General features: G+C 40.0%; 105 protein-coding genes, 1 tRNA gene and 1 other RNA gene (1 of these 107 running past the window's edge). 98 read left to right on the top strand and 9 right to left on the bottom strand.

Annotated features, from left to right (window positions below):
• The 32 genes from uvrB to WKU33_RS06450 form a co-directional block, all read left to right on the top strand.
• Positions 1-1926 carry the 3' portion of an excinuclease ABC subunit UvrB gene (gene uvrB / locus WKU33_RS06605; protein WP_340453817.1) on the top strand. It extends 57 nt beyond the left edge of the window, so only the last 1926 of its 1983 coding nucleotides appear in the window; the start codon falls outside the window, past its left edge; it ends in the stop codon at positions 1924-1926.
• An 8-nt stretch (positions 1927-1934) separates the two neighbouring features.
• Positions 1935-4817: an excinuclease ABC subunit UvrA gene (gene uvrA / locus WKU33_RS06600; protein WP_340453815.1), complete on the top strand. Its 2883-nt coding sequence runs from the start codon at positions 1935-1937 to the stop codon at positions 4815-4817.
• A gap of 447 nt (positions 4818-5264) precedes the next feature.
• Entirely contained in the window at positions 5265-6950 is a 1686-nt protein-coding gene (locus tag WKU33_RS06595) for a sigma-54 interaction domain-containing protein (protein ID WP_340453813.1), read from the top strand.
• Between the two features lie 11 nt (positions 6951-6961).
• Positions 6962-7897, top strand: a complete 936-nt coding sequence (locus tag WKU33_RS06590) for a ketopantoate reductase family protein (protein ID WP_340453810.1) — start codon at positions 6962-6964, stop codon at positions 7895-7897.
• A 234-nt stretch (positions 7898-8131) separates the two neighbouring features.
• Positions 8132-9280: an acyl-CoA dehydrogenase family protein gene (locus WKU33_RS06585; protein ID WP_340453808.1), complete on the top strand. Its 1149-nt coding sequence runs from the start codon at positions 8132-8134 to the stop codon at positions 9278-9280.
• Positions 9281-9332: 52 nt separating this feature from the next.
• Positions 9333-11354, top strand: a complete 2022-nt coding sequence (locus WKU33_RS06580; RefSeq protein ID WP_340453806.1) for a TRAP transporter permease — start codon at positions 9333-9335, stop codon at positions 11352-11354.
• Between the two features lie 2 nt (positions 11355-11356).
• Positions 11357-12367 (top strand): TAXI family TRAP transporter solute-binding subunit, encoded by a 1011-nt coding sequence (locus tag WKU33_RS06575; RefSeq protein ID WP_340453804.1) that lies wholly within the window; start codon positions 11357-11359, stop codon positions 12365-12367.
• Positions 12368-12394: 27 nt separating this feature from the next.
• Entirely contained in the window at positions 12395-14005 is a 1611-nt protein-coding gene (locus tag WKU33_RS06570; protein ID WP_340453802.1) for a long-chain-fatty-acid--CoA ligase, read from the top strand.
• Positions 14002-15189 (top strand): thiolase family protein, encoded by a 1188-nt coding sequence (locus WKU33_RS06565; RefSeq protein ID WP_340453799.1) that lies wholly within the window; start codon positions 14002-14004, stop codon positions 15187-15189. Before WKU33_RS06570 ends, WKU33_RS06565 begins: the two co-directional genes overlap by 4 nt.
• 33 nt (positions 15190-15222) lie before the next feature.
• On the top strand, positions 15223-15621 hold the full coding sequence (locus WKU33_RS06560) for a PaaI family thioesterase (RefSeq protein ID WP_340453797.1): 399 nt from the start codon (positions 15223-15225) through the stop codon (positions 15619-15621).
• A 173-nt stretch (positions 15622-15794) separates the two neighbouring features.
• On the top strand, positions 15795-16568 hold the full coding sequence (locus WKU33_RS06555; RefSeq protein ID WP_340453795.1) for an SDR family oxidoreductase: 774 nt from the start codon (positions 15795-15797) through the stop codon (positions 16566-16568).
• Between the two features lie 50 nt (positions 16569-16618).
• On the top strand, positions 16619-17797 hold the full coding sequence (locus WKU33_RS06550; protein ID WP_340453793.1) for an acyl-CoA dehydrogenase family protein: 1179 nt from the start codon (positions 16619-16621) through the stop codon (positions 17795-17797).
• Positions 17798-17817: 20 nt separating this feature from the next.
• Positions 17818-18582, top strand: coding sequence for an SDR family oxidoreductase (locus WKU33_RS06545; RefSeq protein WP_340453791.1), 765 nt, complete (start codon positions 17818-17820; stop codon positions 18580-18582).
• A 42-nt stretch (positions 18583-18624) separates the two neighbouring features.
• Complete coding sequence (locus tag WKU33_RS06540) at positions 18625-19062, top strand: MaoC family dehydratase N-terminal domain-containing protein (RefSeq protein WP_445321686.1); 438 nt, start codon at positions 18625-18627, stop codon at positions 19060-19062.
• The gene (locus tag WKU33_RS06535) at positions 19059-19463 is read left to right on the top strand and encodes a MaoC/PaaZ C-terminal domain-containing protein (RefSeq protein WP_445321682.1); all 405 of its coding nucleotides are present in this window, start codon (positions 19059-19061) and stop codon (positions 19461-19463) included. The genes WKU33_RS06540 and WKU33_RS06535 overlap by 4 nt, the downstream gene beginning before the upstream one ends.
• Before the next feature lie 18 nt (positions 19464-19481).
• Entirely contained in the window at positions 19482-20654 is a 1173-nt protein-coding gene (locus WKU33_RS06530; RefSeq protein ID WP_340453787.1) for a thiolase family protein, read from the top strand.
• A gap of 131 nt (positions 20655-20785) precedes the next feature.
• The gene (locus tag WKU33_RS06525; RefSeq protein WP_340453786.1) at positions 20786-21574 is read left to right on the top strand and encodes an enoyl-CoA hydratase/isomerase family protein; all 789 of its coding nucleotides are present in this window, start codon (positions 20786-20788) and stop codon (positions 21572-21574) included.
• Between the two features lie 850 nt (positions 21575-22424).
• The gene (locus tag WKU33_RS06520; protein ID WP_340453785.1) at positions 22425-22778 is read left to right on the top strand and encodes a YojF family protein; all 354 of its coding nucleotides are present in this window, start codon (positions 22425-22427) and stop codon (positions 22776-22778) included.
• 48 nt (positions 22779-22826) lie between these two features.
• Positions 22827-23504, top strand: a complete 678-nt coding sequence (gene bshB2 / locus WKU33_RS06515; RefSeq protein ID WP_340453783.1) for a bacillithiol biosynthesis deacetylase BshB2 — start codon at positions 22827-22829, stop codon at positions 23502-23504.
• A 76-nt stretch (positions 23505-23580) separates the two neighbouring features.
• Positions 23581-23775 carry a PspC domain-containing protein gene (locus tag WKU33_RS06510; RefSeq protein WP_156855724.1) on the top strand — a complete coding sequence of 65 codons (195 nt, stop codon included), beginning with the start codon at positions 23581-23583 and terminating at the stop codon, positions 23773-23775.
• 2 nt (positions 23776-23777) lie between these two features.
• Positions 23778-24119, top strand: a complete 342-nt coding sequence (locus WKU33_RS06505) for a phage holin family protein (protein ID WP_188859563.1) — start codon at positions 23778-23780, stop codon at positions 24117-24119.
• 439 nt (positions 24120-24558) lie between these two features.
• Positions 24559-25494 (top strand): HPr(Ser) kinase/phosphatase, encoded by a 936-nt coding sequence (gene hprK / locus WKU33_RS06500; protein ID WP_340453781.1) that lies wholly within the window; start codon positions 24559-24561, stop codon positions 25492-25494.
• 45 nt (positions 25495-25539) lie between these two features.
• A complete protein-coding gene (lgt, locus tag WKU33_RS06495; RefSeq protein WP_445321685.1) occupies positions 25540-26364 on the top strand; it encodes a prolipoprotein diacylglyceryl transferase in 825 nt (274 codons plus the stop codon).
• Positions 26365-26404: 40 nt separating this feature from the next.
• Positions 26405-27040, top strand: a complete 636-nt coding sequence (ppaX, locus tag WKU33_RS06490; protein ID WP_340453778.1) for a pyrophosphatase PpaX — start codon at positions 26405-26407, stop codon at positions 27038-27040.
• Positions 27041-27043: 3 nt separating this feature from the next.
• Positions 27044-27571 (top strand): acyltransferase, encoded by a 528-nt coding sequence (locus WKU33_RS06485; protein WP_156855728.1) that lies wholly within the window; start codon positions 27044-27046, stop codon positions 27569-27571.
• A gap of 287 nt (positions 27572-27858) precedes the next feature.
• Entirely contained in the window at positions 27859-28185 is a 327-nt protein-coding gene (locus WKU33_RS06480) for a hypothetical protein (protein WP_340453775.1), read from the top strand.
• Between the two features lie 73 nt (positions 28186-28258).
• A complete protein-coding gene (locus tag WKU33_RS06475; protein ID WP_340453773.1) occupies positions 28259-29254 on the top strand; it encodes a tetratricopeptide repeat protein in 996 nt (331 codons plus the stop codon).
• 55 nt (positions 29255-29309) lie between these two features.
• Positions 29310-30281 carry a thioredoxin-disulfide reductase gene (gene trxB / locus WKU33_RS06470; RefSeq protein WP_268239607.1) on the top strand — a complete coding sequence of 324 codons (972 nt, stop codon included), beginning with the start codon at positions 29310-29312 and terminating at the stop codon, positions 30279-30281.
• An 841-nt stretch (positions 30282-31122) separates the two neighbouring features.
• Entirely contained in the window at positions 31123-32019 is an 897-nt protein-coding gene (rapZ, locus tag WKU33_RS06465) for an RNase adapter RapZ (RefSeq protein ID WP_229782795.1), read from the top strand.
• A gap of 3 nt (positions 32020-32022) precedes the next feature.
• Positions 32023-32976, top strand: a complete 954-nt coding sequence (locus WKU33_RS06460) for a gluconeogenesis factor YvcK family protein (protein WP_188859536.1) — start codon at positions 32023-32025, stop codon at positions 32974-32976.
• 273 nt (positions 32977-33249) lie between these two features.
• On the top strand, positions 33250-34200 hold the full coding sequence (gene whiA / locus WKU33_RS06455) for a DNA-binding protein WhiA (RefSeq protein ID WP_188859534.1): 951 nt from the start codon (positions 33250-33252) through the stop codon (positions 34198-34200).
• Between the two features lie 213 nt (positions 34201-34413).
• Complete coding sequence (locus WKU33_RS06450; RefSeq protein ID WP_156855734.1) at positions 34414-34671, top strand: HPr family phosphocarrier protein; 258 nt, start codon at positions 34414-34416, stop codon at positions 34669-34671.
• A 46-nt stretch (positions 34672-34717) separates the two neighbouring features.
• On the opposite strand, the gene clpP is transcribed toward WKU33_RS06450, so the two are convergent.
• Positions 34718-35311, bottom strand: coding sequence for an ATP-dependent Clp endopeptidase proteolytic subunit ClpP (gene clpP, locus WKU33_RS06445; protein WP_188859532.1), 594 nt, complete (start codon positions 35309-35311; stop codon positions 34718-34720).
• A gap of 243 nt (positions 35312-35554) precedes the next feature.
• On the opposite strand from clpP, the gene WKU33_RS06440 reads away from it, so the two are divergent.
• Positions 35555-35630, top strand: a tRNA-Arg gene (locus WKU33_RS06440).
• 73 nt (positions 35631-35703) lie between these two features.
• Here the strand turns inward: WKU33_RS06440 and WKU33_RS06435 are convergent.
• Positions 35704-36213: a shikimate kinase gene (locus WKU33_RS06435; protein WP_229782762.1), complete on the bottom strand. Its 510-nt coding sequence runs from the start codon at positions 36211-36213 to the stop codon at positions 35704-35706.
• A gap of 29 nt (positions 36214-36242) precedes the next feature.
• Positions 36243-36629: a ribonuclease HI family protein gene (locus WKU33_RS06430; RefSeq protein ID WP_188858939.1), complete on the bottom strand. Its 387-nt coding sequence runs from the start codon at positions 36627-36629 to the stop codon at positions 36243-36245.
• 136 nt (positions 36630-36765) lie between these two features.
• Here WKU33_RS06430 and WKU33_RS06425 point away from each other — a divergent pair, with 136 nt between their 5' ends.
• From WKU33_RS06425 to WKU33_RS06360, 14 genes are all read left to right on the top strand, one after another.
• Positions 36766-37776 carry an ABC transporter ATP-binding protein gene (locus WKU33_RS06425; protein WP_188858941.1) on the top strand — a complete coding sequence of 337 codons (1011 nt, stop codon included), beginning with the start codon at positions 36766-36768 and terminating at the stop codon, positions 37774-37776.
• Positions 37757-38731, top strand: coding sequence for an ABC transporter ATP-binding protein (locus tag WKU33_RS06420; RefSeq protein WP_188858942.1), 975 nt, complete (start codon positions 37757-37759; stop codon positions 38729-38731). The genes WKU33_RS06425 and WKU33_RS06420 overlap by 20 nt, the downstream gene beginning before the upstream one ends.
• 39 nt (positions 38732-38770) lie before the next feature.
• On the top strand, positions 38771-40456 hold the full coding sequence (locus tag WKU33_RS06415; RefSeq protein ID WP_188858943.1) for an ABC transporter substrate-binding protein: 1686 nt from the start codon (positions 38771-38773) through the stop codon (positions 40454-40456).
• A gap of 107 nt (positions 40457-40563) precedes the next feature.
• Positions 40564-41565, top strand: a complete 1002-nt coding sequence (locus tag WKU33_RS06410) for an ABC transporter permease (RefSeq protein WP_336251797.1) — start codon at positions 40564-40566, stop codon at positions 41563-41565.
• A gap of 75 nt (positions 41566-41640) precedes the next feature.
• Entirely contained in the window at positions 41641-42504 is an 864-nt protein-coding gene (gene nikC, locus WKU33_RS06405; RefSeq protein ID WP_336251876.1) for a nickel transporter permease, read from the top strand.
• Between the two features lie 650 nt (positions 42505-43154).
• On the top strand, positions 43155-44432 hold the full coding sequence (rpoN, locus tag WKU33_RS06400) for an RNA polymerase factor sigma-54 (protein WP_336251796.1): 1278 nt from the start codon (positions 43155-43157) through the stop codon (positions 44430-44432).
• A 7-nt stretch (positions 44433-44439) separates the two neighbouring features.
• Positions 44440-44688: a glutaredoxin family protein gene (locus WKU33_RS06395; protein WP_232334348.1), complete on the top strand. Its 249-nt coding sequence runs from the start codon at positions 44440-44442 to the stop codon at positions 44686-44688.
• Between the two features lie 129 nt (positions 44689-44817).
• A complete protein-coding gene (locus tag WKU33_RS06390; RefSeq protein ID WP_336251795.1) occupies positions 44818-45837 on the top strand; it encodes a sugar-binding transcriptional regulator in 1020 nt (339 codons plus the stop codon).
• Positions 45838-45898: 61 nt separating this feature from the next.
• Complete coding sequence (gene gap / locus WKU33_RS06385; protein WP_336251794.1) at positions 45899-46909, top strand: type I glyceraldehyde-3-phosphate dehydrogenase; 1011 nt, start codon at positions 45899-45901, stop codon at positions 46907-46909.
• Positions 46910-47139: 230 nt separating this feature from the next.
• On the top strand, positions 47140-48321 hold the full coding sequence (locus WKU33_RS06380) for a phosphoglycerate kinase (RefSeq protein WP_336251793.1): 1182 nt from the start codon (positions 47140-47142) through the stop codon (positions 48319-48321).
• 17 nt (positions 48322-48338) lie between these two features.
• Positions 48339-49100, top strand: coding sequence for a triose-phosphate isomerase (gene tpiA / locus WKU33_RS06375; protein ID WP_336251792.1), 762 nt, complete (start codon positions 48339-48341; stop codon positions 49098-49100).
• Positions 49093-50631, top strand: a complete 1539-nt coding sequence (gene gpmI / locus WKU33_RS06370) for a 2,3-bisphosphoglycerate-independent phosphoglycerate mutase (RefSeq protein WP_336251791.1) — start codon at positions 49093-49095, stop codon at positions 50629-50631. The genes tpiA and gpmI overlap by 8 nt, the downstream gene beginning before the upstream one ends.
• A 34-nt stretch (positions 50632-50665) precedes the next feature.
• Positions 50666-51952 carry a phosphopyruvate hydratase gene (eno, locus tag WKU33_RS06365; protein ID WP_340453759.1) on the top strand — a complete coding sequence of 429 codons (1287 nt, stop codon included), beginning with the start codon at positions 50666-50668 and terminating at the stop codon, positions 51950-51952.
• 188 nt (positions 51953-52140) lie between these two features.
• On the top strand, positions 52141-52716 hold the full coding sequence (locus WKU33_RS06360) for a nitroreductase family protein (protein ID WP_340453757.1): 576 nt from the start codon (positions 52141-52143) through the stop codon (positions 52714-52716).
• 262 nt (positions 52717-52978) lie between these two features.
• On the opposite strand, the gene WKU33_RS06355 is transcribed toward WKU33_RS06360, so the two are convergent.
• On the bottom strand, positions 52979-53890 hold the full coding sequence (locus WKU33_RS06355; protein WP_340453756.1) for an alpha/beta hydrolase: 912 nt from the start codon (positions 53888-53890) through the stop codon (positions 52979-52981).
• 144 nt (positions 53891-54034) lie between these two features.
• On the opposite strand from WKU33_RS06355, the gene secG reads away from it, so the two are divergent.
• The 19 genes from secG to WKU33_RS06260 all read left to right on the top strand — a co-directional run bounded on the left by secG (position 54035) and on the right by WKU33_RS06260 (position 72046).
• Positions 54035-54265 carry a preprotein translocase subunit SecG gene (secG, locus tag WKU33_RS06350; RefSeq protein ID WP_340453755.1) on the top strand — a complete coding sequence of 77 codons (231 nt, stop codon included), beginning with the start codon at positions 54035-54037 and terminating at the stop codon, positions 54263-54265.
• 346 nt (positions 54266-54611) lie between these two features.
• Entirely contained in the window at positions 54612-55358 is a 747-nt protein-coding gene (locus WKU33_RS06345) for an alpha/beta hydrolase (RefSeq protein ID WP_340453754.1), read from the top strand.
• A gap of 49 nt (positions 55359-55407) precedes the next feature.
• Entirely contained in the window at positions 55408-57639 is a 2232-nt protein-coding gene (gene rnr / locus WKU33_RS06340) for a ribonuclease R (RefSeq protein ID WP_340453752.1), read from the top strand.
• 105 nt (positions 57640-57744) lie between these two features.
• Positions 57745-58551, top strand: coding sequence for a zinc transporter ZupT (gene zupT, locus WKU33_RS06335; protein WP_340453750.1), 807 nt, complete (start codon positions 57745-57747; stop codon positions 58549-58551).
• A 73-nt stretch (positions 58552-58624) separates the two neighbouring features.
• A complete protein-coding gene (gene smpB / locus WKU33_RS06330) occupies positions 58625-59089 on the top strand; it encodes an SsrA-binding protein SmpB (RefSeq protein ID WP_340453747.1) in 465 nt (154 codons plus the stop codon).
• A gap of 86 nt (positions 59090-59175) precedes the next feature.
• Positions 59176-59535, top strand: a transfer-messenger RNA (tmRNA) gene (ssrA, locus tag WKU33_RS06325).
• Positions 59536-60019: 484 nt separating this feature from the next.
• Positions 60020-62104 (top strand): copper-translocating P-type ATPase, encoded by a 2085-nt coding sequence (locus tag WKU33_RS06320; protein ID WP_340453746.1) that lies wholly within the window; start codon positions 60020-60022, stop codon positions 62102-62104.
• A gap of 317 nt (positions 62105-62421) precedes the next feature.
• Entirely contained in the window at positions 62422-63990 is a 1569-nt protein-coding gene (locus WKU33_RS06315; RefSeq protein ID WP_340453744.1) for a BCCT family transporter, read from the top strand.
• 289 nt (positions 63991-64279) lie between these two features.
• On the top strand, positions 64280-65023 hold the full coding sequence (locus WKU33_RS06310; protein ID WP_340453743.1) for a metal ABC transporter ATP-binding protein: 744 nt from the start codon (positions 64280-64282) through the stop codon (positions 65021-65023).
• Positions 65024-65881, top strand: a complete 858-nt coding sequence (locus WKU33_RS06305; protein WP_340453741.1) for a metal ABC transporter permease — start codon at positions 65024-65026, stop codon at positions 65879-65881.
• A gap of 314 nt (positions 65882-66195) precedes the next feature.
• Positions 66196-67161, top strand: a complete 966-nt coding sequence (locus tag WKU33_RS06300) for a metal ABC transporter solute-binding protein, Zn/Mn family (protein WP_340453740.1) — start codon at positions 66196-66198, stop codon at positions 67159-67161.
• Positions 67162-67502: 341 nt separating this feature from the next.
• A complete protein-coding gene (locus WKU33_RS06295) occupies positions 67503-68054 on the top strand; it encodes a sulfurtransferase TusA family protein (protein ID WP_340453738.1) in 552 nt (183 codons plus the stop codon).
• Between the two features lie 12 nt (positions 68055-68066).
• Positions 68067-68462: a DsrE/DsrF/DrsH-like family protein gene (locus tag WKU33_RS06290; RefSeq protein ID WP_340453736.1), complete on the top strand. Its 396-nt coding sequence runs from the start codon at positions 68067-68069 to the stop codon at positions 68460-68462.
• A gap of 80 nt (positions 68463-68542) precedes the next feature.
• The gene (locus WKU33_RS06285) at positions 68543-69670 is read left to right on the top strand and encodes an MBL fold metallo-hydrolase (RefSeq protein ID WP_340453734.1); all 1128 of its coding nucleotides are present in this window, start codon (positions 68543-68545) and stop codon (positions 69668-69670) included.
• A gap of 54 nt (positions 69671-69724) precedes the next feature.
• Positions 69725-69952, top strand: coding sequence for a sulfurtransferase TusA family protein (locus tag WKU33_RS06280; RefSeq protein WP_340453732.1), 228 nt, complete (start codon positions 69725-69727; stop codon positions 69950-69952).
• A 271-nt stretch (positions 69953-70223) separates the two neighbouring features.
• Positions 70224-71003 carry a sulfite exporter TauE/SafE family protein gene (locus WKU33_RS06275; RefSeq protein ID WP_340453730.1) on the top strand — a complete coding sequence of 260 codons (780 nt, stop codon included), beginning with the start codon at positions 70224-70226 and terminating at the stop codon, positions 71001-71003.
• Between the two features lie 17 nt (positions 71004-71020).
• A complete protein-coding gene (locus WKU33_RS06270) occupies positions 71021-71317 on the top strand; it encodes a rhodanese-like domain-containing protein (RefSeq protein ID WP_340453728.1) in 297 nt (98 codons plus the stop codon).
• A 4-nt stretch (positions 71318-71321) separates the two neighbouring features.
• Complete coding sequence (locus tag WKU33_RS06265) at positions 71322-71681, top strand: rhodanese-like domain-containing protein (protein ID WP_340453727.1); 360 nt, start codon at positions 71322-71324, stop codon at positions 71679-71681.
• Positions 71682-71809: 128 nt separating this feature from the next.
• Positions 71810-72046: a glutaredoxin family protein gene (locus WKU33_RS06260; RefSeq protein WP_340453725.1), complete on the top strand. Its 237-nt coding sequence runs from the start codon at positions 71810-71812 to the stop codon at positions 72044-72046.
• A 147-nt stretch (positions 72047-72193) separates the two neighbouring features.
• On the opposite strand, the gene WKU33_RS06255 is transcribed toward WKU33_RS06260, so the two are convergent.
• A complete protein-coding gene (locus tag WKU33_RS06255; protein ID WP_340453723.1) occupies positions 72194-72499 on the bottom strand; it encodes an iron-sulfur cluster assembly accessory protein in 306 nt (101 codons plus the stop codon).
• Between the two features lie 109 nt (positions 72500-72608).
• On the bottom strand, positions 72609-73802 hold the full coding sequence (locus tag WKU33_RS06250; RefSeq protein WP_340453721.1) for an ROK family transcriptional regulator: 1194 nt from the start codon (positions 73800-73802) through the stop codon (positions 72609-72611).
• Positions 73803-74062: 260 nt separating this feature from the next.
• On the opposite strand from WKU33_RS06250, the gene xylA reads away from it, so the two are divergent.
• The 8 genes from xylA to WKU33_RS06210 all read left to right on the top strand — a co-directional run bounded on the left by xylA (position 74063) and on the right by WKU33_RS06210 (position 85484).
• Positions 74063-75388 carry a xylose isomerase gene (gene xylA, locus WKU33_RS06245; protein WP_336252962.1) on the top strand — a complete coding sequence of 442 codons (1326 nt, stop codon included), beginning with the start codon at positions 74063-74065 and terminating at the stop codon, positions 75386-75388.
• Between the two features lie 34 nt (positions 75389-75422).
• The gene (gene xylB / locus WKU33_RS06240; protein WP_340453718.1) at positions 75423-76922 is read left to right on the top strand and encodes a xylulokinase; all 1500 of its coding nucleotides are present in this window, start codon (positions 75423-75425) and stop codon (positions 76920-76922) included.
• A gap of 100 nt (positions 76923-77022) precedes the next feature.
• The gene (xylE, locus tag WKU33_RS06235) at positions 77023-78465 is read left to right on the top strand and encodes a D-xylose transporter XylE (RefSeq protein WP_340453716.1); all 1443 of its coding nucleotides are present in this window, start codon (positions 77023-77025) and stop codon (positions 78463-78465) included.
• 535 nt (positions 78466-79000) lie between these two features.
• Positions 79001-80692 carry an acyl-CoA dehydrogenase family protein gene (locus WKU33_RS06230; RefSeq protein ID WP_340453714.1) on the top strand — a complete coding sequence of 564 codons (1692 nt, stop codon included), beginning with the start codon at positions 79001-79003 and terminating at the stop codon, positions 80690-80692.
• A 139-nt stretch (positions 80693-80831) separates the two neighbouring features.
• The gene (locus WKU33_RS06225) at positions 80832-81728 is read left to right on the top strand and encodes an NAD(P)-dependent oxidoreductase (protein WP_340453712.1); all 897 of its coding nucleotides are present in this window, start codon (positions 80832-80834) and stop codon (positions 81726-81728) included.
• A 107-nt stretch (positions 81729-81835) separates the two neighbouring features.
• Positions 81836-83347, top strand: coding sequence for a CoA-acylating methylmalonate-semialdehyde dehydrogenase (locus WKU33_RS06220; RefSeq protein WP_340453710.1), 1512 nt, complete (start codon positions 81836-81838; stop codon positions 83345-83347).
• Positions 83348-83364: 17 nt separating this feature from the next.
• Entirely contained in the window at positions 83365-84150 is a 786-nt protein-coding gene (locus WKU33_RS06215) for an enoyl-CoA hydratase-related protein (RefSeq protein WP_340453708.1), read from the top strand.
• Positions 84151-84437: 287 nt separating this feature from the next.
• Positions 84438-85484 (top strand): enoyl-CoA hydratase/isomerase family protein, encoded by a 1047-nt coding sequence (locus WKU33_RS06210; RefSeq protein ID WP_340453707.1) that lies wholly within the window; start codon positions 84438-84440, stop codon positions 85482-85484.
• 155 nt (positions 85485-85639) lie between these two features.
• Here the strand turns inward: WKU33_RS06210 and WKU33_RS06205 are convergent, their stop codons facing one another.
• Complete coding sequence (locus tag WKU33_RS06205; RefSeq protein ID WP_340453704.1) at positions 85640-86881, bottom strand: cytochrome P450; 1242 nt, start codon at positions 86879-86881, stop codon at positions 85640-85642.
• A 291-nt stretch (positions 86882-87172) separates the two neighbouring features.
• Entirely contained in the window at positions 87173-87988 is an 816-nt protein-coding gene (yidA, locus tag WKU33_RS06200; RefSeq protein ID WP_336252954.1) for a sugar-phosphatase, read from the bottom strand.
• A 313-nt stretch (positions 87989-88301) separates the two neighbouring features.
• Here yidA and WKU33_RS06195 point away from each other — a divergent pair, with 313 nt between their 5' ends.
• The 13 genes from WKU33_RS06195 to WKU33_RS06135 all read left to right on the top strand — a co-directional run bounded on the left by WKU33_RS06195 (position 88302) and on the right by WKU33_RS06135 (position 103669).
• Positions 88302-88784, top strand: a complete 483-nt coding sequence (locus WKU33_RS06195) for a ribonuclease H-like YkuK family protein (RefSeq protein ID WP_442946198.1) — start codon at positions 88302-88304, stop codon at positions 88782-88784.
• 381 nt (positions 88785-89165) lie between these two features.
• Positions 89166-90770, top strand: coding sequence for a malate synthase A (gene aceB, locus WKU33_RS06190; protein ID WP_336252952.1), 1605 nt, complete (start codon positions 89166-89168; stop codon positions 90768-90770).
• Positions 90770-92047: an isocitrate lyase gene (aceA, locus tag WKU33_RS06185; protein ID WP_336252951.1), complete on the top strand. Its 1278-nt coding sequence runs from the start codon at positions 90770-90772 to the stop codon at positions 92045-92047. The genes aceB and aceA overlap by 1 nt, the downstream gene beginning before the upstream one ends.
• Positions 92048-92183: 136 nt before the next feature.
• Positions 92184-92330 carry a hypothetical protein gene (locus WKU33_RS06180; protein WP_188858168.1) on the top strand — a complete coding sequence of 49 codons (147 nt, stop codon included), beginning with the start codon at positions 92184-92186 and terminating at the stop codon, positions 92328-92330.
• Between the two features lie 234 nt (positions 92331-92564).
• On the top strand, positions 92565-94835 hold the full coding sequence (locus WKU33_RS06175) for an ATP-dependent Clp protease ATP-binding subunit (RefSeq protein WP_340453698.1): 2271 nt from the start codon (positions 92565-92567) through the stop codon (positions 94833-94835).
• A 241-nt stretch (positions 94836-95076) separates the two neighbouring features.
• Positions 95077-96420, top strand: coding sequence for a dihydrolipoyl dehydrogenase (gene lpdA / locus WKU33_RS06170; RefSeq protein WP_188858174.1), 1344 nt, complete (start codon positions 95077-95079; stop codon positions 96418-96420).
• Positions 96421-96579: 159 nt separating this feature from the next.
• The gene (locus tag WKU33_RS06165; RefSeq protein WP_229782727.1) at positions 96580-97515 is read left to right on the top strand and encodes a thiamine pyrophosphate-dependent dehydrogenase E1 component subunit alpha; all 936 of its coding nucleotides are present in this window, start codon (positions 96580-96582) and stop codon (positions 97513-97515) included.
• Between the two features lie 27 nt (positions 97516-97542).
• Positions 97543-98574, top strand: a complete 1032-nt coding sequence (locus WKU33_RS06160; RefSeq protein ID WP_188858179.1) for an alpha-ketoacid dehydrogenase subunit beta — start codon at positions 97543-97545, stop codon at positions 98572-98574.
• A gap of 16 nt (positions 98575-98590) precedes the next feature.
• The gene (locus WKU33_RS06155) at positions 98591-99838 is read left to right on the top strand and encodes a dihydrolipoamide acetyltransferase family protein (protein ID WP_188858182.1); all 1248 of its coding nucleotides are present in this window, start codon (positions 98591-98593) and stop codon (positions 99836-99838) included.
• 189 nt (positions 99839-100027) lie between these two features.
• Positions 100028-100423, top strand: coding sequence for a transcriptional regulator SpxA (spxA, locus tag WKU33_RS06150; RefSeq protein ID WP_156855778.1), 396 nt, complete (start codon positions 100028-100030; stop codon positions 100421-100423).
• Between the two features lie 148 nt (positions 100424-100571).
• Positions 100572-101123: an RNA polymerase sigma factor gene (locus tag WKU33_RS06145; RefSeq protein ID WP_340453695.1), complete on the top strand. Its 552-nt coding sequence runs from the start codon at positions 100572-100574 to the stop codon at positions 101121-101123.
• Complete coding sequence (locus tag WKU33_RS06140; RefSeq protein ID WP_188858187.1) at positions 101113-101427, top strand: hypothetical protein; 315 nt, start codon at positions 101113-101115, stop codon at positions 101425-101427. The genes WKU33_RS06145 and WKU33_RS06140 overlap by 11 nt, the downstream gene beginning before the upstream one ends.
• Positions 101417-103669 carry a carboxypeptidase-like regulatory domain-containing protein gene (locus tag WKU33_RS06135; RefSeq protein WP_340453692.1) on the top strand — a complete coding sequence of 751 codons (2253 nt, stop codon included), beginning with the start codon at positions 101417-101419 and terminating at the stop codon, positions 103667-103669. Before WKU33_RS06140 ends, WKU33_RS06135 begins: the two co-directional genes overlap by 11 nt.
• Before the next feature lie 42 nt (positions 103670-103711).
• On the opposite strand, the gene trhA is transcribed toward WKU33_RS06135, so the two are convergent.
• Positions 103712-104359, bottom strand: a complete 648-nt coding sequence (gene trhA, locus WKU33_RS06130; RefSeq protein ID WP_156855782.1) for a PAQR family membrane homeostasis protein TrhA — start codon at positions 104357-104359, stop codon at positions 103712-103714.
• Between the two features lie 128 nt (positions 104360-104487).
• On the opposite strand from trhA, the gene WKU33_RS06125 reads away from it, so the two are divergent.
• The 11 genes from WKU33_RS06125 (at position 104488) to WKU33_RS06075 (ending at position 115228) form a co-directional block, all read left to right on the top strand.
• Positions 104488-105057, top strand: coding sequence for a DUF1836 domain-containing protein (locus WKU33_RS06125; RefSeq protein ID WP_188858248.1), 570 nt, complete (start codon positions 104488-104490; stop codon positions 105055-105057).
• Positions 105058-105261: 204 nt separating this feature from the next.
• Complete coding sequence (locus WKU33_RS06120) at positions 105262-106317, top strand: M42 family metallopeptidase (protein WP_336253378.1); 1056 nt, start codon at positions 105262-105264, stop codon at positions 106315-106317.
• Positions 106318-106590: 273 nt separating this feature from the next.
• Entirely contained in the window at positions 106591-107577 is a 987-nt protein-coding gene (locus tag WKU33_RS06115) for an LLM class flavin-dependent oxidoreductase (RefSeq protein WP_188858193.1), read from the top strand.
• Positions 107578-107676: 99 nt separating this feature from the next.
• Positions 107677-108282: a DedA family protein gene (locus WKU33_RS06110; RefSeq protein ID WP_156855785.1), complete on the top strand. Its 606-nt coding sequence runs from the start codon at positions 107677-107679 to the stop codon at positions 108280-108282.
• 239 nt (positions 108283-108521) lie between these two features.
• On the top strand, positions 108522-108866 hold the full coding sequence (locus WKU33_RS06105) for a lmo0954 family membrane protein (RefSeq protein ID WP_156855786.1): 345 nt from the start codon (positions 108522-108524) through the stop codon (positions 108864-108866).
• Between the two features lie 26 nt (positions 108867-108892).
• Positions 108893-109531 (top strand): PspA/IM30 family protein, encoded by a 639-nt coding sequence (locus tag WKU33_RS06100; RefSeq protein WP_340453687.1) that lies wholly within the window; start codon positions 108893-108895, stop codon positions 109529-109531.
• 90 nt (positions 109532-109621) lie between these two features.
• Positions 109622-110350 (top strand): cell wall-active antibiotics response protein LiaF, encoded by a 729-nt coding sequence (gene liaF / locus WKU33_RS06095; RefSeq protein WP_340453686.1) that lies wholly within the window; start codon positions 109622-109624, stop codon positions 110348-110350.
• Positions 110347-111420 carry a sensor histidine kinase gene (locus WKU33_RS06090; protein WP_340453685.1) on the top strand — a complete coding sequence of 358 codons (1074 nt, stop codon included), beginning with the start codon at positions 110347-110349 and terminating at the stop codon, positions 111418-111420. The genes liaF and WKU33_RS06090 overlap by 4 nt, the downstream gene beginning before the upstream one ends.
• Positions 111420-112049, top strand: a complete 630-nt coding sequence (locus tag WKU33_RS06085) for a response regulator transcription factor (protein WP_340453683.1) — start codon at positions 111420-111422, stop codon at positions 112047-112049. The genes WKU33_RS06090 and WKU33_RS06085 overlap by 1 nt, the downstream gene beginning before the upstream one ends.
• Positions 112050-112365: 316 nt before the next feature.
• Positions 112366-113700 carry a C40 family peptidase gene (locus WKU33_RS06080; RefSeq protein WP_340453681.1) on the top strand — a complete coding sequence of 445 codons (1335 nt, stop codon included), beginning with the start codon at positions 112366-112368 and terminating at the stop codon, positions 113698-113700.
• Positions 113701-113935: 235 nt separating this feature from the next.
• The gene (locus WKU33_RS06075; protein ID WP_340453679.1) at positions 113936-115228 is read left to right on the top strand and encodes a hemolysin family protein; all 1293 of its coding nucleotides are present in this window, start codon (positions 113936-113938) and stop codon (positions 115226-115228) included.
• The last annotated feature ends 115 nt before the right edge of the window (positions 115229-115343 follow it).

Below are 115343 nucleotides of genomic sequence, written 5' to 3'. Positions count from 1 at the left end.
GCAATCGACGAACTTGTGCAAAAGGTTTTGGCAGGTCAAAGACACCAAACACTACTTGGTGCAACTGGAACAGGGAAAACATTTACCGTATCGAACGTGGTAAAGGAAATCAACCGTCCGACATTAGTAATTGCTCATAATAAAACCTTAGCGGGTCAACTATATAGTGAGTTTAAAGAGTTTTTCCCAAATAACGCAGTAGAATATTTTGTCAGTTATTATGACTATTATCAGCCAGAAGCTTATGTACCATCAACAGACACTTTCATTGAAAAAGATGCAAGTGTGAACGATGAAATAGATAAACTCCGGCACTCCGCAACCTCGGCTCTGTTTGAGCGCGAGGATGTACTTATTGTTGCCAGTGTATCCTGTATTTATGGTCTCGGTAGTCCAGAAGAATATGGTAGTCAAGTCCTTTCCTTACGAATGGGGATGGAGAAGGACCGTGACCAGTTATTACGGGATCTAGTAGATATACAATATGCAAGAAATGATATCGAATTCCAGCGGGGGACGTTCCGAGTTCGTGGTGATTCGGTGGAAATTATTCCTGCATCCAGGGAAGAGCATTGTATCCGGATTGAATTTTTTGGTGATGAAATCGATCGAATTCGTGAGGTGGATGCCCTAACCGGCGAAATTATCGGTGATAGGGAACACGTGGCAATTTTCCCGGCATCCCACTTCGTTACCCGCGAAGATATTATGAAAAAAGCAATCCAGAACATCGAAAAAGAGTTGGAAGAACGCTTGAAAGTATTACGTTCGGAAAATAAACTGCTGGAAGCGCAGCGGATTGAGCAGCGGACGAATTATGATCTTGAAATGATGCGTGAGATGGGTTTTTGTTCCGGAATCGAGAACTATTCCCGGCATCTAACATTAAGAGAGGCTGGAGCGACCCCGTATACATTGCTTGATTATTTTCCAGATGACTTTTTAGTCGTTATCGATGAGTCCCATGTTACATTACCGCAAATTCGGGGGATGTATAATGGAGACCAGGCGAGAAAGCAAGTGCTTGTGGATCACGGTTTCCGGCTACCATCAGCACTCGATAACCGGCCACTTCGTTTTGAAGAATTCGAAGAGAAGACGAATCAACTCATTTATGTATCAGCAACACCAGGTCCCTATGAACTGGAGCATTCTCCGGAAATGACGGAACAAATTATCCGACCGACGGGATTACTTGATCCGAAAATTGAAGTACGTCCTATCGAAGGGCAAATTGATGACCTGATTGAAGAAATCAATGAACGGACCGAAAGGAATGAACGAGTCCTGGTCACAACACTAACGAAGAAAATGTCAGAGGATTTAACCGACTATCTGAAGGAGCTTGGTATAAAAGTAGCCTACTTACATTCAGAAATTAAAACCCTCGAGCGAATTGAAGTTATTCGCGATTTACGGGTTGGAAAATATGATGTTTTGATTGGAATCAACCTACTTCGGGAAGGATTAGATATACCGGAAGTTTCGCTTGTCGTTATTCTGGATGCGGATAAAGAGGGCTTCCTGCGCTCCGAACGTTCCCTTATTCAAACGATTGGCCGTGCTGCCCGTAATGAAAATGGGGAAGTTATTATGTATGCCGACAAGATTACGGATTCGATGCAGAAGGCATTAGATGAAACAAATCGTAGACGGCAAATCCAGATTGCCTATAATGAAAAACATGGAATTACACCAAAAACAATCAAAAAAGATATTCGCGATGTCATAAAAGCAACGATTGAAGCAGCGGATGAAGAAACAGAAGAGAAGAAAATTACTAGCTTTGCCAAAGTTACGAAGAAGAATCGCCCGCAAGTTATCGAACAACTCGAGAAGGAAATGCGGGAAGCAGCAAAAGCGCTTGATTTTGAAAAAGCGGCAGAGCTTCGTGATATTGTTTTCGAACTTAAAGCGGAAGGATGAGCATGTACATGCCAGAGAAAAAACAAATTGTAGTACAAGGAGCGAGAGAGCATAACTTAAAAGGGATAGATGTGACGATACCGAAAAATAAATTGGTCGTCGTCACAGGTCTATCCGGTTCAGGGAAATCCTCTCTCGCCTTTGATACGATCTATGCAGAAGGACAAAGACGCTATGTCGAGTCATTGTCCGCCTATGCCAGAATGTTTCTAGGTCAAACGAATAAACCGGATGTAGATGTGATTGAAGGCTTATCACCGGCGATTTCAATTGACCAGAAAACGACGAGTAACAACCCGAGATCAACCGTTGCAACTGTAACAGAAATTTATGATTATTTACGATTGTTATATGCGCGAGTAGGACATCCAACATGTCCGATTCACGGTATTGAAATCACTTCACAAACGGTTCAACAGATGGTCGACCGCGTGATGGAATATCCAGAACGGACGAGAATGCAGATTCTTGCTCCTGTTGTTTCTGGAAGAAAGGGAGAGCATGTCAAGGTATTAGAGAAGCTCCGTCAAGAAGGTTATGTTCGCCTGCGAATTGACGGCGAGATGCGGGAAATCCATGAAGATATTAGTCTTGAGAAGAATAAGAAACATTCAATCGAAGTAGTCATCGACCGAATTGTCGTTAAACCGGACATTGAAGGCAGGCTTGCAGACTCGATTGAAACGGGGCTCCGGTTAGGTGAGGGGCGGATAATTGTTGATGTGATCGGTGAGGAAGAACTCATATTCAGTGAAGATCACTCGTGTCCGATTTGCGGATTTTCCATTGGAGAAATTGAGCCTAGACTATTTTCCTTTAATAGTCCGTTCGGAGCTTGTCCAACTTGTGATGGACTTGGTACGAAACTTGAAGTTGACCTAGACCTTGTGATCCCTGACTGGGATTTAACACTTGAGGAGCATGCGATTGTACCTTGGAAGCCCATTAGCTCCCAATACTACCCTCAGCTTTTAAAGAGTGTGTGTGACCATTACGGTATAGCAATGGATATTCCGGTTAAAGATATCCCGAAAAAACAAATGGACATCATTTTATATGGGAGCGGCAAAGAGAAAATTCGTTTTTATTTCAAAAATGACTTCGGAAAAGTCCGTGACGTGGATATTATCTTTGAAGGTGTGATGAATAACATCAACCGCCGGTACCATGAAACGTCATCTGACTTTACAAGAGAGACATTGGAGAAATATATGGCGGTAAACAATTGTAAGACTTGTAAAGGACACCGCCTGAAAAAAGAAGCGTTATCTGTTCTCATTGACGGTAAACATATTAGCAAGATCACCGAGTATTCTGTTGTGGAGGCAATGAATTTCATTAAAGATCTGAAGCTCTCTGAAAAAGAACAACAGATTGCTAAACTCGTCCTTAAAGAAATTGAGAATCGGCTAAGCTTTTTAAATAATGTCGGGCTGGATTATTTAACACTTTCCCGTTCAGCAGGAACACTTTCTGGTGGAGAAGCACAGCGAATCCGTCTTGCAACGCAGATCGGTTCCGCTTTAACAGGCGTTCTTTATGTATTAGACGAACCATCTATTGGCTTGCATCAGCGTGATAATGACAAGTTGATTGAATCATTGAAAAAAATGCGTGACCTTGATAATACGTTAATTGTCGTTGAGCATGATGAAGATACAATGCTTGCAGCGGATTGGCTCATTGATATTGGTCCAGGTGCAGGTGAACATGGCGGTGAGATTATCGCAAGTGATACTCCGGAAAATGTGATGAATGATGATGAATCCCTAACTGGCAGATATTTGGCTGGTAAAGAATTCATTCCGTTACCGGCAACAAGGCGGAAACCGGATGATCGTTATATAGAAGTCATTGGCGCCGAAGAAAATAACTTGAAAAAAGTAAACGCGAAAATTCCAATCGGATTATTCAATGTAGTGACAGGTGTTTCGGGGTCGGGCAAAAGTACCCTCGTAAATGAAATAATCTATAAAGCCTTGTCCACAAAGCTTTACCGTGCTCGTTTACGGAAACCCGGTAAGCATAAAGAAATTAAAGGCATCGAATATCTAGATAAAATCATCGAAATCGATCAGTCACCGATTGGACGAACCCCTCGTTCAAATCCGGCAACCTATACAGGTGTATTCGATGATATCCGTGATGTATTTGCCCAGACGAACGAAGCGAAAATCCGTGGTTATAAAAAAGGACGGTTCAGCTTTAATGTGAAAGGTGGCCGCTGTGAAGCATGTAAGGGTGACGGGATTATTAAAATTGAAATGCATTTTCTCCCGGATGTTTACGTCCCGTGTGAGGTCTGTCATGGACAGCGTTATAACCGTGAGACGCTAGAAGTGAAATATAAAGGTAAAAGTATTGCTGATGTTTTGGATATGCGAGTAGAAGAAGCACGTGAATTCTTCAGCGCAATTCCTAAAATTAAGCGTAAAATCGAGACAATCTATGACGTCGGCCTTGGTTATATTAGACTGGGTCAACCTGCAACGACTTTATCCGGCGGGGAAGCTCAACGCGTGAAGCTTGCAAGTGAACTCCATAAACGTTCAAACGGGAAATCCTTGTATATACTGGACGAACCGACAACAGGTCTTCACACGGATGATATTAAACGATTATTGACGGTGCTTCATCGCCTTGTTGAAAATGGTGATACTGTACTTATCATCGAACATAATCTCGATGTCATTAAAACTGCCGACCATATTATCGACTTAGGCCCTGAAGGTGGAGCAGGTGGCGGGAAGGTTATTGCGACTGGAACACCTGAAGACATCGCCCGGAAATCAGATAAATCCTACACAGGTAAATACTTGAAACCCATCCTTGAACGTGATCGGAAACGGATGGATGAAAGAATGAAGGAAAAAGAAACATTAAGCAATTAATTAATTACAAACACCCTAGGCATCTAGCTTACTTTATGATTTAAATTAACAAGAAGAGGCTGGGACATAACTAGTCAAAAACAATAATTAAAAAGGATCCAAGCAATAAAAATTTTGTTTGGATCCTTTTTTGATAAATTTTTATCACCATCTGTCACTAGTTCAGGATTATTTGCGGTGTACTTTCTCAAGTTCACCACCATCAGGACAAAGCCATTTATTGGTCACCTTCTTCTTGTTTGTCCTGAATTATTTATATTGAATGATAGATAGCGTTTTATTTGCAAAAATATCATTTATTTTATGTGTGTTTTACACTATATTTTAAAATAAAATAAACACAAATATGACGATTTATTAATTTCATCTTTAAAAAAATCACTTTTTATAGTAGCATTGCAATTAAGTCTAAATTTTCTTTCAATAAATACTAGTAGGAGTGATTAGATGAAACAGGTATTATATAATCGTTTACTTGAAACAACGACACTTCTATATATCGTATTAGATAGTGAAAGACGGGTTATTACTTGGAATTTGGAATTCATCGCAAGAAAAGATGAAGTAATCGGGCTACCTTTATCTGAAGTACTTTCTCTTTGGAAAACTACAGAGGCATCCATATTTGTTCAAGCTAAATATGATGAGCGAATGTTTGTCTTTTTTGAAAGTGCTTACAGTGAATGTGATGAAACATTGTATATTGGAGTAGAAACAAACGAACTGAACAGCATTCTAAGAGAAAATGAAGAGTTAAAGAGCTTGACTGGAGAACTGGATGCAATTATTGAAAACTCCTATGACGCAATATACATCACGGATAAAGATGGTTTCACCTTGAAAACAAACTCTGCGATTGAACGGATTACTGGAATTCCGCAAGAATATTATCTTGGAAAAAATGTACAAGCACTGATGAAAAGAGGAATACTCCAGAATTCTGTAACACATAAGGTGCTAGAGCATAAACGAACGATTTCCCTTGTACAGAAAAATTATACAGGGAACGAGACACTTCTCACAGGTAGCCCTGTCTATAATGATGAGGGAGAAATAATTAAGGTCGTTACTAATATTAGAGATCTTTCCGATTTATATGAGTTGCAGTCTGAACTAGTGAAGGTGAACAAGCTTAATGATCAATATAAAAAAGAATTGAACCGCCTAAAAAATAAGGCGGATGTAACAAAAGGTATTATTACAAAAAGTGAGGCAATGAAGCGAATTTATGACACAGCAAAGCGAATTGCAAATATTGATGCGACCATTCTTATTCTTGGAGAAACAGGGGTTGGAAAAGATGTGCTTGCCAACTATATTCATGACAATAGTTATCGGGTAAAGCAAGGGGAAATAATTAAAGTTAATTGTGGAGCCATTCCGGGTGAACTACTCGAATCTGAGCTCTTCGGATATGAAGAGGGTGCTTTCACAGGTGCTAGCAGAAAAGGGAAAGAGGGGATGTTTGAACTAGCGGATAAAGGAACCATTTTCCTAGATGAAATAGGGGAACTTCCTTTACACCTACAAGTAAAACTGTTGCGAGTCATTCAAGAGGGAGAGATTCAGAGAATTGGTGGAACGAAACCGAAAAAGATTGATATCCGAATCATTACGGCGACCAATCGTAACTTGAAACAAATGGTTCAACTTGGAGAATTTAGAGAAGACCTTTATTACCGTTTGAATGTTATTCCCCTTCAAATCCCACCAATTAGGGAAAGGAAAGATGATATACTTCCATTGATCCATCTATTCTTGGGAGAGATGAACGAAAAATATAATCTTCAAAAAGAGTTGGATTATAGTTTAAAAGACTTCTTTCTTACTTATAATTGGCCAGGAAATATAAGGGAACTCTCTAATTTAATCGAGCGACTCGTTGTGACGACGCGAGAAGAAATAATTACGGTAGATAAATTACCTTCTGAATATTTGACGAGTAATGATTATGGATCAAGCAGTTTGATTTCATTGAAAGAGGCTGTAGAACTGGCAGAAAAGAAAGTGATAACTTTAGCTGCTGAAAGATATTCTAGTACCTATGATATGGCAGAGGCGCTAGGTTCTAGCCAATCAACGATTGTAAGAAAGTTGAAGAAATATAATATCAATTTGAATAATAGAAGTTAAGGAGGTACTTTATGAAAATTGGTGTTGTTGGCGCAGGTGCTGTTGGCGGTTTTTTTGGATTGTTATTACAAAGAGCCGGGAATCAAGTAACGTTTATAGCAAGAGGACCACACCTTAAAGCAATGCAAAGGGATGGCTTACTTATTAAAAGAGGAACGACAAGCCTCTCGGTGAATGGTAGATTTAGTGATGATTTACAAGACTTGTTGGATTGTGAACTCATTCTTTTCTGCATCAAATCAAACGATACAGAACAAATGGCGAAAGAGTTATTGCCTATTTTAAGTGAAGAAGCAAATGTGTTAACATTACAAAACGGAGTAGACAATGAAATGGTTCTAACTCAAATTTTTGGAAAAGAACGAACCTTTTCATGTGCGACTTATATTCAAGCTGCTGTTGAACAGCCTGGTGTTATTAAGCAGGATGGAAGAGTAAAACTAGTGATTGGAGAGTTAAATTATTCATCAACAGAAAAGTGTTCGGAGCTTGTTTCTATTTTTCAAAACGCTGGGATTGATGCAAAGCATAGCAGGAATATCCTTGCGAGAAAGTGGAAAAAGTTACTTTGGAATATTACATTTAATCCACTTTCCGCCATTTCTACAGCGAGAGTCGGTGACATTTTAGATAATGAAGAGTTAAGGAAAACTGCTGAATTCATTTGTCAAGAAGCCATTGAAGTCGCGATTCGTACAGGAATCAAATTAGATAGAGAAGAGACAGTCACCGCTATCTTTGCTGGTGGGGAACGCGCAAGAGCGCACAACCCATCAATGCTCCAAGACCGCTTAAATGGAAAGCCGATGGAAGTAGAGGCGATTTGTGGATATGTAGTAAGGAAAGCGAGGGAGTTAGAAGTGAAGGTCCCAACTCTCCAAATGTCCTATAGTATTTTAAACCATCTGAATCAAGTAATCTCAAATGAAAAGAAAGAAGAGGAATAGATAAAGAGTAACAAAATGATTCAATAATGAATTATTTAATTCAATATTGAATCGATAAAACAATTAATTTCATTTAAATTCTAAATTATTTCGTTCTTTGATTAATTTAAAATTATTTTTTATGCGTAATAGTAAGGGTTTGATAAATCCTTGCTATTTTTTTAATGGAAGTTGGCATGTTATTTGCTTGTATATAATGAGAAGAATTTATGACAATTTAGGGAGGAAGCAAATATGACGGTTACAGTAACAGATGAACTACTGCAAATGAAAGTGATGATTAAAAGCTTCGTTGACAATGAAGTCGAACCATATGCACAGCAGATTGAAGATGAAGATGCAATCCCTCAACATCTTATTGACAAAGCAAAAGGTCTTGGACTATTCGGTATGAGCATTCCAGAGGAGTATGGTGGAATTGGGTTAAATGCAGTTGGGAAAACAATTATTTTGGAGCAGCTTGGAAGAACTCATAATGGCTATGTTTCTTTAATTAGTGCACATACAGGAATCGGAAGTACTGGAATTGTAAAGCTTGGATCTGAAAATTTAAAACAAAAATATCTTCCAGAGATGGCTCAAGGGAATAAAATTGCAGCTTTTGCACTATCTGAACCAGGAGCAGGATCAGATGCTACTAATCTTTCAACATATGCAGAAAAGAATGGAGGGAATTGGGTCCTAAACGGGACAAAACACTTTATTACCAATGCTCCTGTTGCTGATATCTTCACGGTATTTGCTGTAACGGATAAAGAGAGGGGGGCTAAAGGCGGGATTACAGCATTTCTTGTTGAAAGAGATTTCCCGGGATTGATCATCGGAAAAAAAGACAAGAAGATGGGACTTCGTGGGTCTTATACTGCTCAAGTTATTTTTGAAAATTGTATCGTACCAGAGGAAAACGTAATTGGAGAAGTTGGGCTGGGATACATCAATGCTTTAAAAATTCTTGGAGAAGGACGTGTTGGGCTAGCCGCTCGAGCAGTTGGGTCTTGTGATAAATTGGTTGAGCTTTCGGCAAGTTATGCAAAAGAAAGAGTTCAGTTTGGTGAACCAATTGCAAACAATCAAGCCATTCAGTGGATGCTGGCAGATATGGCAACAGAAACGGAAGCCGCTAGAACATTGACAATGATGGCTGCAGAAAAAATAGATGGAGGAAAGAAAGTAATTAAAGAGGCAGCAATGGCTAAACTTTATGCTTCCGAAGTCTTTAATAAGGTAGCGGATAAAGCGGTGCAAATTCACGGTGGTATTGGTTATATTGGAGAATTTCCGGTTGAACGTTTTTATCGTGATGCGAGGATTACTAAGATATATGAAGGAACAAATGAGATTCAGCGCTTAATTATTGCTCGACGAATATTGGTGGAAAATTAAATCGTGATTCATTTGTAAGCGGTAACAAAGAAGTTTATTTATTTAGTGATTGATGGAATATTGCTTTCATTTAAAAAATCAAAAGATTGGCGGTGACTTAATCATGGCTGAAACAGTAACGGTACAAAAAATAGATACCACAGTAAAAGAGAAACCAGCATACATTGAGGAACTGTGGTACTCGAGAAAAGAGAAATGGAATAAGTCAAGAATTCTTATCACTATTATTTCACTCCTTGCAATCGGACTTTCGGTATTCCATGTCTATACGGCTGGGTTTGGAACATTATCTTCCTGGCAACATCGAAGTATTCATGTGCTTTGGGCACTTATCCTCATCTTTCTTTTGTTTCCGTTTCGGAAGGGGAAAAAGTTTGGGGCAATCGATTTATTAATTATTGCCCTAGCGTTAGTAACAGCAGGCTATATGATGGTTGATGCAGAAGGTATTCAAAGTAGACAAGGGAATATTAGTTCAACGGATGCTATTTTTGGAACGATGTTTATTGCATTGGTATTGGAAGCTACTCGAAGAACGAATGGTATTCTCATGGCTGCAATTGGTGCATTTTTCTTAGGTTATATTCTGTTTGGTCAATACTTCCCTGGAGCACTTGCTCATCCAGGGGTAAGATATGAAAAAATGGTCGATCACATGTTTAGTGGTACACTCGGTATTTTTAGTGAACCGATTTATGTAAGTTCAACCGTATTAATCTTATTTGTCATCTTCGGTTCATTCTTAATGCGGTCAGGTGGAGGACAATTCTTTACCGATTTTGCTTTTGGAGCTCTTGGAAATAAAACCGGTGGTCCAGCCCTATCAGCCGTTGGTTCCAGTGCACTTGTAGGAACGATTACAGGAAACGGGGCAGCGAATGCGGCTATTACAGGTGCATTTACAATACCGTTAATGAAGAAACTAGGGTACAGCAAACGTTTCGCTGCCTCTGTAGAAGCAGTTGCCTCACAAGGTGGACAAATCATGCCTCCGATTATGGGTGCATCTGTGTTCATAATGGCAGAGACGCTTGGGATTCCATATATAAAGCTTGCTCTATATGGGTTAGTTCCAGCTATTATCTACTTTTTCATTGCTGGAATGGTTGTTTATTATCATGCGAAACGGTTAAAGATGGCTGGAATTCCGAAAGAAGAACTACCTAGGGTGGGTAAAGTGTTACTACACCAAGGCTATCTGTTCTTACCGATTTTAATTATCATCGCTCTCATGGTATACGGATATAGTCCAATGATGGCAGGATTTTATGGGATTCTTATAGCGGTGCTTTTAAGCTGGATTCGAAAAGCAACAAGGATGAATATACTTGACATTTTATCTGCCTTAGAAAGTGGGGCAAGGAGTGCTTTAGCGGTAATTGCTGCTTGTGCAACTGCTGGAATTATTGTTGGGGCAGTTTCAATTACTGGACTAGGGATTACATTTTCACGATTCGTCATTGATTTGGCTGGAGGTAATTTATTCTTACTCTTAGTCCTGGTTGGTGTTGCTTCCATCATTATGGGGATGGGAATGCCGACCGTTTCTGCGTACGTTATTTTGGCGGTATTAGCTGCTCCGGCACTCATTCAACTTGGTGTAAATGAAGTTGCTGCTCATATGTTTGTATTTTACTTTGGCGTTATGTCTGGTCTAACACCACCAGTTGCAATTACTGCATACACAACCGCTGGAATAGCAGGTTCGAATCCACTCATGACCGCTGTATACTCGATAAGAATTGGATTGGGAGGATTCTTTATTCCATTCATCTTTGTTTATAATCCGATCCTTTTGATGCAGGGTGGGACTTCGTTGGAGATGACATTAGCAATTATTACTGCATTCCTTAGCTGTATCCTATTTGCAGCGGGATTAGAGGATTATTTCTTTGGTCGCCTTGGGATGGTAAAACGGATTGCTATCTTTGCAGGAGCTGTACTACTTGTCATCCCAGGACTGATTGGAGACTTAATAGGAGTTGCGATTGTCGTTGCTATCTATATTTTACAGAAAAGAAAGAACGCGAGTCTTGAAGATTCGAAGGAAAATAAATTAGCGAAGGCTAGGTGAAAATGATGAAAAAAATGGTGTGGAATATTTTAATAATACTCTTTCTTTTATTACTGGCGGCGTGTGGTGGAAATGAGTCGTCAGGAGATTCTGGTGATAAGTTAGATGCTCCGGACAAGTTTTTAACGATTGGTTCTGGTCCAATGGGGTCTGGTTGGTTTCCTATCACAACAGCTATGACGGACTTGTATGCGGGTGAATTTAATAATCTAAATGCTACTCAACAAGAAGGTGGGTCAACTGCCAATTTGAATTCGCTTGAAGTTGGAGATATACAAATGGCATTAAACTATACAACAGATTTCAATGCAGCACTGGAAGGTGGGCCTGGTTTTGATAAGCCACTGGAAGAAATCGCAGCTATTGGAACCTTGTATCCTGTTTATCAAACACTTGCGACTACTAGAAACAATGATTCAATCAATCGTATTGAAGATATTTTAGATAAACACATTTTTCTCGGACCACAAGGTGGAGGAGGTCCAGTAGCTTTCTGGCAGATGATGGAAGAGTATGGGTATGATGAGAAGTCTGTTGAAGAGGCGGGAGGAAAGACTTCCTATGGGAACTATTCTGACGGTGCTTCCATGTTAAAGGATAATAATGTGGATGTACTGCTAGCAGGCGGTGCCCCATATGTTCCGGCACTACAAGAGATGGAAGTAACAAACCCGATCAACGTGATCGAAATTGATGGGGATATGCTCGAAAGTCTTGAAGCACAAGGGCGCGGGATTACTGCTGGAGCGTTACCAGGAGGGACCTATGATGGAATAGATGAAGACATTCCAACATATGTAATTGAAACAATGCTTACCGTTCGAGCGGATTTAGATGATGAGTATGTCTATCACCTCACGAAAATATTCTGGGAGAATTTGGAGTACTTTGAACAACAAGTTCCTGAACGCGCGAAGGATTTCAGCTTAGATACCGCACTGAACGGAATTGATCCTGAAGACCTGCATCCTGGAGCAAGAAAATATTATGAAGAAATGGATGTGTTGGAATAATACTTTATTTAAGAGGAGGAATTCTGAGTGAGTCATTTGAAAGATCGAAGATGGTATAAAGCATATACGCAAGTTAAAGAACTGGAGATTCCTGAGATATCTGTGTATTCCTTTTTAGAAAATACAACTAAACAATATGGCAATCAAACGGCTATTATTCATGATGACAAAGGAATAACGTATAAAGAACTAAAAGATAGAGTAGATCGGCTTGCTGGGGCTTGGAGAAATCTAGGTCTTAGAAAAGGTGAGCGAATCGGTTTAATGGTTGGTAACGATCCGGTATATGTTATTTCCTATTATGCTGCAATGAAGCTTGGATTAATTGTTGTACAAATTAATCCTCGTTATACAACAAGAGAGTTACTGCAGATATTAACGGATGCAGAACCAATAGCGCTCGTAGCGGAGAAGGAAGCAATGAAAACGGTCGATAAAGTAATAGATATTTATAAATTAAAGCATCTGTTCATTAATGATTCATCTGGCGAAATGCTTGGAAATGTGAACCATCTCATTGCCTCGAATGTTCCGCTAAAAGAAACAGAACTCGTTGATGCAAAAGAGGAAGTGGCAGTCATCCAGTATACGGGAGGGACAATGGGGACGATTAAAGGAGCAATGCTCACTCATTATAACCTCGTTGCAAATGTGCTTCAAAGTCACGGAATGTATGGGGAAGAAATGAAGTTTGGTGAGGAAACCATTCTTACCGCAACACCACTATACCATGTATATGCTATGACTAGTGCGATGAATCTTGGAATTTATATCGGTGCTACGATTTTATTAATTAAAAATTTTAAAGTAAAACAAGTACTAGAAATTGTCAAGAGGTACCAGCCAACATTTTTCCCTGGTGTTCCGCGCATGTATAACGCATTTGTTAATTTTGACAACGTGGAAGATTATGGGCTAGATAGCCTGAAATTCTGTTCTTGTGGTTCAGCGCCACTTCCAGTAGAGGTTATTCGGAAATTTGAACAGATTACTGGAGTCGAAATTGGAGAAGGTTTCGGATTATCTGAGGCTTCTCCTTCAACCCACCGAAATCCAGCGAAAGGGATCCGTAAAATTGGCAGCATTGGAATTCCGTTTCCGAACACGGATTGTAAAATCATAGGAGAGGACCATGTAGAACTTCCGATTGGAACGGTAGGTGAACTCGTCATCAAGGGACCACAAATTATGAAAGGATATTGGAAAAGTAAGGAAGAGACAAAACAAGCATTAAAAGATGGTTGGCTTTATACAGGAGATTTGGCGAAGCAGGATGAGGATGGTTACTTTTATATTGTAGGCAGAAAAAAAGAAATGATTATAAATGGGGGATTCAACGTATACCCTCAAGAGATTGAAAATGTTCTCTATGAACATCCCGATATCCACGAATGTGCTGTCGTTGGAGTTCCCGATAAGGAACAAGGAGAAATTGTGAAAGCTTATCTGGTTGCAAAGAAAGGGAAAAACATCGATAGAGAAGATATAAAAGGGTTTTGTTATCGCAATCTAACACCATATAAAGTACCGAAGCAATTTGAAGTGATTGATGTGCTTCCAAGAAATACAGTTGGCAAAATTTTAAAAAGGGTATTAAAAGAAAAATATACGAGTAGTCAAGGGGGATATAAGAAATGAGTGAAAAAGTTGTTATTGTTAGCGCAGTAAGAACTCCAGTTGGAGCTTATGGGGGGGCTTTAAAGGACATTAGTTCTGGACATCTTGCATCGATCGCTATTAAAGAAGCGATTCATCGCGCAGGTCTATCACCAAACCAGGTGGATGAGATCATTATGGGGGAAGTACGTCAGTCGACGGAAGCATCTAACGTTGCTAGAGTGGCAGCTTTGCGTGCAGGAGTACCAGAGGAAGCAATCGCTTTTACTACGAACCGTCTTTGTGCTTCTGGAATGCAAGCGGTTGCTTCAGGGGTACAACAAATCTTATTCGAGCATGCGGAAATTGTCGTTGCTGGTGGGACAGAAAGCATGAGCCGCTCCCCGTTATATCTTAGAAATGCTAGATTCGGGGGAGACAGACCAACTCTAGTGGATGGAAATACGGAAGCCGGTCAACAACCTCCAGAAATTTATGGAGAAAACCTTGGAATGGGAGTGACCGCAGAGAACGTGGCAGAAAGATATCAGATTTCTCGGGAAGACCAGGATGCATTTGCTCTTGAAAGTCAAGAGCGAGCGCATCGGGCAATTAACGAAGGAAGATTCAAAGATGAAATCGTTCCAGTAGAGGTGAAAGAGCGTAAACGAACATTTATCTTTGAAGAGGATGAGCATCCGCGTCCAAATAGTTCAATTGAAAAGCTATCGAAGCTAAAACCGGTATTTAAGAAAAACGGTACAGTTACTGCAGGCAATGCTTGTGGTAGAAATGATGGATCATCTGCTCTAGTGCTTATGAAAGAATCAGCTGCAGAGGAGCTTGGGTTAAAGCCCTTAGTACGAATTGTAGACTGGGCAGTAGCTGGCGTATCACCAGAAATTATGGGGATTGGTCCTATTCCTGCAGTAAAGAAATTGTTGGAAAGAACGAATAAAGAACTCCATGAAATTGATTTGTTCGAGTTAAATGAAGCCTTTGCATCTCAATCTCTTGCGGTAATTCGAGAGCTAGGGATTGATAAAGATAAGGTAAATGTAAATGGTGGGGCGATTGCGCTTGGGCATCCTGTTGGTTCCAGCGGTTCCCGGATTATTGTTACGCTTTTACATGAGTTAATCAAATGTCAAAAGAAATATGGAATCGCAACACTATGTGCTGGTGGTGGGCAAGGAATGGCTATTTTGATTGAGAATGATTTTTAGGAATTATTATCCATTTAAATAGGGGGGCTTGAGATGGAGAAAGAGCTAAAGATGATTAAAGAAAGTTTTGAAGCAAGCCCTTTTTTTACACTTATTGGGTTTGAAGTTGTCTATATGGAAGAAGGGAAAGTGAAAATTAAGTTGCCTATCCAAGAAAAGCATTTTAATGCAAATCGTACACTGCATGGTGGGGTGCATGCTACCATGCTTGATGCCATTATGGGAATGACGATAAGGTCCATGACGAAAACAGGGTGTACGACAATTAATTTGAATACGAATTATTTAACCCCCTCTGTGACTGGAGAGATATTTGCAACCGGAAAGGTGAGTAAATTAGGTTACCGGATTGTTACAGCTGAAGGAGAACTTATAGATGAGAAAGGCAATTTATTAGCTAAAGGTATTGGGACATTTAAGCTTTTAAGATAAACGTACATCAACGGTTTATTCAAAATAAAGACATGATTACTTTCTCAACTTTTGGAGTCCGAAACAGTTAACGATACCTCGGTATAAGTAGGTGAATTCACAATCTATTAGCTTTATAAACACGTTTTTTAAAGTTTGTTCCCTTAAATATAAAAGAAAGGAGTGTATCGATAGTGACCTTACAAGAATTATTTGATCTAACTGGTAAAGTTGCATTGGTTACAGGTGGTGGGCGAGGGCTCGGGAAACAAATTGCAGAGGTTTACGCAGAAATGGGGTGTAATGTAGCGCTTTGTTCCCGGAAAAAGGAAAATTGTGAGAAGGCAGCAGAAGAATTAGCTGACCGTTATAGTGTAAAAACAAAGGGTTATATGTTGAATGTAACAGATGAAGGTCAAGTGAAAGAAGTAGTCCAAGAAGTTATTCAGGAATTCGGGAAAATTGATATTTTAATTAATAATAGTGGAGCAACCTGGGGCGCATCGGTGGAAGAAATGCCTTTGGAAGCGTGGGAAAAAGTCATCGATGTGAATGTCACTGGTACCTTTCTGGTGTCGAAAGAGGTGGGCAAGCATATGATAGAACGCCAATATGGGAAAATCATTAATATTGCTTCTGCAGCAGGCTTAACCGTGAGACCTCCTGAGGTGACAAATACAATCGGATATACGACAAGTAAAGCGGCAGTTATTCATTTTACAAAAGATTTAGCGATGAAATGGGCTAGGCATCATATTTATGTAAATGCGATTGCTCCTGGAATGTTTCGGACGAAGATGACGAAAGGAACATTGGAAGCAAAGGAGGAAGATGTATTAGCTACGATTCCATTAAGAAAAATTGGGGATGAACATATGTTGAAAGGTGCCGCGATTTATCTAGCATCCCAAGCAAGTGATTTTGTTACAGGAACAGTTTTACGTGTTGACGGTGGAAGCTCCTTATAGGGGGAAAGACAAATATTTATGATTCATTAATTTTAATTGGAGGAAAATCAATGTATTTACGATTAACAGATGAACAGAAGATGGTACAAGAAACGATTCGTAAGTTTGTGGAAAAGGAATTAATCCCATTAGAGAATGAAGTCCTTCGCAACGAGATAGAAGGTAAGCCAAGTCTTCCAAAGGAAAAACAAGAAGAGCTTACACAGAAGGCGAAAGAGGCGGGCTTTTGGGGAATCAATACTCCTGAAGAGTATGGTGGAGCAGACCTTGGACAAATGATGCAAGCAATTGTAACAATGGAAGTTTCAAAGACATTTGTTCCTTTTAAATTTGGTGGTTCCGCTGATAATATTCTTTATTATGGGAATAAAGAACAAAAGGAAAAATATTTGATTCCAACTATTAATGGAGAAAAGAAATCATGTTTTTCTATAACCGAGCCTGGTGCAGGATCTGATACAAGAAATATTAAAATGACAGCAGTCAAAGATGGAAGTGAATGGGTTTTAAATGGAGAGAAAACGTTCATTACGGGTGGAAATGAAGCCGATTTCACGATGGTTATTGCAATAACTGATAAAGAACTTCATGAAAAGTCGAAAGGAAGAGAAGGGGTTACTTGTTTTATTGCTGACCGGGATATGGGTTGGAAATCAGAATACATTCATACAATGGGAGAATGGGGTCCAGCTAGTTTAATCTTTGAAAATGTTCGTGTCCCAGAGGAAAACATCTTAGGAGAGCTACATAAGGGATACAACTTAGGGCTCGAATGGATCGGCTTTGCAAGGTGGATTGTCGGTGCACGAGGTGTAGGTTCTGCGGAGCGATTGCTGCAAATGGCGATTGATTATGCAAATGAACGAGAAACATTCGGAAGGCCGATTGCTGACAGACAAGCGATCCAATGGAAAATTGCTGATTCTGCTGTGGAGATTGAAGCTGCAAAATGGCTTGTACTAAATGCAGCATTTACGTTAGATCAAGGAGCAGATAATCGTCATTTAGCATCAATGGCAAAATTATATGGTGCAAATATAGGAAATAACGTTATTGACCGGGTCTTACAAATCCATGGTGGAATGGGTTATACAAGAGAGTTGCCGATTGAAAGATGGTACCGTGAAGCGAGACTTTGGAGAATTTATGATGGTACAGACGAGATTCAAAGACTCATTATTTCAAGAAACTTACTCAAAGGAAATGTAAAACTTGGAGAATATATTTAATAATCAGAGGAGAATAAAACATGACAAAAAATTTTGAAGGAAAAGTAGCACTTATTACTGGTGGAAGCCGTGGAATCGGTAAAGGGGTAGCCCTTCGCTTTGCTGAAGAAGGAGCGAATGTTGCAGTAATTGATATTAATGAAGAGGCTTTACAAGAGACGCAGAAAGACTTTAGTGATCAAGGCTTGGAACTTTGGGTGAAGAAGGCGGATGTTACAAATTCGGCAGAAGTAGAAAATGCAGTCCAAGATATTGTTTCTAAATATGGAAGACTAGATATTTTAGTAAATAATGCTGGAATCATCCGAGATAATCTCCTTTTTAAAATGACGGATGATGATTGGTTGCAAGTAATGGATGTACATTTAAAAGGTTCATTCAATACTGCTCGGGCAGCACAAAAACAGATGGTTAAACAGAATTATGGGCGTATCATCAATATTTCATCCTCATCTGCATTAGGAAATAGAGGTCAGGCAAACTATGCAGCGGCAAAAGCTGGTTTACAAGGATTTACGAAGACGTTGGCAATTGAGCTTGGTAAGTTTGGGATCACGACTAATTCAGTAGCACCAGGATTTATCGAGACAGAAATGACAAAAGCAACTGCAGAAAGAGTCGGGGTTCCTTTTGATCAATTTGTTAATGAGCGAGTGAAAAATATCCCTGTAGCAAAAAGCGGGAAACCAGAAGATATTGCAAATGCAGTTGCCTTCTTTGCGGATGAGCGGTCATCCTTTGTAAACGGACAAGTGATGTATGTTGCGGGAGGACCGTTAAATTAAATAAAAATACAAGAAGGGGGAGAAGAAAGAGTGTATAAAGATGTGGTGGGAAAAAAATCTAAAAGAATAAAAAACTATGTAGAAAGAGGATGGGTCAAACGATTTGCAGAATCGATTGGAGACTTGCATCCACTCTATATTGATGAAGAAACTGGAAAGAATTCGAAGTATGGAAATAATATTGCACCACCAACTTATCCACGTACATTTGATTTTGGCTTGATACCTGGTTTGAACTTGCCGGAAAAAGGATTGATCCATGGAGAACAAACCTATCATTATAATCGCCCGTTGCTTGTTGGAGAGACTGTATATTGCTATACAGGTGTAGAAGATTATTTTGAGAAGACTGGAAACAATGGACTGATGGGATTTCTTGTTACAAAAAGATATGGAGAAGATATCAAAGGAAATGTTATTTTCATTGAAGGCTCTACTGTTATTATTACAGAAGCTGTACGGGAGGCGATGAAGGTATGATAGGACGAGTGACGAAGCTGACAATTGGAGATAAGTTGGAGGCAGAGCTTGAACCTGTAACAAGAATGGATTTAATCAAATATTCAGGTTCATCCGGGGACTTCAATCCGATACATACAATTGATGATGAGGCAAAGAAAGCTGGACTGCCAGGCATCATTGCACATGGTATGTGGACGATGGGGAATCTGACAAAACTGTTTACCCCTTTTTATGAAGAAGGTTTTATTCAGGATTTTAAGATCCGATTTTCTGGGATGGTATTCCTCGGAGACGTACTCACGCTGCAAGCAGTAGTGGAAGAGCAAACAGAAGAACATGTTAACTTCAAAGTTAGAGTAGTCAACCAAGATAATAAAGACGTGATGAAAGGTAGTATTCGATTTTTAAAAACGACTTAAAAAGGTGGAGGAATTGGAATGGAGAGAGAGGCAGTAATCGTATCAGCAGTTCGCACACCGATTGCCAGGCAAGGGGGAGCCCTAGCAACGGTGCCAGGCCATGTTTATGGTGCGGAGGTGATGAAAGAAGCGATTAAGCGGGCAAACATTGAACCAGAGAGAATCGATGATGTGATTTTAGGAAATGTACTGAGCGGAGGAGGGAATATTGCAAGGCTTACTGCATTACAGACAGGTCTTTCAGTCAACTTACCAGGATTGACGATTGATCGTCAATGTGGTTCGGGAATTAATGCAGTCGCTCTTGCAGCCCAAGCAATTCAGTCTGGTGCAGGTGACGTTTATATTGCTGGTGGAGTAGAAGCAATGAGCAGAGCACCATACCTGATGGATCGACCAGAGCGAGCATATAGCTCAGTCCCGCCGAACTTTAGAAAGTCTCAATTATCTCCAAAAGAAATCGGAGATCCACCGATGGGAATTACAGCTGAGAACTTAGTTGAAAAATATAACATCACAAGAGAAGAGCAAGATAAGTATGCTCTTCGTAGCCAACAGCGGATGGCACATGCAACTGAAGAAGGCTATTTTGACGAGCAGATTATTCCGATTCAGGTCCCGGTAAGAAGAGGGAAACCGGTTATATTTGATAAAGATGAACATCCTAGACCAAATACGACGTTGGAAGTGTTATCCAAATTACCCCCAGCTTTTGCAAAGAACGGAACGGTGACTGCAGGAAGTAGCTCAGGACTTAATGATGCAGCGTCCGCGCTTGTTGTCATGTCACGGTCTACAGCTGACGAATTAGGACTCGCCCCGCTTGCGACGATTCGCTCTTCAGCAGTTGCTGGAGTAGATCCGAATATTATGGGAATTGGACCAGTGCCTGCTACAAAGAAAGTAATGGAGAAGTCTGGAATGAGTCTTGATGATATGGACATTATTGAGTTGAATGAAGCTTTTGCTTCCCAAGTGCTTGCTTGTGATCGGGAACTGTCCTTTGATCAAGATAAATTGAATGTAAATGGAGGAGCCATCGCCCATGGTCACCCTCTTGGCGCAACGGGTGCCATTCTTGTGACAAAAGCTACGTATGAATTAAAACGTAGAGGTGAAAGACACGCTCTCATTACTGCTTGTATTGGAGGCGGACAAGGAATCGCCATGATAATTGAGAGAGAAGATTAAGTGATTACTAGAAAGATGTAAACGAATAATGATCATATTTAGCCTGAGTGATTAATTACCTCAGGCCTGATTTTTCTCGCCGGATAACGTTCTTTCATTAAAATTAAAATTTATTAGGAGGATGATGAACCATGAAAACAGAAATGTCCAACCATTTGGTAACAGGTGTGAAAGATGGAGTGATGTACTTAACGCTAAATCGTCCAGAAAGTCTTAACGCATTCAGCCCAGACATGTTAAACGGATTAAAAGCATCCCTTCAACAAGCGAAAGAAGATGATGAGGTACGTGTTGTTGTCATCTCTGGATCTGGTAGGGCCTTTAGTGCTGGAGGAGATGTGAAGAAAATGGGAAGCAAAAGCCCTCTTGATACGTATGAACATCTTGGGGATACGAATGAAGTAATTCTTGCAATCAAAGCCCTGGAGAAGCCTGTTATAGCTGCTGTCCATGGTTATGCAGCAGGGGCAGGATTTAACTTAACCTTAGCGAGTGACATAATCCTTGCTGCTGAACAAAGCAAATTTATTCTAAGTTTCTCTAAAGTTGGACTGATTTCAGATGGGGGAGGTCTTTATTTTCTTCCACGGTTAATCGGTATCCATCGTGCGAAAGAGCTTTTATTTAATGCAGAGCCGATTTCAGTAGAGGAGGCACATTCATTAGGATTCGTAAACCATATTTATCCTATAGCAGATTTTGAAAAAGAGGTAGAATCGTTTGCAGCTAAATTGGCAACAGGTCCTTCGGTTGCATTTGGCTTTATTAAAAAAATTGCTGATCGTTCATTACACGCTACTCTTGAAGAAATACTCGAACAAGAACGTATTACACAAGCGACCGCCATCACAACAGCAGATCATAGCGAAGGAGTTAAAGCTTTTAAAGAAAAAAGAATCCCTCATTTTACTGGAAAATAAATGAGAAGTGGGGGAAAAATCAGTTCGCTGTTGAAAAAAAGGAACCTACTTTGGGGAGCAGCTTAAACTAGATTCTATATTCTTACCGATTGGATTTTATGGATAATAGGAAGTTAGTACTCTCTTGAATTTCGCAACCCAAATAAACAGTGGTCACCACCTACTTTTCATGCCTAAATCCCTTGATAATGGATTTAGGCACTATTTCATTCGAACCTTCTAAGCTGCTTTATCCTCCTCCAAAACAACTGATTTCCTAAAAATGACGCCCTAAATAGATCTTTAAAGTATGCTATTTTTTCATTGTTTTTTTAAACGATAAATTGCATCTTTCTGAATGGTTATTACTTTTTAAATTTGATTTTATAAAAGGTGTTGACACTATTGATCAACATTAGTGGAAATATCAACATCAGCATAATAAAATCTTTCACAGAATAACCTTGTTGTCTAGAAAATCCAGCTTTGTGACAGAGTGAAAAGAATATTGAAAGTTCCCATTATATTTCTTATGATAGAGTTAATTGAAAATCCATGAGTTTGGAATACCTGTTCAATCTCCTTGGCTTTTCCTCGCATAATAACACGTCCTTTTATTTAGATTTGGTATGGTAACTTAAGTAAGTGTTTATGCGTTTTTTTATGTTTTAATCGCTTTTAAATCAGCGAATCAGCGCCTATTATTAATTTTCAAGGTGCGAAACTCAAGTACTTTTATTTAATTTTAGTCTTGGTAATGGTTGAACATACAGCGAGTGTTTTTAATTATCGAATATGCTAGGCCGTAATTTTTGACGTCAACCTTTAGATTATGTACATTTAAACTAGAGTTATGTAGGAGGAAAATGGAATGGAACCTATTAATGTATCAAAAGTTCAAGCATGTTTGGATGATTACATAAACAAATCTGTTTATCTCCATCTTGAAACAACTAACGGTGCTTACGCGAGTCATATAAATGAAAAAGCATATAACGTTGGAGCTTTCATCCGAAATGCTCAAGTGAAATTTACAAATGCTAAAATCGTTGAAAATAACAGTGTATACCGAGTAGGTCTCAAATTGGAAATCGGTTGGGTTTATGCTGAAGGCTTAACGGATTGGACCGTAACGGAAGAAGGGCAATTATTGCTCGCTGGCCATGATAGGGAAGGCAGGTTAATGGTGGCACTGCAAATTAGTGAACAGCCATTTCCAAATTAAGGAGTAAGATTGTTTTTAAACGGAATGATAAGAAAATAGGTGATAGAAATGGGAAAACATAAACATGTTGTTGTCATTTATCCGCATCCAGATGATGAATCATTTGGTGCAGCGGGTACAATAAGCCAATACCGAAAACAAGGTGTTCCTGTGACATACTTATGCGGAACATTAGGTGAAATGGGGAGGAATATGGGAAATCCTCCAATCGCAAACAGGGAAACATTACCGCAAATTAGAAAGGAAGAATTACTGGAAGCTGCGAAGGTCTTGGATATGGAAGTAGAGATGCTCGGGTTTAGGGATAAGACTCTTGAGTTTGAAGACCTGACGACGGTTGCGACTCATCTTAAAGAATATCTCGATCAAATAAAACCGTCTCTAGTTATCACGCATTATCCGGATTATGCAGTTCACCCGGATCATAATGCACTTGGAGCAGCTGCGATTGAAGCGGTTCGTATGATGGATAAGAGCGAGCGTCCAGTCGTATGGGCACAAGCAATTAGTAGGAATTTTGAGGATGTGCTGGGAAGTCCTGACGTGAAGAATGATGTTCGTGCGGAAATCGATACAAAGCTGAAGGCGATTTATGCTCATAAGACCCAAGCTGCAGGAGTTTTATCACAATTTATGCAACCAGGTTTTAGTGAGGAAGAATTTAAAAAAGAAGTAGCAAACAATTTCTCGACCGAGCAATTTTATGTATGGAAGTATAATGATTAAATGCAATTCCTACGAAACTTTTCTTCGTGCTTATCCGTATAACAGGTAAGTATTGTTATGCTTAGGAGGGAATATTATGAAAAAACTTTATCGTTCATCTGATAACCGCTATGTGGCAGGAGTATTTGGAGGTTTATCTGATTACTTAAACGTTGATGCCACTGTATTGCGGGTCATCTTCGTTATATTGCTCATCCCGAGTTTTACTACGGTTGCATTAATTTATTTAGTTGCAGCACTGATTATCCCTAAAGATATGGAGATTTACTAATGATGCGCTTTCTGATATCTCTAGGACTCAATACAGTCGCTCTATTAATAGTGAATGAAATCTTTGCTTCTTTCTATATTGAAGGAATAGGTACAGCGATATTAGCAAGTATCATTCTAGCAATATTGAATGTGCTCTTGAAGCCGATTTTGATCATCCTGACCTTACCAATCACAATCTTGACAATGGGATTGTTCCTGCTCGTTATTAATGCCATCACACTAATGGCGACCCAGGCATTGATGGGATCTTCATTTGTCATCGATGGCTTTGGCACTGCCTTTATCGCTTCTATCATTATCTCGCTCATCACCCTTGTGCTCGGTGGTTTAGTGAAAGAATAAACGTCAAACAAAATCGTAGGCCACCCGCCTACGATTTTTCGCGGGCTTATGCTACAATAAAGTGAAACTTCTATAAGTTAACATTCAAGGTATTGAATCGGAACATTATATTTAAGCATGGATAAAATCTGAACAAATTACTTGCCTACTTCGCAATTATTATATGGAACTCCTATGGGGGCGACTAAAGTATGCTTACGTTCTGTAACCAACGCTGGAACTAGGACATTCTGTTTGTCGGACGGCCTATTTGAGCCCTCTCAAGGAGATAGCTTGTGGCGGACTATTACATACGTACTGTGGAAACGCCAGCATTAGCATGTCTTATGCGTTAAGGCTCACTTAGCTGTCCACGGGAAGCACTGTATATTCCTAGAGCGATGGTTGATACAGTTTCACGACTTGTTCAGATTTTCCATCTTTATATGGAGGGAAGATAATGGTGAGGGTTTGTACAAAAGATCTGCTTGATAACTTTACATTAACACTAGTAGCTGGAGCCCAAGGGATCAACCGAGAGATCATTACGAGTGATATATCACGACCGGGAATAGAAATGACAGGGTATTTTAATTTTTATCCAAAAGAGAGACTGCAATTAATCGGACGTACTGAGATGGCTTATTTTCTAGAACTATCCGATGAAGAAAAACGCGACCGGGCAATCAAACTTTGCGAAGATATTACACCAGGAATCATTGTTTCACGTGGCATGGATATCCCAGAAGTATTGATTGAAGTTGCGAATGAAGCTGGTGTCCCGATTCTGCGTTCTCCCCGGAAGACAACCCGGGTATTAAGTCGGTTAACGAACTACTTAGAAGGGAAATTCGCGCCGACTACTTCAATGCATGGTGTACTCGTTGATATTTATGGTGTAGGCGTGTTGATTACTGGGCAAAGCGGTGTTGGAAAGAGTGAAACAGCACTGGAGCTTGTGAAACGTGGTCATCGCCTTGTTGCGGACGACAGTGTGGAAATTTACCAAGAAGATTATGACAGCCTTGTTGGCAGCTCACCTGAAATCCTTGAACATATGCTGGAAATTCGTGGATTAGGGATTATTGATGTCATGACTTTATTTGGTGCGGGAGCAGTACGGACGAAAAAACGTATCTCTGTCGCCATTCATCTTGAAAACTGGGATGACACAAAGCAGTATGACCGTCTTGGACTTGATGAAGATACATTGCAAATTATGGACGTCAAATTGCCGAAAGCAACGATACCTGTACGACCTGGGAGAAACTTAGCTGTTATTATTGAAGTGGCGGCGATGAACTTCCGGCTCAAACTCATGGGAATAAACACCGCCGAACAATTTTCCGAGCGGTTAACAGATATCATTCAAAATGAAAGTAACATGTTGGAATAGAGGGGTGTTCTTTTGATTTATACGGTAGAGCCATTAGACCGGGTTATGCTTGAACTGGGACCTTTTACCATTTATTGGTACGGCGTCATTATTGCCTTTGGAGCATTACTTGGAATTTATTTAGCAACGAGAGAAGCGGAGAGGCTCGGTTGGAATAAAGATACGATTATTGATTTTGTCGTATATGCCATTCCAATCGCGATTATAACTGCACGGATTTTTTACGTTACCTTTGAATGGGAACGGTATGCTGGCGGTCCGTTTTGGAAGGTGTTTGCGATTTGGGAAGGTGGAATTGCGATTCATGGCGCAGTCCTTGGCGGGGTTCTGACAGCAATCGTATATACGAGAGTGAAAAAGTTGTCATTTTGGAAACTTGCCGATATTATCGCACCGAGCTTGATTCTTGGACAAGCAATTGGCCGCTGGGGAAATTTCATGAATCAGGAAGCCCATGGAGGACCTGTTTCAGAAGCAGCCTATAATAATTTTCTCCAATACTTACCAGATTTTATTATGAATCAGATGACGATTGGAGGCGTCATGTATCACCCGACGTTCCTTTATGAATCCATCTGGAATATTCTTGTATTTATATTCTTGCTTCTGCTTCGGAAATATAACCCGACGCGCGGTGTAATATTCTTAAACTATCTCATATTTTATTCTGTTGGACGCTTCTTTATTGAAAGCTTGCGAACGGACAGCTTATATATTATCGAAGGCTTACGGACTGCACAGGTTGTCTCGGTGACATTAATCGTGGTAGGAATTATCTTGATCATCTATCGCCGTAGAACGGAACCGGTAAGGTATCTGGATATGCCGGAGTCGAAGAAAAGCCGGAAGAAAAAGAAGAAAAAACGTTAAGCTTTAGAAGGAAATATGAAACTTAGAAAGGAATTGAGGCATGAACACGCGGACAATACTCTTTGATTTGGATGGAACGCTCATTGATACGAATCAGTTGATTGTTGCATCTTTTAAACATACTTTTGAACATTTTAAATTAGACTTTACGGATGAGGAAATTATTGAATTTAATGGTCCACCACTCGTGGAGACATTTAAGAAAATCGATCCAGTCCGGTCAGATGAGATGGTAGCAACGTACAGGGCCCATAATTACCTGTATCATGACCAATATGTAACAGCATTTCCGAATGTGTTGGAAACACTTCAGGAATTGAAGAAGAATAATATTAAAATGGGAATCGTCACGACAAAGATTAGACAAGGTGTAGAGATGGGCTTGAAGAAAACAGGGTTGACCGGATTTTTTGATTCTATTGTTACGTTAGATAAAGTGACACATGCAAAACCACATCCGGAACCGGTTCTTAAAGCGATGGAGGAGCTGGGGGGAGAGAGTAAGTCTACGATTATGGTTGGAGATAATTCCCATGATATTGAATCAGGTCACAATGCCGGTGTAAGGACCGCGGCTGTTAGCTGGTCGCAAAAGGGAAGGGACCGATTACTTACATATGAGCCGACATATGTGCTTGAAGATATGTCAGATCTCCTTCAAATAGTAGGTGTGTAACCGATGCGTAAGACGAAAGCGTATCCTGTAAAAGATTCCAATTCCCTGTGGCAGATTTATAAAACGGTCCCGTTTCTTAAAGTTGTTAAAAACTTTATTATTATCCAACTTGCCCGTTATACACCGTTTCTCGCGATGAAAAACTGGTTATATCGAACTTTTTTACGAATGGAAGTTGGGGAGGAGACCGCATTTGCTTTGATGGTCATGCCCGATATTATGTTTCCGGAAAAAATCAAAGTAGGCAGGAATAGTATTATCGGGTATAACACGACGATTCTTGCTCATGAATATTTGATTAATGAATACCGCCTTGGGGAAGTGGCAATAGGAGATGAAGTGCTGATCGGAGCGAATTCAACCATCCTGCCAGGAATTACGATTGGCGATGGTGCTACGGTGTCTGCTGGAACACTTGTCCATAAAAATGTTCCAGCAGGCGCATTTGTTGGTGGAAACCCGATGCGAATCATATATACGAAAGAAGAAATGGATGAACGGAAAAAACAGGAAAAAACACAACTAGAATAAATATATTCGTATCGTGAAATAATGGAATGACTGAAAAGTTCAGTCTAGCTTTAGGCGAAAGCGGGACATGTATATGTGCCGCTTTTTTGGTGCAGGGGGGGAATTACCTCTGACAGAAACAACAATAAAATGTGATGAGTTTCACAAAAAAGTCATTAAAACAGTCAGACGTAGCTTTTTTTCTAGTAATGTAAATCGTACGCACATTAAGCTAAAAGTAAAGGGGAAACTTTCATAGATCATTTCCTTTATATCCTTCTGGAGAATTGTAATTTCGGGAAAAGATTATGTTCCTATTTAAACTGAAATTTCTCACCCTAGAGGCTGAAGCTCTATTTTTAAAAGATAAGTATAAGATTTTGTTGGGATTTGTTTGGAAAAAGAATAAATTCCGGGCATTAGTTGAACTTATAAATGAACTTATAAATGAAACAAAACAAACTATACTCCAAGTGACATTCCCATCTGCCGAACTGGATTGGTGTATTTTAAATCGATTAAATGCATCACATGTGATAGCCTATATGGCAGCGACCGTTGTTTGGTTGTTTCCGAGAAAACGAATTTTGCTTAAAGTAGGGCAACATAGGGATGTTGCAATTGCCAACCTTTAGGTACTGTTCCAAGTTCGCCTATAAAAGGAAATGTGTTATACTAAAAACATATGTCAATTTTAGGAGCAGGCTAATGAATAAACAGCGTAAAAAAGCAAATAAGCTTCTTCCGTTTATTCCGGACGCGGAATTTTACTTCTCAAAAGGAGTTAAAGCATTCCAGAAGCAGAGATTTGACCAATCTGTAAGGTGGTTAACGAAAGCGATCGATTCAGATCCAACGAATCCTTTATATAAATGCCAGCTTTCCGTTGTATATACAGAAACAGGGAAGTATCACAGGGCAAATCAATTATTAAATCATGTATTACAGAACAATGATTATGTAGATTGTTATTATTTACTTGCGAATAACTATGCACATCTTGGGCTTCTCAATGATTCCATGAAATATGCGAAAACATATTTAGAGAAGGAACCGGAGGGGGAGTTCGGTGAAGAAGCGGAGATGCTGATGGAGCTCATCGAATTCGAACTGGAAGATGAAGAATTTGATGATTGGTTATTGGAAGAGGAAGATGACTTGCTAAAGTATCAGGAGACAGTCTTCTATATGATGGAGAATGAGGAATGGCAGAAAGCAATCCCGCTCATTCATGAGATGCTCCTCTTATTTCCGGATCATCTTGTTGTGAGACATGATTATGCGCAAGCCTTGTTCTATACCGGAGAAGAGCAGAAGGCAATTGATCTGGAAATGAAGATTTTTAAAGAAGTGGGCCATTCCTTGCATAGTATGATTAATCTTGCGCTGTTCTACTATGAAGCAGAGCAGCATGAAGCATATGAGAAAATCATAAATGAATTGATCCATGTCTATCCGCTCCATGCGGATCAGCAGATTAAGCATGCGGTGACGATGGCAAAAACAGGGAACTATGACGTAGCTTATCGACGATTTACAAGAATTAATCGGGGTATGGCACGTGGACATTTATCTTTTTATAAATGGTTCAGCATCACTTGTTACCATATCGGAAAAAAAGAGCTTGCCATCGACTTATGGGAGGATGGCTGCTTGAAGCATCGGGCTCTTCAAGATCACGTAGCACCCTGGCAGGAGTCGTGAGCAGATAAATAGACGGAAAACCGTAGATTATTATAAACTCAACATAAGAACAATTATAAAAGAGGCGATAAACATGTCTGAAGAAATTTTATATGATGTGATCATAGCTGGAGCAGGTCCTGCTGGTATGACTGCAGCTGTCTACGCATCACGAGCAAATTTAAAAACATTGATGATCGAGCGCGGGATTCCAGGAGGTCAAGTAGCGAACACGGAAGATGTGGAGAACTACCCTGGATATGACCACATCCTTGGCCCAGACCTATCAAATAAAATGTTTGAACATGCGAAGAAATTCGGAGCCGAATATGCATACGGTGATATTAAAGACGTTGTTGACCACGGAGACTATAAAACCGTTATTGCAGGCAATAAAGAATATAATACCAAATCATTAATCATTACAACAGGTGCAGAGCATAAGAAGTTAGGCATTCCTGGCGAAGAGGAATTAGCCGGACGCGGAGTTTCCTACTGTGCGGTATGTGACGGGGCATTCTTTAAGGAAAGACATCTTGTCGTTGTCGGTGGGGGCGACTCGGCAGTTGAGGAGGGAATGTACCTCACTCGATTTGCGAGTAAAGTGACAATTATCCACCGTCGTGATGAACTACGAGCTCAAAAGATTCTCCAAGAACGAGCATTCAATAATGAAAAAATTGAATTCATCTGGGATACTGGCGTTACTGAAATAAACGGAGAAAATGGTAAAGTAGCGAGTGTTACGTTAGAAAATAGGAATACAGGTGAGAAATCTGACTTCCCAACAGATGGTGTATTTATCTACATTGGAACAGAACCTTTAAGTGAGCCATTCCAGTCCCTCGGAATTACAGATGAGGAAGGCTACATTCCAACGGACGAAAATATGGCGACGAAAATACCAGGCGTATTTGCAGCTGGGGATATTCGCGACAAAAAATTACGACAAATTGTGACAGCAACTGGAGACGGCAGTATCGCTGCTGAAGAGGCAATCAGCTATGTGGAAAATTTACCTGAAGTAATTGATACGACCCAATCGTAAAGAAAGTTAATGAAAAGTCATTACTTCTTAACGCTCCTGTAACCCGTATGCAACAATAATTGGGTACACTATTTATAACTAATTGACCCCCTTTTAATAGATAAATTAGTTTTTGTGCACAGGTTGCTACACCTGTGCATTTTTTTACTTTACGAAAAAAATGAATCCCCACCAAAATTTGTTGCAACCTGTCGAATTTTAAATGGACCACCATCCCTTTCATTCAGCGTAAGTGTCTTTGCTTGCTCCCTAATTTCGGCGTTCTAATCGCAGTTCAGTTGCCCGGCGGACGGATGCTTTCCACGGCCTCAGCCTCGACGCGCAGGACGTGCTAATGCAGACGTTGCCACAGGACGTGGCGGTCTTAGTCTGCCTAGGAAGAAGTTCGCTTCCTGCTCAGGTCTGGACTCGTGCTTTTCCCGCAGGAGTCACCGTCCGCCGGGAAACTGAACTGGTAGAGAGGATTGCTATTAATGGAAAATATCCCAACCATGATAGGAGTCGTCTTACTAAAATGAAAAATAGTGTTCCAAATTTGGTCTTTCCCGGGAGCAGTCCAGACACCTCGAGACTCCTGCAGGAGGAAAGGCATAGGTGAGACCCCGCAGTACGCAAAGCGTACGAGGAGGCTTACCAGCCGCCTGCGGAAAGCGAGAGGTGTCTGGACTGCGGACCTCCAGAAGGCAGTTGTACTTACGCTGAACGAAAGAAGTAATGAAAAGTGTACCTAGCTGTTTGAATAAAAATAAATTAATATAGTTTAAATTCGTTCGTGAATAGCATATGATAGATATAAGAACAAGAAGCGAAGAAAAGTTCCTCTAAAGGAGTGCGATTAGAAATGGCAGAGACGGAAATGGGCTTAGACACAGGAACGCGATTAGTAATTATTACCGGAATGTCAGGAGCAGGAAAGACAGTAGCAGTACAGAGCTTTGAAGACTTGGGATTTTATTGTGTAGATAACTTACCACCAACATTACTACCTAAATTTCTGGAGTTGATGAAGGATTCTACCAATAACATTACAAAAGTCGCCCTCGTGATGGACTTGCGGGGCAGGGAATTTTTCGATTCCTTATTCGAAGCATTAGATTCACTAAGTGAAGAAAATTGGGTAAAGGAACACATCCTTTTCTTAGATGCAAAAGATACAGCACTAGTGAGCCGTTATAAAGAAACAAGGCGCTCCCATCCATTAGCTGTTGGCGGTTTGCCGCTTACAGGGATTAAGCAGGAAAGAGAAATATTAGATGAATTAAGAGGACGTGCACAACGAATTATCGATACGACTGATTTGAAACCGCGAGAGCTTCGCGATAAAATCTTGAAAATATATTCTGAAGAACATCAGGAAATCTTCTCCATCAATATGGTTTCTTTCGGTTTTAAATACGGGATCCCGATTGATGCGGATCTGGTTTTTGATGTCCGCTTCTTACCGAACCCTCATTATGTAGGCCATCTTAAGCCACTTACCGGTCTGAATCAAGAAGTATCCTCTTATGTATTCAAATGGTCGGACACGCAGAAATTCATTGATAAAGTCTTAGATTTATTAGAGTTCATGCTTCCACAGTATAAGAAAGAAGGGAAATCCCAACTTGTCATCGCGATTGGATGTACGGGAGGACAACACCGTTCTGTTGCTCTCGCTGAACACTTCGCTAAGGAATTATCAAGGAATTATATTACCCATATCAGCCATCGCGATATCGATAAGAGAAAGGGAAGTTGAGGCATGAATGAGGATAAACAACCAAGAGTCGTTGTCGTCGGTGGAGGTACAGGAATGCCTGTCCTTCTACGGGGGTTAAAGAATTTACCAATTGATTTGATTGCAATTGTTACGGTAGCAGATGATGGCGGAAGTACCGGGAGATTGCGGGATGAGATGGCCATTCCCGCACCTGGAGATATTCGCAATGTAATTGCTGCACTTTCGGATGCAGAACCGATGTTAGTTGAATTATTTCAGCACCGGTTTGAAGTAGGAAATGGTTTGTCTGGTCATTCCCTGGGCAATTTATTGCTTGCAGCGATGACCTCTGTCACGGGCGACTTTTATGATGGAATAAAAGAGATTTCCCGTGTGTTGAACGTAAAAGGCACCATCTATCCAATTTCCACAGAAAATCTATCGCTTCATGCTAAAATGAAAGATGGATCAATTGTTTCGGGTGAATCTAATATTCCGTTATCAAATAAAGGGATTGACCATGTTTTTATAAGTCCTGAACCTGTAAAACCATTCAGTCATGCAGTTCAGGCAATTGTTGAGGCTGATCTAGTTGTCATCGGCCCAGGCAGTCTTTATACGAGTATAATGCCCAATCTGATTGTCCCTAGTGTACAAGAAGCATTGGAGCAGACAAAAGCTAAAATTGTTTATGTTTGTAATTTGATGACTCAGGCTGGTGAAACGACGGGGTATACAGCATCTGATCATGTGGAGGCGATTAACCGTCATATCGGGAAAGGAATCGTTGATGCGATCGTCGTACACAATGAACCGATTAAAGATACGATTAAGGAAAAATATGCGGAAGAGAATGCCGAACCCGTTATTTATGATACCGATAAATTGCTTGCTTTTGGACTTGAAATTATCGAAGGGGATATTGTTAACAAAGAGCATCCCGCTCTTCGTCATGATACGGATAAGATTGCAAAGCTGTTATATTCCTTATTATAAAAGAGTAGGTAGGAAAAAGGCGGAAAAGGAATAAGGCAGGCTCAAAACGCGATTGTTTTTGCTAGCGCTGACCTCTAGTACGTCCTATATGACATTTCAAGGCGGCAAGTAGTGCTTAGGGAGCGGAAAAGCTAACTAGCGTGTGTGGTGATTTTTACATTGTAGAATGTGAGTGTTTTTAGCAGAACCTCTTCTTTTGTGAAGTGTCATTTTTACCTGCCTTTTTGCGTAACCAAAAGAGGGAAGGAATCGAAGGTAAAGGAGGAGAACACGATGTCCTTTGCTTCAGAAATTAAGAAAGAATTAACAACAATAGAATCGAATGCAACTGAAAAGAAGGCTGAACTTGCAGCATTGATCCGCATGAATGGAGTTGTTTCCGTGTCAAAGCAGCGCTACTCTCTTGATGTGCAGACTGAAAATGCTGCGATTGCCCGTAGAATCTATACATTGATAAAGAGTAATTATGATGTACCGATTGAAGTGCTTGTTCGGAAAAAGATGAAATTGAAGAAAAATAATATTTATATTGTCAGGATGAAAGAAGGAGTACGAAAGGTTTTGCAGGATTTGGAAATTATGCAACCCCCGTATGATATCATCAGGGCGATTTCACCGGAAATATTTAACCATGACGCAAATAAGCGGGCCTATCTAAGAGGTGCGTTCCTTGCAGGCGGGTCGGTAAACAACCCGGAAACATCTTCTTATCATTTGGAAATTTACAACTACCACGAAGAGCATAACAATTCCCTAAGCGAATTATTAAATTCATTCGATTTAAAATCCAAGACACTTGAAAGAAGACATGGTTATATCGTCTATATTAAAGAGGCGGAGAAGATTACAGAATTTCTAAGTATTATCGGAGCGCATAATGCACTATTTAAATTTGAAGATGTACGGATCGTGCGTGATATGCGTAATTCCGTCAATCGGCTTGTTAATTGTGAAACAGCTAATTTGAATAAAACAATCGGAGCCGCATTCCGACAAATCGAGAATATTAAACTAATTGAACAGACGGTCGGTCTAGACCAATTACCAGAGAAACTTCAGGAAATTGCTGTTTTACGAAAGGAACATGAAGATGTTTCATTGAAAGAACTCGGTGAGTTGGTGGGGAGTGGAAAGATATCCAAGTCAGGTGTGAATCATCGCCTAAAGAAAATAGATGAATTTGCAGAGAAAATCCGGCAAGGTGAAATTTTTGTGAAGAAATAAAAGGATATTCTCTTTCTCCGTATTTCATGTTATAATACTGATAATTAAAAAATTTGGATCGGGAATGTTGCAACATTCCCGATTGGGATATTAAGTGATAAAATGCTACGAAGCGATGTAAGCAGAATAATTTTATTGCCTACATAATAAAGATAAATATTGAGTAAAAGTAAAATGGTAGCGTTTTCTAAACTTCAGGGAGGATGAGTTGAGTTGGTAGAGAATTTGGTGAAGGTTGATTTAGATTCAGGTCTGCAGGCCAGACCTGCTGCACTATTTGTGCAAGAAGCGAATCGTTACTCTTCGCATTTATTTTTAGAAAAAGACGGTAAAAAGGTGAATGCAAAAAGTATTATGGGATTAATGAGCTTGGCCATTGCAAATGGTGAGGAAATAAAAATTATTGCCGATGGGCCAGATGAAGAGGTAGCTTTAAACCATTTAATCTCCTTCGTCACAAATAAAGAATAAAAAAATACCCTTTCACTTGATTAGTGAAAGGGTTCTTTTTATAGTATTACTTATCCTCTGGCTTACGCTCTAAGATTTGGTCGATTAAACCGTATTCTACGGAACGTTCTGCATTCATGAAGTTGTCACGCTCTGTGTCGCGCTCAATTACTTCTAGTGGCTGACCGGTTTTCTCAGATAGGATTTCATTCATCCGTTGCTTAATTTCAATGATTCGTTTTGCATGGATTTCAATATCTGTTGCTTGCCCTTGCGCACCGCCAAGTGGCTGGTGAATCATAATCTCACTGTTAGGAAGGGCGTAGCGTTTGCCTTTTTCACCTGCTGCAAGCAGGAATGCCCCCATTGAAGCGGCCATACCGATACAAATAGTCGATACATCTGATTTAATGAAATTCATTGTATCATAGATTGCCATTCCAGCTGTGATGGATCCGCCCGGAGAGTTGATATAAAGAGAGATGTCTTTACCAGGATCTTCTGCCTCAAGGAATAGCAGTTGAGCGACAATTGAGTTCGCCACGTTATCATCAATAGCGCTACCAAGCAGAATGATACGGTCTTTCAAAAGTCTTGAATAAATATCATAAGCACGTTCTCCACGGTTCGTTTGTTCAATAACTGTAGGTACTAAATTCATTTACATATCCTCCTTATTTACATTGTCAATCGTTAGTATTTCTAGTGGGCTTTCTTTTTTCATCATATACCATTGGTCAAAAAAGGTCAAACGAAAGACTTCAACGAAATAAAAACAGACTAAATGCTAGCTTACCCGTTTATTTATCTTTATAAACAGTAGTAAAATAAGTATACATGTAAAAAAGCTTGAAAGTCTACTAAAAAAACGTTATAATAATCTTTGTGTTCATAAATAGATGATGCGCCCATAGCTCAGCCGGATAGAGCACTGGTTTCCGGTACCAGGTTTGTCGGGGGTTCGAATCCTCCTGGGCGCGCTAAAATCTCAATAAAGACAAGGGCTTGATTTCAATTCATCCCCTTGTCTTTTTCTTCTCTTCAAACTCCTCCTTATAATAATTTCAACTTATCATGAATTGTTTGAACTGCAGCGTCAACATCGAGGTTATCAATTGGCAGGCGGATATGATGTTCGTTGTAGATCGCCTGGCGTTCATCAAAGAGACTTTTAATCTCTTCTAGACTTTTTCCTTGTAATACAGGTCGCGTTGGAAGCAAGAGACTAATACGCTCTTTCCAATAACCAAATGACATGTCAAGAAATATGACAATAGCATGCTCCATGCAAGCTTTGCGGATTTCTTCCTGCATGAACGCTCCACCACCAACAGAAATCACTTTACCTTCTAATTGACAGGCGTCGACGATCATTTCTCTTTCCGTTTTTCTGAATTCCTTTTCTCCGTATACGTTAAAAATATCGACAGCTTCCATGCCGTATTTCGCTTCAATTTCCGCATCTATGTCAAGGAATCCGCATTGTAACTTACGGGCAAGTTCTTTACCGAGTGTTGTTTTCCCAACACCCATGAATCCAATTAAAACAATACTTTTCTTCACGTTCTATTCACCCTATGTTCTTTCTATTATTATTTATGAATACCTTCCTTTGCTAGTCGGTCTGCTCGTTGATTTTGTTTTTCTGGGATCCATTTAATGAAAAATAACGGGAAATGCCCACTTAACTCTTGAATCCTTTCAAGCAAGGGAAGGAAGTTATTATTTTTTGTATAGTTCTTTTCTACTGTATCAACGACAATCTTGGAATCGGTACGAAAGGAAAGTATTTCTTTTGGATACTGTACCTTACATAGCTCTAATGCCTTGATTACCGCGTGAAATTCTGCTTCATGATTCGAATATGTACCGATTGGAAAAGAATATTCGACGTCTGCTTTTCCAGCTTTGATGACGATCCCGATTCCACTTTTACCGGGATTTCCTTTAGAAGCAGCATCTGTATAGACTTCGATCAATCCTGTTCACGCTCCTTTGTAAAGTAGTATAAACTATTTTTTCTAAACTGTAAAAAATTATTCTCTTGATATTTTAATTAATTTTCTGTATATTAATGAGGAGACTAACCCTATTTTAAAGTGAAGGAGGTAGAAAATGGCAGAAGCAATCCTGGAGCTAAAAGAATTGAGCACCCATTTCTTTACAGATAGCGGAGAAATTCCAGCAGTGGATCAGGTAAGTTTTACCGTACATAAAGGAGAAGTGGTAGGAGTAGTGGGGGAATCAGGTAGCGGGAAAAGTGTTACTTCCTTATCCATTTTACAATTAATACCAAAACCTCCTGGAAAGATTGTAAACGGTTCCATTTTTTACAAGGATGAAAACTTGGCAAAAGCAAGTGAGAAGCGCATGAAAAAGATTCGTGGCAATGAGATCTCGATGATCTTCCAAGAGCCCATGACTTCACTGAATCCCGTATTTACAATCGGTAATCAGATGCGAGAAGCAATCCGTATTCATCAGAAGGTAAGTAAACAGACGGCAACGGAAAAAGCGATTCACATGTTGAAGGTTGTAGGGATACCGCGTGCGGAAGATATTGTAAATGAATACCCCCATCAATTATCGGGTGGAATGCGCCAGCGCGTCATGATAGCGATGGCGATGTCGAGTGAACCGAGCTTACTTATAGCTGACGAGCCGACAACCGCACTGGACGTGACGATTCAAGCGCAGATTCTTGATTTAATGAAAAAAATCAATAAAGAAGAACAGACGAGTATTTTACTTATTACGCATGATTTAGGTGTTGTAGCCGATATTTGCGACCGGGTTGTCGTCATGTATTCCGGACAAGTCGTTGAACAAGGAACGACAAGGGAAATCTTGAAGGATCCGAAACATCCTTATACTCAAGGGTTAATTCGTTCCTTGCCAAAGCTCCATGGGAAGGAGAAGAAGCTTTATTCTATTCCCGGTACGGTAGCTAGGCCGAGGAAAGATCATATTGGCTGCCGTTTTGCTCCCCGTTGTGAATTCGCCTTTGAACGTTGCTTCAAGGAGAACCCGCAAATTTACAACTTAGGCGAAGGCCGTGAAAGTCGTTGCTTCTTACATTCGAAGCAGGAAGGAGAGCGATTAAAGGATGTCACAACCAATACTTGAAGTGAAAGGGTTAAAAAAATATTTCCCGATCCAAGGCGGTGTGTTTGGAAAAACCGTTGGTGAAGTGAAAGCGGTTGATGACGTTTCTTTTCACGTGCGGGAAGGAGAAATCTTAGGAATTGTCGGGGAATCAGGCTGCGGGAAATCAACGACGGGAAAATCGATTCTGCGATTGATCGAACCGACGGAAGGTGAAGTGAAGTTCGAAGGGAAAGATATAACAAAATTTAGTTCAGAGGATATGCGGAAATTAAGAAGGGATATGCAAATTATATTCCAGGACCCATACGCATCCCTAAATCCGCGGCATACCGTGGAGAAAATTGTCGGTGAACCTTTACTCGTTCATGGAATGAAGTCAAAGAGTGAACGAAAGAAACGTGTAAGGCAGCTGTTAGAAATTGTCGGCTTAAGCAGCTATCACGCCTCAAGATACCCACATCAGTTCAGTGGAGGTCAAAGACAGCGGATTGGGATTGCTAGGGCCCTCGCAAATCATCCGAAATTAATTATTTGTGATGAGCCTGTATCTGCTCTTGATGTATCGGTACAATCACAAATATTAAATTTAATGGAAGAACTCCGTGACGAGTTTCAATTAACTTATATTTTTATTGCACATGATTTAAGTGTTGTTAAACATATTAGCGATCGGGTCGGGGTTATGTATTTAGGCCGGATGGTTGAACTAGCTGAGAAGGATGCCCTATACGAGGAACCGAAGCATCCATATACCAAAGCACTATTATCTGCCGTGCCGGAACCAGATCCGGATATTGTGAAAGAGCGAGTTATTCTTGAGGGGGATGTGCCAAGTCCCGCGAATCCACCAACCGGGTGCGCTTTCCATACGAGATGCCCGTTTGCGATGGATATTTGTTCGCAAGTAAGGCCGGAATTCGGTCCGGTCGATGATCAGCATTTTGTTGCCTGTCATTTATATAATGACAAGTAATAAAATATATTTTTAGTAAGAAAAAAGGGGGATAAAGAAATGAAGTTACGCATGACTTTACTTGCTACATTGCTGATTTTTTTATTAGCACTCGTAGCGTGTAGTGGTGATGGTGGTGCCAATACGAGTGACACACCGGATGACGATGCGACAGAGACGGATGCAGGGGAAAATGAGGATACTGAAGCGGAAGAGGCGACTGCAGCCGGAGATCAAGTGTTAGTATTTGCTAGAGGCGGAGATTCTGAGAGTCTAGATCCAGGAAGCACGACGGATGGGGAATCTTCACGAGTTACCCATCAAGTGTTGGAAGGACTATTGACCTTTGAAAAAGATTCCTTTGAATTACTGCCGGGACTTGCCCATGATTGGGAAGTTTCTGATGATGGTCTTTCCTATACGTTCTACTTGGAAGAGGGAGTAACCTTTCATGATGGGACGGACTTTAATGCAGAAGCCGTAAAAACGAATTTTGAAAGATGGGCAGATCCAGACCATGAATATGCATTCTCTGATGACGGTTATGTCTATTCCATGTATGGAACAATGTTTGGCGGGTATAAAGGGGAAGAAGGACATGTCATTGAAGAGATTAATGTCGTAAATGACCATGAAATTGAATTTATCTTAAATCAGCCGCTTGGATTCTTCCTGCAAAATCTTGGGATGAGCTATTTTGCCATAACATCCCCAGCTGCACTGGAAGAGTATGGACCAGAAATTAATGAAAATCCTGTAGGTACAGGCCCGTTTAAATTTGTGAGCTGGACAAAGGATGACTCCATAGTCCTCGAGAAGTTTGAAGACTATCGAGTAGATGGTTTACCGAAACTAGACCGAGTTATTTTTGAAGTGATTCCTGATAATGCTGCTCGGTTAATTGCACTCCGTTCCGGTGAAGTTGATATTATGGATGGACTGAATCCAGATGATGCTGAAGGGGTAGAGGCGGAGGAAGGTTTAGAGCTATTGACAAGATCAGAAAACAACGTTGGCTACCTTGGCTTTAATACACAGAGTGAGCCGCTTGATAACGTGGAAGTACGTCACGCAATCAATTATGCCATTGATAAAGAGGCAATTGCAGATGCTTTGTATGCTGGTTATGCTACAACAGCAAAAAACCCGCTGCCACCGGGATATTTAGGTTATAACGATGATGTCGAGGCTTATGAGTATGACCCGGATAAAGCGATTGAACTACTAGCTGAAGCAGGATTTGAGGATGGGCTTGAAATTGAATTGTGGACAATGCCGGTCGCGCGTCCGTATATGCCTGATCCGGAGACGGTTGCACAAATCGTTCAGAATAACTTAGAAGACGTTGGTGTGACAGCCAATATCGTACGTGAAGAGTGGGCACCGTACTTGGAAAAGACATCCCAAGGCGAGCATCAGTTGTATATGCTTGGCTGGTCAGGAACAAATGGAGACCCGGATTATTTCTTAAGCAGTCTGCTCCATGGCTCTAACATTGGAAGCAGTAACCGTGAATTTTATCAAAATGATGAGGTCGATGAACTGCTGGATGCAGCAAAGCGGGCTATTGACCAGGATGAGCGGGCTGACCTTTACGCACAAGCTCAAGAACTCATATCGGAAGACTCGCCAATGGTTACACTTGTACACTCTACACCAGTAATGGCGACTACAAGTAACGTGCAAAACTATGTCCCGCATCCATCTACAAGTGAATCTCTGGCAGAAGTGGAACTGACCGAGTAATTCACAGGCAAGGGGAAAGTGGTAAAACAGAAGGGATAGTAGACTGGTGCTGCTATCCCTGTCTTTGTTGACGGATCGAAAAGCTTTTACAGAATGAGGGGGAAAACATGGTAACGTATATACTTCGCCGTCTGTTAATGCTCATTCCAGTATTAATTGGGATGACGCTCATAACCTTTTCAATTGTCCATCTTATTCCGGGAAACCCTGCGCAGGTTATCCTGGGTGAAGCGGCAACAGCAGATGCAATTGCTAATTTGGAAAAGACAATGGGATTGAATGAACCTTATTTTGTTCAATATTGGAATTATATTTTAGATATTTTACAAGGTGATTTGGGCACCTCACTCCGTTCCAAGGCGGAAATTTCTAGTGAAATTCTCCCTTACATAGCAGCTACTTTTGAGCTGACACTATTTGCAATGATCTTTGCGATTGTCGTAGGAGTCAATGCTGGAATCATTAGTGCTTGGAAACAGAATTCCTGGTTTGATCTAGCAGCAATGCTCATTGCTTTAATAGGCGTCTCCATGCCGGTGTTCTGGCTCGCATTAATGGAACAATGGATATTTGCTCAAGAGCTCGGCTGGTTACCAGCTTATGGCAGACAAGACAGTAAGGATCCAATTGCTGCAATTACGCATCTCTATGTGCTTGATTCATTGATTCATCTGGACTTTGCCAGGGCGGGAACGATATTGAAGCATTTGATATTACCGAGTATTGCCCTTGGAACAATCCCGATGGCAATCATTGCACGGATGACTAGATCCAGCATGCTAGAAGTCATGAAGTCGGATTACATTCGTACAGTGCGGGCGAAAGGGTCTGGCCAATTTCTTGTTATCTATAAGCATGCGTTAAAAAACGCGATGATACCAGTAATCACTGTAATTGGATTGCAAACGGGTGTGCTATTAGGCGGAGCTATTTTAACGGAAACAATTTTCAGTTGGCCAGGGGTAGGCAGATATGTATATGAAGCGATTAATTACCGGGATTATCCGGTTATCCAGTCAGGAATATTAGTCATCGCTTTCATCTTCGTCATGATTAACTTGGTCGTTGACATTTTATATAAAAAACTTGATCCGCGGATTAAGTATTAGGAGGTGGTGCACATGAAGCTAAGTGAAAAAAATACAGAGCAGCCTGTACCAAATCCTGCAGTAGAGGGTCACTTGATGGACCATGAAGAGATGGAAGTTACTTCGCCATGGAAAGATACATTTCGCGAGCTGCGGAAGAATAGATTGGCGATCATTGGATTTTCCGTCATCATATTCTTTATCTTGATAGCGATATTTGCCCCACTGTTCACATCGTACACGTATCACGAACAAAATCTTGCAAGCCGGCTGCAACCGCCATCTGGGGAATATTGGCTCGGAACAGATCACTTAGGAAGAGATATTTTCACAAGGCTTGTCTACGGGGCAAGAGTATCGTTGATGGTTGGGTTTATTGCTGTTTCAGGTGCATTAGTGTTCGGAACCTTTCTAGGTATTATAGCTGGTTATTTCGGTCGTTGGGTCGATATGATTATTTCCCGTATCTTTGATATTCTACTTGCTTTCCCGAGTATTCTACTAGCAATTGCGATTGTAGCAATTCTAGGACCATCGTTGCAAAATGCATTACTAGCAATTGCGATTATTAATATACCGATATTTGGAAGACTTGTTAGATCACGGGTAATAAGTCTACGGGAAGAGGAGTATATGATGGCGGCGAAAGCTCAGGGAATGAGGCATGGAAGGATTATTTTCCAGCATATTTTGCCGAATAGTGTGGCGCCAATCATTGTCCAATCCACGCTCGGGTTTGGTACGGCAATATTAGAAGCTGCAGCCCTAGGATTCTTAGGGTTAGGGGCACAGCCGCCAACGCCTGAGTGGGGTCAAATGCTTGCGGACTCGAGAGACTTCATCCAACTCGCACCATGGACCGTTATCGTCCCGGGAATCGCTATCGTCCTCGTCGTCCTAGGCTTCAACCTAATCGGCGACGGCCTCCGCGACGCCCTCGACCCGAAAATGAAGAACTAAAAAGCTAATTACCTTCATACGGCGTAAGTGTCTAGCTCGATTATTTAATTTAGCGCTCTATTCGCCGTTCAGTTGCCCGGAGGACGGATGCTTTCCGCGGGCTCCGCGCTGAGCCTCGACGCATAGGACGTGCTAATGCAGACGTTGCCATATACGAGAGCGAACTTAGTCTGCCTCGGAAGAAGTTCGCTTCCTGCTCAGGTCTGGACTCGTGCTTTTCCCGTTGGAGTCACCGTCCGCCGGGCAACTGAACTGGTAGAGGGCGTTATTATTAATGGAAACTAACCCACCACTATGATAAACGATCTAATTACTAAAATGAAAAATAGTGTTCCAAATTAGGCCCTCCCTCGGAGCAGTCCAGACACCTCGAGACTCCTGCAGGAGGATAGGCATAGGTGAGACCCCGCAGGGCGCCAGCCCGAGGAGGCTCACCAGCCGCCTGCGGAAAGCGAGAGGTGTCTGGACTGCGGACCTCCAGGTAAGAGTTGAACTTACGCTGTATGAAAGCAATCAATCTTTGAACAAATTGATTTATCATTATATAGTAGAAACAGGGATATTTTATCACGCATTAACCTAACATTCAGTGGGGCTAAGGAATTCCCCACTGAATGAAGTTTCACTTTATGGGGAAGGAGTTGTCCGTTGTGAAACAGCACTTGGTCCAACAGCAAACAATCCAGCGCAAATTGAACCAGTCACTCATCCAATCCATACAAATGCTTCAGTTCACTTCCATTGAATTGTACGAATACATCAATGAGATAGCAGAGGAAAATCCATTAATCGAAGAAGTCATCTATGATGCAGACGAACGTCAACAGACCTATCAAGCGTCTGATACATACTCCATTGATGCGATGAATTCCAGTGAGAAAACATTATACGATCGGTTGAAAGAGCAATTGCTGACCATAGATATCCCGGAAGAACTTCTTCCGACTGTCGAATTTGGAATTGACTCCTTGAATGAAAATGGATATTTGGAAATATCTCTGGAAGAATGGGCAAGTGCATGTAACACGACATATCCCATTACGGAAAAAGCGCTACATATTATTCAGCAACTTGAGCCCCGTGGCATTGGGGCAAGACATCTTGGAGAATGTATCTATCTGCAACTCCGCGAGATGGATGGCTATCGCCCTTTTATAGAGGATTTACTTCTTCATCATCTTGATTGGATTGCTGATTATGATTGGACTGCTATACAGGAATCATATGGAATCACGCAGGGGGAATTGGAAGATCTAATCAAGCTTATTCAATCCTGTGATCCCAAGCCAGGTAAATTGCTCGATACGACTGATGTGGAATATATAGTCCCGGAAGCGAAAATCTGGAAGGATCAAGATAAGTGGAAAATTACATTTTATCATTGGTCGGCTCCGAAACTAGTAATTGATTCATCATATAATCAATTGGCGGACAAAGAAGCAGAGAAGTTTCTGAAGTCCAAGCGTGACCAATTACGATGGCTGGAAGGAGCACTTAAATATCGAACGGCTACTATTGAACTTGTTATTCGTGAGATTGTAGAGAGGCAAGTCGAATTCTTTGAATTTGGTTTACTTCATTTAAAGTCGATGACATTAAGTGATATTGCGGAGAAACTTGAGTTGCATACATCCACAATCAGCCGGGCGGTTAACAATAAGTATGTCGAGACACCTCATGGGATTTATCCGCTCAAATTCTTTTTCCAATCTGGTGTTTCACAAGACGACGGTAAAAAAACAACAATCGTCCTAAAACACATGATCCACCAATTGATTGAAGAGGAAGACAAGGCTCGACCATTATCCGACGAGAGGATAAGAAGTTGTTTACAGGAGAAATATTCCGTGAACATTGCAAGAAGAACAGTGATGAAGTACAGACAAGAACTAAATATTCCCGCTTCCTATAAACGAAGAAAGGAGTAATTATCTGGTGCATATTATATTTTATACGAAGGAAATCTGTCCATTATGTGACGATGCTGAGGCGTTACTATCCTCTTTTGAAGTCGACTATCCACATACATTAGAAAAACGGGATATTCACTCAAGGGAAGAGTGGCTGGCGGAGTATCAGCTTCAAATTCCGGTAATAGAAATTAATGGTGAACAAATGAATTGTGAAGAAATCAGCTTCAATACAATAGAAGCTTTTCTGAAAAAACATTCGGAGAGAAATTAGGATGAGCTAATTTCTCTCTTTTTAATTCCTTTTAGTTGTAAAAAAATATCTCTATGATATAATCGATATTGTAGAGGGACGTAATTTGACTAGCGTGGACATAAAGTGTCCAGAAGAAGGAGTAGCGATATGAAAGCAATCGTTAATCTGCAGAAACAACTTGTACCAGACCTGCTTCAAGTCTTAGAAGAACGTTACGCAATTCTGCAGAGTGTCAGTCTCTTTCATCCGATCGGAAGACGTGCACTCAGTGAAAACGTAGGATTGACCGAACGTCAGGTTCGTAGTGAGGTTGACTTTCTTCAAGAACAAGGCCTGCTCGAAATTACGAGTAAGGGGATGTATGTTACGAAGGAAGGGAAACGGCTACTGGAAGAACTGACAGATTTTATGGGTGAATTAAAAGGGATTCATGTTTTAAGGGAACGTTTAAAGGAAAAACTATCATTAGACAAGGTAATTATTGTACCAGGGAATAGTGATGGGCAGGAATGGGTAAAACAGGAAATGGGTAAAGCCTGTATCGCCTATTTGAAATCTATTATTACGGCGAATAATACGATTGCTGTTACAGGTGGCAGTACAATTGCAGCGGTTGCCGACGTCATGACACCTCTTAATAAAGAGGAAGATTATCTTTTCGTACCGGCTAGAGGTGCGCTTGGTGAAAAAGTTGAAAACCAGGCGACAAGAATAGCCGAGGAGATGGCAAAGAAGTCCCGCGGTAATTACAGCTTACTTTATGTCCCGGATCCATTAAGTGAAGCAGCATATAAAAGTTTAATGGAAGAGCCGTCTATACAAGCAATCGTGTCCAAGATTAAACAGGCAGACATTGTATTGCATGGTGTTGGGGACGCACTCAAAATGGCGAATCGCCGGAAGACACCACAACACATTCTCGATAAATTAAAAGAGAATGAAGCAATAAGTGAGGCTTTTGGATATTATTTTGACCAAGAGGGTAATACTGTTTACAGGGTTCGCACTGTTGGACTTCATTTACATGACCTAAATGAAATTGGGCATGTAGTGACGATTGCAGGTGGTCAGTCAAAGGCGAAAGCGATCGCGTCCTATTTCGAAGCAGGGAAAAGTGATCTTTTAATCACAGATGAAGCCTGCGCAAGAGAGATTTTAGAAGGCTAAATGCCTTTTAAAAATAAATTTATCAGCAATATATTTTTTATAAATTTAGGGAGGCAATAACATGACAGTAAAAGTTGGTATTAACGGATTTGGAAGAATTGGTCGTATTGCACTACGTCATGCATTAGAACATGGCGAGAACATGGAAGTTGTAGCAGTAAATGACTTGACAGATGCAGATATGCTTGCACATCTTTTGAAATATGACTCTGTACATGGATCTCTAAAAGAAGAAGTGAAGGCGGAAGGTTCAAGCCTCTTCATCGGTACGAAAGAGATTAAAGTATTATCTGAAAGAGATCCAGCAGACCTTCCTTGGGGTGAGCTTGGTGTAGATGTTGTTATTGAATCTACAGGTCGTTTCACTCAACGTGATCAAGCACAGAAACATATCGATGCTGGCGCGAAAAAAGTAATCATCTCTGCACCAGCACAAGATGATGATTTAACAATTGTAATGGGTGTTAATGACGATCAATATGACCCAGCAAACCACCACGTTGTATCAAATGCTTCATGTACAACAAACTGTCTAGCACCATTTGCAAAAGTGTTAAACGATACATTTGGTTTGAAGCGTGGAATGATGACAACAATCCACTCTTACACGAACGACCAGCATACGCTTGACTCACCGCACAAAGACTACCGTCGTGCACGTGCAGCAGCTGCGAATATTATCCCAACAACAACGGGAGCTGCTAAAGCAGTAGGTAAAGTATTACCTGAGCTTAACGGTAAGTTGAACGGTATGGCAGTACGTGTTCCAACTCCAGACGGTTCATTAACAGACTTAGTTGCTGAATTGGAGAAAAATGTAACAGTAGAAGAAGTGAACAATGCGTTCAAAGCAGCTGCGGAAGGTCCAATGAAAGGTGTGCTTCAGTACACTGAGGATCCAATCGTTTCTTCTGACATTGTTGGTAATGCTCACTCTTCTATCGTTGATGGTCTATCCACAATGGTTATGGAAGACAACATGGTAAAAGTTGTTTCTTGGTATGATAACGAATATGCATATGCAGCTCGTTGTATTGACCTTGTAGAACTGCTTAACAGCAAAGGATTATAATTATAAACCGTAATTGTTTTATGTACAAAGGGCGGAGGAGGAAAAGTCATCCTCCTTCGCTTTTTTCATTTTAGATAATCCTATGTACATATTAAATAAAAATCCAATTATTCAACAAAACTCAACGAATCACAAGCGTTTCATTTCCACCTGGTATATAATAATGGATGGAAAGCAAAATATGGAACAATACAATAAAACGTTGCAAAACCATTTGGGAGGTTGATGATTTGAATAAAAAGACAATGAAAGACTTTGATGTAAAAGGGAAGAGGGTATTATGCCGTGTCGACTTGAACGTTCCAATGCAGGACGGGAAGGTAACGGATGATACAAGAATCAAAGCAGTTATCCCAACAATTGAATATTTGACAGAACAAGGTGCCAAAGTAATTTTAGTAAGTCATTTAGGCCGACCAAAAGGGGAAGTAGTAGAAGATTTAAGATTAGACCCTGTTGCTGAACATTTAAGCAACCTGCTGGGTAAAGAAGTATTAAAAGCAGACAAAGTATTTGGAAAAGAAGTAGAAGATGCAGTTTCCCAAATGCCAGAAGGGGGTATTCTTCTGCTTGAGAATGTTCGCTTTGAAGCGGGTGAAGAGAAAAACGATCCAGCATTAGTAGAAGAATTCACTAAGTTCGCGGATATTTTTGTCAATGATGCTTTTGGAACATCTCACCGAGCACATGCTTCAACGGTTGGAGTTGCAGAGAAGTTGCCGGCAGCTGCAGGGTTCTTAATGGAAAAAGAAATTGAAGTACTCGGTAATGCACTGGAAAATCCAAAACGTCCATTCACAGCAATTATTGGTGGAGCGAAAGTTAAAGATAAGATTAATGTAATCGATAATCTACTTGATAAAGTCGACAACCTAATCATCGGTGGTGGACTAGCCTATACATTCATTAAAGCGCAAGGTAATGAAATTGGAAATTCACTTCTTGAAGAAGATAAAATTGATTTGGCCAATGAATTCATGAGAAAAGCGAAAGAGAAGAATGTCAATTTCTTAATGCCTGTTGATGTCGTAGTCGCTAATGACTTCTCTGATACAGCAGATACAAAAATTGTACCTGTAAATGAAATACCGGCAGATTGGGAAGGGCTTGATATTGGTCCAGAAACCCGTGAAATCTACCGTAAAACAATTCAGGAATCTGCATTAATTTTATGGAATGGACCGATGGGTGTATTTGAAATGAATTCTTTTGCGGGCGGTACGAGAGAAGTTGCCGCAGCTCTTGCAGATACAGAAGGATTCTCGATTATCGGTGGTGGAGACTCTGCTGCAGCTGTTGAACAATTTGGCTTCGCTGAGCAGATGGATCATGTGTCAACTGGCGGAGGAGCTTCCTTAGAGTTTATGGAAGGTAAAGTTCTTCCAGGTATCGCAGCTTTAGATGAAAAATAAGTAGGGAGAGTGGAAACATGCGTAAGAACGTAATTGCAGGAAATTGGAAAATGAATAAGACGGCAAATGAAGCTAGAGAATTTGTCGAGGCAATTCGGGAAAAAGTCCCGGCAAATGACAAGGCAGAGGCGATCATTTGTGCACCATTCCCTTATTTACCAGCTTTAGTGGAAGCGACGGAAGGTACAGAGATTAAAGTTTCTGCTCAAAATATGCATTTTGAAGACAGTGGTGCGTTTACTGGTGAAGTAAGCCCGGTTATGCTGAAGGATATTGGTGTTACCCACGTCGTTTTAGGCCACTCCGAACGTAGAGAATTATTTGCGGAAACGGATGAAACAGTAAACAAAAAAACAAGAGCAGCTCACGCGCACGGATTAACACCGATTGTTTGTGTTGGAGAGAGTCTTGAGCAAAGAGAAGCAAATGAAACAGTGGAGCTTGTCCGGAGCCAGGTTACAGCAGCATTGAAAGATTTGTCAGCTGAAGAAATTGCTAAGACGATCATTGCTTATGAGCCAATCTGGGCGATCGGAACAGGCAAAACTGCGTCAAGTGAAGATGCGAATGAAGTATGCCGTGAAATTCGTAATGTTATTAAAGAACTTACATCAGAAGAAACTGCGGATAAAGTAATTATCCAGTACGGCGGTAGTGTGAAGCCGGCAACGATTGATGAATTATTAAGCCAGTCCGATGTAGACGGTGCGTTAGTTGGCGGTGCGAGCCTAGAAGCGGATTCTTTCTTATCCCTTGTGGAGGCAGGTATTAATGAATAAAGAAAATTTAGCAGCACTAATCATCCTCGACGGCTTTGCCTTACGAGATGAAGTGAAAGGAAATGCAGTAAAATTAGCAAACACACCAAACTTTGATCGGTATTGGAATGAATTCCCTCATAATCAATTAACAGCGAGTGGGGAAGCCGTTGGATTACCAGAAGGTCAGATGGGAAACTCTGAAGTCGGCCACTTGAATATCGGTGCTGGTCGTATCGTTTATCAAAGCCTGACTCGAGTGAATATGGCGATTCAGGGAGGCGACTTCTTCCAGATGGAAGCTTTCCTTCAGACCATTCATAAAGCCAAGACAGAACAAAAAGCACTCCATTTGTTCGGTTTACTTTCGGATGGTGGAGTTCACAGCCATATCAGCCATTTATTCGCTTTACTAGAACTGGCAAAAGCGAATGATTTGGAAAATGTCTATGTGCATGCTTTCTTGGACGGACGAGATGTAGGCCCGAAAACAGCTGCTGAATATATCCGTCAAACGGAAGAGAAAATGCAGGAATTAGGTGTCGGGAAGATTGCAACGGTTTCCGGCCGCTATTATTCCATGGACCGGGATCATCGCTGGGATCGTGTGAAGAAAACGTACGACGCAATGGTACATGGGAAAGGTCCATCTTATCAGCATCCGCTCGATGTCGTCTATGATTCCTATGAGCACGGAATCTTTGATGAATTCGTTGAGCCTTCCGTCATCATTGATGAAAATGAAGAGCCAGTCGGCCTGATTGAAGATAATGATTCGATCATCTTCTTCAACTTCCGTCCAGACCGGGCAATTCAAATTACGAAAACATTTACGGATGTAGATTTCCGTGACTTCGAACGTGGTGAAAATGTGCCACAGGACATTGATTTCGTCACATTTACGAATTACAGTAATGACATTAATAGTGCAGTTGCGTTTGGTCCAACCGATTTGAAGAATACGGTCGGAGAAGTTCTATCTGACAACGGATTGAATCAATTGCGAATTGCCGAAACGGAAAAATATCCACACGTCACTTACTTTATGAGTGGTGGACGTCACGAGGAATTTCCTGGTGAAAAACGAATTTTGATCGATTCACCAAAAGTAGCTACTTACGATTTAAAACCGGAAATGAGTGCCTATGAAGTAACGGACGCGTTACTGAAGGAACTTGATGAAGGTAACCAGCAGGCAATCATCTTAAACTTCGCGAACCCGGATATGGTCGGTCATTCCGGAATGCTAGAGCCGACCATTAAAGCGGTTGAAGCAGTAGACGAATGTTTAGGCAAGATTGTCGATAAAATTCTTGAACTCGGTGGTAAAGCAATTATCACTGCTGACCATGGTAACTCCGATGAAGTCATGACACTTGAAGGAGAGCCGATGACAACACACACGACCAACCCGGTTCCGGTAATCGTTACAGAGAAGGGTACGGAATTACGGGACGGTGGAATTCTGGCGGATTTAGCTCCAACCTTGCTTGATTTATTGGACGTAAATAAGCCTGAAGAAATGACCGGTAATTCTTTATTGAAAAAGTAAATTAAAAACAATAGATAAAAGGAGAGAATTGCAAATGCCATACATTACAGATGTTTATGCAAGAGAAGTACTAGACTCCCGTGGTAATCCAACGGTTGAGGTTGAAATTACGACAGAATCAGGTGGGTTCGGTTCTGCCCTCGTTCCAAGTGGTGCATCTACTGGTGAATATGAAGCAGTAGAATTACGTGACGGTGATAAGAGCCGTTATCTAGGTAAAGGTGTAGAAAAAGCAGTAAATAACGTAAATGAAGTTATCGCTCCAGAATTGATTGGGCTTGACGTTACAAGACAAAATATCATCGATGCATTATTAATTGAATTAGATGGTACAGAAAATAAAGGAAAACTAGGTGCGAACGCAGTCTTAGGCGTATCCATGGCAGCAGCTCATGCAGCATCCAGCTACCTTGATATCCCATTATACAATTACCTTGGCGGATTCAACGCAAACGTACTGCCAACTCCAATGATGAACATTTTAAATGGCGGGGAGCACGCAGACAACAACGTAGACATCCAAGAATTTATGATTATGCCTGTCGCAGCTCCAACATTTAAAGAGGCATTACGTGTCGGGGCAGAAATCTTCCACGCATTGAAGAAAGTTCTAGCTGGCAAAGGATTGAACACAGCAGTTGGAGATGAAGGCGGATTTGCTCCTAACCTTGGTTCTAACGAAGAAGCCCTACAGACAATCATCGAAGCAATTGAAGCTGCTGGTTATAAGCCAGGTGAAGAAGTACAGCTTGCAATGGACGTTGCCGCATCTGAAATGTTTGAAGACGGGAAATACAATCTGAAAGGTGAAGGTGTCGTCCGTACGTCTGAAGAAATGGTTGAATGGTATGAGCAAATGGTTGACAAATACCCAATCGTATCTATTGAAGACGGTTTTGACGAGGATGACTGGGATGGCTTTAAGTTATTAACGGACCGTATCGGTGACCGTGTCCAGCTTGTTGGTGACGACTTATTCGTAACGAACACATCCAAGCTTGAAGAAGGAATTGAGAAAGGTATTGCCAACTCGATTCTAATCAAAGTAAACCAAATCGGTACATTAACAGAAACATTTGAAGCAATTGAAATGGCAAAACGCGCAGGATATACAGCAGTAATCTCCCACCGTTCTGGTGAAACAGAAGATGCAACAATTGCTGATATTGCAGTTGCAACAAATGCTGGTCAAATCAAGACAGGTGCACCGTCCCGTACGGACCGTATTGCGAAATACAACCAATTACTGCGTATCGAAGACGAACTTGCAGGTATCGCCGAATACGCAGGAAAAAATGCTTTTTATAACTTGAAAAAGTAAAAAATAGAGGCGTGTCTGGCGCAGAGTTGACGTGCCTACCTCTGGAAACTTATCTATAGCATATGATTTTAAGATTCCTATGAATTAACAAATGTGAAAAATATCCTAGACTTGTTCTGAGTCTAGGATATTTTTGTCTTCTGCTTGGTTGAAGCGCTATAATAAGTAATAACAGGAGGGGAATCGGAATGAATCTATTAGATACAATTAAAGAACGACGCTCCACGCTAAGCTTTAAGCGTGAGAAAATAGAGCTGTCTACGTTAAAAGAAATTTTTACATACGGTTCCTATGCACCAACACATTATATGACTGAGGCATGGAGGGTAAAATTATATCAAGGAGACGGGAAAGAACAGCTCATACGAGCAATTATTGAAAGCTATCAACGCTCAGGCATGCTTCCGAGTGGTAATTCCGAGAAGGCAATGCGTTCGAGGGCATCGATTGCTGATTTTCTATTCACCATCCCTCATCACGCTTTGATTTATTATGAAATCCCCAATGACCCGATTCGAAATGAAGAAGAGTATTCATCGATCGCGGCCTTTATTCAGAACTCCCAGCTCGCTGCTTGGGAATACGGTGTTGGCATGCTCTGGACGATTACACCTTATATGCACGACGAGCAGTTTATCGCGAGAATTGGATTGAATCATGAGAAGCATAAGATCGCTGCTGTCTTACAAATTGGCTACCCGGATAAGACGACAAGGGATAAAGGAAGAACGCCAGTGGAGCAGTGGCTAGAGGTGATTGAGTAGGAAGATAGCAGTGTAGTAAGAATGCTGAAGTTCACTAGCAAATAAGTAAGAAGTGGACCGTTCCCGGTTTCGCTTTGGTCCACTTCACTCCTCTAGTTCACCTTTATCACGCATTAACGGTCTGTAATACCCCCACATCTAAACATGAGGGAAGCCGCCCAAGATGTGAAGGTGGGGGATATACAGTCCGTAAATCCCTGATTCTGTTCAACTAACATTCAGTGGGGAAGGGAAGGAAGCCCCCACTGAATGAAGTTTCACTTTACAATTGTTTCCTAATCCATTGCTCCAAAAAGTCGAACATTTCCTCTTTATTTGTTTCCTGGTGTAATTCGTGCCTAGCATCTGGATAGAGGGAGACAAGCACATCGCTTAGACCGGCTTCGATGTAGCTTTCTGCAGCTTGAAAGACCCCTTTACTGTAATTACCGACCGGATCGGCATCTCCGCTTATGAAAAGCATCGGCAAATCTTTTCTGATCCGTTTGTTGCGCTCCGGGTCTTGCATCTGTAAAATACCAGTCAGCAAATCAACGAAAAAACCGGCAGTTGGTACGTAACCGGAAAGTGGATCCGCGATATAATCATCTACAACTTGGCCGTCCCTTGTGAGCCAATCAAAACTAGTCAGCTTTTGGACGATTTTACTATTATAATTACCGAATACAAGATTGTTCATGAAAGTCGATTCTTTCCTCGGATTTTGAAAAGAGGCAATTTCCAAACCAACTTTACTGCTTCGCTCGGGGAAAAAACCGGAACCAGCTAATACTACTCCGGTAACTTCCTCGGAATAATTCTGAATATAATTTCTTGTTATAAAGGATCCCATGCTATGACCGTAAATAAAAATTGGTAATCCTGTATGTTGTTTTTTCACATATTGTATAAGAAGATGTAGGTCTTCCACCAACAATTCAAAGCCATTTGCTTCCGCGATGAATCCGAGTTGACCTTGTTTCTCTCCCGTTCTACCATGCCCCCGGTGATCATCTCCATAGACGATGAAACCTTTGCTATTAAAAAAGGCGGCAAGCTGCTTGTACCTTGCGATGTGTTCTGTCATTCCATGGGAAATGAGAATAACTGCTTTTGCATCCTTGATATCACTTCCCCAGCTTCGGATATATAATTCACAATCATCTTCCGCGGTTAGCCAAAATTCTTCATTCATATTCTCCTCATCCTCCTAAAGCCCATTATAACGCCCGGATTAGAAAAGAAAAAATAATAAAACTAAGTATTATCTTGCTATGTAAAATACACTTGTGATAAAGTATATAATAGTAATTGTCGTCACGGGAGGTGTCATTGTAACATGCAAATGGCAGTAAATATTTTATTGGTAATCGATGCACTTATTATGATTGTCTTTGTTCTTCTGCAATCAGGGAAAAGTGCCGGGCTATCGGGAGCAATATCCGGTGGAGCTGAACAATTATTTGGGAAACAAAAAGCAAAAGGACTCGATTTATTCTTACATCGTGGTACGGTAGTAACAGGAACTCTATTCTTCCTTTTAGCTTTCTTAAGTGCATATGTTATATAATAATAATTACCCTTATCACGTTTGTGGTAGGGGTTTTTTAGAGAGGTTGTTCAAAATGGTAAAAAGTGACACTTCGAGGAAGAGGAGGTTCTACTAAAACCGTCCACGTCTTGTGGATGGCGTAGAACTCACCACACACATGAGAAGCTCGTTGGCTTGCTTTTTCGCTCCTCATGTACCTACTAACGTACATTCCGGTGCCGGAAGTTCTCGTCACCTCGAAATCGACACAGGATGTGCTAGTGTCGGCGTTAGAAAGACGATTGTGTTTTTAGTCGATCTCAGTCCTTTTTATCCTCTTTTTTGAACATTGTTTTTAGAGTATTGATTGAAAGGGTAGATAGATATGAAGATTAAACAGCCACAACCTTTTACATTTGAAGCAGGACCAAGAGCTGTTCTATTACTACATGGATTCACAGGGCATACAGCGGACGTCAGAATGCTTGGCCGCTTCTTGGAGAAAAAAGGTTACACATCTCATGCGCCAATTTACCGGGGACATGGAGCTCCGCCGGAAGAGCTGATTAAGTCAAATCCGGATCAGTGGTGGGAAGATGTGAATTCGGCATTAAATCACTTGAAGGAACTAGGTTATGATGAAATTGCTGTTGCCGGACTTTCACTTGGCGGCGTGCTTGGCTTAAAGCTTGCTTATTCAACCCAGGTGAAAGGTATAATTTCGATGTGTGCACCGATGTTCTTTGATAATGAGACTCAACTAACACAAGGCTTTGAACTCTTTGCCAAAGAATATAAACAACTCGAACGAAAAGATGAAAAAACTATTGAACGCGAAGTAGCAACTGTCATGGAAGAATCTACTGAAGTGTTCTCTTTATTGAAAGAGACAATTGAAGAAGTAAAGAATAATGTAGACACGATTTACACTCCGACATTTGTTGTCCAGGCTAGAAACGACACGATGATCAATACAGAAAGTGCGAATTATATTTATGACCATGTCGAGGCCGACTTGAAGGATATTAAATGGTATGAGGAATCCGGCCATGTTATCACGTTGGACAAGCAGAAAGATGAATTGCATGAGGATATTTATCAATTCCTTGAGAAGCTTGACTGGAATGTATGATTAAAAAAGTCATGAGCGGTAATAAATATAATGAAAGTAGGTGAGACGAATGAAAGAAAAATTGCTTACATTTTTCAACGAAACGGAGACCCGGCCGTTAAGCATCGATGAAATTGAAGAGAAGCTGGGCATTCAAGAAGCAGAAGAGTTTAAAGAACTAATTAAAACATTGAATAGCCTTGAGGATTCGGGTGAACTCGTCCGCACGAGAAAGAACCGTTACGGCCTCCCGGAGAAAATGAATCTCATTTTAGGTCGGATTCAAATGCATAATAAAGGATTCGCCTTCTTACTCCCAGAAGAAGAGGGGGTAGAAGATATTTACATCAATCCATCTGATTTGAACTCCGCGATGAATGGCGATAAGGTGCTTGTAAGGCGGGAGAAGCAATCCTTTGCAGGCGACCGTGCGGAAGGTGTCGTGCTCCGGATATTGGAGCGGGCGATTACTCAAGTCGTCGGAACGTACGATGATAACAAGAACTTTGGTTTCGTCATCCCTGATGATAAGCGGATTCCCCACGATATCTTCATCCCGAAAGGAAAAGCGAACGGGGCGATTGACGGCCATAAGGTCATTGCACAGATTACGAAGTATCCTGAAGCGTGGAGCAGTGCAGAAGCTGAAATCACCGAGATTCTCGGTCATAAAAATGACCCTGGCATTGATATTATATCCATTATTTATAAACATGGGATAACGATTGATTTTCCTGAAGATGTTTTACAACAGGCTTCGGAAGTACCTGATGAGATTTCTTCCGAGGAGCTCGAAGGTAGAATCGATCGTCGGAATGAACAAATTGTAACGATTGACGGGGCAGACGCAAAGGACCTTGATGATGCGATTTCGGTTAAAAAGCTGGACAATGGGAATTACCAACTCGGTGTTTATATTGCCGACGTCAGTTATTATATTGAAAAAGACTCTCCGATGGATGAGGAAGCATATGAAAGAGGGACAAGTGTCTATCTTGTCGACCGGGTTATTCCAATGATTCCACATCGGCTCTCCAATGGGATTTGTTCATTGAACCCGCAAGTCGACCGGTTGACGATTGGTTGTGAGATGGAAATTACGACAAGCGGAGAAGTTGTGGAGCATGAATTTTTCCCCGCTGTTATTAATTCAACGGAACGGATGACTTATACCGACGTGAATAAAATTCTCGTCGATCAGGATGAAGCGGTACGAGAGAAATATGCCGAACTTGTTCCAATGTTTGAACAGATGGAAAAGCTTGCGGCGATCCTCCGTGGAAAGCGAAAGGGCCGAGGGGCGATTGACTTCGATTTCAAGGAAGCGCAAGTGCTCGTTGACGGCGAAGGGAAAGCGAAGGATGTCGTGCTTCGTGAGCGTTCAGTCGGTGAACGGTTGATTGAGGAATTTATGCTTGCAGCAAACGAAACAGTAGCAGAACACTTCCATTGGCTGGATGTACCGTTCATTCACCGCATCCATGAAGATCCGGATGAGGGAAAATTGGAGAGTTTCTTTGAATTCCTTGCTGGTCTTGGTATTTCGGTAAAAGGAACAGCAAATGAAATCCATCCGCAAGCCCTACAGAAAGTTCTTGACAAGATAAAAGATGAACCAGAAGAAATGATTGTTTCAAAGCTGATGCTTCGTTCCATGAAACAGGCGAAGTATGCTCCAGAAAGTGTTGGGCACTTTGGACTTGCGACAGACTTTTATACCCATTTCACGTCACCAATTCGCCGCTACCCGGATTTAATTGTCCACCGGCTTATCCGCACGTATCTATTTGAGAAGAAAATGGATAGAAAGACGATTGCAGAGTGGCGGGAAGCTCTTCCGGAAATCGCAAACCATACATCCGAAATGGAAAGAAGAGCGGTCGACGCGGAACGGGAAACGGATGACTTAAAGAAAGCGGAGTATATGGAAGATAAGATCGGCGAAGAGTTTACGGGAGTAATTAGCTCGGTAACGAACTTCGGATTGTTTGTAGAACTAGAAAATACGGTAGAAGGGCTTGTTCATGTCAGCTACCTGACGGATGATTATTATCATTATGATGATCGCGCACATGCATTAATCGGAGAGCATACTGCCAAAATATATCGTGTTGGAGACGAAGTGAAAGTAAAAGTGGCCCAGGTAAACTTAGATGAACGGGCTGTAGACTTCGAACTCTTGGAAACAAAGGCGAAAAAAAGACGCCACCAAGGAAACAAACAAGAAATCCCGGCAAGAGGAAAGAGCAAATCTAAAGGTAAATCAAAAGTAAAAAAGAATAAAGGTAAGAAGAAAAAATAAAAAACAGTGGGGAGGCTCCACTGTTTTTTACTATTAAGCTTCTCATGGAACTTTTATGACGCGATTATGTATAATAAAATATGATTATTGGCTGGAGGTGTTGTGATGGATAATGTAACCCTTGCTTTAATTTTTACTCTTTTTGCAGGTCTTGCTACCGGTGTAGGGAGCTTGCTTGCATTTTTTGCTAAAACAACAAATACAAAATTTCTTTCTTTCGCACTTGGCTTATCAGCCGGTGTAATGATTTATGTTTCGATGATAGAAATCTTTTTTCAGGCGAAAGTAGCGCTCGTATCCTCATTAGGTTATACGGAAGGGTATTGGGTGACAGTCCTTGCATTTTTTGGCGGAATGTTATTGATCGGTGTGATTGATAAGCTGATCCCAACTTATTCCAATCCCCATGAAATTAAAAAGGTAGAAGATATGGAGAAACCGGGAAAAGCAATCCAAGACCCGGAACTGATGAAAATGGGCATATTTACAGCGATAGCAATTGGGATCCATAACTTTCCGGAAGGCATTGCAACATTTATTTCAACCCTGCAGGACCCTTCTGTCGGCTTCGCAATCGCGGTTGCCGTAGCTATTCATAATATCCCGGAAGGAATTGCCGTATCTGTACCAATCTACTATGCGACAGGCAGCAGGAAAAAGGCGTTCAAGCTCTCTTTCCTTTCGGGTTTAGCGGAGCCGGTCGGAGCGGTTCTTGCATTTCTTATCCTAATGCCGTTTTTAAATGAATTCGTCATGGGAATCACATTTGCAATGGTTGCCGGAATTATGGTATTTATTTCGCTTGATGAACTCTTACCTGCGGCGAAGCGATATGATGAGGCTCATTTATCGATATACGGCGTTATTGCTGGCATGACGATTATGGCGATTAGTCTGATTTATTTGCAATAAATAAATTCTCATTGGAAAAAACATGATAATCTGATAAAATAAAGGTCTATGCAAGTGATTGGGAGGTGTTTCAATGCCAAAGGGAACAGGAAAAACAATTGCAGTAAACAAGAAAGCACGCCATGATTATTTTATCGAAGAAACGTATGAAGCAGGCATTGTCCTTCAAGGTACAGAAATTAAATCACTCCGGCTTGGGCGGGTGAGTATTAAAGATGCCCACGCGAGAATTATCAATGGTGAAGTTTTTCTAGTTAATCTGCATATCGCAGAGTATGAACAGGGGAATCGCTATAACCATGATCCAACCCGTTCTCGTAAACTTCTCCTGCACCGTAATCAGATTGATAAATTAATCGGGCTTACGCAACAGGAAGGGTATACACTTGTCCCGCTTAAAATTTATATTAAAAATGGCTATGCCAAAGTGCTAATCGGTCTTGGAAGAGGGAAGAAAAAGTTCGATAAGCGAGAAGATATGAAAAGGAAACAAATGAAGCGGGATGCGGACCGGGCGTTAAAGGAATACAATCAGTAAGCTTAAATTGGTCCCTTTGCATTATTACAAGTCTGTGTTATAATAAGTATAGAGCTTGGGACTCCCCCGAGTGTTCTCATTTATATGGGGACGTTACGGATTCGACAGGGGTAGGTTGAGCTCAGGTTGCGCGTCGAGGTTACGGCTCGTAAAACGTAAACGCCTATAACTGGCAAAAACGAAAACTACTCTTTAGCTGCTGCTTAAGCAGTCCTAAAGGATCCTTCCTACAATAGCCTGTGTTGTAGATAGAAGGGTCTCAAACTCAAGCAGGCTGGACTGACTTCCACCGTCTGAGGATCGTCAGTCGAGATGAATCAGACTAGCTATCACAAAGCCTGTTGATAGGCCGAGTGAATAGTGAAATACGAATATATCAACTACACGCGTAGAAGCCTGAGTGGCAATATCTCTGGACGAGGGTTCGACTCCCTCCGTCTCCACCAATACATATGTTGGTGGTTTTTTTATGCATAAATGAGACTTCAAGCTTGCTTCGTGCACTGCAGAAAAATTAAAATGCCATAAAGTATGAAAACGAAACCATCATTCCCTACGAAATGATGGTTTCATTTATACCTAGATTAAAAGTGTGTAAGCGCAGTCAAAGGAGCGGAGAACATAGGTTAGCAAAAATAAACACATCTACAACTACCATTCAATTGCTTCGGTCTGCTCTAAGTCAATATCCTGATAAGAAAACGGTTGTTTAAGGTGAAATTGTTGTCTTTTCGATCATTGGAATGTAATATGGCTGTAAAACGTGATTTAAAGGCGGTAATTTTTCTATAAAACAAAAATGCACAATTTTGTAATATTTATTTTAGTTTAATAAATACTAAAGGGGGGTATCGTATGTTATGATTGAGATAAGGAAGATGGAATAAGTTGCATAAAGTGAAACTCACTACGAGACGGGGAGTGAAAACAATGGGAAATCAAGGTAATGGGAAAAACAAACACCATCATGAACATAGTTTGCATGAAGAACATGAGAACCACGGACACACCGCACACGATGATCACGGTCAGCATGGCCACGGTCATGGTGGACATGGTGGTCATGCGGATCACCATGAACACATGATTGAAGATTTTAAGAAAAGATTCTGGGTATCCTTAGTTTTGGCAATACCGATAACCTATTTATCACCGATGATTCAAATGCTATTCAACTACGAAGTAACCTTTACAGGAAACATGGTATTATTATTCGTCCTTTCAACAATCGTCTTCTTCTATGGAGGTAAACCGTTTTTAGCTGGAGCCTGGGATGAAATAAAAGCGAAAACACCTGGAATGATGCTGTTAATCTCCCTAGCGATTGTAACTGCCTACGTTTATAGTACGTTAACAGCATTCTTTATCGCAGGAAGTGACTTTTATTTCGAGGTTGCTACACTGATTGTTATTATGCTGTTAGGTCACTGGGTTGAAATGAGATCGGTCATGGGTGCTTCTAAGGCACTGGAAGAATTGATTAAACTGATGCCAAAAGAAGCACATAAGATTGATGCTTCCGGAAACATTGTCGAGGTATCTGTTGAAGAGTTATACCCTGGAGATGAGATTCTTGTGAAATCTGGCGAAAAAATACCGCTTGATGGAGAAATCTTTGAAGGAGAATCTACTGTCGACGAGTCCCTGTTAACAGGTGAGTCTGTTCCAGTTGAAAAAGGACCGGGTATGGATGCAATTGGTGGATCGGTTAATGGGGATGGCGTAATAAAAATCAGAGTAAATAAAACCGGAAACGATACGTATTTAGCTCAAGTCATCCAACTAGTAAGTGATGCGGAAAGTACGAAATCAAGAGCACAAGGATTTGCAGATACTGCGGCAAAATGGTTGTTCTATGTAGCTGTAGTGTCGGGAATCATTACGCTTCTATGTTGGGCTGTAACAAGTGACTTTGAATTTGCATTAGAACGAATGGTTACCGTTCTGATCATTGCTTGTCCGCACGCACTTGGCCTTGCAATGCCATTAGTTACTTCACGATCAACATCGATTGCTGCGCAGAACGGTTTGTTAATTCGGAACCGGATTCCATTTGAAAGTGCTTGGAAATTGGATCGTGTTGTTTTCGATAAGACAGGTACACTTACAGAAGGAAACTTCGGTGTTACGAATATTCATCCAAGCAACAATGTAAGTGAAGAGGAATTATTGAAATTGGCCTATTCCGTTGAGACACAGTCCGACCATCCAATTGCTAAAGGGATTGTGAAAGAAGGGAAAGCGCGCAATTTAGAGCGATACGACGTTACAAATTATAAAAACCTAACCGGTAAGGGATTGACTGCTGACGTGAATGGCTCAGAAATTGCAGCGATCAGCCCGGGAGCAATGCGGGAGAATCAAGTTGACTTCGATGAAGAAACATATGATAAGTTAGCACAACAAGGTAAAACAGTAATTTTTATATTAAAGGATAATGAATTACAAGGCATGATAGCATTAGCCGATATCATTCGGGAATCCTCTTATGACGTCATCAAAGAACTGAATAACCGTGGCATTGAAACGGTGATGATGACTGGGGATAATAGCCGTGTCGCAAACTATGTCGGTGAACAACTTGGCATGTCAACGGTTATTGCAGAAGTACTTCCACATGAGAAGGCCAGTAATGTGAAACAATTAAAAGAGGATAATAATAAAGTTGCGATGATTGGTGATGGAATCAATGATGCACCCGCCTTGGCTGAAGCAGATTTGGGTATTGCAATAGGAGCGGGTACAGATGTTGCTATCGAAACGGCAGATGTTGTTTTAGTAAACAGTAACCCGGTTGATATCCTGAATATTGTAAAGCTCTCCAAAGCAAGCTATAGAAAAATGATCCAGAACCTGGGATGGGCATCGGGGTATAACATATTAGCAATTCCACTAGCAGCAGGTGTATTAATCAATTTTGGTATTCTAGTGACCCCGGCCATTGGAGCTGCCGTTATGTCACTAAGTACGATAATTGTTGCAATTAATGCTCAATTACTGAAGATTGATTATTGAACGAGGGAGGGCAAGACAGTAAATGTTTTGCCCCATTTTCTTATTGTTGAAAGTACGTTAGGGGATAGATTTTTCCTCCTTGTACATACCACTTCTCGTGTAATTGAATCATACTACAAAAAATCTAATATGCCAAAAAGAGCCATTCGCAAAATAATGTTTATGGCTCTTTTATTATGGGCAATATGAACAATAAGCGGGAAAAACCTTGTGAACGATTATATAAATTGTTAATATATATACTGTTATCGTTAAATTAAGCTGGGACAAGTGCTCTGACCCTCTGTCCCAGTTTACGAAGAGGATGAAACTTTAATATGGGTGGAAAACAAAAACAATTCTCAAGTGTATTTACTTATGCATCTATCATTGTTGGAATATTAGTGCTTTTGGGCGCTGTATTCCCTGAGCAATTTGGAGATATTGCTGGTGCTATTGCTTCATGGATTTCAGACACGTTTGGCTGGTATTATATGACCGTTTTTACGGTGATTTTAGTCTTTTGTATATTTTTAGGTATTAGCCCGATCGGCAAACTAAAACTTGGTAAGCCACATGATGAACCTGAGTTCCATACGGTATCCTGGCTTACGATGTTGTTTAGTGCAGGGATGGGGATTGGACTTGTCTTTTACGGCGCATCAGAGCCACTTTCCCATTTTCTCGCACCACCTAGTGCTGAGCCCGAAACAACGGCTGCTTTGGCGGAAGCAATGAAATCAGTTCTTCTGCATTATGGATTTCATCCGTGGGCGGTTTATGGCATTGTTGCACTTGGATTAGCTTATGCACAGTTTAGAAAAGGTGAGGTTGGTTTAATATCTAAAACGTTGCGTCCAGTCTTAGGAGATAGGGTAGATGGTCCAATTGGAACGATGGTTGATGTGCTAACCGTATTCGTAACCATTATTGGAGTAGCTGTTTCTTTAGGCTTAGGGGCGATGCAAATTAATGGTGGGCTGAACTATCTCTTTGGTTTACCATACAATCAGCTGGTTCAAGGTATCATCATTGCCGTTGTAACTGTATTATTCATCTATAGTGCATGGAGCGGAATCAGTAAAGGGATTCAATATTTAAGTAATTTAAATATGATCTTAGCTGCTCTCTTACTTATTGCTTTCTTAATTCTTGGGCCCACGTTATTTATTCTTAATATGATGACGTCGACGACTGGTGCTTATCTTGATTCATTAATATTTAACAGTTTGGACGTTGCGCCATTAGATCCACAAAAACGAGAATGGATGCATTCATGGACGATCTATTACTGGGGCTGGTGGATGAGTTGGAGTCCATTTGTAGGTATATTTATTGCAAGGATTTCCCGTGGCAGGTCGATCCGGGAATTTGTATTGGCGGTACTCCTCGTTCCAACTTTGGTAAGTATCCTTTGGTTCAGCGCATTCGGTCTGACTGGTATTGATGTAGCGCAATCTGCACCGCAGATATTTGACATGCCACCTGAGACTCAGTTGTTTGGAGTTTTAAATGAACTGCCTTTAAGCCTCCTATTATCAATTCTTACGGTTATACTTATAGCATCGTTCTTCATTACTTCTGCAGATTCTGCCATATTCGTTCTAGGTATGCAGACAGCCTTTGGAACGTTAAGTCCAGCAGGATTTATAAAAGTGATATGGGGACTAGCATTGTCGGCAATCGCATTTATATTACTGCTAGCCGGTGGAGAAACGGGATTAAATGCATTGCAATCTGCAGCAATCATCTCCGCATTGCCATTTAGTGTCGTCGTTATATTAATGACGATATCACTTTATAAAGATGCCAATCAGGAGAGGAAATACTTGGGGCTAACCATTACCCCAGATAAAAAACGCTGGAGAGAATATATAAACAAAGCAAAAAACGAACAAGATAAATAAAAAATCGGGGCATAGGGGTTGGAAGCAGTCCCTGTGTCCCTGTTTTATAAATGAATGATGGAGATGGATTGAGTCGGCAAAAGAACATATTATTCATGGTTTTTGCAAAAGTATAGGCGCCCTTTATCTAAAGTTGCCATAGGCAAAATTAGTTGTTGACATCAAACTGCAAAAGGAATATAATAAAATTATATAAAAAAAGCAAGTTTACTTTTTTTTACCCATTTGTTGCACATGGGAAACTTTTGTTTCCGCGGCTAATTCGATGGGTATATCGGAGGGAAAATGTATGGCTAATAAAATCTCTGTAAAAAATATAAGTGTATCTTATGTAGATAAAGAAGTTGTGAAGAATATTAGTTTTACTTTTAATGGAGGAAGCCTAATTGGAATATTGGGACCAAATGGTGCAGGCAAGTCAACACTAGTAAAAGCAATGCTTGGATTAGTTTCGACTCAATCTGGCGAGGTTGAAATTGATGGACAGCCAATTCATAAACAGAGAAAGAAAATTGCATACGTTCCGCAACGTTCGAATATCGATTGGGATTTTCCAATCATTGTAAAAGATACGGTGCTATTAGGAACGTACCCGAAGTTAGGATTGTTCCACAGACCTAAAAAGTCGGATAAAGAATGGGCAATGGCTTGTTTGGAAAAAGTCGGAATGCAGGATTATGCCAAAAGTCAAATTGGTGAATTATCTGGCGGTCAGCAGCAACGTGTGTTTTTAGCACGTGCATTAGCACAGAATGCTGATTTCTTATTTCTGGATGAACCATTTGTTGGGATTGACGTTGCGAGCGAAGAAATCATCATCAATATCCTAAAAGGTCTAAAAAATGAAGGGAAAACGATATTCGTCGTCCATCATGACTTAGCAAAAGTAAAAGATTATTTTAATGAGATTATTATCATCAACAAAGAGTTGTATGGTGCAGGATCTGTAACAGCTGTCTTTAAAGAAGAGATAATGAAAAAAGCTTATCAAACGAAATTTCAGATGGCTGGTGGATTGGAGGTTGGAGTGTAAGTGCAGTTCATCCAAGATTTACTAAACTACGAGTTCTTACAAAAAGCATTTGTCACCTCGATTCTTGTAGGAATAATCTGCGGGATTGTAGGAAGTTTCATTATCCTCCGCGGCATGGCTTTAATGGGAGATGCTATATCCCATGCCATTTTACCCGGGGTTGCGATTTCTTATATGCTTGGCATTAATTATTTTTACGGAGCTGTCGCGGTAGGTATATTAGCAGCATTTGGTATAGGATTTATTGATCAACATAGTCGGATTAAAACTGATTCATCGATAGGGATCGTTTTTTCCGCTGCGTTTGCACTGGGAATTGTATTAATAACAGCAGCCCAAAGTGCAACGGATTTAACACAGATACTATTTGGAAATGTATTATCTGTTCGGAGCACCGATATGTGGATGACGATAATTGTTGGTATTATTGTGATCACAGCAGTCTTGCTGTTTTTTAAAGAAATACTCGTTTCCAGTTTTGATGTGACGATGGCACAGGCTTATGGATTAAAGACACGGATTATCCATTACGGTATTATGATATTACTAACACTTGTCACGGTTGCTTCCTTACAAACGGTAGGAGTTATTCTTGTCGTAGCAATGTTGATTACTCCGGCATCAACAGCTTATTTACTTACAAATCGATTATCGATCATGGTTATTCTTGCAGCATTTTTTGGTGCATTAGCTTCTGTGATTGGGTTATATATAAGCTTCATGCATAATATGCCGTCAGGGCCTATTATCGCTTTAGCGGCGACAGGGATATTCATCCTAGCATTTTTATTCGCTCCAAAGCAAGGTCTTATCTGGCGTATGTTGAAGACAACAAGAAGCAGGACTGCAAAAAACTAATATTGAAAAGTTGCACACTATTCCAGCCGGATGATCTATTGTAAATCAGAACAGATATTTTTATGTTATTTCAGCTGAATTCTAGTGTAATGTACAAATTCACTACCATTTAATTATAATTATACGTTTGCGGCTTGACATGAAGCCTCTGCGGGCATGGATTGTTGTGAAAGAGGAAACCGGCTAAACCCCGATTTCACAAGGCGTAAAGCCTACCATGCCCGCCTCTCCATGTAAAGCCGTGTCACGGGATTTTTGTTGGCATTTTCCAAACTGGAAACTGTGCTAATGTGAAGGGAGAATATGAGAAAAAAATGAAACAGACAAGAAAAAAGGTATTAGGATTAATCCTAGCAAGTGTGCTTCTATTTGTATTAGCAGCTTGCGGAAGTGAAGAAGGAAATGGGGCAGGTGATTCGGAAGGAAACACCGATAAACCATTACAGGTTGTTACATCCTTTACGATTATTGAGGATATGGCGAAGGAAATTGGTGGAGATAACGTCGAAGTGCACAACTTGGTCCCAACAGGAACGGATCCTCATGAATATGAGCCGCTTCCCGAGGATATTAAGAAGGCGTCAGATGCGGATATCCTATTCTATAATGGAATGAATTTAGAAGGCGGCAGTAATGGATGGTTTATGAAAATGATTGATTCGGTTAATCAGGATGAAGATAAAGTCTTTAGTTTAACCGAGCGAGTTGAACCGATGTATGTCGGTAAAGATCAAAAAGGTGTGGAAGAGGAAGTCAACCCACATACCTTTATCGATCCCGTTGTAGGTATCTATATGGCTGAAGATATGAGGGATGCATTAATCGAAATCGATCCCGACAACGCGGAAGAATATAGCGAACGGGCGGAAGCGTATCTCGAAGTGTTGAAAGAAATCGATAAAAAATATGAGGAAAAAATAAATGAAATACCCGAAGAAAAACGTATTCTTGTGACAAGCGAACAAGCCTTCCAATATATGACAAACCGTTATGGGTTAGAAGAAGCTTATATTTGGGCTGTAGATACGGAGGAAAACGGGACCCCACAACAAATTACATCACTTGTAGATTATCTCAAAAAAAATGATGTTCGTACTCTATTTGTCGAGTCGAATGTGGACACGCGGCCAATGGAAACCGTATCAAATGAAACGGGAATCCCAATTTATGAAAAGCCTATTTATTCAGATGAAATCGGCGAGAAAGGCAGCGAAGCAGATACGTATGTTAAATATTTGGAATATAATATTGAGGTAATTTCGGATGGATTAAGTGAGTAAGGAACATCGCTTTGAAAAGATGAATATACCCCAGTTAGTAGAGAAGCTGCTGACTGGGGTTTTTTGTATATTGACTACGAATCAATCTTGCTAAAGTTGAAGCTTGAAAAGTGATGTAAAAAAGTAAAAGCTTAAAGAGTTGACTTTTTACCCTGCGGGGTATATGATGAGTCATGAATTGGTTTTCCGCTAAGCTAAATCAGCGGGAAATGAATGAAAGACATCTATGAAACGTCGTTATAAAAAACGACTATTTTATTACCATCAAATATACCTATACAGGTATAGGATGGATGTCTGTATTATTATTTTAAAAAAATAATACCGAGGGGGGTAAATGCGTGATTAAAGCAGATCATCATTTGGATGCAAAGGCACTTGCTTGTCCGATGCCAGTTGTAAAAACTAAAAAAGCAATAAATGATCTGAAAGAAGGTGTTGTTTTGGAAGTTCAGGCAACAGATAAGGGATCAAAAGCAGATTTGGCTGCCTGGGCAAGTTCTGTTGGGCATCAATATTTAGGAACAGTGGAAGAAGATGATGTACTTTACCATTACATCCGCAAAGGTTCGGATGAGCCAAAAGTGGAAAAAGCATTCGAACGGATTATTTCCTTTGAGGAATTAGAATCACGTGACGGTTTAATTTTAGACGTGCGTGAAGAGGCGGAATATGCGTTTGGTCATATAGAAGGTGCTAAGTCCATTCCGATGGGAGAACTGGAATCCCGCATGAAGGAATTGGATAAAGATGAAGAGATTTATGTGGTTTGCCGCACCGGTAACCGCTCTGATTTAGCTGCACAGCTTTTAGCTGACAATGGTTTTACAAAAGTGTATAACGTTCTGCCAGGTATGAATGGATGGAACGGGAAAACAATAAAAGAATTTTAGGAGGAATGTATGATGTCAGAAAAGGTAGCGATCATTGCAGCAAACGGTGGATTGTTTGATGCGTACAAAGTATTTAATATTGCAACAGCGGCAGCAGCTTCAGAAAAAGAGGTCCAAATCTTTTTCACATTTGAAGGGTTAAATTTAATTCATAAGCAAGGAATGCACCATTTAGAAATGCCAGCTGGGAAAGAACATTTTGCTGAAGGATTCGAAAAAGCAAACACTCCTACAATCCCAGAGTTAGTGGAAATGGCACAGGAGCTTGGTGTTAAATTTATTGCTTGTCAAATGACAATGGACGTCATGGGACTTACAAAAGAAGATTTCGTAAATGGAATCGAAGTTGGTGGGGCTGTAACATTCATTGAATTCGCTAAAGATGCTGCACCGACATTAACGTTCTAAATTGAAAAATTTCATGCAGTGGAGAATTTCTCCACTGCAAAAAAATCAACAAAATCATACCTAAGGGGGTAACTGAGAAGATGACAGTACAAAAGTGGACAGCAGCAAAAGTTGCTAGAAAAGTTATTGATAATGAAGAGCTTTTTATTTTGGATGTACGTAATGAAGATGCGTTCCAAGATTGGAAAATTGAAGGTCATAAATTCGAATATTTAAATGTTCCATACTTTGAATTGTTAGATGGTGTGGAAGAGATTCTACCACAACTTCCAACTGACAAAGAAGTTCTCGTTGTTTGTGCGAAAGAAGGGTCTTCAGTGATGGTTGCCGAAATGTTAGCGGAAGAGGGCCGTGAAGCAGCTTATCTTGAAGGTGGAATGAGATCTTGGAGCAGCTATTTAGAACCTGTAAAAGTAGCAGACTTAGATAATGGTGGTGAGCTATACCAGTTTGTCCGACTAGGGAAAGGTTGCCTCTCTTACATGGTAATCTCGGAAGGAGAAGCAGCGATTGTTGACGCAGTGCGCTTCACCGATGATTTTATAAACTTTGCAAAAGAAAAAGGTGCAGAAATCAAACACGTATTTGATACACATTTACACGCAGACCATATTTCAGGTGGACGACATATTGCAGCTGAAACAGGTGCAACTTATTATTTACCACCAAAAGATGCGACGGAAGTAGTGTTTGATTATACAGCTCTTACCGATGGTTTAAATGTTAAAGTTGGTGCATCCCAAATTGACGTTAGTGCACTATACACACCTGGTCATACGATTGGTTCAACTTCTTTCATCATTGATGATCAGTTTTTATTGACAGGAGATATTTTATTTATCGACTCTATTGGACGTCCGGATTTAGCCGGACTAGCGGAAGATTGGGTAGGGGATTTACGTGAAACATTATATTCTCGTTACCGCGAGCTTGCTGAAGAGCTAGTGGTGTTACCTGCACATTTTATGATCATCGATGAGTTAAATGAAAATGGTACCGTAGCAAGACGCTTAGGAGAGTTATTTAAAGAAAACCATGGCTTAAATATCGAAGACGAAGAAGAGTTCCGCCGGACTGTGACAGATAACTTACCACCACAACCAAATTCACATGAGCGAATTCGTCAAGTGAATATGGGTAAAATCATCCCTGACAATGACGAACAAACCGAAATGGAAATTGGTCCAAATCGGTGTGCGGTTCGGTAAGAATTTACGAAGATATTGGTTCCAAACGATCTTAAATAATAAAGGAGAAATACAATGAATATTACGAAAACATTAGATGCGAAAGGTCTTGCATGTCCAATGCCTGTCGTTCGAACAAAAAAAGCTATAGATACGATTAACTCTGGTGAAATACTTGAAGTGCTTGCAACAGACAAAGGTGCGCTAAGTGATATTACAGCTTGGGCAAAATCCGGAGGGCACACTTTACTAGAGCAGAAAACAGAAGATGATATTCACTATTTCTATATTCAAAAAGCATAATGAAAACCAAATAGCGAGTAGAACCCTTACTCGCTTTTCTAGTAGTATAAGAAAATATAAAATACAAATGCTGATAACTTAGGTATCGAGGGCTAGCCACGTCCGGCTCCAGCGCCCAGCAACTATCAAACTTCACACTCCTCCAATCGATAAGTCAACATCAACTCACTATCGTTCGTTGTGTTTCCTTTATCTCATTCCGGAGTGCTCCAGTTTGTACGTTGCTAAACGGGCGCTTACGCCTTTGTCCTTTTAGAAAGAAGGTTGCTCCATGGATTTAACGTTTATCATCGTAGTATTTACAATCGGATTTATTGGATCATTTTTATCCGGAATGTTAGGGGTCGGCGGTTCTATCATTAAATATCCGATGCTTTTGTACATTCCTCCATTATTTGGTTTAGTTGCCTTCACCGCACATGAGGTGTCGGGAATAAGTGCCGTACAGGTGCTGTTCGCATCTATCGCCGGAGTATGGGCATACCGTAAAGGTGGTTATCTAAATAAGCAGCTCATCATCTATATGGGAGGAGCTATCTTAATCGGTAGTTTGATTGGTAGTTATGGTTCTGTATTTTTATCAGGACAAGCAGTAAATATTGTGTACGGTGTTTTAGCAATTATTGCTGCTGTGTTGATGTTTATACCGAAAAAGCAAGTAGACGATATGCCGCTTGATGAAGTGACTTTTAATAAGCCGTTAGCAGTTATGCTGGCTTTAATAGTTGGAATAGCATCCGGTATCGTAGGCGCTGCAGGTGGATTCCTGCTAGTACCTATTTTGTTGACAGTGTTGCATATACCGACGCGAATGACAATAGCAACAAGTTTAGCTGTTACTTTTATATCTTCTATCGGAGGCAGTGTTGGTAAACTTGTTACCGGTCAAGTAGATTACTCGCCAGCATTAATTATGATTGTCGCGAGTCTCCTAGCTGCACCACTCGGAGCAAAGGCCGGCAAGAAAATGAATACCCGAATTTTACAAGTTATTTTGGCGGTTATGATCGCAGGTACCGCAATAAAGATTTGGTTTGATATTTTAATCTAATTAGGAGGTAATTTTAAATGAAAGAAATTACAGCAAAGGAATTAGAAAGAAAACGAGATGCAGGTGAAAAGTTAAATATCATCGACGTAAGGGAAGATGAAGAAGTGGCGATGGGAATCATTCCGGAAGCAAAACATATTCCACTAGGACAAATTCCAGAGCGTCTAAATGAATTGAATAAAAATGAACATTACTATATGGTCTGTCGTTCCGGTGGTAGGAGTGGAAGCGCATGTGATTTCCTAATCCAGAACGGCTACAATGTAACAAATATTGTTGGAGGCATGCTTGATTGGGAAGGAGAAGTGGAGTAACAGAATGAGCGTGATTCAGTGGATTATATTAATTGTTATTATTGCATTTTTCGGATTTCGCTTTATGCCGGTAAAAGGTATTATGAATATAAGTGTTCAAGAAGCTAAGAATAAATTCAAGGATCATAATGTGCAATTCATTGATGTCCGTACACCTGGTGAATATAAAGCAAATCACCGCAAACCTTTTAAAAATATTCCGCTCTCTAATCTAACTAGGGAAGCGGGCTCGTTAGATAAGGAAAAAGAAGTAGTCGTTATCTGTCAAAGCGGAATGAGGAGTGCAAAAGCAGCAAAAATCCTTAAGAAACAAGGGTTTCAAAAAATATCCAATGTTAAAGGCGGCATGGGTGCTTGGATTTAAGAAAGGAAGACTCTTTACAGGAAATTGCTGCTGATATTAATAATAGATTAATCGGTTGTATTGATAAGAGCAGGTAGTAATGTAAAGAGGAGAAAATGTATTGCAACTTAAAAAATGGAGGTTTTATAATGGAAACTAATATTACGGTGTATACAACAACACAATGTCCTTATTGCAAAATGGTTAAAGATTTCTTAGATGAAAAAGATATTCCTTTCAAGGAAGTGAATGTTGAGAACGATCCAACTATGATGCAAAAGGTTGTTGAACAAACGGGACAAATGGGAGTTCCTCAAACAGAAATCAATGGAAAATGGATTCTTGGGTTTGACCCGGAGAGAATCCTAGATGCGATTGAACGATAAAGTGAAACTTCATTCAGTGGAGGCTTACCTCCCCACTGAATGTTAGAAATATGAAATGAAAAAGGGAAGGGTGAGTAAGTATCACTCTTCCTTTTTTGTATGCGTAAGCGCATGAATCACTCATGCACCTACTCTATTTGCTAACTCTTAATGATGGACATGTCCACCTTTTTTCGGATTCGTAATCGTAAATCCTGGATGGTCGCCGACATAGAAATATTGAATGAAAATACCATCAAGAAAATCTTCACGGCTATCAAGTAATATATCGATTTCCTTATCTGTTTTCACGATTTCATCATGTTCTTTTGGTGTGTCAAGGCTGATGCCATAATGAGCATGATTACCGTGCATTTCTGTAATGTATACACGAATCATTTTACCCTCCGCTTCCTCAGTTGCACGAATCTTATTTAATTCCTTCGCTGCATTACGATTAATTTTACATCTCATAGAAAAATCTCCAATCTCTAAAGTTGTTATTTTATTATCTCATGAAATTTGCGTGGATGTCATTATTTTTGATAATAGCGATGGATAAGGATTCTCTAGCTTTTTTCAGTTATACTTTAGTTATTTTATTCTCTGAGAAAAAGTTGGTAATCGCAATCGAAGTAGCACCTAACGCGGTTGATAAATTATCAAGGGTTGAAAAACGAATTTCAGTATTTTGATGATGATAGACGGATAATCGTTCTTCAAGGATCCGGTCAATTGGATTCATGAGCCAATTCTTAAACCGAGCCATCCTATTACCAATAATAATAGCGTCTGGATTAAATGTATTAATGATATTGGTGATACCGACTCCTATATATTCCCCCAATATATTTAATAACTGTAATACTTCTCCGTTACCTTTCTGTGCCTCTTCGAATAGATAGTCCAATTCAAATTCCACATCAACATCTTCATTTAAAACATTGTGTTGTTTTGCCATATTTATAAATGCACTTTCGGAAGCATATAATTCCCAGCATCCGCGATTACCACAAGAGCATCTTCTACCGGACGAATCAATTGTAAAATGCCCCATTTCTCCGGAAATTCCCGAAGATCCTTTATACAGTTGATTATTGATAACGATTCCTGTACCAATTCCTATTCCAATACTAATGTAGATTTGATTTGGCAGGTTCTGACCTGCGCCGTGCAACTGCTCGCCATAAGCCCCTGCGTTTGCTTCGTTTTCTATAAAAGTTGGAATGGAAAAGCGCTCTTCAATTATTCTTTTCAAATCAACATCTTTCCACTTCAAGTTTGGGGCAAATTGTATTTTTTCGTTAGGATCTATTTGTCCAGGTGCACCGACTCCTATTCCGATAACCCCATACTGACTTTCGGGAGTGTTACGAATCAGTTTTTCAATAACGGAAAAAATATTTTCTGTCACATCGTCAATGCTTAGTGAGTGTAGCCCAATCGTTGTTTGTTCGATAATATTTCCGCTTAAATCAGTTAGGACTCCCAAAACATAATTAACACCTAAATCAATTCCAATCGAGTATCCTGCAGTGTGATTGAAATAAAGCATGACAGGCTTTCTGCCGCCACTGGACTTTCCAGCACCAATTTCTTGAACAAAGGATTCTTTTATCAGTTCAGCAACCATCGTTGACACCGTCGCTTTGTTCAATCCAGTTTCCTTCGCTACCTGTGCTCGGGAAATAGGCCCTCTATTTTTGATTGTTTGAAAAACAATTGATTTATTAATTTTCTTTACAAGACTTTGATCTCCGGTTCGTAGTAACTTCATTCATTATTCTCCTTAATTATCAATATAAACAATATAACATATTATTATATCTTCTAAATCATTTTTTAAAGAAAGTTTAATCATTATACTAAGATTTATTAAATTGTATATTTAACTATAACATAATCACGTATAAGTGCTATAATTAATAAATTTTCATTTGACAACGATTTCACATAGTGATAATCTTAGTTTATAGGTTAAACAAAGATGCGAATTATTTCTATGCATCTTACAAAATTTGAGAGGAGATTATCATAATGACTTACTTTGCAAACGTTGACAAAATTAAATTTGAAGGGCCGACTTCGAAAAATCCTTTAGCCTTTAAGTTCTATAACCCGGAAGAAAAAATTGGTGACAAAACAATGGAAGAAATCCTACGTTTTGGAGTAGCTTACTGGCATACATTTACGGAAGATCTGTCCGACCCATTTGGAGTAGGGACTGCTCTCCGCCCCTGGGATAAATATACCGGGATGGATTTAGCGAAGGCACGAGTAGAAGCAGCATTTGAATTCTTTGAAAAGCTGAATGTACCATATTTCTGTTTCCATGATATCGATATTGCGCCGGAAGGAAGTAATTTACGAGAATCTAATAAAAATTTAGATACGATCGTTGAAATGATTAAAGATTATATGAAAGATAGCAAAACAAAACTGCTTTGGAATACAGTGAATAATTTTACGCATCCACGCTTCGTACATGGTGCGGCATCAAGTAATAATGCGGACGTATTTGCCTACGCTGCAGCTAAGGTTAAAAAAGGATTAGAAGTTGGTAAAGAATTAGGTGCTGAAAACTACGTGTTCTGGGGAGGCCGCGAAGGATACGAAACATTACTGAATACAGATATGAAATTGGAGTTAGACAACCTTGGCCGTTTCTTCCATATGGCTGTCGATTATGCAAAAGAGATTGATTTCGATGCTCAATTCTTAATTGAACCAAAGCCAAAAGAGCCGACTACCCATCAATATGATTTTGATGTAGCAAGTGGTTATGCATTCTTGCAGCGCTATGGTCTTGAAAATGAATTTAAATTTAATATAGAAGCAAACCATGCAACACTAGCTGGTCACTCGTTCGAACATGAATTACATTATGCAAGAATCAATAATGTCCTAGGTTCTGTTGATGCGAACCAAGGTCATCCACTATTAGGCTGGGATACGGATGAATTCCCGACCGATCTATACTCTACAACGCTAGCGATGTACGAAATTTTGAAAAATGGTGGCTTAGGACGAGGGGGATTGAATTTTGATGCGAAAGTGCGTCGAGGTTCCTTTGAACCGGAAGATTTATTCCATGCTCACATAACAGGAATGGATAGCTTTGCAGTTGGACTAAAAGTTGCTCAGAAGTTATTAGATGATAAAGTGCTTGAAAATATTGTGGAAGACCGTTACAGCAGTTTTACAGAAGGAATCGGAAAAGATATTGTAGACGGTAAAACAGACTTCCATAAATTAGAAGAACATGCATTAGGTTTAACGGAAATTAAAAATAAATCTGGCCGTGAAGAGCAAATTAAAACAACGATCAACCAGTATCTATTAACAGCATATGCGGAAAAGTAGGGCATAGCTGAATGATAAATGAGGTGGTATTCCTATGAAATACGTTATTGGAGTTGATTTAGGAACAAGTGCAGTGAAAATCCTCCTCGTTAACCAACTGGGGGATGTTGTTCAAGAAGTTTCAAAATCCTTTTCCCTAATTCAAGAAAAGACAGGGTACAGTGAGCAAAATCCAGATGATTGGGTGCGTCAGACAGTCCGAGGGCTGTCTGATCTCCTAAAGGATTTTGCAGGTGATCCAAAAGATATTGAAGGAATTAGTTTTTCCGGGCAAATGCATGGGCTTGTTTTGTTAGATCAAAATAATGAAGTATTACGCCCCGCGATTCTTTGGAATGATACTCGTACCACGGCAGAGTGCAAAGAGATTTATGAGAAGGTTGGGAAAGACCGTTTATTAAGCATTACAAAAAACCTTGCTTTGGAAGGGTTTACTTTACCTAAGATTTTATGGGTGAGAAAACATGAACCAGAAATTTTTGATCAGGTAGCTACGTTTGTTTTGCCGAAAGATTATGTCAGGTACAAGCTCACAGGTAAGCTGCAAATGGAATATTCCGATGCTACAGGTACACTTTTATTAAATGTTTCTGAGAAAAACTGGAGTGAGGAAATCTGTAATTTGTTAGGTATTGATCGTAAAATTTGTCCTCCATTAGTAGCATCTCATGAAGAGGTTGGAGCAATTTCTAAAGAATATGCTGAGCGCACGGGCCTTGCTGCATCTACACGTATTTTCGCAGGCGGAGCTGACAATGCTTGTGGGGCAATCGGCGCCGGTATCCTAGAAGAAGGAAAAACAATGGTCAGTGTCGGAACCTCCGGGGTTGTCTTAACCTACGAAGCAAGTGGTGATAAGGATTTTGCGGGGAAAGTTCATTACTTTAATCATGCAGCACCAAATGCTTTTTATACCATGGGAGTTACACTTGCGGCAGGTCACAGTTTAACTTGGTTTAAAGATACATTTGCCAAGGATGTAGATTTTGATGAATTATTAAAAGATGTAAAACATGTACAGCCAGGATCGAATGGCCTTTTATTTACCCCATACATTTCGGGCGAGCGGACACCTCATGTTGATGCAAATATAAGAGGAAGTTTTATTGGAATGGACAGTTCCCATGATCGAAAACATTTTGCCCGTGCCGTGATGGAGGGAATTACTTTCTCGTTAAACGAATCGGTGGAAATTTTCCGTGAAAATGGGAGAGAAATTAATCGGGTTATTTCTATTGGTGGCGGAACAAAGAATGAAGATTGGTTGCAAATGCAAGCGGATGTGTTCGATGCTGAAGTTGTGAAACTGGAGAGTGAACAAGGGCCTGGTCTTGGCGCGGCTATGCTTGCTGCTGTAGGGTGTGGTTGGTTTGATTCTCTGAAGACTTGTGCTGAACAGTTTTTAAAAGAAGATAAAATTTATTATCCAATTAAAAAGAATGTGAAGAAATATAAATTGTTATACAAGCTTTATCAGGAAGTTTATGCAGCGACAAAATCATTGAATCAAAATCTAATACAGATGAGACATTAGATTGGAGCATTCGTATAGACAACTAATCGTCTTTAAAAATCGCGTTCAGAAAGGGGAGATAAGGGTCAGAGCCACCTGAGGAATGCTCTGATCGCTCATTATGAAAACGAATACTAAATCATATAATAGCTCCTACATCATTTCAATTACATTGATTGCAACACTAGGTGGATTACTGTTTGGTTATGACACAGCAGTTATTTCCGGTGCTGAGCAATCAATCCAATTATATTTGATTGACAGTCTTGGTTTAAGCTCTTTGGTACATGGCTTAACAGTATCCAGCGCATTAATCGGTTGTATTATAGGTGGTTTAATATCTGGTTATTTCTCTAATAATTTGGGAAGGAAAAATTCATTAATTATTGCTGCAATTTTATTTTTCCTTTCTTCATTAGGGTCAGCTTATCCAGAATTCTTGTTTTTTAATATCGGTGAACCAAGTATCAGTTTACTTATTACATTTAATATCTACCGAATTATCGGAGGTATTGGAGTAGGGATGGCATCTGCGATTTCTCCCACATATATTGGTGAAATTGCTCCTCAAGAAATTCGTGGAAAGCTCGTATCTTGGTACCAGTTTGCTGTAATCTTTGGTCAGTTGGTTGTTTATTTTGTTAACTGGAGTATTGCGAAAGGTCAACCAACAGCATGGGTCAATGATATTGGCTGGAGATTCATGTTTGCTTCAGAAGCGATACCAGCATTATTATTCTTTGCTTTATTATTCTATGTTCCAGAAACACCTAGATATTTAGTATCAAAAAACAAAGGTGATCATGCTTACAAGGTTTTAGAGAAAATTAATGGCTCTAAAGAAAAAGCGAAAACGGTACTAACTGAAATTAATAAATCATTAAGTACATCAGCCGCTTCTGGTAAACTGTTTTCTTATGGTAAGACTGTTATCGTTGTAGGTATTCTACTTTCCGTATTTCAACAGTTTGTAGGTATTAATGTAGCCTTATATTATGCACCACGTATTTTTGAAAGCATGGGTGCTGGCCAAAATGCCTCCATGATGCAGACGGTAATCATGGGAATGATTAACGTTATCTTCACCGTGATCGCTATCCAGACAGTAGATAAATTGGGAAGAAAACCATTATTAATGATAGGATCTATTGGTATGGCCATCGGAATGTTCGGGGTTGCTTTACTTTCCTATAATGGCATGTTTGGTATCTGGACATTAATCTTCATCATTTTCTATACAGCTTCCTTTATGATGTCCTGGGGTCCTATTTGTTGGGTACTCTTATCCGAAATATTCCCTAATAAAATTAGAGGACAAGCTATGGCATTTGCAGTTGCAGCACAGTGGGCGGCAAACTTCTTCATTTCATCGACGTACCCACCGATGATTGAATTTAGTGGCCCATTGACATACGGATTCTATGGTTTGATGAGTGTTCTTTCCGCAATCTTTGTATGGAAAATGATACCAGAGACAAAAGGTAAATCATTGGAACAATTAGAAGGAATCTGGAAAAAGAAAGAAGCAGGAAAAGTTGAAGTAAACAAAGTGAATGGTTCATAAAACATCAGCAGCGACTAATCCAGTCATCATTGTTAAATAGCAGTGATGAACTGGATTTTAACTTATATTCGAGTGACGCCGGATTTTTGATACAGATTTTTATAAGAAATCCAAATTTGTTTTACTTCCCTTCATTTGAATTGTTTATGTAGCCTTGCAATGATAATCTCAGTGTTCATTGTGATATTGAGTAAATCTATGGCTAACAATCAAAAATATATATTTTCTTTACTTTATATTTACTTATACAATTGAATTATCCAAATATAATAATCATTTACAGTGAGGCCATGTATTTCTAACGGGAGAAAGGGGTCAAAGAGGGCAAAATAGGGTTCATTAAATATATTTCTATATGTACTAACCCTAGACTGAATTTACTTGACTTTCAATTGCGGCTTAGCTGATATGCGTAACAGTGTAAAAATATCTCGGCAGTTACAATCCCCTGTATTCATGTTCATCCAGTTTTTGTGCGATGGAATGACCGCTGAGACAATTATGCTAGGAAGATGAATAAGTGAGGAGGAAGAAAATGGGAAGGAACCAGTCTCTTTCTAACAGTCAATCAATTTTTCCCAATGCGACGCCATCTTGTTTTTCGGAAAAGAGCGAAGAGGAGACACTCATTGCTAAAACAATTGAACAGTTTCTTGAAAAAAACGTAATCCCGAGATTAAATGATTTAGAGGCCCATGATTATCAGGCCATAAAACAGTTATTTTCACAGGCGGGTGATCTAGGACTGCTTGGTGCGGATGTCCCAGAAGCCTATGGGGGATTGGCAATGGGGAAAAAAACGGCTGGTTTAATTGCTGAAAAAATGGGTTTTGGGGGATCGTTTAGTGTTGCTTTTAATATACATACGGGTGCTGGCACATTACCATATGTATATTTTGGTACAGAAGAACAGAAAGAAACCTATGTAAGTAAACTTGCTTCGGGGGAGTGGATTGGTGCTTATGCTTTAACAGAGCCTGGTTCTGGTTCAGATGCTTTAGCTGCAAATACAACAGCCATACTGGATACGGAATCTGAAGAATGGATTTTAAATGGTGAGAAACAATGGATCACGAATGCTCATGTAGCAGATGTTTTTGTTGTATTTGCGAAAACGGCTGCGGGTATGACCGCATTTATTATAGAAAGAAAGTTATCAGGTGTTTCAATTGGACCTGAAGAAAATAAGCTGGGAATTAAAGGCTCTTCTACTGCGACACTTATCTTAGAAGATGTACGTATCCCAAAAGAAAATGTATTAGGCAAGGTTGGAAAAGGACATCATATTGCACTTAATATTATGAATTTAGCTAGGTTGAAGCTAGCATTTGCGAATATTGGTACCGCGAAACAATCCCTGGAGCTAGCGGTTAACTATGGAAAAGAACGTAACCAATTTCAACAACCCATTACTAACTTTACAATGATTCAAGAGAAAATTGCTAATATGATAGTCGCTATATATGGTGCGGAAAGCGCTGCTTACTATACAGCTAATTTACTAGACCAAATTGATTCACACCTTGAGGGTGGCGAAGATATAGTAAAAAAATTATCTAATTTTGCGATGGATTGTGCAATTAATAAAGTATACGCATCAGAAAAACTGGATTGGATCGTGGATGAATCATTACAAATCCATGGCGGTTATGGTTACATGCAGGATTACGAGATAGAGCGATTATATCGGGATGTGCGGATCAATAGAATTTTTGAAGGAACGAATGAAATTAATCGATTAACCATTACAAAGTTCTTTTTAAATAAATATGAAAAAGATTCATCGCTAATCGGGCAGGTGGAACGAATTGATCAACAAGGGGATAAATCCTTTGTCCAGCCGTCGGAAAGTTTACTATTAATCATTATGAAGACTTTACTTAACTTGGATAAAGAAATGCTTCAAAACGAACAGGAATGTTCACGTCTATTAGCAGATGTTATTCAAGAATTATATGTGATGAAAGCAGCAGTGTTACGTTGTGAGAAAGCCGCAACTAATCAGTCAATCCAAAAACTGATTACAGAAACATTATGTGAAGAAGGCTACCGCAATATAGAAAGAGCAACGGTATCGATTATTGCATCTATTGTGTCAGATAAGTCAGCTAAACAAAGAATATTCGATGAAATAAAAGCCTTACCAGTACCTCTTTATACAAATTTATTTGCAAAAAAACGGAAACTAGCGATGGAAGCTGTTGATCATCAGGGCTATTTTATTTAAAAAACAGCTGAGAGTAATGTCTGAAAGATTCGTAAAAACTGTATGGGGAATGTTGTAAGGAGTTAAAACATAGCTCAAATAATCGTATCCGCATTTATAAAAATTAGAGCGCTTTCATATGAGGTGAGGAGTGATTTTAATGGAAACGGAAAGGATAGGTTTTCTAGGCTTAGGGAACATGGGGTTTCCAATGGCAAGGAATCTGCTAGAAGCTGGATACACTGTGTATGGTGTTGATGTAAACAAGAATAGTGAGGAACTATTTTCCCAAGTTGGCGGTAAGGTAGGGTATACCGTGGAAACACTACCAAGTAAAGCAAATATAATATTTACGAGTTTGCCAACACCTCAAATCGTAGAGAATGTTTACTTAGGCACGGATGGTTTGATTGAAAATGCAGTTACACCTTTGACTTTAATAGATTTAAGCACGATTTCACCAACCTTAAATCAAAAGATTGCAAAGGCTGCACAAGAGAGAGGAATCAGGTATCTGGGTGCCCCTGTTAGCGGCAGCGTTAGTGGAGCTGAAACAGCAACGTTGACTATTATCGCTGGTGGAGAAAAAGAGGTATATAATTTTGCCCTCCCGTATTTTGAAGTAATCGGAAAGAGTTTCTTTCATGTTGGGGAAGATCATGGTTCAGGTTCGATTGTTAAGTTAATTAATAACCTTATGCTTGGTATTCATTCACAGGCCGTTGCGGAGGCCTTATCTATAGCTGATCAGGCGGGTCTGGAACATGATATTATATATGAAGTTATTGATAAATGTACCGGGCAGAGCGCTGCTTTTACTCGAAATTTTAAAAACTTTATTGCTCAAGACGAATATGGCGAAGGAGCTTTCACGAACGCACTCTTACTAAAAGATTTAAAACTTGCCAAGGAAGCATCTGACAATCTTAGTGTAAAATTGCCTGTAGGAAACACGCTTATAAAATATTTGGAAGAAAATATAAGTAACTATACCGATAAGGATATCTCATCGTTATATCTCTTGTTAACAAATCAAGAAACAAAAATATCGCAATGAACGGCATTCAGATTGAAAACGAGATGCTAACCTAAGATGATGTAGTATGAATAATTGATTGGAAAACACGTTATAAAGTATTCTAATTATAATAGGAGGGCTGGGTAATGGGGACGGTAACACTCGATGAAGTAACCCACTATATAAACGGACAGAAAGTTAAGGGGGAAAATGACAAATTCGGATATGTTTATAATCCTTCAACAGGTCAAAGGATTGCAACAGTTCCTTACGCTTCTATAAAAGAAGTAGATGAAACTGTACAATTGGCCAAAAAGGCGGCTGAAAAATGGGGTGCAACTTCTGTTAGTACAAGGATTCAAATCCTTTTTAAGTTTCGCGAATTGTTAGTAGAACATACCGAAGAATTAGCAAAATTAATTGGGAAAGAAAATGGAAAAACAATTTCGGATGCCAAGGGTGAAATTGGTAGAGGAATAGAATCGGTTGACTTAGCAATTGGGGCACCACATCTAATAAAGGGTGAACACTCTGTTAATGTTGGCGGGGATATAAATGCTTACTCGATGAAACAGCCACTAGGTGTTGTTACATGTATCTCACCATTTAATTTTCCAGTCATGATACCGCTCGCAATGAGTGTGATGGCAGTTGCGGTTGGAAATGCAATGATTTTAAAACCATCTGAAAAAGTACCCTATTCTGCTTTGTTCTTGTCCAAACTTTGGGAAGAAGCAGGGTTACCGGATGGTGTGTGGAACGTCGTAAACGGAAATAAGGATACTGTAAACGCAATAGTTATGCACAAAGATGTAAAGGCAGTTAGTTTTGTCGGCTCTACGAAGGTGGCAGAAGTGATTTATGAAACGGCTACGAGACATCATAAAAGAGTTGCTGCCTTTGGTGGGGGTAAAAACCATATGGTAATCATGCCAGATGCAGACATTGATAAAGTGGTTGACTCATTTGTTGGAGCCGCTTATGGATCAGCGGGGCAACGATGTATGGCAATATCCGTCGCGATGCCTGTAGGAAAGAAAACGACTGAGTTATTTACCAAAAAGCTCAGAACAAAGGTAAAAGCTTTAAAGGCAGGTTCGTATGATGATAAGGATGCTGATTTTGGCGCCTTAATTAGTAATGATGCCAAACAGGAAATATTACGAGCGATTGATGAAGCGGTAAATGAAGGTGCGAATATTGTTGTAGATGGCAGAAATCCAAAAGTAGAAAATAAGGAAGGTTTTTACCTGGATGCAACACTGTTAGATCATGTAACACCTGATATGAACATATATAAAGAAGAAGTATTTGGTCCAGTTCGCGTTATCGTTCCAGTTGAAACCCTTGAAAAAGCAATAGAATTAATTAATGATCATCAATTAGGTAATGGTGCAACGATATTCACAAATAATGGAAGATCCGCACGCGCATTCACACAAGAAATTGAAGTTGGGATGACTGGTGTCAATGTTCCGATACCAATTCCAGTGGGTTATCATAATTTCGGAGGGTGGAAAGATTCCAGATTTGGAGATGGGCAAATGTTTGGTCCAGATACTGCCCGTTTCTTTACAAAAATGAAAACAGTATCGGAAAGATGGTTTGATTGGGAAGATACGACTAATGAAACGAACTTTGATTTTCCAAGTAGCTGAACAGGGAGGATATTTCAATGGATTATCAACATTTAGCCTTGACAATCGAAAGTAAGATTGCAATGGTAGAAATAAACGCCCCACCTGCAAATACTTTATCTACAAAATGTATTACAGAATTACGTACAGTAGTTAAAGATTTAGCAAGTATGCAAGACATACAGGGAATTATAATTACAGGTGCCGGGCGTTTCTTTGTTGCTGGTGCTGATATAAAGGAGTTCGTACCTGCCCTCGGTGATGAACAAAAGGGATTAGCAATGTCAGAAGCAGGTCAGTCACTTTGTAATGAAATAGAGGCATTACAGAAACCTGTCATCGCAGCTATTAATGGCCCGGCATTAGGGGGCGGTATGGAGTTAGCGATGGCATGCCATTTTCGGATTGCTTCAGAAAAAGCTGTTTTCGGGCTTCCCGAACTGAAACTCGGTTTAATCCCGTCATTTGGTGGAACGCAGAGGTTGAGTAGAATGACTAGTACAGCGACAGCTCTAGATTTAATCCTTACAAGTAAACAAATAACGAGCGATAAAGCGCAAGCACTTGATATTATACAAGTTGTTGTCCCCTCGGAAGAACTTTTATCCACCGCATTAACAGTTGCGAAATCGTTTGTTGATGGAAAAAGTATGACAAGTGTAAAACGAGCAATCGAGTGTGTGATAAAAGGAAATAATGAGACCTTAGAAGACGGTTTAGCAAGAGAAAGCAAACATTTCGGAGAACTTTTCTTAACGGCAGATGCAAAAGAGGGTGTTGAAGCTTTCATCGAAAAAAGAACGCCTAAGTTCAAACATTTATAAGGGAAGAGGGATAAAGGAGAACTGAGTGCTATTTTATCACGTATTAACGGTCTGTAATCCCCCCAACTGAATGAAGTTTCACTTTATCACGTATTAAAGGTCTGTAATATCCCCCACTTCTAATATGAGGGAAGCCCAACATGTGAAGGTGGGGGAAATACAGTCCGTAAATGCCTGACTCTGTTCAACAAACATTCGGTGGGGAGGTAAAGAATTCCCCACTGAATGAAGTTTCACTTTATGTCCGTAGTCCTCTTATCCTATGAAAATGAAGGAGTGTTCACGGCATGGATAATGTTTTATTTTCTATGAATGAGAACGGTGTTGCAACGATTACATTGAATCAACCGAAATCAATAAATGCTTTGACACACGATATGCTTGCGGCTATTAGAGAGAAGCTTCTAGCATGGGAGCAGGATGATATGATTTGTATCATTATTCTCAAAGGTGCTGGTCCCAAAGGCTTTTGTGCCGGTGGAGATATTAAAGCATTGTATCAAGCGAGAGAACAACATCCAGATGCATTACAAGCGGCGAAACAATTTTTCACTGTGGAGTATCAAACCGATAAACTTGTAGCGCAATATTCTAAACCGATCATTGCCTGTCTGGATGGGATTGTTATGGGCGGGGGTGTTGGATTATCCTATGGTGCAAGTCACCGCATTGTAACAGAGCGGACAAAGTGGGCCATGCCGGAAATGAACATTGGCTTTTTTCCGGATGTTGGGGCTGCCTACTTTTTAAATAAAGCTCCAGGCTACATAGGCCGTTATTTGGCATTAACAGCGACCATTTTGGGCGCGGCTGATGTCCTATATATAAAAGGTGCTGATCATTTTATCCCAAGTGATCGGTTACCAGAGTTATTTAGTCAAATCGAGGCGACAAATTGGCATCATCGAAATAAGGAAGATGCACTTCAGGGGCTACTGCAATCTAAAGCTATTTATCCTGAAACGGATGGTGAATTAGCTATTTTACAACCAACAATTGATAAGCATTTTTCTTATTATACAATAGAAGAAATCGTAGAATCGTTAGCAGCTGATCCAAGTGAGTTTGCAGTAAAGACAAGGGCAACATTGTTATCCAAATCACCTGTTTCCCTGAAAGTTACTTTAGAACAATTAATTAGAGGAGAAGAAAAAACACTTGAAGCATGCTTGCAAACGGATTTGCTACTCGCGCGAAACTTTATGCGTCATAATGACTTTTTTGAAGGTGTTCGTTCCGTTCTTATTGACAAAGATCAAAACCCACAATATGAGTACAAGCAGCTAGCTAGTGTGTCGAAGGAATTAGTCAATGAATTTTTCGAGAAATCATAAAGAGGACTTTCCTGTTAAAGTGTTTGACGAGGATAAGGAGGAAATATGGAATAAATCGGTAGAAGAATTATGAGGAAATGAAGTGTAAGAATAGTACCGCCAAATAGTCCTTCGATAGGAAAGGCTGTTTGGCGGTTACAATTAAAGAAAGGAATCTATTTTTTTCTAACGTTATGCAGCGCAATTTCAGGTGTATTTGGAATATCATTCACGCTTAAACTTAAATCTTGCTTTGGAATGTTGTAATCCATATGATTAACTAAAAAATCCAGGCTTGTTTTCATAACTTCTAATGTCACCCATTCTCCGGCACAGCGATGACCGAGATAATGATCGCCGCCACCCTGAGGGATGAAGGAGAAAGGACTGTCGTTCCAATTTCTAAACCGTTCGGGATTGAATATGTCTGGATTATCCCAGATTTTCGGATGATGGTTCGTGCCGTAGAGATCTAATAAAGTTAGCGTACCTTCTTTAAACGTAAAATCTCGCCATATGAAATCATTTTTTACAACCGCGACTGCAACCGGGAAGAAAGGATAGGCTCTCCTGACTTCTTGAACAAACATCTTGGCATATTCTTCGCCGCCATTTTTGATTTTTTCTAGTTCTTTCGGATGCTCGTACAATGCTAAAACAAGAAAATTGATATAGACTGCATTAGCAACAATCGGACGGATGATGTTGAGCATTTCAACTGCCGCTATTTTAGGGTCTAAATAGTTTCCCTCAAGATCTTTATGCCAAGAAAATTGGTACAAAGCGCTAGGTTCAGGTGGATTGATTTTGCCGTCACGCACATCTTCTACAAGACCGCTCATCCATTTCTCCAACTTGTTTCGGTTTCTTCTTCCGGCCCAATGTGCGGGACCGACACTAGCGGCAGACTCAAATAACGTCCCGATCTCATGCGTCAATTTGTCCATATCCTTTTCCACAATGACTCCAGCCCAGAGGCAAGAGGTACGTGTCAATACTTCTTCAATTTCTTTATAAAAGATTACCTCATCCATTTGTTCCCACTTTTCTATTGCCAGCTGCAATTGCTGTTTAAATAGTTGATTGAAATGTTGCAGGTTTTCGCGGGACATGATTGACATAAACATTGCTTTCCGATGTTTATGTGCATCTCCATCGAGCCCTTGAACACCGCCTTTACCGAATAATGTTTCTTTTATCCGGTTGGGAGCAGCTCCTTCCCGTTGAAATTTACCCTCATCATAGAAAATTTCTGCTGCTTCCTCACCGACTAAACAGATGGTGCGCTGGCCAAGCAGACGGGTTTCAAACACATCAGAATCAAAACGATCCTGCCGGTTCATGATGTACATGTATCCGTCTTTCAGTACATTTAGTGTGTTATCCAATCCAGTATCACGTGGCATTTCGCGACTCATGTAAATCACTCCTATAGATGCAATAATAATGAAAAACTTGTTCTATTATTGATAATATCCTTTCAGACTTCCTGTTAAACAAAATCTCTCCTATCTCCTAAAATTATGGGTAGAAAAATGAATTATATGCACTTTATGGAGGAAGAATGGCGTCTTTCATATAACAGAGAGAAATAAAAAAGCGGACCACTAGTGGTTCGCTTTTTTGATGTTGGGGTATAGAATTGGGACAAAAGCTCTGACCTCATGTCCCGCTCGAACTGGGACAAGTGCTCTGACCCCGTGTCCAGATTATGCTTTTGCGAGGAGGAGTTTTTGGATGGCGTGGGCTACTCCGTCTTCGTTGTTTGTTAGGGTTTGAAAGTCAGCAACTTCTTTTAATTCTGGGATGGCGTTTTCCATTGCAACTCCGCATCCGGCATATTCAATCATTGACTTGTCATTACCATTGTCACCGATTGCCATGATTTCCTCTTGCTTAATACCGAGATTCTCAGCCAATCGTTTTACGGCAATTCCCTTCGTTGCTTTTAAATGGGTGAATTCCGAGAAATGTGGTGCACTTTTTACCATTGCATACTTGTTCGCGAGCTCTTTTGGTAAATGTTTAAGTGCCTCACTCAGTTTCACTGGCTCATCGATAAACATAATATTCGGTATCGATTGCTCTTGTGGAAATTCATCAATTGGACAATATTCTAACGTGATATCATTCAGATAGGATTCAAGTACCGTGTATTTGCTGATTGTTTTATTAGGAGTATAAAGCTTCTCATGATCAAAGTAGTGCATCGGTATGTTCAATTCCATACTCAAATCATGTAGTTCAACAAGATGCTTATATTCAAGAGAGAATTCAGAGACAATTTCTCCAGTGTTTGTATTTTCGGTATAAGCACCATTATATGCGATTGCATAATCGTCTTCTTCATTTAAACCTAAATCGGCTATGTACTTTCGCATCCCAACAATTGGTCTGCCCGAACACAGTACAATTTTCGTTCCATGTTCTTTTGCCGCCCTTAATGTATCTTGTGTCTGTTTAGAAACTTGGTGATGATCGTTTAATAACGTACCGTCCATGTCAATTGCAATTAATTTATACATCTATACGCTCCCTTCTTTTTATGCTGCCTTCATTATACGATAAACTTAGCTGAATATCATTTCTCGCACTTGCTCATAATTTACTTATAAAGTGAAACTACATTCAGTGGGGAATTCCTTACCCCCCACTGAATGTTAGTTGAACCGAATCAGGAATTTACGGGTATTAGAGATAGTTAATGCGTGATAAAATAAGCAACTATAATTGAATCAAAGAATATAAGTGAACATATTTTAGAAACAAGAGGAGGTTATCATTTTGGAAAAATTCCAGTTGTACAACTTCGCTTTTGAAAACTTAAGCAGGAAAAATATGTCGTTTCAAGAAGTGTTTCAGCATGTTAAAAGTTTCATGGAGAAGGATCGATATGGCAATTATAAACTGATGTTTGGGACAGATTCCCAGGTCCATCCGACATATACGCGTTTTATTACAGGGATTGTTATTCAGTGTGAAACAAAAGGAGCATGGGCTTGTATTCGGAAAGTAATTGTTCCAAGAAGAATGGATCACCTTCATGAACGGATTTCTTACGAGACAACGTTGACGGAAGAAATTGTTGGGTTGTTTACAGAGGAACGCAAGAATCAGTTGATTGAACTTATTTTGCCGAATATTTATCGGGGCGCATCATTAACGATTGAAGGGCATATTGACATCGGATCAGGTAATAAAAATAAAACGAGAATCTTTGTAAACGAAATGCTTGCACGTATGGAAGCACTTGGAATTGAAGCAAAGATTAAACCGGAAGCATTTGTGGCAAGCTCTTACGCGAATCGATATACAAAATAATTTTTTAGAGAAAAAATAAAATATTATATAGCGCTTTAAAGCTTTGTACATAAGGCTTTATTGAGAAAAAGCAAGTTCATTAATAAAAAATTTTCACTCTTTTTTAAAAAAGGTGTTGCATTATTATTTAAAATCGAATAGACTGTATTATAACAAAGGAACAAAAGTTAAAATTGTTATATAAGAGGAGGGGCGAACATGAACAAACATGAACAAGTATCGTGTCCAGAATGTGGGCAGGAAGTTGATTCAAGAAGCTACACGATGGAATGTGATTATTGTTTGTCAAAAAAGGAAGATTAATTTTTTTTATTAATATTGTTATATAACAATATTAATATTTGAAACTATAATATAACAGTATATTGGGAGAGTGAATTCATGCTTACGAATCAAACTTCTGTTTCTGTACAAATTGAACACGAACAAACCTTTCCGAAAATCTTGACACCTCAGGCCTTAGAGTTTTTAGGAAAACTTCATGAGCACTTCGATGAACGGCGAAGGAACTTACTCGAAATTAGACAACAAATTCAAGGAAAGCTAAATGAAGGAAGACAGCTTCAGTTCTTGAAGGAAACGAAGCATATCCGTGAAGGCGATTGGTCAGTGGGGCGCTTGCCGAAAGATTTACAAGATCGCCGCGTTGAAATAACGGGGCCGGTTGACAGAAAGATGATTATCAATGCACTTAACTCAGGGGCAAAGGCATTCATGGCAGACTTTGAAGATGCAACATCTCCAACTTGGGAAAACATGATGAACGGGCAAATTAATTTAAAAGATGCAATACGCAGGTCTATTGATTTTGAAGCAGATAATGGCAAGCGATATGAATTGAATGAAGATACTGCTGTATTAATCGTCAGACCGCGAGGATGGCACTTAGAAGAAAGGCATTTGCGGTGCAACGGAAAGTCAATGTCTGCCAGTTTAGTAGATTTCGGACTGTATCTGTATCACAATGCAACAGAACTAATAGCTAGAGGAACAGGTCCTTACTTTTATTTACCAAAAGTAGAGAATCACCTTGAAGCACGTCTTTGGAATGAGGTATTTGTTTTTGCACAAAATGAGCTAGGTATTCCACAAGGTACAATTAAAGCAACGGTCTTGATTGAAACGATTACAGCTGCATTTGAAATGGATGAAATTTTATATGAATTACGCGACCATGCTGCAGGTCTAAACTGTGGCCGGTGGGATTACATTTTCAGCTATATTAAAAAGTTTCATAAAGATCCAGAACGGATACTTCCGGACCGGGCAACCGTAACAATGGAAGTTCCATTCATGCGTTCGTATTCACAGCTTGCTATCAAAACTTGTCATAAACGAAATGCGATGGCGATTGGTGGCATGGCTGCCCACATCCCGGTGAGAAATGATGAAGCGAAAAATAAAATTGCTTTTGATAAGGTACGTAAGGATAAAGAGCGGGAAGCACGTGATGGGCATGACGGAACATGGGTTGCTCATCCAGGGATGGTTGAACTTGTAAAAAATGTGTTTGATGAGATCATGCCGACCCCGAACCAATTGCATCGTAAGCGAGAGGGTGTTGAGGTAACAGCTGAGGACCTTGTCCAATTGCCGGATGGAGAGATAACAGAAGAAGGTCTTCGGACGAATGTCAGTGTTGGAATTCAGTATACCGCTGCATGGCTTTCGGGAAGAGGTGCTGTACCAATTAATCATTTGATGGAAGACGCAGCAACTGCAGAAATATCAAGAGCACAAGTTTGGCAATGGATTCGGTATCCAAAAGGGGTACTTTCTGATGGGAGAAAAGTGACATTTGAGTTGGTTGACGAAATTCTTCAGGAAGAGTTGGAGAAAATAAAGGAACAAATTGGGGAAGCGGCTTATGAGCAAGGAAATTTTGCAGAAGCTGCGGATATTTTTGATTCGTTAGTGAAAGAAGATGAATTTGCAGAATTCTTAACACTACCAGCATACAAACAATTAACGAGGGGGAATAAATAATGTATCAAGAGCGGGCAGAGAAATTACAAAGAGAATGGGAAAATAATGAGCGTTGGTCAGGGATTAGAAGGGAATATTCAGCCGAGGATGTCATTCGGCTGAGAGGTTCCATCGATATGGAGCATACATTGGCAACTCGCGGTGCAAAAAAATTGTGGAACTTAATCAACGAGGAAGATTACATTAATGCTTTAGGTGCTTTAACCGGAAACCAAGCGGTACAACAGGTGAAAGCGGGCTTAAAGGCGATATACTTAAGTGGCTGGCAAGTAGCAGCAGATGCGAACCTGTCAGGTGAAATGTATCCGGATCAGAGCTTATACCCAGCGAATAGTGTGCCACATGTTGTAAAGCGAATTAATCAGGCATTACAGCGTGCAGATCAAATCCATTATTCGGAAGGTGACTCTGAGGTTGATTGGTTTGCTCCAATTGTAGCGGATGCAGAAGCTGGATTTGGCGGACAATTAAACGTGTTTGAGTTGATGAAAGGTATGATTGAGTCGGGTGCATCTGGTGTCCACTTTGAGGACCAGTTATCTTCTGAGAAGAAATGTGGACATTTAGGCGGGAAAGTTCTTCTACCGACGCAAACAGCGGTGAAAAACTTGATTGCAGCACGGTTTGCGGCAGATGTCATGGGGACACCGACAATCATTATTGCTCGTACCGATGCGAATGCCGCTGACATGATTACGAGTGATGTTGATCCGACTGATGCACCATTTATTACAGGTGAAAGAACTTCTGAAGGATTTTTCCGAACAACAGCAGGACTGGATCAAGCAATCGCTCGAGGTTTAGCCTATGCGCCGTATGCAGATTTAATCTGGTGTGAAACGTCAGAGCCAGATATGGAAGAGGCACGTCGTTTTGCTGAAGCGATTCATGAACAATATCCAGGTAAACTGCTAGCTTATAATTGTTCACCATCATTTAATTGGAAACGGAAATTATCCGATGAGGAAATCGCTAATTTCCAGCGAGAACTCGGGAAGATGGGTTATAAGTTCCAGTTTGTGACATTAGCAGGTTTCCATGCATTGAATCACAGCATGTTTGAGCTTGCAAGGAAATACAAAGATGAAGGCATGGCTGCTTATTCCGAATTGCAGCAGGCAGAGTTCGCAAGCGAAGTGCATGGATACAGCGCAACTAGACACCAGCGTGAAGTCGGAACCGGATACTTTGATGAAGTAGCCCAGGTGATTTCAGGTGGAGCCTCATCAACAACCGCACTCGCAGGATCAACAGAAGCAGAACAATTTACAAGTTGATTGTAGAGCGGGACAGTGGGGTCAGAGGCAACGTCCCAGTGGGACATTGCCTCTGACCCCACTGTCCCGCTTTTTAAGTCCTTTAATATAATTGATAAAGGCATTTTCAGATGAGAAAACGATACTGGCTCTAGGCATGGTGGACCATCGAAATCTGACAGTGCATACCTATAACGAAGAACTTGCTGTAGAAATTTTTAACAGTTTGGGTGAATATTATAAATTACTAAGAGAATGGATAGATGATATAAAGAAAGATAAAAAAGGAATATGGCGCTGGTGAACTGGGACAGGGGGTCAGAGAAAGAATCCCATAAGGTGATTCTCTCTCTGACTCTTTTTGTCTTTTTTCTATTTTTTTACTGAAGATGAAAATGAGTACGGTGTTCAAAAAATATCCAGTGCTCCGCCTTATTGGTCTGTTTCACATATTTGACAAAACCATTCTCCAACATAGGAGCTATACCTTTGTTATAATGAATATGAGAATGCGCTTCCAGTAAAGGGGTGATAAAATATGACAGACAATCGGACAATTGCAGTGAAAGAAGCTCTATTGGCGGCAAAAGAGATTGCGAAGAAACAAGAAAATTATCAGTTAGATATACCGCATCTCTGGTCAGCTTTATTACAGCCGGATCTTTTTGCTTATGAGCTTTACGTAGATTTAGATGTTGATATGAATGAATTTATTCAACTTGTAAACAGGGAAGTTGAAAAGATTTCAAAAATAACAGGAACAGATATCCAATACGGTGAAAAGTTAAGTCAGCGATTGCAAAGTCTACTCGATGAGGCAGAAGTGGAGTCGACGAACCTACGTGATCAATATGTAACTATAGAACATTTAATACTTGCACTTTTTGAACAAAAGTTCAACCCGATTACTACTTATTTAGACGAAAATGGAATAAATAAAGAATTAGTTTATAAACAGATGAATAAAGTCCGAAAAGGAAAAAAAGCTGTGCATCAGAATCAAGAAAATGTGTATGATGCACTGGATCGGTATGCAGTAAATTTGAATAAGGAGTATTTAGAAGGAAAGATAGAGCGTGTTATCGGAAGAAGTGATGAAATAAACGATATTATTCGTATATTAACACGGAAGATTAAAAATAACGCCATTCTTATTGGCAGTCCTGGAGTCGGAAAGTCTGCAATCGTAGAGGGATTAGTTCAAAAAATTGTTGATAAGGATGCACCGAAAAACCTGGAAAATAAAATTGTTTACAATCTGGACATGAGCGCTTTGGTAGCTGGCGCCAGATACCGTGGTGATTTTGAAGAAAGATTGAAAACCGTATTAAACGAAGTTCGGGATTCTAATAATCAAATTATATTATTCATTGATGAGATTCACACAATTGTTGGTGCTGGAAGAACGGAAGGATCCATGGATGCCGGTAATATTTTGAAGCCGATGCTAGCTCGCGGTGAGATTCGTTGTATCGGTGCTACTACACAAGATGAATATCGGGAGAACATTGAGAAAGACAAGGCGCTCGAAAGAAGATTTCAGCGTGTTATGGTGCACGAGCCAACAGTTCAAGACACGATTGAAATCCTTAAAGGGATCAGGCAAAATTACGAACTATTCCATGAAACAACCATTACAGAAGAGGCGATTGAAGCCGCTGTAAAACTATCGGTTAGGTATATAACTGATCGTTTCCTTCCGGATAAGGCTATTGATTTAATGGATGAAGCAAGCGCCGTAAAATATATTAAGCTTAATAACCCCCTATTAAATGATGGATTAGTAAATGTTGATAATGCTGTCACTGAAGATGATATTAAAAATGTAGTAGAGAGATTAACGGGAATTAAAATTAGTGGCATTATGGAAAATGAAAGAGAAAAACTATTAAATCTTGAAGACGAACTCCGGAAACACATTATTGGTCAAGATGAAGCAGTATCGAAAGTTTCTGAGTCGGTGCTAAGGTCCAGAGCTGGTGTACAAAATCCTAATCAACCTACTGGTTCGTTCTTATTTTTAGGACCAACAGGTGTTGGAAAAACACAACTTGCCAAAAGCCTAGCACAGGTTTTATTTGGCAGTGAACTGGATATGGCAAGACTTGATATGTCGGAATATATGGAAAAACATGCAGTGGCCAGGTTGATCGGCCCGCCTCCAGGATATGTCGGTTATGACGAAGGGGGACAATTGACAGAAGCAGTACGTCATCGACCACATTCCATTGTTGTTCTAGATGAAATTGAAAAGGCTCATCCAGATGTGTTTAATCTACTCCTTCAAGTACTTGATGAGGGAAGGCTAACTGACTCCCAGGGACATACTGTAGATTTTAAGAATACAATATTAATTATGACGAGTAATATAGGGTCTCCCATACTATTACAAGCTATTGAAAGCGACGGAGAAATTTTGCTAGATATAAAAAATAAAGTAACACAGCAATTAAGGCATCATTTTAGACCAGAGTTTATCAACAGGATAGATGATGTTCTAATCTTTAATCCGTTAAGACAAAAACATATGCATCAGATTACGATGTTGATGATTAATGATCTAAATCAACGGCTAAAAGATAAGAATATGGCTGTTTCCTTAGATAAGGAGGCCGTCGAATGGATAGCAGAAAATGGGTATGACCCCCTTTACGGTGCTCGGCCACTACGACGATTTATTATGGAGGAATTAGAAACGCCATTGGCACGGGACATTATTTCAAATAAAATAACGGAAAATACCGATATTCATATTCAGTTGAAGAATTATAAATTAAATTTTATATACAATCAACATTTTAAAAAATAGACATGAAAATTGGGCTCTACCATTTGGCAAACTGCTATTGTAGAGCCTTTTATAAAAAAACAGAATGCTCACTTTGTCACAAATTCTTCAAAGTTAGTCTAAAACTGTCTGAAAAAGCAATAAATTGTTTGTTAACAAATTTAATTTTAGATACAATTGAATTGTAAGCGCTTTATAAAGTCTTTTTAACTACTTTTATACTGGCTTACACTTAACGAATAAGAAACAGGAGGGTGGTTATTTGTCAAACTTTGATATTTTAATTATTGGAGCTGGTCCGGGAGGATATGTAGCAGCAGAAGAAGCTGCTACATTAGGTAATTCAGTAGCAGTAATTGAAAAAAACGCCATCGGTGGATGTTGTTTAAACGTTGGCTGTATACCGTCAAAAACTTATCTGCAGTATAGCCATTGGCTTTCAGGAGTGGAAGCAGCTAATAAGAATGGAATGACGATAACAGTAGAGAACATTGACTTTCCTGCAATTGTACAAAGAAAAAATAGGGTTGTTTCAACATTACAAGGTGGCATTCATAGTACGTTTAAAAACAATGGCATTAAATTTATTCAGGGAGAAGCGAAATATGTAAGGAAAAATACGTTTGAAGTCGATGGCAAGGAGTATTATGGGAAGAAAATTCTGCTTGCAACTGGTGGGCGCCCATTTGTACCCGGAATAGATGGGTTAGACCAAGTAGATTATTTAACAACCGATACATTTTTTGAGATGGAAGAATTACCTGATAAGTTTGTAACGATTGGAGGTGGAGTCATTGCTGTAGAATTGGCATTTGCCCTTAGAAAATTTGGAGTTGAAGTAACGATTATTGAAGTAGCCTCAGATATTTTATTAACACTCGACCACGAAGCTAGGGAGATTATTAAAAATAAACTAAAATCCATTGGTATTCAAATTGAAACGAGTGCCACCATTCAAAAAGTCACAAATCAAAAAGTTGTTCTCGCAGGTCATAAAGAGTTTTTATTTGATGAATTACTGGTAGCTGCAGGTAGAGAACAAAACCTCGATTTACCTCACGCAATAGGATTGGAATTAGATAATAGTAACAGATTTGTTTCCGTAGACGAATATTATGAAACAAGCGAAAGTAATGTTTTTGCTATTGGCGATTTAATTGGCGGACAGACATTAGCTCACGCTGCAAGTGCAGAAGGAATAAAAGCTGCACGTGCGATGAGTGGTAAAAAGGAAAGACCTGTTAATCCGCACAGTATCCCCAGGCCATTATTTATTGAACCTGAAGTTTCTGCTTTCGGCTTAAGTGAAGAAGAGGCTGAACGTGCCGGTTATGATGTGATTACGGAAATAATGCCTTTTTCCTTTAACGGACGTGCAATTGCATCAGATGAAACAGAAGGCTTCGTGAAAATTATAAGTGAAGCGAGGTACCGTGAAATTTTAGGTGGGGTTATTGTAGGTTCCCAGGGAGCAGATTTATTACATCAAATCTTGACAGTCTATGAATCAGAAGGAACGGTCGATGAACTAGCAAATACTGTATTTGCCCATCCTACACTATCTGAATTAATTCAAGAAACTGCTAAGCATATCGTTAAAAAATAATTTAATAATTTAGGAGGAATCATTATGTCAGGCAAAGCACAAAGAATGCCAGAATCAGTCAGTAAGGTGGAAACGTCATTCAAAGAATTGGTTGATCTGGAAGTCCGTACAGCAACAGATACAGCTGTTAAGAACCTAACAAGTGATAAAGCCAAAGACATGTATAAAAACATGGAAGACATCCGCAACTTTGAAGAAAATGCAAAACGTTATTTTGCTGCTGGAGAAATTCCGGGTTTTGTTCATTTATATGCTGGTGAAGAAGCAATCGCAACAGGTGTCTGTGCTCACTTAACAGATGAGGATTATATTACGAGTACACACCGTGGCCATGGACACTGTGTCGCAAAAGGCGGAGATTTAAAAGGAATGATGGCTGAAATATTCGGTAAAGCTACGGGACTTGGAAAAGGAAAAGGCGGTTCTATGCATATTGCCGATATCGATAAAGGAATCTTAGGAGCAAACGGCATGGTTGGCGGCGGTTTTGGAATAGCGACTGGAGCGGCAATAAGAAATAAATATAAGAAAAGTGATCGAGTAGTTGTTTGCTTTTTTGGAGATGGAGCGGCAAACGAAGGGGTATTCCATGAATGTTTAAACATGGCATCGATTTGGAAGCTTCCTATTGTGTTTGTAAACGAAAATAACTTCTTTGCTGAAGCAACTCCGCAATGGTATTCATCAGCTTCTAACACAATTGCTGAGAGAGCTGTCGCATACAATATGCCTGGAGTTCGTGTGAATGGTAAAGATGTCGCGGGAGTCTATGAAACTGCCGGAGAAGCAATTGAACGTGCGCGTAAAGGAGAAGGTCCGACTCTAATAGAGTGTGTAACATATAGAAATCATGGTCACTTCGAAGGTGATGAGCAAACTTATAAAGCAGATTTTGGAGAAGAAAAAGAGTGGGCTGACGTTGATCCATTAAATGTATTCCGTGAGTATGCGATTGAAAACGGACTGGTTACTGAAGAAGAGTTGGATAAGTTGAGAGAAGAATCGATAAAAGATGTTGAAGAAGCAGTTAAATTCGCACAAGAAAGTCCTGAACCAGAACCTGAAGCACTTTATGAAGATGTATTTGCTGACTAACTAACAATTCGGAAGGGGTAGAATACCATGAGTAAAGAAAAATTGTTTATGCAAGCGATAAATGAAGCGCTAGACCAGGCAATGGAAAAAGATGAAGATGTTATTTTACTTGGAGAAGATATTGCTGGCGGTGCGAATGTGAAGCATTTAGAAGAAAAAAATGAAGATTCATGGGGCGGAACGATGGGAATTACTAGGGGGTTGATGCCCAAATATGGCCGTGAACGTGTTATTGATACACCTATATCTGAAATGGGATATATGGGAGCAGCTGTAGGAATGGCAGTAACAGGTTTGCGTCCTGTTCCGGAGTTAATGTTCAATGACTTTATTGGCTTTGCACTTGATTCGATTCTTGGACAAGGCTCGAAAATGCGTTATATGTTTGGCGGTAAGGCTACAGTACCAATGACGGTTCGTACCATGCACGGTGCTGGTGCCAGTGCTGCGGCTCAGCACTCTGGTTCTTATTATGGAATGCTTGGTTCCATACCGGGAGTGAAAGTAGTTGTTCCAGCAACACCGTATGATGCAAAAGGGTTAATGCTATCTGCTATTGAAGATAATAATCTGGTCATGTTTTTTGAGGATAAAACATTGTACGGTACAAAAGGAGACGTGCCAGATGAATATTATACGATTCCAATAGGAGAAGCAGCTATTAAACGAGGTGGTGAAGATTTGACGATTGTCACTATTGGAAAAATGTTATTTGTAGGTTTGGAAGTTGCTGAAATATTGGAGAAAGATAATGTATCCGTTGAAGTTATTGATTTACGCACTGTCGCTCCGTGGGATCAGGAAACAGTCATTGAATCTGTTAAAAAAACAGGAAGATTAATAGTTATTGATGAAGCGAATCCACATAATAACACAGCAACAGATATTGCATCTGTAGTATCTGATAGAGCATTTGATTATTTAGATGGCCCGATTAAATGTGTTTGTGCACCAAATACACCTGTTCCTTTTGCAGCGAATCTCGAAAAACTATATATTCCGAACGCAGATAAAGTATTAAGAGAAGCAGCAGAAATTATCGATGATTTAAAAGCTTAGAAAGGGAGGTAGAACGATGGCAACTGAAATTGTAATGCCTAAATTAGGGTTAACGATGACAGAAGGAACCGTTGAAAAATGGTTAGTAAGTGAAGGCGATCAGGTTGAACAGGGAGATCCGCTTGTTGAAATCAGTTCTGAAAAGCTGACAAATGAAGTTGAAGCACCGGTATCCGGAGTGATTATTAAAGTAGTTGCTGAAGAAGGTGATGTTGTTCCAAGTAGGGAAGCTATCGCATTTATCGGTGAAGAAGGCGAAACCGTTGAAACAAATAGGGAATCAGAGAATAAAAAAGCGATGGAGACACAAGGAACACAGCAAGTTGAACAACATACTGCTGTTGATACAGAAGCAAAGCAACACGAACTGGTACATTCAAAAGAAGGAGAACGAATTTTTATTACCCCGGTTGCCCGGAAAATGGCAAAAGAGCAGAATATTGATATCCGTGATGTAAATGGAACAGGTGGAAATGGAAGGATTACACGGCTTGACATATTAAGGTATGAACCATCAGAGAAAGCTGTAGCTGAGAAAACACAGCCTGCAGGTGCAATCTCTCCGGAAATCGAATACGGTGCTGGACTTGAGGGTATGCGCAAAACGATTGCCGAGCGTATGATGAGAAGTGTTCAATCAACAGCACAAGTAACGAATCAGCGAAAAGTAGATATTACAGAATTAATGACATTCAGAAAGGAAATACAAGGGAAAATAAAACAGCCGCTTGATAATGGAGAAATGAGTATTAATACATTACTGACAAAAGCAGTTGTTCTATCTTTACTGGATACTCCTGAAATGAATGCGTGGTTCTACAATGGTAAATATATTAAAGTGGATGAGGTTCATATAGGTATGGCTACTGCGATTGAAGAGGGGTTGGTAGTACCTGTTATCAAGAATGCACATCATATGCCGCTGTCACAACTTGGCCCAGAAATAAGAAAGGTAACATCTGAAGCTAGAAAAGGAACACTGGATGGCAGCCTATACACAGGGTCCACATTTTCGATTACAAACTTAGGTGGATTTGATATAGAATACTTTACACCTATCATAAATACACCTGAAGTTGGTATTCTTGGAGTTGGTTCCCTGCAAAAAGAATTAGCATTTGATGATAATGGAAAAGTAGTTGAAAAGCTGAAACTTCCATTAAGTTTAACATACGACCATCAAATTATAGATGGTGCTCCAGCAGCAGAATTTTTAAGTAAAATAGCTGGTTACCTACAAGATCCTTATCGACTGATGATTTAACGAATTTCGGGACAGTGGGGTCAGAGGCAATGTCCCACTTGGGACATTGCCTCTGACCCCACTGTCCCATTTCATTTATATCCCGTTAGGGCTTGACGTAATTGTGTTTTTGGGTTATGATATATTTAATTAAACATATTTGAATTTGTTGAAATAGATGATTAATTAAATATATATGGGGGTAAATGAATGGTCACACTGTACGTCACACCTAGCTGTACTTCCTGTAGAAAAGCAAGAAAATGGTTTCAGGAGAACGGTATTCCTTTTAAAGAAAGGAATATTATGTCTGACCCGGTATCAAGGGATGAAATCAAAGAAATTTTACGCTTGACGGATAATGGTACGGAGGAAATTATTTCTACCCGTTCAAAAGCTTTCCAACAATTAAAACCAGATTTGGAAAATTTAACATTACAGGATTTATTGACACTGATTGAAGAAAATCCAGGAATCTTAAAACGCCCAATTATGTTTGATGATAAACGTCTTCAGGTCGGATATAACGGAGACGAAATTCGTAGCTTCTTACCACGTTCGGTAAGAGAATTTAATCTGCAAGAAATGCAGAAAATGATTAACTAAACATATTAAAATAATTGAAGTGCTATTTCTCGAACAATCGAGAGATAGCACTTTTTTGATTTTCTTGTACAATCAATCTAAAAGAATTTTTCATAAACGCAACTTTTTATCATCTGCCTGCATCTTAGTAGTAAGGGGAGGGAGCAAGTTGAACCTAGTCGACAGGTTAAAAAGAAAAGAAGAGGCTGCTTTAGTTGAACTCATGAATCAATATGGGGACTATTTGCTCCGAATGGCTTACCTATTAATCAAGGATCACCAACGGGCAGAGGAAGCGGTGCAAGATACATTTATCTCCGCATTTGAAAAAATAAATCAGCTGGAAAAGGAAGAACATTTAAAGAGCTGGCTGACAACGATAACGATTAATCGTTGCCGACAGCAAATGCGCAAATGGAGTTTTAAGCATATTTTCCCAGATATAGAAACAATCGAGCGCACACAACAAGCGGATAGGATTGATAGTCCAGAAGCGGATTTATTGGCAGTTGAGTGGAACGAGAATCTCACAGCTGCAATTCATGCATTGGATTATAAATATCGAGAAGTCATCACGTTATTTTATTTTAACGAATTGAAGCTTGCGGAAATTGCTGTCTCGACAAATATAAAGGAAAATACTATCAAGTCACGGTTAAAGCGGGCGAAAAAATTGTTAAAAGACCATTTACTAAAGGAGGGTGCGCATAATGGAGGATAAAAAGCAGATAAAGAATCGACTAAATAAGGAACTTGAAAATATTCGGTTTACAAAGCAAACAGATGTGTTGAAAAAAGTTTACCGGCCAACGTGGAAAGATAAACTTCATCAACTATGGAATAAAGAGATCAGCATACCAATTCTTCCAGTAAGTTCAGCCGTGGTCATCCTTTTGTTCGGTTACGGATTTTTCACAATTTCTGAATTCAATAATCAAGATGAATATCCGTATGAAACGATTGAAATCGGAGGTAATACGTATTGGAAAGCGGAAGTAGAGAGGAGACTTGTGAATGAGGAATAATATTACGTTAAAAATAAAGCATTTGGTTATGATTATGACGGGCATTTTTATCCTTATTCCGCTTGCAAGTATTTATCTGATACCACAACTTGAACTCGGTATAGTAAAATATAAGCTTGCGAATGGAAGTGGGGTTGGAAAAGACAAAATTCTCGAACTCTTGGAAGACAATATTCTGCCGAGTCAAAAATATCACCTGATTGAAGAGCGTTTCTTAAGTGGGGAGTGGATGAATGACTATGCAATATATGTCGGGCCTTCTATGACGACAAGCGTGGCTGCGGATCATGATTGGCCATTCATCAGTTGGGAAGAAAAGCAACCATATATTGAGGATTATCTAGAAAATGGGCCTATTAATGGATATCTACAAACGGCGGTTATGGAGCTAGCATATGAAGCAGTACTGGAAGGAGATGACGCTAGACTTCAGGAAATCTATGATCGTGCAGTTGAACGTTTGGAAAAGTCGGAGCACTCTTATGAAATTCCTGAACTAAAGTTTTCGTTTATCAAGCTCCATTTGCAAGCTGGAAATCTAGCTAAAGCGGAAAGTCTATTAGAACAAATTGACGTTCCGGACCATGCGTATGCTAAGGCAGAAAAGAAGCAATATGAAGCATTCCTTTTATTGAGGAAGGGGCAGCTGGAAGAGGCTTTAGCGACGGTTCAGCAAGGTTTGGAAGAATATAGAATTGCTTGGGAAAAAGAAGAGAATGAAGACCCGATAGAACAGAGCGGTGTTTATGAAGAGATGAAGAAATTGGAGAACCGCTTGCTAACTGGTCCTCCTGTGAATGGTGCGGCGGAGGTTGCGAAGGTATCAGGAAATATTAGCAGACAGGACGGGACGCCGATTAAGGATGCCGGTGTATTTCTTAGGGATGCTGCCGATGTTACTAGTTCGATTCGTCCTGATGAATGGTACCAGACAAAGACAGATGCTGCTGGGAATTTCGAATTCACGGGGGTTATGCCTGGAGATTATCAAGTGTTTGCCGGTTTCCAAATGGAGCAAATCGATGGCTATTTTTGGCCGGTTGATATGAATGACTGGGTAAGAATCGACGGTACAGAAAATATTCAATATGATATTACGCTAGCCCCGCTACTGGAAGTAAACGCTCCTGCAAACGAAGCCGTATTGGAGGAAGAAACGATTGACTTTAGCTGGGAAGCGGTTGACGAGGCAGCTTATTACATGCTTGACTTTCATATAGAAGAAAGCGATGTTTCTTATGGGATGAGCTGGGATAGGAAGGTGGAAGAAAGTCAACTTTCATTGCCTGTAGAGAGTCTTTATAATATTTATTTGAATTTCTTTACTGATATTGCAGAAACGAAGAACGATTACTTCAACCCGGCAACGGTGCTTGGCTTTGAAAATCCAGAGGGACATTATTCTTGGAATGTGAAGGCTTTTGATGAAGATGGAAATCTTATAACACAAAGCAATGGTTACCGGTTAGCGGAAGAAACAATCGGAAATCTGCCGACTATGTATTTAAAACAACGGGAACTTACAGCAGAAGATGAATTGCTGCTAGCCGGTGAATTGGAACAGGCGCTTGACGGTTACCGGAACGTTTTAACAACAAACCCAGATGACTTGCACAGCCTCCGAATGGTTGCACGGTTGATCGGGATCGAAGCGGGTGGGAGCTTTAGTACCGCGCAAAAGCTGCAGCAACCTTATTATGAACAACTAGCCGAGCTTACGGCAGATCCTATTTATCTGAATCAGATGTTACATTATTATTACGATGCAAGCGATTGGGAGCAATATGAGAAGTGGTATCAGAAGTATAAAGCGGCTTTGGGAGAAACAATCGACCCTTATACAAAAAGTATCCATGCCAATGCCCTTTTATTTCAAGGTGAATACGAGGAAGCTGCGAACCTCCACAAGGAAGCACTGCTGGAAGGAAGCGACAACCACAATATCGGAAATCTGTTAGCTGTGGAAATTTATCTTGGTACTGATTTAGATGAAGTGTATGATTTAGCAAAACAATATCCTTATATGGAATATACGACTGGTAATGTCGGTGTAGTGGATTGGAGTGTTCTTATTTCTGATATAAAACAAGCGGTGCATGATGACGCTCGGGTTATCGATACCTTGCATGAAGGGCTGATGTTCTTTTTCAAAGAGCAGGATACCGAGCTGCAGGAATGGAAGGAACAAACAGAACAAACTTCACTTACTAAATTTATCCGCGCTTTGGAAGAAGTGTATTAAAAAAATGCGTGAGGCAGATATCCCGCCTTACGCATTTTTTTGTTAAATGACATACCAATATATACAAATGAAATGGAACAGGCTGCCGAGGAGAATAAAAATATGAAAAATCTCGTGGAAGCCCCAATTTTTAAACCGGAGAAATTCTGGTTTAAATCCGTAAATAATCCCGCCAATCGTATAGGCGACACCACCAAGGATAAGATAGACCATCCCGCCTGTACCAAGTGCTGGGGCTAATTCTCCAGTGAAAAAGATAGCGAGCCACCCCATTAAAATGTAAATCATGGTGGAAAGCCATCTTGGTGAAGTGAACCATGTCAGTTTGAAAATGACACCAAGAATTGCGAGGCCATTAATGACACTGAATAGAATCCAACCTAATGTGTTATTCAATGCGATGATACATAAGGGGGTGTAAGTCCCAGCAATTAAAACGAAAATCATCGAATGATCAATTCGCTGCAGCCAAGCTATCACCTTATCTTTTGCAATGACCATATGATACGTTGCGGATGCCGAGTAAAGTAAAATCATGCTGACTCCGAAAATAACGACGGCTGTCAAGCCAATTATTGAATACCCTTCGGCGACGGCCTTTATAATCATTGCTACTAATCCAAATAAAGCGAGAACTGCACCTACCCAATGTGTTAGGCTGTTAATTGGTTCTCTAATATACTGATTCAACTGGAAAACCCCTTTCGATGTAACACGTGGTTTTTAAAACTACGTGTTAGTGTTATAATAAATTTATAACATAGTTTATAGCGATAAGTCAACCGCTGCTAATAAAAATGTGGAGGAATTTAGATATGGTGAATAATTTAGATAACTTACTGGAGAAACTGCAGCTCAATACACGACTATCCAGCCAGGATATACCTGGATTGGACTTATACATGGATCAGGTCATCCAATTATTTGAAAATAAGTATGAACAAACGAAACGGACAACAGATGAAAAGATTTTAACGAAAACAATGATCAATAATTATTCCAAGGGGAAATTATTTTTCCCGATAAAAAATAAAAAATACTCCCCGGAACATGTCATGCTCATTGATTTGATTTATGAAATGAAGACGATTCTTGCAATACGGGATATTAAGACAACACTGGAATCACTTAATCAGCAGATGATGGAAGAAACACTTGATCTCGGGCCATTATATGAATCCTTTATAAAGCTTTCGGGAAGTAATCTCGAACGTTTTACCGAAGACAGTAAGAAAATGGTGCGCGAGGTGGATGCCGGGCAACTCGATGATAGCTATTTGAATCAGGTGCTGCTCGTACTATCCTTTGTTAATATGAGTAATTATTATCGCAGGGCAGCTGAGGCCTTAGTTGATGAGATTGCAGATATAGAAGCGAAAAAGGACTAAGCTTTACCGTTTATCACGCATTAAAGGTTTGTAATACCCCCACTTCTAAACATGAGGGAAGTCCAACATGTGAGGGTGGGGGATAAACAGTCCATAAATGCCTGATTCTGTTCAACTAACATTCAGTGGAGAGGTAATGAATCCCCCACTGAATGAAGTTTCACTTTATGATAAAATAAAAGAAAAAGAATGAGGAGAATGCATGTGGCGACTTATCCAAATCTTTCAGAGACGAAAAACCTAATTAAACAACTTGTTTCTATTCCGAGTCCTTCCGGGAATACTGGAAAAGTAATTTCTTTTATTGAAGAGATTTTAACAGATTTACAAATTGAACATAAGCGAAATAGAAAAGGCGGCTTGATTGCGACAATTCCAGGTGAGAATGAAAACGAACATCGTATGCTTACTGCTCATGTCGATACGTTAGGTGCCATGGTGAAAGAAATTAAGCGTGACGGTCGTCTCCGATTGGATTTAATTGGTGGATTTACGTATCACTCAATCGATGGGGAATATTGTGAGATTGAGACGTCTTCAGGGAAAATCTTCACCGGAACTATTTTACATCATGAGACATCTGTGCATGTCTATAAAAATGCGCGGGATGCTAAATATAATCAAGAAAAAATGGAAGTGCGAATTGATGCCAAAGTGGAAAATGCGGAAGCAGTAAGAGCGCTTGGCATCGAGGTGGGAGATTTTGTCTCCTTCGATCCCCGTGTTGAAATAACAGATAATGGCTTCATCAAATCACGTCATTTAGATGATAAAGCGAGTGTTGCGATGCTTATCCAACTAATGAAACGAATCAAAGATGAAAAGCTTAGTCTACCTTATACAACCCATTTTCTGATATCTAATAATGAAGAAATCGGTTATGGAGGAAATTCTAATATTCCAGCGGAAACGGTCGAATATGTAGCGGTTGATATGGGAGCTATGGGGGAAGGTCAGTCCACGGATGAATACACGGTTTCTATCTGTGTGAAAGATGGTAGCGGACCATACCATTATGGATTGCGCAAGAATTTAGCTAATTTAGCCGAGGAAAATCATATCGGCTACAAGTTAGATATCTATCCTTATTACGCATCCGATGCGTCAGCGGCAATCCGAAGCGGGCATGATATCGTCCATGGCCTTATCGGTCCAGGAATCGACGCCTCCCACGCATACGAACGCACCCACGAAGATTCCCTAAAAAACACCGAACAATTACTCTACCACTACATCCAATCCAAACAGGTAGAAATATAAAACGGGACACGGGGTCAGAGCACTTGTCCCAGTGGGACATTGGGGACGGAGGCATTGTCCCACCTCTTGTTCTAGCGTAGGAAACTATAAAATAAAAATGCAGTGATAATTTAGGTATCCAGGGTTAGCCACGTCCGCTCTGCGCCCAGCAACTAGCAGATCTTTTGGTGGGACGAGTAATCGCAGTTCCAGGCGCCCGCGTAACGAATCGCGTTCTTAGCCTGTAAGGGCGCTTGCGCCTTTATTCGAGAACAAGGAAGGTAGGTATAAAAGATGAAACTAAGTATTCTTGATCAGGTTCCCATTCCAAATGGAAAAACTGCAAACGAGGCACTGGAAGCGACGATTGATCTCGCTGTGACGGCGGAAAAATTAGGATTTCACCGCTATTGGATTGCCGAGCATCATGACTTCCCGGGATTAGCAAGTCCCGCACCAGACATCATTCTTGGTATTATTGGTTCGAAAACGAATCGCATTCGCATCGGCTCTGGGGCGGTTCTTTTACCAAACTATAGGCCGTACCAGATAGCTGAAAGATATAACCTGCTGGCTACTTTATATCCCGGAAGAATAGACCTTGGACTTGGACGAGCGCCGGGCGGATCAGCAGAGGCATCGATTGCGCTTGTAGATAATTTTCTCGAACAGGTGAAAAACTATCCGGAAAAACTGGATGAATTACTCCATTTCTTGAATCGTGATTTTCCTGAAGAACATCTTTTCTCTAAGGTTTCTGCACAACCTGTTCCGAAAGAACAACCGGTCCCGTGGCTTCTTGGCACGAGCAAGAAAAGTGCAGTGTTAGCGCTCGAGAAAGGCCTGCCATATGTGTTTGGCGACTTTATGAGTGATGCAGACGGTCCGTCAATTGTGCGCGGTTACTTTGAAAACTTCCAGGAGGGAGAGCCGGAAGCAATTGTTACGGTGAACGTTATTTGTGCGGAGACGAAAGAGGAAGCGGAGCAGCTTGCGAAAAGCAATCAAATATGGAAATGGATGCAGGATAAAGGGAAGGGAAATGGAAAAATTCCTTCTATTACTGAAGTGAATGAATATAAGCTTACAGATGAAGATCTCGAACTTTTGCGTAAATCCGGTGACCGGCAAATTGTTGGAACGCCGGATATTGTTCGGAAATCGCTTGAGTTACTAAGTGAGGAATATGGTACGGACGAGTTTATGATTCTTACAATTACGCATGATTTTGCGGCTCGTAAAAAATCTTACGAACTGATTGCACGTGAATTTGGATTATAGCTTCTAAGTTCATGGTAGTTTGTATATAAATATTATAGAGAAGCGTTTAATGGACAAGTATCCATAATAGCAAGGTAAATTGAAAGTCAGGAGGTATGCATGCAAAGCTGGGTCACATATATAATGGAAAAGTTCGGCTACTTGGGTATTTTTCTTATGATGACGTTGGAAAATTTATTCCCGCCCATCCCATCTGAAATCGTTCTTCCCTTTGGAGGGTTCATGACCACGTATGCAAATCTAACAGTAATTGGCGTCATGACAGCAGCGACATTGGGTTCCGTTATCGGTGCGATGATTCTGTATAGCATCGGCCTCCTGATTGATGTGGAGCGCTTGGAGAGAATTGTGGCACGGTTCGGTCATCTTCTTAGAATTGAAAAAGCGGATATTCGTAAAGCGGATACCTGGTTTGATAGATTTGGATATTGGACAGTGTTTTTCTGTCGGATGGTGCCGCTCGTTCGTAGTCTTATTTCTATTCCAGCTGGGATGTCGAATATGAAATTTTCCGCATTCATCCTGTTAACAACACTCGGAACATTGATTTGGAATGCTCTCCTTGTAGCAGTGGGTGTCCTCCTTGGTGAGAACTGGGAAGCTATTCTAGGAATTATGGACGTTTATTCGACAATTGTTTATTCATTGCTTGGAGCAGGCGTCATTTTGATGGCATTTATATATATAAAAAAATGGAGAAAATGAAAAGAATGGTGATATGCCGTTCTTTTTTTGTACTCTTTTTTAGGTGCGTATAACTGGGACATTTACACTGACCCCATGTCCCTCCCCAGTGTCCCACCAGTCGCAGTGGGACAAAACCTCTGACCCCGGTGTCCCACTAAATACGTCTTGGGGCTTAGTTGGATTTATGTCTGGGGCTCATTATCAGGTTTTGATTTCCGCGGTAAGATGGAGTCAAGATCAAGAAAGGAGGCTATCACATGAAGAAATTTTTACTCTTTGTTGGGGGATTAATTGCATTTTTCGTGTTGCTTGCCAATATTGGACCAATGATTATTTTAGGGTTGAGTCTCTGGTTATTGTATATCGTGTTTAAAAAGTTTGTCGCAACGGATTCAACGGGTGCAAAAGTCGGCTGGATTGTAGTTGGATTGCTTGTGTTAAGCATCAGCTTGTCGAACATCTATGCAATCATTGGTGTCGCAGCTGTTTATGTATTGTATTTGATCATGAAGAGCTGGAAGGAAGAACCAGTTGTCCACACGGTGAACGATGACGATCCATTTACGAATTTCGAACGGGAATGGGCAGATTTACATCAATAATTAAATTTAAGAGGAGAGAATAAATTATGTCAACGAATATTTTTACACGCATCATGGATAATATTTCAGCGGACTTGCATCATTTAATGGATAAGAAAGAGGAAAAGAATCCAGTCGCAGCATTGAATCAATACTTGCGCCAAAGCGAACTGGAAAAGGAAAAAGTCAGAAAGATGATTGAGCGCCAGTACAAATTGAAAGATGAATTCACTCGTGAATATTTAAAAGCTCAAGATTTGGCAGATAAGCGCAAGAGACAAGCAGACATTGCAGAGCAAGCAGGAGAAACCGATTTATATGAATTTGCAGTGAAAGAGTATGAAGAGTATGAGAAGCGTGCAGCCCGCTTAAAACAGAGCAGGGAAGAAACAATAGAACAACTCGTTGCACTGGAAAATAAATACGAAGAAATGAAGCATCGCCTGAAAGATATGCATATGCGCCGAATGGAATTAATGGGAAGAGAAAATATTGCAAGGGCGAATCAGCAAATGAACCAAGTAATCGATGATGTATCCGATAAACCATTTGCGAAGTTTGCCGAACTGGAGCAGTATATCGAGAATCTGGAATATAAGGTGAATAGCTCCTATTATAAGAGCACATTCGATAGTAAAATTGCTAAGCTTGAAAAAGAATTACAAGATAAAGAAAATGTGGAATAAGATGCGATAAGCTCCAAGGAAAATGATATACTATATAGGCGTAGACGAAATCTGCGCCTTAAACTATTGAAAAGGTAAGGAGGAGCCGTCATGTTCAAGCAATTACCGACAAAAACATATAACTGGATTCTAATCATCGGCATCCTCCTTCTCATGGCTGAATTTGTATTTTCCTTTGGAGGAACAATTATCCCCGCTATTATATGTGGGTTCTTAGTCTATATTAGCTGGAAGAACTTTTATACCCTTTGGGGGAAAATTGTCTTTTGGCTTAGTCTTATTGGGCTCATTTTTTCGATACTGAGTCTTATGGCAGTTAGATTCCTCATTATTGCAGCAATTGTTATCTTTGCGATAAGATACTATGATTCAACGAAAAGAACCGATCGAATCTATCCCAAGCTTCCCGACGCTGAAGCACTAAACGAGCCGCTCAGTCGTGTGGAACCTTTATTTGACCATACCGTATTGGATGACCAGTATACGGAGGAGACTGCTTACCAGTGGAGAGACGTCAACATTCATGGCTTACTCGGTGACAAGGTTATTGATTTAAGCAATACCGTCATCCCGAATGACACAGCAATTATTTCAATACGTCATGGTCTTGGTAATATTGAAATATATGTACCTTATGAAGTGGAGGTCAGTATCCACCACAGTGCTATATTCGGTAATGCCCTTATCTTCCACGAAAGTCATGAAAAACTTTTTAATAAATCGATTTTTTATCAAACGGCTGATTATGATCACGCAACAACGCGTGTAAAAATCGTCACCTCGCTATTTTCCGGAGATATTGAGGTGAAGCGTATATGAGTACGATTATCCGCCATATATTCACTGGCATTCTATTTAGTATCTTACTTTCAGCGGTCGTCCTCACACTTGTGTTCACTGTTTTCCCTCCAGACAGTTATGCGGTTCTGTGGGAAACCGAGATTGGCAATGTTTCTTTCTTAATCTGGGTGTTCGGTTTCATACTGGCAGGCGGAACGATTTTCGGGATATCAACTGGTTGGTACTGGAGACAACGACTGCACCGTATTGAACGTAAGCTTGACAGACTAAGTAAGGGGCAGAGACTTGATGAGGAAAAAGAACCGTATCACGAACTGAAAAGCATTGAAAAGCGTCTAGAACTCATTCAATCACGAATAGATCAGCAAACGGAAAACGCGCAAAGACTTGCAACAGAAAGAGCGGAAGAACGAGAAAAGAGCTTACAAGAAATTGTCGTCCAAGAACGGAACCGGCTTGCCCGTGAATTACATGATTCCGTAAGTCAACAACTCTTTGCGGCATCAATGATGATTTCTGCTCTCAATCTGCAAAATGTTCCTGAAGATGATGAAATGAAGAAGAAATTACAATTAGTGGAAAAAATGCTGCAACAATCCCAGCTTGAAATGCGGGCGCTCCTTCTACACCTGCGTCCAGTCGCGTTAAAAGGGAAATCTCTTGTTCAAGGTGTGGAAGAATTACTTGTTGAAATGCAACAGAAAATTACGATCGATATATCATGGACAGCAGAAGAACTTTCCGTTGATAAGGGAATTGAAGATCAACTATTCCGTATCATTCAAGAAGCGATGTCCAACACATTGCGCCACGCACAAGCCACGAGTTTTCATGTGTTGCTCATTAAGCGGGAAGGTACGGTAATTTTACGTATTTCAGATAATGGGGTAGGTTTCGACATGGAAAGCGTGAAAACTAGTTCCTATGGCCTCCATAATATGAGGGAGAGGGCATATGAAATCGGTGGGACGTTTAAAGTTGTCAGCTTACCGAATCAAGGCACGAAGCTTGAGGTAAAAGTTCCCCTACCTACAGGAGCGGATCAAGAAGAAAGAGCATCTATTCATACAGAAAGTGAGGAAGAATGATGATAACTGTATTATTTGCCGATGATCATGAAATGGTTCGTATTGGCGTAGCGTCTTATCTGTCCGCACAACCGGATATTGAAGTCGTAGCTGAAGCCGATGACGGAGAACCAGCTGTGAAGTTAGCTCTTGAATGGAAGCCGGATATCATTTTAATGGACTTAGTCATGAAGGAAATGGATGGAATTGAAGCTACGAAACAGATCCTTTCTGAGTGGCCAGAAGCAAAGATTATCATCGTTACAAGCTTTCTCGATGATGAAAAAGTTTACCCAGCACTTGAAGCCGGGGCGAAAAGCTATTTGCTAAAGACTTCCAAGGCTGAAAAAATAGCCGAAGCGATCCGCGCAACTCATGAAGGCCAATCGATCTTGGAACCTGAAGTAACAGGGAAATTAATGAACCGGATGCGCCATTCTCAAGAGGAAGCGTTGCATGAGCAATTGACAGAACGGGAGAAGGAAGTCCTACTTCTTCTTACAGCTGGGAAAACGAACCAAGAAATAGCCGCTGAGTTGTTTATTGCAACGAAAACAGTGAAAGTCCATGTAAGTAATATTTTAGCAAAATTAGAGGTACAGGATCGAACCCAGGCGGTTATCTATGCTTTCCAACATAATCTTGTATAATTTTCTATAAGTCTTAAATTATCAGGTAAAATGAAAGTTTTTTAATAATATATCGTCCTCTATTAGGAAAATATCAGTCTAAACATGTAGTATTCCCGAGGGATAATGCATGTTTTTTCTCTATTAAGGAAATAATTTGTCATTAATTGAAACATAACTGTAATATAACGATAACACGACTGCAATTTTTCGGTGTTACAATACCATTGAAATGAAAATAATACATAATATAAATTAATGACACGAATTTGCAGGTAGGCTTTCATGAACATACATAAAGAGATGCAATAGTAGTGAGGAAGTGGGGAACGAGAAATTGAAAAAGACCTTAGTAACGATGGCTACTGTAACAGTAGTAGGTTTGAGCAGTGTGTTTTTTACTGATCACGCATCAGCAGAATCTATTGATGACCTGAAGGACAAGCAAACGCAAATTCAAGATGAAAGAGGAACGATTAAAGCAAACTTATCCGAGGCAGAAGCGGAGATTGCTGATTTATTAATAGACTTAGAGAAATTAAACGATGAAATTGACCGTGTTAATAAAGCGCTTGACGAAAACAAAGCAACAATGGAGGAAAATGAAAAATCCATTACTGCAACAGAAGAGCAAGTAGACAAGCTCGAAGCGGAAATCAAAGAACTTGAAGAAGCAATTGAAAAACGTTTTGACATTTTAAAAGAACGCGCATCAGCTTACCAAAAAAATGGTGGTAACATTTCTTATCTTGAAGTGTTATTCGGCTCGCAAAACTTCATGGATTTCATTAGCCGTGTAAGTGCAATTAACAAAATTAGCGATTCTGATGCTGAATTAATGGAACAAATCGACGCTGATAAAGTTAAAGTTGAAGAGAAGCAAGAAGAGGTAATTGTTAAACTTGATGAATTAAAAGAAATGCGTGTTGAGCTTGAAGGAATTGAGAAAACAATCAAAGCTCAACAAACACAAAACAAAGATAAAAAGGCAGAAATCAAAGATAAAGAAGCAGCACTTGTTGCAAAAGTAGAAGAACTTGAAGTGAAAGACAGCGAGCTTGCTTCCCTTGAAAGAGACGTTAGACAGAACATTAATGAATTAACACAACCTGCTCCTGAAGTTCAGGTAGCAAGTAACGAAACGAATGCAAGTGGCAATGAATCAAATAGCAATAGTTCAAATAAAAATGATTCAAGTAACAATAATTCAAGTAACAATAACTTATCAACTGTTTCAAAAGAAGAACCGAAATCAAAATCAACTAATTCAACTAATTCATCTGATTCATCCCGTCCAGCAGCGTCTGGCGGTGTTCAAACTGCAATGAACGCTGGATTCGATCACCTCGGCACTCCATATGTATGGGGAGGAAAAGGACCAGGTGGATTTGACTGTTCTGGATTTGTATCTTGGGCATTCGCTCAAGGTGGAATTTCTGTACCGTCAAGCACTGCAGGACTAGCAGGTGTTGGTACGAAAGTTTCCGCAAGTAATATGCAACCGGGTGACATTGTATTCTTCAACACATATAAAACAAACGGTCATGTAGGTATCTACCTTGGTGGCGGTAAGTTTATCGGTGCACAGAACTCTACTGGTCTAGCAGTAGCAGACATGTCTAGCGGTTACTGGGCTGATAAATTCTCAGGCCACGTACGCAGCGTAAGATAATAAAGTAAACAATTCATAAAATCCATCCTATCTGTAGGGTGGATTTTTTCTCGTATTTTATCTTTAAATTTTCGAACCCTAAATTTTAAAAAATAAAATCTTCTGTATAGACGGCTCTAGTTGGATATATTATAATAAAATGGAGCCAATCATAACTAATAATCTCGAAATAAAAATGAATTTATATTTGCACTTAGGAGGTGAAGTTCCTATTGCTTGTGCATAGGAACACTAATTGGACGTATTGCCCATAATTAACTTACTTGCAGTTGCTGTACTAATTGCATTAACCGCATTTTTCGTTATGGCGGAATTTGCGATTGTAAAAATTAGAAGTACACAACTTGAACCACACATCGAAGTAGGGAAAAAATCTGCAATTGCTGCAAAGAGAATAATCACCCACTTGGATGAATATCTATCAGCGTGTCAGCTCGGAATAACAATCACTGCATTAGGAATTGGACGACTCGCGGAACCGACATTTGAGAAAATGCTCTATCCAGTCATTTCTTATTTTAACGTTAGTACTGGAATGGTTACGACGATAGCAATTGCGATCTCCTTTCTGATTGCGACTTTTCTACATGTTGTAATTGGAGAACTCGCACCAAAGACGATTGCTATTCAAAAGGCGGAGCAAGTTACCTTGTTTATTGCAAGACCTCTTGTTTGGTTCTATCGTTTACTTTACCCGTTCATTTGGCTTTTAAACGGTACAGCTCGGCTAATTATTCTTGCTATGGGGTTCAAACCAATCAGCAGTCATGAAGAGACCCACACGGAAGAAGAGCTGCGTTTAATTCTCGCTGACAGTTATAAAAGTGGTGAAATTAATCAATCGGAAATGATGTATGTAAACAACATTTTTGAGTTTGATGAGCGAGTAGCAAGGGAAATCATGATACCTCGAACTGAAATGGTGTATTTCTTTAAAAAAGATAGTTTAGAATCAAATATGGATGTTATCCTTGAAGGACAATATACAAGATATCCGGTAGCGGATGAGGATAAAGATAATATTATCGGATTAGTAAACTTGAAAGAAGTTCTCACAGGATATCACCAAAATAAGCATGTTACAATTGATCAGTTTATTCGGCCAATTCTGCATGTGTCTGAAGCTACACCGATTAAGCAGGTGCTGCTCAAAATGCAGAAAGAACGCATCCATATGGCAATTGTCAATGATGAATATGGCGGAACAGCCGGTTTAATTACGGTTGAAGATATTTTAGAAGAAATCGTTGGTGATATTCGTGATGAATTTGATGAAGATGAAATACCTGACGTACAGGAAGTGAATGATAAGACATTCATTGTATCTGGAAAACTTCATCTGGAAGATGTGAATCAAATCCTCGGTATCGAGCTGGTAGATGATGAAGTCGACACAATCGGGGGATGGATGTTTACGACAAACCTGGATGCACAGGAAGGTGTCATCATTGAATATGAAAACCACCGTTTTATAATCGAGGAAATGGATGGTTACCAGATTAAAAAAGTGAAGATAATTAAACCATAACGGTTCATATAGAAAAGCGGGCAAATTGCCTGCTTTTTTGTTGCGTTAAAACGGTCTTATGTTTAACTACTCTCTATTAAGGATAAATACAAGAAGAAGTAATTATCTTTTCTAT

Source organism: Oceanobacillus sp. HCA-5259 (assembly GCF_037892815.1).
In the GTDB taxonomy this organism is placed as follows: Bacteria; Bacillota; Bacilli; order Bacillales; family Amphibacillaceae; genus Oceanobacillus; species Oceanobacillus indicireducens.
This window is presented reverse-complemented; position numbering and strand designations above follow the sequence as displayed.

Coding starts and splice junctions, on each gene's coding strand:
- uvrA (WP_340453815.1), top strand. CDS start 1,935: ATGCCAGAGAAAAAACAAATTGTAGTACAAGGAGCGAGAGAGCATAAC.
- WKU33_RS06595 (WP_340453813.1), top strand. CDS start 5,265: ATGAAACAGGTATTATATAATCGTTTACTTGAAACAACGACACTTCTA.
- WKU33_RS06590 (WP_340453810.1), top strand. CDS start 6,962: ATGAAAATTGGTGTTGTTGGCGCAGGTGCTGTTGGCGGTTTTTTTGGA.
- WKU33_RS06585 (WP_340453808.1), top strand. CDS start 8,132: ATGACGGTTACAGTAACAGATGAACTACTGCAAATGAAAGTGATGATT.
- WKU33_RS06580 (WP_340453806.1), top strand. CDS start 9,333: ATGGAATATTGCTTTCATTTAAAAAATCAAAAGATTGGCGGTGACTTA.
- WKU33_RS06575 (WP_340453804.1), top strand. CDS start 11,357: ATGATGAAAAAAATGGTGTGGAATATTTTAATAATACTCTTTCTTTTA.
- WKU33_RS06565 (WP_340453799.1), top strand. CDS start 14,002: ATGAGTGAAAAAGTTGTTATTGTTAGCGCAGTAAGAACTCCAGTTGGA.
- WKU33_RS06560 (WP_340453797.1), top strand. CDS start 15,223: ATGGAGAAAGAGCTAAAGATGATTAAAGAAAGTTTTGAAGCAAGCCCT.
- WKU33_RS06550 (WP_340453793.1), top strand. CDS start 16,619: ATGTATTTACGATTAACAGATGAACAGAAGATGGTACAAGAAACGATT.
- WKU33_RS06545 (WP_340453791.1), top strand. CDS start 17,818: ATGACAAAAAATTTTGAAGGAAAAGTAGCACTTATTACTGGTGGAAGC.
- WKU33_RS06535 (WP_445321682.1), top strand. CDS start 19,059: ATGATAGGACGAGTGACGAAGCTGACAATTGGAGATAAGTTGGAGGCA.
- WKU33_RS06530 (WP_340453787.1), top strand. CDS start 19,482: ATGGAGAGAGAGGCAGTAATCGTATCAGCAGTTCGCACACCGATTGCC.
- WKU33_RS06525 (WP_340453786.1), top strand. CDS start 20,786: ATGAAAACAGAAATGTCCAACCATTTGGTAACAGGTGTGAAAGATGGA.
- WKU33_RS06520 (WP_340453785.1), top strand. CDS start 22,425: ATGGAACCTATTAATGTATCAAAAGTTCAAGCATGTTTGGATGATTAC.
- bshB2 (WP_340453783.1), top strand. CDS start 22,827: ATGGGAAAACATAAACATGTTGTTGTCATTTATCCGCATCCAGATGAT.
- WKU33_RS06510 (WP_156855724.1), top strand. CDS start 23,581: ATGAAAAAACTTTATCGTTCATCTGATAACCGCTATGTGGCAGGAGTA.
- WKU33_RS06505 (WP_188859563.1), top strand. CDS start 23,778: ATGCGCTTTCTGATATCTCTAGGACTCAATACAGTCGCTCTATTAATA.
- hprK (WP_340453781.1), top strand. CDS start 24,559: ATGGTGAGGGTTTGTACAAAAGATCTGCTTGATAACTTTACATTAACA.
- lgt (WP_445321685.1), top strand. CDS start 25,540: ATGCTTGAACTGGGACCTTTTACCATTTATTGGTACGGCGTCATTATT.
- ppaX (WP_340453778.1), top strand. CDS start 26,405: ATGAACACGCGGACAATACTCTTTGATTTGGATGGAACGCTCATTGAT.
- WKU33_RS06485 (WP_156855728.1), top strand. CDS start 27,044: ATGCGTAAGACGAAAGCGTATCCTGTAAAAGATTCCAATTCCCTGTGG.
- WKU33_RS06480 (WP_340453775.1), top strand. CDS start 27,859: ATGTTCCTATTTAAACTGAAATTTCTCACCCTAGAGGCTGAAGCTCTA.
- WKU33_RS06475 (WP_340453773.1), top strand. CDS start 28,259: ATGAATAAACAGCGTAAAAAAGCAAATAAGCTTCTTCCGTTTATTCCG.
- rapZ (WP_229782795.1), top strand. CDS start 31,123: ATGGCAGAGACGGAAATGGGCTTAGACACAGGAACGCGATTAGTAATT.
- WKU33_RS06460 (WP_188859536.1), top strand. CDS start 32,023: ATGAATGAGGATAAACAACCAAGAGTCGTTGTCGTCGGTGGAGGTACA.
- whiA (WP_188859534.1), top strand. CDS start 33,250: ATGTCCTTTGCTTCAGAAATTAAGAAAGAATTAACAACAATAGAATCG.
- clpP (WP_188859532.1), bottom strand. CDS start 35,311: ATGAATTTAGTACCTACAGTTATTGAACAAACGAACCGTGGAGAACGT.
- WKU33_RS06425 (WP_188858941.1), top strand. CDS start 36,766: ATGGCAGAAGCAATCCTGGAGCTAAAAGAATTGAGCACCCATTTCTTT.
- WKU33_RS06420 (WP_188858942.1), top strand. CDS start 37,757: ATGTCACAACCAATACTTGAAGTGAAAGGGTTAAAAAAATATTTCCCG.
- WKU33_RS06415 (WP_188858943.1), top strand. CDS start 38,771: ATGAAGTTACGCATGACTTTACTTGCTACATTGCTGATTTTTTTATTA.
- WKU33_RS06410 (WP_336251797.1), top strand. CDS start 40,564: ATGGTAACGTATATACTTCGCCGTCTGTTAATGCTCATTCCAGTATTA.
- nikC (WP_336251876.1), top strand. CDS start 41,641: ATGGACCATGAAGAGATGGAAGTTACTTCGCCATGGAAAGATACATTT.
- WKU33_RS06390 (WP_336251795.1), top strand. CDS start 44,818: ATGAAAGCAATCGTTAATCTGCAGAAACAACTTGTACCAGACCTGCTT.
- gap (WP_336251794.1), top strand. CDS start 45,899: ATGACAGTAAAAGTTGGTATTAACGGATTTGGAAGAATTGGTCGTATT.
- tpiA (WP_336251792.1), top strand. CDS start 48,339: ATGCGTAAGAACGTAATTGCAGGAAATTGGAAAATGAATAAGACGGCA.
- gpmI (WP_336251791.1), top strand. CDS start 49,093: ATGAATAAAGAAAATTTAGCAGCACTAATCATCCTCGACGGCTTTGCC.
- eno (WP_340453759.1), top strand. CDS start 50,666: ATGCCATACATTACAGATGTTTATGCAAGAGAAGTACTAGACTCCCGT.
- WKU33_RS06360 (WP_340453757.1), top strand. CDS start 52,141: ATGAATCTATTAGATACAATTAAAGAACGACGCTCCACGCTAAGCTTT.
- WKU33_RS06355 (WP_340453756.1), bottom strand. CDS start 53,890: ATGAATGAAGAATTTTGGCTAACCGCGGAAGATGATTGTGAATTATAT.
- secG (WP_340453755.1), top strand. CDS start 54,035: ATGCAAATGGCAGTAAATATTTTATTGGTAATCGATGCACTTATTATG.
- WKU33_RS06345 (WP_340453754.1), top strand. CDS start 54,612: ATGAAGATTAAACAGCCACAACCTTTTACATTTGAAGCAGGACCAAGA.
- rnr (WP_340453752.1), top strand. CDS start 55,408: ATGAAAGAAAAATTGCTTACATTTTTCAACGAAACGGAGACCCGGCCG.
- zupT (WP_340453750.1), top strand. CDS start 57,745: ATGGATAATGTAACCCTTGCTTTAATTTTTACTCTTTTTGCAGGTCTT.
- smpB (WP_340453747.1), top strand. CDS start 58,625: ATGCCAAAGGGAACAGGAAAAACAATTGCAGTAAACAAGAAAGCACGC.
- WKU33_RS06320 (WP_340453746.1), top strand. CDS start 60,020: ATGGGAAATCAAGGTAATGGGAAAAACAAACACCATCATGAACATAGT.
- WKU33_RS06315 (WP_340453744.1), top strand. CDS start 62,422: ATGGGTGGAAAACAAAAACAATTCTCAAGTGTATTTACTTATGCATCT.
- WKU33_RS06310 (WP_340453743.1), top strand. CDS start 64,280: ATGGCTAATAAAATCTCTGTAAAAAATATAAGTGTATCTTATGTAGAT.
- WKU33_RS06300 (WP_340453740.1), top strand. CDS start 66,196: ATGAAACAGACAAGAAAAAAGGTATTAGGATTAATCCTAGCAAGTGTG.
- WKU33_RS06290 (WP_340453736.1), top strand. CDS start 68,067: ATGTCAGAAAAGGTAGCGATCATTGCAGCAAACGGTGGATTGTTTGAT.
- WKU33_RS06285 (WP_340453734.1), top strand. CDS start 68,543: ATGACAGTACAAAAGTGGACAGCAGCAAAAGTTGCTAGAAAAGTTATT.
- WKU33_RS06280 (WP_340453732.1), top strand. CDS start 69,725: ATGAATATTACGAAAACATTAGATGCGAAAGGTCTTGCATGTCCAATG.
- WKU33_RS06275 (WP_340453730.1), top strand. CDS start 70,224: ATGGATTTAACGTTTATCATCGTAGTATTTACAATCGGATTTATTGGA.
- WKU33_RS06270 (WP_340453728.1), top strand. CDS start 71,021: ATGAAAGAAATTACAGCAAAGGAATTAGAAAGAAAACGAGATGCAGGT.
- WKU33_RS06265 (WP_340453727.1), top strand. CDS start 71,322: ATGAGCGTGATTCAGTGGATTATATTAATTGTTATTATTGCATTTTTC.
- WKU33_RS06260 (WP_340453725.1), top strand. CDS start 71,810: ATGGAAACTAATATTACGGTGTATACAACAACACAATGTCCTTATTGC.
- WKU33_RS06255 (WP_340453723.1), bottom strand. CDS start 72,499: ATGAGATGTAAAATTAATCGTAATGCAGCGAAGGAATTAAATAAGATT.
- WKU33_RS06250 (WP_340453721.1), bottom strand. CDS start 73,802: ATGAAGTTACTACGAACCGGAGATCAAAGTCTTGTAAAGAAAATTAAT.
- xylA (WP_336252962.1), top strand. CDS start 74,063: ATGACTTACTTTGCAAACGTTGACAAAATTAAATTTGAAGGGCCGACT.
- xylB (WP_340453718.1), top strand. CDS start 75,423: ATGAAATACGTTATTGGAGTTGATTTAGGAACAAGTGCAGTGAAAATC.
- xylE (WP_340453716.1), top strand. CDS start 77,023: ATGAAAACGAATACTAAATCATATAATAGCTCCTACATCATTTCAATT.
- WKU33_RS06230 (WP_340453714.1), top strand. CDS start 79,001: ATGGGAAGGAACCAGTCTCTTTCTAACAGTCAATCAATTTTTCCCAAT.
- WKU33_RS06225 (WP_340453712.1), top strand. CDS start 80,832: ATGGAAACGGAAAGGATAGGTTTTCTAGGCTTAGGGAACATGGGGTTT.
- WKU33_RS06220 (WP_340453710.1), top strand. CDS start 81,836: ATGGGGACGGTAACACTCGATGAAGTAACCCACTATATAAACGGACAG.
- WKU33_RS06215 (WP_340453708.1), top strand. CDS start 83,365: ATGGATTATCAACATTTAGCCTTGACAATCGAAAGTAAGATTGCAATG.
- WKU33_RS06210 (WP_340453707.1), top strand. CDS start 84,438: ATGGATAATGTTTTATTTTCTATGAATGAGAACGGTGTTGCAACGATT.
- WKU33_RS06205 (WP_340453704.1), bottom strand. CDS start 86,881: ATGAGTCGCGAAATGCCACGTGATACTGGATTGGATAACACACTAAAT.
- yidA (WP_336252954.1), bottom strand. CDS start 87,988: ATGTATAAATTAATTGCAATTGACATGGACGGTACGTTATTAAACGAT.
- WKU33_RS06195 (WP_442946198.1), top strand. CDS start 88,302: ATGTCGTTTCAAGAAGTGTTTCAGCATGTTAAAAGTTTCATGGAGAAG.
- aceB (WP_336252952.1), top strand. CDS start 89,166: ATGCTTACGAATCAAACTTCTGTTTCTGTACAAATTGAACACGAACAA.
- aceA (WP_336252951.1), top strand. CDS start 90,770: ATGTATCAAGAGCGGGCAGAGAAATTACAAAGAGAATGGGAAAATAAT.
- WKU33_RS06180 (WP_188858168.1), top strand. CDS start 92,184: ATGGTGGACCATCGAAATCTGACAGTGCATACCTATAACGAAGAACTT.
- WKU33_RS06175 (WP_340453698.1), top strand. CDS start 92,565: ATGACAGACAATCGGACAATTGCAGTGAAAGAAGCTCTATTGGCGGCA.
- WKU33_RS06165 (WP_229782727.1), top strand. CDS start 96,580: ATGTATAAAAACATGGAAGACATCCGCAACTTTGAAGAAAATGCAAAA.
- WKU33_RS06160 (WP_188858179.1), top strand. CDS start 97,543: ATGAGTAAAGAAAAATTGTTTATGCAAGCGATAAATGAAGCGCTAGAC.
- WKU33_RS06155 (WP_188858182.1), top strand. CDS start 98,591: ATGGCAACTGAAATTGTAATGCCTAAATTAGGGTTAACGATGACAGAA.
- spxA (WP_156855778.1), top strand. CDS start 100,028: ATGGTCACACTGTACGTCACACCTAGCTGTACTTCCTGTAGAAAAGCA.
- WKU33_RS06140 (WP_188858187.1), top strand. CDS start 101,113: ATGGAGGATAAAAAGCAGATAAAGAATCGACTAAATAAGGAACTTGAA.
- WKU33_RS06135 (WP_340453692.1), top strand. CDS start 101,417: ATGAGGAATAATATTACGTTAAAAATAAAGCATTTGGTTATGATTATG.
- WKU33_RS06115 (WP_188858193.1), top strand. CDS start 106,591: ATGAAACTAAGTATTCTTGATCAGGTTCCCATTCCAAATGGAAAAACT.
- WKU33_RS06110 (WP_156855785.1), top strand. CDS start 107,677: ATGCAAAGCTGGGTCACATATATAATGGAAAAGTTCGGCTACTTGGGT.
- WKU33_RS06105 (WP_156855786.1), top strand. CDS start 108,522: ATGAAGAAATTTTTACTCTTTGTTGGGGGATTAATTGCATTTTTCGTG.
- WKU33_RS06100 (WP_340453687.1), top strand. CDS start 108,893: ATGTCAACGAATATTTTTACACGCATCATGGATAATATTTCAGCGGAC.
- liaF (WP_340453686.1), top strand. CDS start 109,622: ATGTTCAAGCAATTACCGACAAAAACATATAACTGGATTCTAATCATC.
- WKU33_RS06090 (WP_340453685.1), top strand. CDS start 110,347: ATGAGTACGATTATCCGCCATATATTCACTGGCATTCTATTTAGTATC.
- WKU33_RS06085 (WP_340453683.1), top strand. CDS start 111,420: ATGATAACTGTATTATTTGCCGATGATCATGAAATGGTTCGTATTGGC.